At 69.0% G+C, this 114,467-nt stretch carries 97 protein-coding genes and 1 riboswitch; of the genes, 33 read left to right on the forward strand and 64 right to left on the reverse strand.

Translation table 11 applies throughout. From position 1 onward, the window contains the following. Positions 1-577 precede the first annotated feature (577 nt). Positions 578-1,192: a chalcone isomerase family protein gene (locus OOT46_RS16815; RefSeq protein WP_265404781.1), complete on the forward strand. Its 615-nt coding sequence runs from the start codon at positions 578-580 to the stop codon at positions 1,190-1,192. 7 nt (positions 1,193-1,199) lie between these two features. Here OOT46_RS16815 and gph read toward each other — a convergent pair whose 3' ends face one another. Together gph and OOT46_RS16825 are read right to left on the reverse strand one after the other, a co-directional pair. Beyond that, positions 1,200-1,817: a phosphoglycolate phosphatase gene (gph, locus tag OOT46_RS16820; RefSeq protein WP_416136212.1), complete on the reverse strand. Its 618-nt coding sequence runs from the start codon at positions 1,815-1,817 to the stop codon at positions 1,200-1,202. Positions 1,818-1,944: 127 nt separating this feature from the next. Next, on the reverse strand, positions 1,945-4,374 hold the full coding sequence (locus tag OOT46_RS16825) for a GGDEF domain-containing protein (RefSeq protein ID WP_265404783.1): 2,430 nt from the start codon (positions 4,372-4,374) through the stop codon (positions 1,945-1,947). Between the two features lie 208 nt (positions 4,375-4,582). Between OOT46_RS16825 and OOT46_RS16830 the strand changes: the two genes are divergently transcribed. Beyond that, positions 4,583-5,341 (forward strand): expansin EXLX1 family cellulose-binding protein, encoded by a 759-nt coding sequence (locus tag OOT46_RS16830; RefSeq protein WP_265404784.1) that lies wholly within the window; start codon positions 4,583-4,585, stop codon positions 5,339-5,341. Between the two features lie 19 nt (positions 5,342-5,360). Here the strand turns inward: OOT46_RS16830 and rpe are convergent, their stop codons facing one another. Then, positions 5,361-6,041: a ribulose-phosphate 3-epimerase gene (gene rpe, locus OOT46_RS16835; RefSeq protein ID WP_265404785.1), complete on the reverse strand. Its 681-nt coding sequence runs from the start codon at positions 6,039-6,041 to the stop codon at positions 5,361-5,363. A 75-nt stretch (positions 6,042-6,116) separates the two neighbouring features. On the opposite strand from rpe, the gene apaG reads away from it, so the two are divergent. Then, a complete protein-coding gene (gene apaG / locus OOT46_RS16840) occupies positions 6,117-6,494 on the forward strand; it encodes a Co2+/Mg2+ efflux protein ApaG (RefSeq protein WP_265404786.1) in 378 nt (125 codons plus the stop codon). Between the two features lie 11 nt (positions 6,495-6,505). Further along, a complete protein-coding gene (locus OOT46_RS16845) occupies positions 6,506-8,566 on the forward strand; it encodes a site-specific recombinase (RefSeq protein WP_265404787.1) in 2,061 nt (686 codons plus the stop codon). Between the two features lie 12 nt (positions 8,567-8,578). Here OOT46_RS16845 and OOT46_RS16850 read toward each other — a convergent pair whose 3' ends face one another. After that, positions 8,579-8,719, reverse strand: coding sequence for a hypothetical protein (locus tag OOT46_RS16850; RefSeq protein ID WP_265404788.1), 141 nt, complete (start codon positions 8,717-8,719; stop codon positions 8,579-8,581). Here OOT46_RS16850 and OOT46_RS16855 point away from each other — a divergent pair. Continuing rightward, complete coding sequence (locus OOT46_RS16855; protein WP_416136208.1) at positions 8,718-9,911, forward strand: murein transglycosylase A; 1,194 nt, start codon at positions 8,718-8,720, stop codon at positions 9,909-9,911. The genes OOT46_RS16850 and OOT46_RS16855 overlap by 2 nt on opposite strands. Positions 9,912-9,965: 54 nt before the next feature. On the opposite strand, the gene OOT46_RS16860 is transcribed toward OOT46_RS16855, so the two are convergent. From OOT46_RS16860 to OOT46_RS16880, 5 genes are all read right to left on the reverse strand, one after another. Beyond that, a complete protein-coding gene (locus OOT46_RS16860; RefSeq protein ID WP_265404789.1) occupies positions 9,966-10,331 on the reverse strand; it encodes a hypothetical protein in 366 nt (121 codons plus the stop codon). A gap of 272 nt (positions 10,332-10,603) precedes the next feature. After that, positions 10,604-11,188 (reverse strand): hypothetical protein, encoded by a 585-nt coding sequence (locus OOT46_RS16865; protein ID WP_265404790.1) that lies wholly within the window; start codon positions 11,186-11,188, stop codon positions 10,604-10,606. Positions 11,189-11,607: 419 nt separating this feature from the next. Beyond that, the gene (locus tag OOT46_RS16870) at positions 11,608-12,282 is read right to left on the reverse strand and encodes a hypothetical protein (protein ID WP_265404791.1); all 675 of its coding nucleotides are present in this window, start codon (positions 12,280-12,282) and stop codon (positions 11,608-11,610) included. Positions 12,283-12,353: 71 nt separating this feature from the next. Next, positions 12,354-12,572, reverse strand: a complete 219-nt coding sequence (locus OOT46_RS16875) for a hypothetical protein (protein WP_265404792.1) — start codon at positions 12,570-12,572, stop codon at positions 12,354-12,356. Between the two features lie 69 nt (positions 12,573-12,641). Next, on the reverse strand, positions 12,642-13,202 hold the full coding sequence (locus tag OOT46_RS16880; RefSeq protein WP_416136209.1) for an Lrp/AsnC family transcriptional regulator: 561 nt from the start codon (positions 13,200-13,202) through the stop codon (positions 12,642-12,644). A 169-nt stretch (positions 13,203-13,371) separates the two neighbouring features. Here OOT46_RS16880 and OOT46_RS16885 point away from each other — a divergent pair, with 169 nt between their 5' ends. From OOT46_RS16885 to OOT46_RS16895, 3 genes are all read left to right on the forward strand, one after another. Beyond that, complete coding sequence (locus OOT46_RS16885; RefSeq protein ID WP_265404793.1) at positions 13,372-16,956, forward strand: indolepyruvate ferredoxin oxidoreductase family protein; 3,585 nt, start codon at positions 13,372-13,374, stop codon at positions 16,954-16,956. 169 nt (positions 16,957-17,125) lie between these two features. Then, positions 17,126-17,908: a DUF4397 domain-containing protein gene (locus OOT46_RS16890; RefSeq protein ID WP_265404794.1), complete on the forward strand. Its 783-nt coding sequence runs from the start codon at positions 17,126-17,128 to the stop codon at positions 17,906-17,908. Positions 17,909-18,062: 154 nt separating this feature from the next. After that, positions 18,063-18,932, forward strand: a complete 870-nt coding sequence (locus OOT46_RS16895; RefSeq protein ID WP_265404795.1) for an NUDIX hydrolase — start codon at positions 18,063-18,065, stop codon at positions 18,930-18,932. Positions 18,933-18,981: 49 nt separating this feature from the next. Here OOT46_RS16895 and OOT46_RS16900 read toward each other — a convergent pair whose 3' ends face one another. Continuing rightward, positions 18,982-20,163 carry a phospholipase A gene (locus OOT46_RS16900; protein ID WP_265404796.1) on the reverse strand — a complete coding sequence of 394 codons (1,182 nt, stop codon included), beginning with the start codon at positions 20,161-20,163 and terminating at the stop codon, positions 18,982-18,984. Positions 20,164-20,366: 203 nt separating this feature from the next. On the opposite strand from OOT46_RS16900, the gene OOT46_RS16905 reads away from it, so the two are divergent. From OOT46_RS16905 to OOT46_RS16920, 4 genes are all read left to right on the forward strand, one after another. After that, positions 20,367-20,924, forward strand: a complete 558-nt coding sequence (locus tag OOT46_RS16905; protein WP_265404797.1) for a cytochrome b — start codon at positions 20,367-20,369, stop codon at positions 20,922-20,924. A gap of 37 nt (positions 20,925-20,961) precedes the next feature. Then, entirely contained in the window at positions 20,962-21,528 is a 567-nt protein-coding gene (locus OOT46_RS16910) for a YceI family protein (protein WP_265404798.1), read from the forward strand. Between the two features lie 44 nt (positions 21,529-21,572). Continuing rightward, positions 21,573-22,157, forward strand: coding sequence for a YceI family protein (locus OOT46_RS16915; RefSeq protein WP_416136210.1), 585 nt, complete (start codon positions 21,573-21,575; stop codon positions 22,155-22,157). Positions 22,158-22,384: 227 nt separating this feature from the next. Beyond that, positions 22,385-24,676, forward strand: a complete 2,292-nt coding sequence (locus OOT46_RS16920; protein WP_265404800.1) for a penicillin-binding protein 1A — start codon at positions 22,385-22,387, stop codon at positions 24,674-24,676. A 33-nt stretch (positions 24,677-24,709) separates the two neighbouring features. Here OOT46_RS16920 and OOT46_RS16925 read toward each other — a convergent pair whose 3' ends face one another. Beyond that, positions 24,710-25,039 (reverse strand): hypothetical protein, encoded by a 330-nt coding sequence (locus OOT46_RS16925; RefSeq protein WP_265404801.1) that lies wholly within the window; start codon positions 25,037-25,039, stop codon positions 24,710-24,712. A gap of 508 nt (positions 25,040-25,547) precedes the next feature. Between OOT46_RS16925 and OOT46_RS16930 the strand changes: the two genes are divergently transcribed. Together OOT46_RS16930 and OOT46_RS16935 are read left to right on the forward strand one after the other, a co-directional pair. After that, positions 25,548-27,302 carry a DUF1800 domain-containing protein gene (locus OOT46_RS16930; protein WP_265404802.1) on the forward strand — a complete coding sequence of 585 codons (1,755 nt, stop codon included), beginning with the start codon at positions 25,548-25,550 and terminating at the stop codon, positions 27,300-27,302. A 7-nt stretch (positions 27,303-27,309) separates the two neighbouring features. After that, positions 27,310-28,755, forward strand: coding sequence for a DUF1501 domain-containing protein (locus OOT46_RS16935; RefSeq protein ID WP_265404803.1), 1,446 nt, complete (start codon positions 27,310-27,312; stop codon positions 28,753-28,755). 84 nt (positions 28,756-28,839) lie between these two features. Here the strand turns inward: OOT46_RS16935 and OOT46_RS16940 are convergent, their stop codons facing one another. Then, positions 28,840-30,891 (reverse strand): ATP-dependent helicase, encoded by a 2,052-nt coding sequence (locus OOT46_RS16940; RefSeq protein WP_265404804.1) that lies wholly within the window; start codon positions 30,889-30,891, stop codon positions 28,840-28,842. Between the two features lie 248 nt (positions 30,892-31,139). Here OOT46_RS16940 and OOT46_RS16945 point away from each other — a divergent pair, with 248 nt between their 5' ends. The 4 genes from OOT46_RS16945 to OOT46_RS16960 all read left to right on the forward strand — a co-directional run bounded on the left by OOT46_RS16945 (position 31,140) and on the right by OOT46_RS16960 (position 36,644). Then, a complete protein-coding gene (locus OOT46_RS16945) occupies positions 31,140-32,099 on the forward strand; it encodes an AEC family transporter (protein ID WP_265404805.1) in 960 nt (319 codons plus the stop codon). A 272-nt stretch (positions 32,100-32,371) separates the two neighbouring features. Continuing rightward, positions 32,372-33,841 (forward strand): catalase, encoded by a 1,470-nt coding sequence (locus OOT46_RS16950; RefSeq protein ID WP_265404806.1) that lies wholly within the window; start codon positions 32,372-32,374, stop codon positions 33,839-33,841. A 666-nt stretch (positions 33,842-34,507) separates the two neighbouring features. After that, a complete protein-coding gene (leuA, locus tag OOT46_RS16955; RefSeq protein ID WP_265404807.1) occupies positions 34,508-36,205 on the forward strand; it encodes a 2-isopropylmalate synthase in 1,698 nt (565 codons plus the stop codon). Positions 36,206-36,215: 10 nt separating this feature from the next. After that, a complete protein-coding gene (locus OOT46_RS16960) occupies positions 36,216-36,644 on the forward strand; it encodes a transposase family protein (protein WP_265404808.1) in 429 nt (142 codons plus the stop codon). 155 nt (positions 36,645-36,799) lie between these two features. On the opposite strand, the gene OOT46_RS16965 is transcribed toward OOT46_RS16960, so the two are convergent. From OOT46_RS16965 to hemE, 3 genes are all read right to left on the reverse strand, one after another. Continuing rightward, positions 36,800-38,266 carry a hypothetical protein gene (locus OOT46_RS16965; RefSeq protein WP_265404809.1) on the reverse strand — a complete coding sequence of 489 codons (1,467 nt, stop codon included), beginning with the start codon at positions 38,264-38,266 and terminating at the stop codon, positions 36,800-36,802. 111 nt (positions 38,267-38,377) lie between these two features. After that, complete coding sequence (locus OOT46_RS16970) at positions 38,378-40,483, reverse strand: primosomal protein N' (protein ID WP_265404810.1); 2,106 nt, start codon at positions 40,481-40,483, stop codon at positions 38,378-38,380. 350 nt (positions 40,484-40,833) lie between these two features. Further along, a complete protein-coding gene (gene hemE / locus OOT46_RS16975) occupies positions 40,834-41,922 on the reverse strand; it encodes a uroporphyrinogen decarboxylase (RefSeq protein ID WP_265404811.1) in 1,089 nt (362 codons plus the stop codon). 215 nt (positions 41,923-42,137) lie between these two features. Here hemE and OOT46_RS16980 point away from each other — a divergent pair, with 215 nt between their 5' ends. The 3 genes from OOT46_RS16980 to OOT46_RS16990 are packed head-to-tail and all read left to right on the forward strand — an operon-like array spanning position 42,138 to position 44,217. Further along, the gene (locus OOT46_RS16980; RefSeq protein WP_265404812.1) at positions 42,138-42,740 is read left to right on the forward strand and encodes a LemA family protein; all 603 of its coding nucleotides are present in this window, start codon (positions 42,138-42,140) and stop codon (positions 42,738-42,740) included. Between the two features lie 8 nt (positions 42,741-42,748). Continuing rightward, a complete protein-coding gene (locus OOT46_RS16985) occupies positions 42,749-43,699 on the forward strand; it encodes a TPM domain-containing protein (RefSeq protein WP_265404813.1) in 951 nt (316 codons plus the stop codon). A gap of 11 nt (positions 43,700-43,710) precedes the next feature. Continuing rightward, the gene (locus tag OOT46_RS16990) at positions 43,711-44,217 is read left to right on the forward strand and encodes a TPM domain-containing protein (protein ID WP_265404814.1); all 507 of its coding nucleotides are present in this window, start codon (positions 43,711-43,713) and stop codon (positions 44,215-44,217) included. 160 nt (positions 44,218-44,377) lie between these two features. On the opposite strand, the gene OOT46_RS16995 is transcribed toward OOT46_RS16990, so the two are convergent. The 10 genes from OOT46_RS16995 to OOT46_RS17040 all read right to left on the reverse strand — a co-directional run bounded on the left by OOT46_RS16995 (position 44,378) and on the right by OOT46_RS17040 (position 54,017). Continuing rightward, positions 44,378-46,528 (reverse strand): di-heme oxidoredictase family protein, encoded by a 2,151-nt coding sequence (locus OOT46_RS16995; protein WP_265404815.1) that lies wholly within the window; start codon positions 46,526-46,528, stop codon positions 44,378-44,380. 201 nt (positions 46,529-46,729) lie between these two features. Next, positions 46,730-47,146 carry a F0F1 ATP synthase subunit epsilon gene (locus tag OOT46_RS17000; RefSeq protein WP_265404816.1) on the reverse strand — a complete coding sequence of 139 codons (417 nt, stop codon included), beginning with the start codon at positions 47,144-47,146 and terminating at the stop codon, positions 46,730-46,732. Positions 47,147-47,224: 78 nt separating this feature from the next. Then, entirely contained in the window at positions 47,225-48,604 is a 1,380-nt protein-coding gene (atpD, locus tag OOT46_RS17005) for a F0F1 ATP synthase subunit beta (RefSeq protein ID WP_265404817.1), read from the reverse strand. Between the two features lie 50 nt (positions 48,605-48,654). Beyond that, positions 48,655-49,524: a F0F1 ATP synthase subunit gamma gene (gene atpG / locus OOT46_RS17010; RefSeq protein WP_265404818.1), complete on the reverse strand. Its 870-nt coding sequence runs from the start codon at positions 49,522-49,524 to the stop codon at positions 48,655-48,657. A gap of 24 nt (positions 49,525-49,548) precedes the next feature. Beyond that, a complete protein-coding gene (gene atpA, locus OOT46_RS17015; protein ID WP_265404819.1) occupies positions 49,549-51,087 on the reverse strand; it encodes a F0F1 ATP synthase subunit alpha in 1,539 nt (512 codons plus the stop codon). A gap of 102 nt (positions 51,088-51,189) precedes the next feature. Beyond that, positions 51,190-51,723, reverse strand: a complete 534-nt coding sequence (locus OOT46_RS17020; protein WP_265404820.1) for a F0F1 ATP synthase subunit delta — start codon at positions 51,721-51,723, stop codon at positions 51,190-51,192. 2 nt (positions 51,724-51,725) lie between these two features. Continuing rightward, complete coding sequence (locus tag OOT46_RS17025) at positions 51,726-52,196, reverse strand: F0F1 ATP synthase subunit B (protein ID WP_265404821.1); 471 nt, start codon at positions 52,194-52,196, stop codon at positions 51,726-51,728. Positions 52,197-52,245: 49 nt separating this feature from the next. Beyond that, a complete protein-coding gene (gene atpE, locus OOT46_RS17030) occupies positions 52,246-52,494 on the reverse strand; it encodes a F0F1 ATP synthase subunit C (protein ID WP_265404822.1) in 249 nt (82 codons plus the stop codon). Between the two features lie 65 nt (positions 52,495-52,559). Further along, the gene (gene atpB / locus OOT46_RS17035; protein ID WP_265404823.1) at positions 52,560-53,432 is read right to left on the reverse strand and encodes a F0F1 ATP synthase subunit A; all 873 of its coding nucleotides are present in this window, start codon (positions 53,430-53,432) and stop codon (positions 52,560-52,562) included. A gap of 24 nt (positions 53,433-53,456) precedes the next feature. Continuing rightward, entirely contained in the window at positions 53,457-54,017 is a 561-nt protein-coding gene (locus tag OOT46_RS17040; protein ID WP_265404824.1) for an ATP synthase subunit I, read from the reverse strand. 346 nt (positions 54,018-54,363) lie between these two features. On the opposite strand from OOT46_RS17040, the gene OOT46_RS17045 reads away from it, so the two are divergent. Next, the gene (locus OOT46_RS17045) at positions 54,364-54,894 is read left to right on the forward strand and encodes a DUF2062 domain-containing protein (RefSeq protein WP_265404825.1); all 531 of its coding nucleotides are present in this window, start codon (positions 54,364-54,366) and stop codon (positions 54,892-54,894) included. 15 nt (positions 54,895-54,909) lie between these two features. Here OOT46_RS17045 and OOT46_RS17050 read toward each other — a convergent pair whose 3' ends face one another. From OOT46_RS17050 to OOT46_RS17065, 4 genes are all read right to left on the reverse strand, one after another. Continuing rightward, positions 54,910-55,818, reverse strand: a complete 909-nt coding sequence (locus OOT46_RS17050) for an SMP-30/gluconolactonase/LRE family protein (RefSeq protein WP_265404826.1) — start codon at positions 55,816-55,818, stop codon at positions 54,910-54,912. Beyond that, positions 55,818-56,678, reverse strand: coding sequence for an aldose 1-epimerase (locus OOT46_RS17055; RefSeq protein ID WP_265404827.1), 861 nt, complete (start codon positions 56,676-56,678; stop codon positions 55,818-55,820). Before OOT46_RS17055 ends, OOT46_RS17050 begins: the two co-directional genes overlap by 1 nt. Positions 56,679-56,799: 121 nt before the next feature. Continuing rightward, positions 56,800-57,291 carry a GNAT family N-acetyltransferase gene (locus tag OOT46_RS17060; protein ID WP_265404828.1) on the reverse strand — a complete coding sequence of 164 codons (492 nt, stop codon included), beginning with the start codon at positions 57,289-57,291 and terminating at the stop codon, positions 56,800-56,802. A 60-nt stretch (positions 57,292-57,351) separates the two neighbouring features. Beyond that, the gene (locus OOT46_RS17065; RefSeq protein ID WP_265404829.1) at positions 57,352-58,011 is read right to left on the reverse strand and encodes a cytochrome b/b6 domain-containing protein; all 660 of its coding nucleotides are present in this window, start codon (positions 58,009-58,011) and stop codon (positions 57,352-57,354) included. 169 nt (positions 58,012-58,180) lie between these two features. On the opposite strand from OOT46_RS17065, the gene OOT46_RS17070 reads away from it, so the two are divergent. After that, positions 58,181-58,633 (forward strand): c-type cytochrome, encoded by a 453-nt coding sequence (locus OOT46_RS17070; RefSeq protein ID WP_265404830.1) that lies wholly within the window; start codon positions 58,181-58,183, stop codon positions 58,631-58,633. Positions 58,634-58,673: 40 nt separating this feature from the next. Here the strand turns inward: OOT46_RS17070 and OOT46_RS17075 are convergent, their stop codons facing one another. Further along, on the reverse strand, positions 58,674-59,405 hold the full coding sequence (locus OOT46_RS17075; RefSeq protein WP_265404831.1) for an alanyl-tRNA editing protein: 732 nt from the start codon (positions 59,403-59,405) through the stop codon (positions 58,674-58,676). 41 nt (positions 59,406-59,446) lie between these two features. Between OOT46_RS17075 and OOT46_RS17080 the strand changes: the two genes are divergently transcribed. Then, a complete protein-coding gene (locus OOT46_RS17080; RefSeq protein ID WP_265404832.1) occupies positions 59,447-60,976 on the forward strand; it encodes a B12-binding domain-containing radical SAM protein in 1,530 nt (509 codons plus the stop codon). 7 nt (positions 60,977-60,983) lie between these two features. Here the strand turns inward: OOT46_RS17080 and OOT46_RS17085 are convergent, their stop codons facing one another. The 5 genes from OOT46_RS17085 to OOT46_RS17105 all read right to left on the reverse strand — a co-directional run bounded on the left by OOT46_RS17085 (position 60,984) and on the right by OOT46_RS17105 (position 65,702). Continuing rightward, positions 60,984-61,943, reverse strand: a complete 960-nt coding sequence (locus tag OOT46_RS17085; RefSeq protein WP_265404833.1) for a threonine dehydratase — start codon at positions 61,941-61,943, stop codon at positions 60,984-60,986. Between the two features lie 25 nt (positions 61,944-61,968). After that, positions 61,969-62,808: a PhzF family phenazine biosynthesis protein gene (locus OOT46_RS17090; RefSeq protein ID WP_265404834.1), complete on the reverse strand. Its 840-nt coding sequence runs from the start codon at positions 62,806-62,808 to the stop codon at positions 61,969-61,971. Further along, positions 62,808-64,019, reverse strand: coding sequence for a PLP-dependent aminotransferase family protein (locus tag OOT46_RS17095; RefSeq protein WP_265404835.1), 1,212 nt, complete (start codon positions 64,017-64,019; stop codon positions 62,808-62,810). Before OOT46_RS17095 ends, OOT46_RS17090 begins: the two co-directional genes overlap by 1 nt. A 103-nt stretch (positions 64,020-64,122) precedes the next feature. Beyond that, complete coding sequence (locus tag OOT46_RS17100) at positions 64,123-65,085, reverse strand: DMT family transporter (RefSeq protein ID WP_265404836.1); 963 nt, start codon at positions 65,083-65,085, stop codon at positions 64,123-64,125. 2 nt (positions 65,086-65,087) lie between these two features. Next, positions 65,088-65,702, reverse strand: coding sequence for a LysE family translocator (locus OOT46_RS17105; RefSeq protein ID WP_265404837.1), 615 nt, complete (start codon positions 65,700-65,702; stop codon positions 65,088-65,090). A gap of 179 nt (positions 65,703-65,881) precedes the next feature. Between OOT46_RS17105 and OOT46_RS17110 the strand changes: the two genes are divergently transcribed. Together OOT46_RS17110 and OOT46_RS17115 are read left to right on the forward strand one after the other, a co-directional pair. Further along, on the forward strand, positions 65,882-67,330 hold the full coding sequence (locus OOT46_RS17110) for a PLP-dependent aminotransferase family protein (protein WP_265404838.1): 1,449 nt from the start codon (positions 65,882-65,884) through the stop codon (positions 67,328-67,330). Positions 67,331-67,522: 192 nt separating this feature from the next. After that, entirely contained in the window at positions 67,523-68,287 is a 765-nt protein-coding gene (locus OOT46_RS17115; RefSeq protein WP_265404839.1) for a hypothetical protein, read from the forward strand. 19 nt (positions 68,288-68,306) lie between these two features. Here the strand turns inward: OOT46_RS17115 and OOT46_RS17120 are convergent, their stop codons facing one another. From OOT46_RS17120 to OOT46_RS17155, 8 genes are all read right to left on the reverse strand, one after another. Continuing rightward, entirely contained in the window at positions 68,307-70,190 is a 1,884-nt protein-coding gene (locus tag OOT46_RS17120) for an ABC-F family ATP-binding cassette domain-containing protein (protein WP_265404840.1), read from the reverse strand. 62 nt (positions 70,191-70,252) lie between these two features. Then, positions 70,253-71,080: an arylamine N-acetyltransferase family protein gene (locus tag OOT46_RS17125; RefSeq protein ID WP_265404841.1), complete on the reverse strand. Its 828-nt coding sequence runs from the start codon at positions 71,078-71,080 to the stop codon at positions 70,253-70,255. Positions 71,081-71,096: 16 nt separating this feature from the next. After that, positions 71,097-72,050: a glutathione synthase gene (gshB, locus tag OOT46_RS17130; RefSeq protein WP_265404842.1), complete on the reverse strand. Its 954-nt coding sequence runs from the start codon at positions 72,048-72,050 to the stop codon at positions 71,097-71,099. After that, positions 72,047-73,240 (reverse strand): benzoate/H(+) symporter BenE family transporter, encoded by a 1,194-nt coding sequence (locus OOT46_RS17135; RefSeq protein ID WP_265404843.1) that lies wholly within the window; start codon positions 73,238-73,240, stop codon positions 72,047-72,049. Before OOT46_RS17135 ends, gshB begins: the two co-directional genes overlap by 4 nt. Positions 73,241-73,380: 140 nt before the next feature. Then, the gene (locus OOT46_RS17140; protein WP_265404844.1) at positions 73,381-75,270 is read right to left on the reverse strand and encodes a potassium transporter Kup; all 1,890 of its coding nucleotides are present in this window, start codon (positions 75,268-75,270) and stop codon (positions 73,381-73,383) included. Positions 75,271-75,376: 106 nt separating this feature from the next. Beyond that, positions 75,377-76,672 (reverse strand): glutamate--cysteine ligase, encoded by a 1,296-nt coding sequence (gene gshA / locus OOT46_RS17145; protein WP_265404845.1) that lies wholly within the window; start codon positions 76,670-76,672, stop codon positions 75,377-75,379. 161 nt (positions 76,673-76,833) lie between these two features. Further along, positions 76,834-78,246 (reverse strand): ammonium transporter, encoded by a 1,413-nt coding sequence (locus tag OOT46_RS17150; protein ID WP_265404846.1) that lies wholly within the window; start codon positions 78,244-78,246, stop codon positions 76,834-76,836. Positions 78,247-78,269: 23 nt separating this feature from the next. Continuing rightward, a complete protein-coding gene (locus tag OOT46_RS17155) occupies positions 78,270-78,608 on the reverse strand; it encodes a P-II family nitrogen regulator (RefSeq protein WP_265404847.1) in 339 nt (112 codons plus the stop codon). Positions 78,609-78,915: 307 nt separating this feature from the next. Here OOT46_RS17155 and OOT46_RS17160 point away from each other — a divergent pair, with 307 nt between their 5' ends. Continuing rightward, the gene (locus OOT46_RS17160) at positions 78,916-80,451 is read left to right on the forward strand and encodes a YifB family Mg chelatase-like AAA ATPase (protein WP_265404848.1); all 1,536 of its coding nucleotides are present in this window, start codon (positions 78,916-78,918) and stop codon (positions 80,449-80,451) included. A 67-nt stretch (positions 80,452-80,518) separates the two neighbouring features. Here OOT46_RS17160 and OOT46_RS17165 read toward each other — a convergent pair whose 3' ends face one another. The 3 genes from OOT46_RS17165 to OOT46_RS17175 are packed head-to-tail and all read right to left on the reverse strand — an operon-like array spanning position 80,519 to position 82,418. Continuing rightward, a complete protein-coding gene (locus OOT46_RS17165; RefSeq protein WP_265404849.1) occupies positions 80,519-81,385 on the reverse strand; it encodes an AraC family transcriptional regulator in 867 nt (288 codons plus the stop codon). Further along, on the reverse strand, positions 81,382-81,681 hold the full coding sequence (locus tag OOT46_RS17170) for an AzlD family protein (protein ID WP_265404850.1): 300 nt from the start codon (positions 81,679-81,681) through the stop codon (positions 81,382-81,384). The genes OOT46_RS17165 and OOT46_RS17170 overlap by 4 nt, the downstream gene beginning before the upstream one ends. Then, positions 81,678-82,418 (reverse strand): AzlC family ABC transporter permease, encoded by a 741-nt coding sequence (locus OOT46_RS17175; protein WP_265404851.1) that lies wholly within the window; start codon positions 82,416-82,418, stop codon positions 81,678-81,680. Before OOT46_RS17175 ends, OOT46_RS17170 begins: the two co-directional genes overlap by 4 nt. Before the next feature lie 334 nt (positions 82,419-82,752). Between OOT46_RS17175 and bcmE the strand changes: the two genes are divergently transcribed. Then, positions 82,753-84,009 (forward strand): thiamine pyridinylase, encoded by a 1,257-nt coding sequence (gene bcmE, locus OOT46_RS17180; protein WP_265404852.1) that lies wholly within the window; start codon positions 82,753-82,755, stop codon positions 84,007-84,009. 16 nt (positions 84,010-84,025) lie between these two features. On the opposite strand, the gene OOT46_RS17185 is transcribed toward bcmE, so the two are convergent. The 5 genes from OOT46_RS17185 to OOT46_RS17205 all read right to left on the reverse strand — a co-directional run bounded on the left by OOT46_RS17185 (position 84,026) and on the right by OOT46_RS17205 (position 91,775). Beyond that, positions 84,026-84,580 carry a GNAT family N-acetyltransferase gene (locus tag OOT46_RS17185; RefSeq protein ID WP_265404853.1) on the reverse strand — a complete coding sequence of 185 codons (555 nt, stop codon included), beginning with the start codon at positions 84,578-84,580 and terminating at the stop codon, positions 84,026-84,028. A 200-nt stretch (positions 84,581-84,780) separates the two neighbouring features. Further along, positions 84,781-85,683: a 2OG-Fe(II) oxygenase gene (locus tag OOT46_RS17190; protein ID WP_265404854.1), complete on the reverse strand. Its 903-nt coding sequence runs from the start codon at positions 85,681-85,683 to the stop codon at positions 84,781-84,783. A 364-nt stretch (positions 85,684-86,047) separates the two neighbouring features. Next, the gene (locus OOT46_RS17195) at positions 86,048-87,478 is read right to left on the reverse strand and encodes an efflux transporter outer membrane subunit (RefSeq protein ID WP_265404855.1); all 1,431 of its coding nucleotides are present in this window, start codon (positions 87,476-87,478) and stop codon (positions 86,048-86,050) included. Next, entirely contained in the window at positions 87,475-90,618 is a 3,144-nt protein-coding gene (locus tag OOT46_RS17200) for an efflux RND transporter permease subunit (protein WP_265404856.1), read from the reverse strand. The genes OOT46_RS17195 and OOT46_RS17200 overlap by 4 nt, the downstream gene beginning before the upstream one ends. Positions 90,619-90,629: 11 nt before the next feature. After that, complete coding sequence (locus OOT46_RS17205) at positions 90,630-91,775, reverse strand: efflux RND transporter periplasmic adaptor subunit (protein WP_265404857.1); 1,146 nt, start codon at positions 91,773-91,775, stop codon at positions 90,630-90,632. Between the two features lie 245 nt (positions 91,776-92,020). On the opposite strand from OOT46_RS17205, the gene OOT46_RS17210 reads away from it, so the two are divergent. Next, the gene (locus OOT46_RS17210) at positions 92,021-92,650 is read left to right on the forward strand and encodes a TetR family transcriptional regulator (protein ID WP_265404858.1); all 630 of its coding nucleotides are present in this window, start codon (positions 92,021-92,023) and stop codon (positions 92,648-92,650) included. Between the two features lie 10 nt (positions 92,651-92,660). Here the strand turns inward: OOT46_RS17210 and OOT46_RS17215 are convergent, their stop codons facing one another. The 3 genes from OOT46_RS17215 to metH form a co-directional block, all read right to left on the reverse strand. Continuing rightward, positions 92,661-94,199 carry a DUF1501 domain-containing protein gene (locus OOT46_RS17215; RefSeq protein WP_265404859.1) on the reverse strand — a complete coding sequence of 513 codons (1,539 nt, stop codon included), beginning with the start codon at positions 94,197-94,199 and terminating at the stop codon, positions 92,661-92,663. Between the two features lie 12 nt (positions 94,200-94,211). Continuing rightward, on the reverse strand, positions 94,212-96,035 hold the full coding sequence (locus tag OOT46_RS17220; protein ID WP_265404860.1) for a DUF1800 domain-containing protein: 1,824 nt from the start codon (positions 96,033-96,035) through the stop codon (positions 94,212-94,214). Positions 96,036-96,345: 310 nt separating this feature from the next. Next, positions 96,346-99,078, reverse strand: a complete 2,733-nt coding sequence (metH, locus tag OOT46_RS17225) for a methionine synthase (protein ID WP_265404861.1) — start codon at positions 99,076-99,078, stop codon at positions 96,346-96,348. 41 nt (positions 99,079-99,119) lie between these two features. After that, positions 99,120-99,216: riboswitch (S-adenosyl-L-homocysteine riboswitch) on the reverse strand. 312 nt (positions 99,217-99,528) lie between these two features. Here metH and OOT46_RS17230 point away from each other — a divergent pair. Next, the gene (locus tag OOT46_RS17230) at positions 99,529-100,206 is read left to right on the forward strand and encodes an OmpA family protein (RefSeq protein ID WP_265404862.1); all 678 of its coding nucleotides are present in this window, start codon (positions 99,529-99,531) and stop codon (positions 100,204-100,206) included. A gap of 156 nt (positions 100,207-100,362) precedes the next feature. After that, entirely contained in the window at positions 100,363-100,956 is a 594-nt protein-coding gene (locus OOT46_RS17235; RefSeq protein WP_265404863.1) for an OmpA family protein, read from the forward strand. 61 nt (positions 100,957-101,017) lie between these two features. Here OOT46_RS17235 and OOT46_RS17240 read toward each other — a convergent pair whose 3' ends face one another. From OOT46_RS17240 to OOT46_RS17280, 9 genes are all read right to left on the reverse strand, one after another. Next, on the reverse strand, positions 101,018-102,067 hold the full coding sequence (locus tag OOT46_RS17240) for a homocysteine S-methyltransferase family protein (RefSeq protein WP_265404864.1): 1,050 nt from the start codon (positions 102,065-102,067) through the stop codon (positions 101,018-101,020). Between the two features lie 69 nt (positions 102,068-102,136). Then, on the reverse strand, positions 102,137-102,472 hold the full coding sequence (locus OOT46_RS17245) for a 2Fe-2S iron-sulfur cluster binding domain-containing protein (protein WP_265404865.1): 336 nt from the start codon (positions 102,470-102,472) through the stop codon (positions 102,137-102,139). Beyond that, positions 102,469-103,212 carry an iron-containing redox enzyme family protein gene (locus OOT46_RS17250; protein WP_265404866.1) on the reverse strand — a complete coding sequence of 248 codons (744 nt, stop codon included), beginning with the start codon at positions 103,210-103,212 and terminating at the stop codon, positions 102,469-102,471. Before OOT46_RS17250 ends, OOT46_RS17245 begins: the two co-directional genes overlap by 4 nt. 29 nt (positions 103,213-103,241) lie before the next feature. Further along, on the reverse strand, positions 103,242-104,567 hold the full coding sequence (locus tag OOT46_RS17255) for an ATP-grasp domain-containing protein (protein WP_265404867.1): 1,326 nt from the start codon (positions 104,565-104,567) through the stop codon (positions 103,242-103,244). A 20-nt stretch (positions 104,568-104,587) separates the two neighbouring features. Then, positions 104,588-105,829, reverse strand: a complete 1,242-nt coding sequence (locus OOT46_RS17260; protein ID WP_265404868.1) for an ATP-grasp domain-containing protein — start codon at positions 105,827-105,829, stop codon at positions 104,588-104,590. Further along, on the reverse strand, positions 105,826-106,956 hold the full coding sequence (gene hisC / locus OOT46_RS17265) for a histidinol-phosphate transaminase (protein WP_265404869.1): 1,131 nt from the start codon (positions 106,954-106,956) through the stop codon (positions 105,826-105,828). The genes OOT46_RS17260 and hisC overlap by 4 nt, the downstream gene beginning before the upstream one ends. A 26-nt stretch (positions 106,957-106,982) precedes the next feature. Next, positions 106,983-107,840 carry a phytanoyl-CoA dioxygenase family protein gene (locus OOT46_RS17270; protein ID WP_265404870.1) on the reverse strand — a complete coding sequence of 286 codons (858 nt, stop codon included), beginning with the start codon at positions 107,838-107,840 and terminating at the stop codon, positions 106,983-106,985. A 44-nt stretch (positions 107,841-107,884) separates the two neighbouring features. After that, positions 107,885-109,246, reverse strand: coding sequence for a 3-phosphoshikimate 1-carboxyvinyltransferase (gene aroA, locus OOT46_RS17275; RefSeq protein WP_265404871.1), 1,362 nt, complete (start codon positions 109,244-109,246; stop codon positions 107,885-107,887). Between the two features lie 160 nt (positions 109,247-109,406). Then, the gene (locus OOT46_RS17280) at positions 109,407-110,480 is read right to left on the reverse strand and encodes a DUF1611 domain-containing protein (protein ID WP_265404872.1); all 1,074 of its coding nucleotides are present in this window, start codon (positions 110,478-110,480) and stop codon (positions 109,407-109,409) included. A gap of 26 nt (positions 110,481-110,506) precedes the next feature. On the opposite strand from OOT46_RS17280, the gene OOT46_RS17285 reads away from it, so the two are divergent. Beyond that, positions 110,507-110,668 carry a hypothetical protein gene (locus OOT46_RS17285; RefSeq protein WP_265404873.1) on the forward strand — a complete coding sequence of 54 codons (162 nt, stop codon included), beginning with the start codon at positions 110,507-110,509 and terminating at the stop codon, positions 110,666-110,668. Between the two features lie 212 nt (positions 110,669-110,880). Then, positions 110,881-112,095, forward strand: a complete 1,215-nt coding sequence (locus OOT46_RS17290; protein ID WP_416136211.1) for an MFS transporter — start codon at positions 110,881-110,883, stop codon at positions 112,093-112,095. Positions 112,096-112,119: 24 nt separating this feature from the next. Here OOT46_RS17290 and OOT46_RS17295 read toward each other — a convergent pair whose 3' ends face one another. Then, on the reverse strand, positions 112,120-114,423 hold the full coding sequence (locus OOT46_RS17295; RefSeq protein ID WP_265404875.1) for an ATP-binding protein: 2,304 nt from the start codon (positions 114,421-114,423) through the stop codon (positions 112,120-112,122). Positions 114,424-114,467 lie beyond the last annotated feature (44 nt).

Below are 114,467 nucleotides of genomic sequence, written 5' to 3' on the forward strand. Positions count from 1 at the left end.
AGAGCGACAGCGGGGTTTCGAGGTCCGCGAAGGCCTCGGCGATCAGGGGAATGCGGTTGTAGCCCTGTTGAGACAGGCTCTGGAATTCGAGTTCGGTGATCACGCAGTGGGCCCTCCGAGCCCGGCGCGCCCCCGCGACACACGGCGCGGCAGGGACGAGCGGCAATGAACAAATTGTCGAGGGGAATCCGGGGCCCGGGTCGCGGCGGCGCCGCAGCGCCGACCGTCAGGGGGCAAGTGAGATTCCGGGTGAACCGGCGAAGCGCGGGGGAGGCTCATGGACGGACCAGGCACACCACCCCGGCAGGCGGCAGATCAAACCAGTGCGTGCAGGCGACGCCAGGGCCAGGCTCCCCGGTCGTGCGAACCTTTGGTTTGTTTGCGCGAGATGAACATGGCCCGCAGTGTAGCAGCGCAACGCTGGGACGCCAGCCCCCGGTGGCGCCCGCCAGCGGCGACAGGCGGTCACGGACGTTGTCCGGGCGGCAAAAAATGCGAACGAACGTGCGTTTTTCCTCATGGACAAGCGGCGTACTCTTGCCAAGATGACCAGGAAACGTTAAAGGAGGTCGAAGTGATGCTGCACCGGATCATGGCGGCAGTCATCGGGCTGCTGATCACGCTCGCGCCGGCCCTGGCAGAGCCGCTGGACGTCAGCGGCGTGAAGTTCGAGCAGGCCCTGCAACTGCGCGGTACACCGCTGGTCCTCAATGGCGCCGGGGTGCGCTACAAGGCCATCTTCAAGGTGTACGCGGCCGCGCTCTACCTGCCCGAGCGCGCCTCGAGCGCCGAAGCCGTCCTCGCGGCGCCCGGCCCGCGGCGCCTGAACATCGTGATGCTGCGCGCCATCGACGCCAACGAACTGGGCCGCCTGTTCACCCGCGGGATGGAGCAGAACGCGGCCCGCGAGGAGTTCGCCAAGTCCATCCCCGGCACGATCAAGATGGGCGAGATCTTCGCCGCCCAGAAGCGACTCAGCGCGGGCGAGTCCTTCCAGATCGACTGGATCCCGGGCGAAGGCACGGTCATCTCGGTCAACGACAAGCCGGCCGCCGGCGCCATCCGCGAACCCGAGTTCTACAGCGCCATGCTCAAGCTCTGGCTGGGGCCCCAGCCCGCTGATCCGGCGCTCAAGGACGCGCTGCTCGGCAAGGCCCCGGCGACGCCGCGCGGCCGCCACAACGCCGACTGAGACCGCCTCAGCCGGGCAGCAGCTCGTCCAGCCGGTCGACAAATGCGTCGGCCGGCGCGCTGCGCACCGGCTCGCCGTGGTTGTAGCCGTAGCTCACCAGCACCACCGGGCAACCGGCGGCGCGGGCCGCTTTCGCGTCGTTGCTGGAGTCGCCGATCATCAGCGTGCGCCCGGGTTCGGTGCCGAGCGCCTCGCAGGTCTTCAGCAGCGGCAGCGGATCGGGCTTCTTGCGTTCGAAGGCATCGCCGCCGAAGGCGAGCTTGAAGAAAGGCGCCAGGCCCTTCTTCTCCAGCAGGGGCAGCGCGAAGGCGGTCGGCTTGTTGGTCAGGCAGGCCAGCACCAGGCCGCGCGCCTGCAACGCCCGCAGGCCTTCGGCCACGCCGGGGAACACCGCCGAATGCTCGCCGTTGATGGCCAGGTAGTGATGCTGGTAGCGGTCCCAGGCGGCCGTGAAACGGGTCTCGACACTGTCGGCACCGGCCACCTGCGTCAGCGTCATGCGGATCAGGTGCTCCGACCCCTTGCCGACGGTGCGCTCGATGAAGTCGCGGTCCACGTGCGGCAGCGCAAGATCGTCGAGCATGCGGTTGAGCGCCACGACGAAGTCGCCGATCGTGTCGACCATGGTGCCGTCGAGATCGACGATGACGGCCTGGAGGTCCTTGAACTGGGAAATCGATGCGGAGGAAAGGGCCACGGGTCACACCTCGGGAGACGGAGGTGCAAGGGTAGCAGTCGAGGGCGGTTTCCCGCTAAGGGCCCGCGGGCGGCGGGGCGACCACGTTGCGGTTGCGGCCGCCGGCCTTGGCGGTGTAGAGCGCGCGGTCCGCGCGCGCCAGCAGCTCCGCCACCGGCTCGCCGCGCACGTGGGCCGCGATGCCGGCGGAGAAGGTCACCTGCAGCAAGGGCGCCCCCAGGCAGAAGCGCTGTGCGGCCACGTGCTCGCGCAGCCGGTTCATCGCCTGCAGGCCCTTGGGACCGGGCTCGGCTTCGGGCAGCAGTACCAGGAATTCCTCGCCGCCCCAGCGGCACACCACATCGGTCTCGCGCAGCACCGTCTGCGCGGCCGCGGCGAAACCACACAGTGCCGCGTCACCCGCCGCGTGGCCGGCGCTGTCGTTGATGCGCTTGAAGTGATCCAGGTCCACCAGGGCGACGCAGAAGCCCGCGCCGCCGCGCTGGTGCCGGTCACGCTCGCGCTCCAGCACGCCTTGCATGTACTGCCGATTGAACAAGCCGGTCAGCGGGTCGCGCATCATCACCCGCTCGAGTTGCGCGCTCGCCGCGACGAGCTCGTCGCGCTCCCGCCGCACCCGCTCGCGGGTGGTGCTGTGATTGTGCGACTGCAGGGTGAGCAGCCACAGGATGAAGCAGGACATGCCGACCTCGAGGCTTGCGCGGCGCGGGTCGAAGCTCAGGCCCTCGACATGGGCCATCGCGGCGAGCGCGACCAGCAGCCCACCGATGGCCGCGGCGCCGGCGATCTGTGTCTGGCGCGGCGTGAGACCGAGAAAGCCGAACACGACACTCAGGCAGATCATCTGCAACACGCTGGCCCGCGCGTCGGGCAACAAGGCGTAGGCGAACATCAGGCCAAGGAAACCCCAGAGCATGTAGAGCAGCGTGATGCCCGGATCGCGCAGCCTGGCGGTCAGGCCGCTGCGCACCAGCGTCAAAGGCACCACGCAGCCGATCAGGTTGTGGATCAGCAGCACGCGGCCTTGCGCCGGCGTGAGCAGCTGTTCCGGCAGGATGTAGGTCAGCAAGGCCGTGATGCAGGCCACGTACATGATGGCCGACAGCAGGCAGCGCGGCATCACGATGCGCACGCGCGCGTTCTGCCCCAGCACGAGGTCGACGGCCCGCTGCATCCGGCGCGGCCTGGCCTCGGCGGCCCGCGGCGCCGCAGGCGAGAGGGGCGCGGCAGCCGGGGGTCTGGCGGCAGGTGCGTCGGCGCTGCGGCGGGCGGCCGAAAGGCGGGGCCGCGCCGATGCCTGCGCAGCTTCCCGAGGCGCCGCCGCTTCGCCCAACGCGAGCTCGATGCGATCGCGCCCCCCTGCCTTGGCACGGTACAGCGCCTGGTCCGCGCGCTCCAGGGTCGCGGCGACGCCGCGAACCGGATCGTGGGAGCACAAGCCGGCCGAAAAAGTCGGCTTCAGCCCCGGCTCCAGTTGCGCCCAGTCGTGCCGGTGCACCTCGTCGCGCAGTTGCCGCAGCGCAGCCTCCGCGTCGCGCACGGTCCGGCCCGGCATCAGCAGCAGGAACTCCTCGCCGCCCCAGCGGGCCAGCGCATCGGCCCCCTCGGGAAAGACCTCCAGCCCGAGCTGCGCGAAGCGCTGCAGCACCTGATCGCCCATCGCGTGGCCGTAGCGATCGTTCACCTGCTTGAAGAAGTCGATGTCCAACAGCGCGACGCACAGCGGCTGCCCGGAGCGCTGCTGGCGCAGCACTTCTTCGTCGAGCAGGCGCAGCATGTGGCGCCGGTTGAACAGGCCGGTCAGGCTGTCGCGCATCGACAGCCGCTGCAATTGCGCCAGCGTATCGGCCATCTGCTCCTTCTGGCGCAGATCCCGCTGCCGCACCGCACGCGCCTGCGCCGACAGCGCCACCAGCACCGGCAACGCCACCATCAGCAGCCCGATGTTGAGCAGATCGTCCCTCCAGCCCGGACCGTCCGGACGCAGCCAGATGCGCGCCAGGGTCGCCAGCGCCGGCATCACGAGGCTCAGCCCCGCGGCGAGGCGCAGCTGCCGCAGCGGCAAGCGCCGGATGTCGTAGACAAGGGTCACGCTGAGCCACAGCAGCGAGGTGGCGCGCATCGCATCGATCAGCGCGCAGACCAGTGCCACCTGGGAGATGCTGAAAAGAACCTGGGAGAAGGCCAGCACCGGATCGCGTGTCTTCAGCGCGAGCCCGGTATGCAGCAGCAGGTAGAGCGTGGCCAGCACCAAACCGCTGAACACGGTGATCCCGATGGCGGCGGGCAGCGGAGCGAGGTCCAGCCAGACACCCAGCCACAGCAGCAGCGCCACCACCGCCTGCGACGGCAGGGTCAGCAGGAAACGCCGCAGGCCCTTGCGCCGAAGGTCGGGGCCGCCCGCGGGGGCGCGCCCGGCGGTCGACCTCCGGCCTGAAACGGTGGACGCGGGAGCGATGATGGGGGAGCTGTCCTCGGGGTGCATGTGGAATCGAACCGGCGACCGGCGGCTTCACCGGCGCAACGTCCTGTCATCGGCCGAAACCACACCGACTTGAGCGCCGGCGGCATGGAACAGACGTAGGACTTCCTTACTTTTGCACGCCTTTTCCTCCTGACAGGGCTGCGGGAAACTCGATCCTTCCGCCCCGGACACCGCCCGGGATCCGTGACCCTCCCAAGGCCTGCGCCTCATGAACCGATCCGTGCACCTTCGCCAGCTCGCCTGCGCCTGCAGCCTGTTGTTCTCCCTGGCCGCCTGTGGCGGCGGAGGCGACGGCGCAGACGAGTCGACCACCAACGTCGACAGCGGCACGGACGCCCCCGCGCCGGCCGCCCCACAACCCGGGCCGGCCCTCGGCGAGGCGCGCAGCGGCGAAGCCACCTTCTACGACGCCACCGGCGCCGGCAACTGCAGCTTCGACCCCAGCCCCGGCGACCTGCGGGTGGTGGCGCTGAACCCGGCTGACTATGCCGGCAGCGCGGCGTGCGGGGGCTTCATGTCCGTGCGAGGTCCGCGTGGCAGTGTGACGGTGCGGGTCGTCGACCAGTGTCCCGGCTGCCAGGCCGGTCACCTCGACCTCAGCCGGGAGGCCTTTGCGCAGATCGCCGACCCGGCGTCCGGCAAGGTGCCGGTCAGCTGGCAATTCGTGGCGGGCCAGCTCAACGGCCCGGTGCAGTACCGCTACAAGGAAGGCAGCAGCCGGTGGTGGACGGCCATTCAGGTGCGCAACCACCGCCTGCCGATCGCCAAGCTGGAGATCCGCCCGTCCGGCAGCAGCGGGTGGATCACGGTGCGGCGCGAGCCGTACAACTATTTCGTCCACCCCGGCACGATCGCGCCGGGCGCCTTGCAGGTGCGCATCACGGCCCCGAGCGGCGCGGCACTGGTGGACACGCTGCCCGAACCGGAGGGCGGGCGCCTGGTCTCGGGCGCGAGGCAGTTCCCTTGAGCGCCCTCACCCGCGGCCCTCAGGCCGCCAGCTCAGCGCGCATCTGGTCGATCACCGCCTTGTAGTCCGGCTTGCCGAAGATCGCGCTGCCGGCCACGAAGGTGTCGGCGCCTGCGTCCGCGACCTGGCGGATGTTGTCGGTCTTGATGCCGCCGTCGACCTCGAGCCGGATGTCGCGGCCGCTGGCGTCGATGATTTTCCGCACCTGCTCCACCTTGCGCAGCGCCGACGGGATGAAGCTCTGACCACCGAAACCCGGGTTGACACTCATGATCAGCACCAGGTCGACCTTGTCGATCACCCACTCCAGCACGTCGATAGGGGTGGCCGGGTTGAACACCAGACCGGCCTGGCAGCCCTCGGCCTTGATGAGCTGCAGGGTACGGTCGACGTGGGTGCTGGCGTCCGGGTGGAAACTCACCAGGTCGGCCCCCGACTTCGCGAAGGCCTGGGCCAGCGCGTCCACCGGCTGCACCATCAGGTGCACGTCGATGGGCACCGGCGTGCCGTCGGCCTTCTTGGCGTGGGGGCGCAACGCCTGGCAGACCATGGGGCCGAAGGTCAGGTTGGGAACGTAGTGGTTGTCCATCACGTCGAAGTGGATCCAGTCGGCGCCGGCGGCGATGACCTGGCTCACTTCCTCGCCGAGGCGGGCGAAGTCGGCCGAGAGGATGCTGGGGGCGATGCGGTAGGTGGGCATGGGGATTCCTTGCGAATCCGCGATTTTAGGGAGCCCTTGCTACTATCGCCGCCGTAGAAAAGCACAGATCTTGATATGAGCAGCTATGAGTTCACCTGCAGCGTCGAGCCGCAGTACATCCCCGAACAGTCCGACCCGGAAAAGGGCGTCTTCGCCTTCGCCTACACGGTGACCATCCAGAACACCGGCGACGTGCCGGCCCAGCTGATCTCGCGCCACTGGATCATCACCGACGCCACCGGCCGGGTCGAGGAGATCAAGGGGCTGGGCGTGGTGGGCCACCAGCCGCTGCTCAAGCCTGGCGAGGCCTTCGAGTACACCAGCTGGACCCGTCTGGCGACACCGCGCGGCACGATGAGCGGCAGCTATTTCTGCGTCGCCGAGGACGGCGAGCGCTTCGAGGCCCCCATTCCCGCCTTCTCGCTCGCAGTGCAGCGCAGCGGGCTGCACTGAGGCCGCCGCGCATGCGCTTCGTGCTGCAGCGCGCCGCCTGGGACCTCAACGGGCTCTTGACCACGCTCGATCCGGGCGCGGAACTCGCGCAGCGCAACCTCTGGTGGGTGCGCCTGGTCGAGTGGCTGCGCCACGCGCCGCTGAAGCGCGAAGGCGTCGACGCGCCGCAGCCGGGCACGCGAACGCCGCTGCCGGTGCTGCGGCTGCGCCACCTGCTGCAGCTGCTCGACCGCCAGCCGGAGTACCGCGCCCGCATGGTGGAACAGATCGCGCGCACCCTGGCAGACCTGGACGCCACCCTGCTGCTGGCCGACTTCGGTTTCGCGCAGCGCTTCGCCTTCTTCAGCGAGCTGGGCGAGCGCCTGCAACGCCGGCTGCTGCCCGGCACCGCCGAGACACGCGACCTGGCGGAGCTGTTCCAGCTGGTGTTCTCCGAGGAGCAGGACGCGGCCTGGCTGGATGCCATCGACACACCGACGCTGGAAAAGCTCGGCACGCTGCTGCACGAATCGGTGGCCGCCTCGCGCCATCCCGGCGCAGCGGCCGGCTGGCGCAGCGCCCTGCTCGATGCGCAGCTCTTCTGCATCAGCCAGGTGGGCGCCGCAGCCTTCTCGGCGGAGATCCGCACCCGGCTGTCGGCGCCGGCCCAGGCGCTCACGCCGTTCCGCCAGCTGGGGCCGGCCTTCGAGGAGGTGCGCCGGCGCATCGAGGACCCGGCCGCCTCGCCGGCCGACCTCACCCCGGCGCTGGGTTACGCCCGCGCCCTGCTCGACGCTTGCCGGCGCGACGCGCAGACGGTCCACGAACACCTCGAAGAGCACGGCGTCTCGATCGACATCGTCTTCACCCTGGAGCAGCTGCAGTCACGCCTGGACCGCATCGACCACCTGCTCGACTGCCTGCTGAGCGACCGCCCGGCGGAGGCGGTGCGGCGCTTGGTGGTGCAGTTCGCCGAGAGCGCCGAGCAGCGCCGCAGCGTCGCTGCCCTGCTGGCCCGCAACTATTCGCTGCTGGCCCGCAAGGTGACCGAGCGCAGCGCCGAGACCGGCGAGCACTACATCACCCGCACGCCGCGCGAATACGCCAGCATGTTCTGGCGTGCCTGCGGCGGCGGCGCGGTCACGGCGCTCACGGTGTTCCTGAAATTCCTGATCGGCAGCCTGGGCCTGTCGGCCTTCTGGGGTGGCTTCGCGGCCGGCCTCAACTACGCCGCCAGCTTTGTCGCGATCCAGCTGGCGCACTTCACGCTCGCGACCAAGCAGCCGGCGATGACGGCGCCGGCCATGGCGGCGCGCCTCAGGGACCTGAGTTCGGACGAGGCGATCGAAGGATTCGTCGACGAGGTGGCCCACCTGATGCGCACCCAGGTCGCCGGCATCCTGGGCAATGTGGCGGTCGTGCTGCCCTGCGTGCTGGTGGTGCAGCTGCTCTGGCAGGCCGCCTTCGGCGAGCCGCTGGTGAGCGCCGCGAAGGCCCGCTACGCGCTGGATTCGCTCGACGGCCTGGGCTTCACGCCGCTGTATGCCGCGGCCACCGGGGTGCTGCTGTTCGCCTCCAGCCTGGTGGCGGGCTGGGCCGAGAACTGGTTCGTGCTGCACCGCCTGGGCAGCGCACTGCGCTGGAACCCGCGTATCGTCGCGCGCCTGGGCGAGGCACGCGCGGCGCGCTGGTCGGCCCAGCTGCAGGGCAACATCTCGGGTTTCGCCGGCAACATCTCGCTCGGGCTGATGCTGGGCCTGGTGCCGGCGGTGGCGGCCTTTTTCGGCGTGAACTTCGACGTGCGCCACGTCACGCTCGCCAGCGGCCAGCTCGGCGCCGCGCTCGGGGCGCTGGGCTGGGAGCTGGTCTACACCCCCGGCTTCTGGCTCGCGGTGCTGGGCATCGCGCTGACCGGCGTCCTCAACGTCACCGTCAGCTTCGCGCTGGCCTTCCGCCTGGCACTGCGCTCACGCAACATCCGGCTCAAGGACCGCCACCGGCTGAACGCCGCGCTGAGGCGGCGGCTGCGGCGCCACCCGCTGGGCTTCCTGCTGCCGTTGCGCGGCCGGGCACGGGCGGAGCCGGCGGCATGAGGGCGGCCCGTGTCAGGCCTCGGGCGGGCGGTGTTCATCGTCTCGGGACGCCGGGTGGCGCTCGCCGCCCTTGCGCCCGGAAAACATCGTCCACCAGACAATGAAGACCAGGATCAGCAAGGCGCCCAGCGCCTCCAGCAACAGCACCCACATGTTCCATCCTTCGAGTTTCTTGACCGCGCGCCGCCGCGCCCGTTTCGGGCGGCTGCTCGGCACCCTGATTTTAGGAAGCCTGAGCGCCTGCAGCCTCACGCCCGACCTGCCGCCGCCGGCGCCCGGCCCCGATGGCGTGGACACCGGGGCCGCCACCCTGCCCGGCCAGCCGCCGATCGAGCAGCCGCGATCGCGCTGGGTCCCGGTGGCCTGGGAGGCGCTGCCCGGCTGGGGCAGCGACCAGGTCGGCCGCGTCTGGCCGGCCCTGCTCAACAGCTGCCTGCGCCCGGCACCCGCCTGGGCGGCGGTGTGCCGCGACGCCCGCGCACTGCGCGAGCCCGCCGATGCGCTGGTGCTCGACTTCATCCAGCGGCGCCTGCAGCCCTATCAGGTCGTGGGCCGAGAAGACCAGCAGGCCGAGGGCCTGATCACCGGCTACTACGAACCGCTGATCGACGCGAGCCGCGTGCCGACCTCGACCTTCCGCATCCCGCTGCACCAGCCGCCCGCCGACCTCGCCGAGCGCCAGCCCTACTGGACGCGGGCCCAGCTGGACAGTGTGCCGGCCGCGCGGGCCGCGCTGCGCGGGCGCGAGATCGCCTATGTCGCCGACCCGCTGGACGCGCTGGTGCTGCAGATCCAGGGCTCCGGCCGCCTGCGGCTCACCGAGCGCGACGGCAGCCAGAAGCTGGTGCGTGTGGCCTTCGCCGGACACAACAACCACCCCTACCGCTCGGTGGGCCGCTGGCTGGTGGAGCAAGGCGCCTTCAGCCTGGAGCAGGCCTCCTGGCCGGCCATCAAGAGCTGGGCGAAGGCCCATCCGAGCCGTGTGCAGCAGATGCTGAACGTGAACCCGCGGGTGGTCTTTTTCCGCGAAGAGCCGCTGCCGGACCCGAGCATCGGGCCGCTGGGGGCGCAAGGGGTGCCGTTGACACCGGGCCGCTCGATCGCGGTCGACCGCGAGTCGATTCCCTATGGCACGCCGGTCTGGATCGACACCACCGAGCCGGGGCTGCCGCCCGGCAGCCCGGCGCGGCCGCTGCAGCGCCTGGTGGTCGCGCAGGACACCGGCAGCGCCATCGTCGGCGCGGTGCGGGCCGACTACTTCTGGGGCTGGACCGAGGGCGCGGGCGAATACGCGGGTCGCATGAAACAGCCCTTGCGGATGTGGGCGCTGTGGCCGCGGTTCTAAAGGGCGGGGCCGCTCACTGAGCCTCTGTCCGCCACTCGACGATGTGGTGCACGGTCAGTTCAACCGTGAAGAGCCAGCCGTTGACCGAGACCGTGGAGGGGCTGGTGGAACCGACTCCTCTTCGGGATCCACCCACACGACCCGGTCTTCGGCCTCGATGCGGTAGAGGCCTGCTGTGACGTCAATGGACCGAACCTTGCCCAGATCGGGATGCATGATCCGGTGGATGGTGCATGCCACCGTCACCGTGCGGGCCGTCCAGATGTGGTTTCTAAAGACCAGTGTCGCGAACTCGGGCACGATCTCAATGTCGCGCACGGTGTCCCAGTAGGGATCGAGGAAAAACTCGAACACGTCGCGCTGCCCGGACCTCAAACTTTGGTCCATGGCGTGGAAGCGGAAAAAGTACGCGGTCAGCATGTAGGTCGTCTCGGCGACTCAGGTGTAGTCGAAAACTTAGAGCCACCGAGGGTGGCTCGGAAGGTGAGGTGTCGCAGGACACCAAGTCGGTCAGGAAATAGGCATCCTGGACCTTGCGATCGAGGTCATACCGGAGACCCGTCACCTGCTCAAGGACCTCGGACAGCCGCTCCACCTTGCCAAGCTCGTGTCTTCCCTGGAAGCCCGCAGGGCTCTCCTCCCTGGCATCGAAACGACGATCGAGCTCGAGCAGCAAGCGGTGAGATATGCGGTCATCGCTCATTGGCTGTGCTCGCTGACGCGCTGGAGGCTTTCGGTGTGCGAGGAAAGGACTCTCCGGAGATCTCTTTGCCGTAGAAACGGTGGACTGCGGACGGCTCAAACAACAGGAAGCCGACGTCACGCAATGCTGCGTCGGCAGGCCAAGTCATTGAACCGAGGATGCGGCCCTTTGATACCACCGCAAGTACGCTGGCGTGGCGAGGCCCCAGATCCACCTCTTTCCACCGGTCGCCAACGCCGGGCTTCAGGCTCACGAGATTCCTGTCGCCGTGATAGGCGCTTTGATACGTACTGTCCCCCAGTACCACCCCCCCTTTTTTGAACCATGCGTTTGTGAAGCCGGGGCCAGTGTGCTTGACCAGCAATCGGGCCAATCCGGTGTCGCTCAACCGATGCTCGTCCCTGAACCTGTGCAGCAGGGCTTCCAGTTTTTTCTCCACATCACTGTCGACCGCGCGCTCTTCGGTCTGCGCGGATTCGAACGCGTCGGGCGTTGGCCCCGCTATCCCCGTGGGGCGGCACGACAAAAGCAGGCAGGACAACAGCACCGCTAACAGAAAACGTCCTGTTTTCATCAACCACTCCTGGGAGGTGGGTCGCACCAAAGATTTCGCAACCAGCGCCTGCCGCAACTGTCAGAAGTACAGCGACTCCACCACCTTGCCGCCGACGCACATCGTGGAGATGACGGACCCCTCCATTGCCGATGGCCCCGACCGACCCCACAGTGCTATTGAAATAGGGACGCGCAGCCATCGCTGCCGCCCTGGAGGCGGCGGCGATGGCGATTGACTCGGGACTGCTTGAACCGTACTGCTCACGGCGCTCGGAACTGGCGACGCTGCCCCCTGATGCGAGGCCTGGGGGGGGCCGGCAGAAAAATCCTAAAGGGACACACCGGCCCTGCAGAAATTCATTACGACTCGTTTCGTTTCTCTCGGCTCGTCATGGAACACATGCACTGGCAGGACGTGCAGACGCTGTTTCAGGCGCTCTAAGGCGCACTAACCCGCATCTGCACCTGCACATGCCGGCTGCCCCTCGCATCACGGCTCGAGAGCAGCCCCTGCTCGCGGCTCTGCTCGTCCTCGCCGCTGCTCGCGATGGTGACCCACTCGCCCAGAGGCAGCTGCAGGGTGGTGCGCGTGCTGGAGCCCTCCCGCACACCGCCGCCGGCCTCGTCGAGGCGGGCCGATTCTGCCTCGATCTCGACCTGCACGGGCGCGTCGCCGCCTGGCCAGCGGGGCAGCACCGAAAAGCCGCGCCCCGCTTCGACGATCAGCGTCGAAGGCTGCAGCACAGCCCCCTCGCGGGCGCTCCAGGCGACCTGGTAGAACTGCAGCGGCCGGCTCTGCGAGAGCCGGATCCCGGCACGCCCGCCATTGAGCACCATCACCTGCTGGCCCAGCTGGCCGCTGCGGCTGGTCTCGCGTCGGGTGGTCGTGACGGTGACACCGCCTTCAACCCGCCGGCTGGTGGAGACCGACACGCCGCCAGCGCCGCCCAGCGATTGCTGCGAGAGCTGGGCGGCGTCGCCCTGCCGCACCTCGACCAGCAGGTTGCGCACCGGCAGGCCGCTGCCCACCTGTGCGAACGCCGCCACGCCGCAGAGGGCGAGGCTGGCCAGCAGAAGCCGGCGTGCGTGGCGATGGGGCGCGTATCGGGTCATGCGGTTCTCCTTGAGGCCGAGGCCCGACTGTAGTGCCCCGCATCGCCGCGCCGGCCCGGTCGATGTGCCGCTCAGCGCGAGCTGCCGCCCTGCGAGGGTCGCTTGCCGGCGTTCTTCTTGTTGTTCGTGTGCGGCCCGCGCTCCTGCGAGGCCTGCTGCTGCTGCCGCTGGGGCGACTGGCTGGTATCCAGCTGCGCGTCGGGCTGCTGCTGCATCGGGTTGGGCGTCTGGGAACCGGGGGCTTCCGGTGAGGACGAAGAGGCTTGAGCGTTCGGGGTGTCGGGATTCATCGCAACTCCTTGGGCAAGACGGGGCATCCGTCGGTTCCGGAAACCGGCAAACCCTGTGCCGGCCGCCGCTCAGCGGCCCCGCGGCTTCAGATGCCCCAGCGGCAGCGCCCGGCTGGCCTTGACCTCGCCGAGCGAGAAGCTGGTGTGCAGGTCCTTCACGTTGGGCAGCTTGAACAGCGTGTCCATGGCCCAGCGCGAGTAGGCGTCCAGATCGGGGGCCATCACCTGCAATTCGAAAGTGCCCGACCCCGAGATGTAGTGGCAGGAGATGACCTCGGGCAGCGCGCGGATCGCGTCCTCCAGCTCCCGCGTCGCGACCGCATTGTTGCGCTCAGCATCGACGCGCACGAAGGCCAGCACACCCAGGCCGATGCGGTGGCGGTCGATCTCGGCCCGGTAGCCCTTGATGTAGCCCTGCTCCTCCAGCCACTTCACCCGCCGCCAGCACGGCGTCGGCGACAGGCCGATGCGCGAGGCGAGCTCGGCGTTGGACAGGCGCGCATCCTGCTGTAGCTCGCCGAGGATGGCGATGTCGTAGCGATCCAGGCCTTCATGGGGCGCCTCGTCAGCGGTCGCCGGCTCGGCCCCTCGACCTGGGGTTTTCCCTTGATTTGCCAACTTTGAGGACATTTTTTCTCTAACAGGAGAGTCTTGAGTCGATTATTCCTCAAACACCGCCCGGCGAGGCACACATAAAAATGACTTGGCGGCGGCGGATTTTTAAACTGAGTGCACCAAACCGAGGCTGGGCACGCCGCCAAAAGCGGGCAGCGCCGCGACGCCGCACAAGGAGTACACGATGAACGCCCCGCTACCCGAGTCGATCCGCAAGGCGCTCGAAACCGTCTCGCTGGACGACAAGTACGCGCTGGACCACGGCCGCGCCTTCATGAGCGGCGTGCAGGCGCTGGTGCGGCTGCCGATGCTGCAGCGCACCCGCGACGCGCTCAACGGGCTGAACACCGGCGGCTTCATCAGCGGCTACCGCGGCTCGCCGCTGGGCGGCTACGACCAGGCGCTGTGGCAGGCCAAGAAGCACCTGGCGGCCAACAACATCGTGTTCCAGCCCGGCGTCAACGAGGAGCTGGGCGCCACCGCGGTGTGGGGCACCCAGCAGCTGGACCTCTATCCGGAGCAGAAGAAGTTCGACGGTGTCTTCGGCCTCTGGTACGGCAAGGGCCCGGGCGTGGACCGCTGCTCCGACGTTTTCAAACACGCCAACATGGCCGGCACCGCCAAGCACGGCGGTGTCATCGCGCTGGCCGGCGATGACCACGTCTCCAAGAGCTCGACGGCGGCGCACCAGAGCGACCACATCTTCAAGGCCTGCGGCCTGCCGGTGTTTTTCCCGACCAATGTCCAGGAGATCCTCGACCTCGGCCTGCACGCCTTCGCGCTGAGCCGCTTCTCCGGCGTCTGGTCGGGCATGAAAACCATCCAGGAGATCGTCGAGTCCTCTTCCAGCGTCTGGGTCGACCCGGACCGCGTGAACATCGTGCTGCCGGAGGACTTCGTGATGCCGCCCGGCGGCCTGCACATCCGCTGGCCCGACCCGCCGCTGGAGCAGGAAGCTCGGCTGATGGACTACAAGTGGTATGCCGCGCTGGCCTACATCCGCGCCAACCGGCTCAACCACACGGTGATCGACTCGCCGCATGCGCGCCTGGGCCTGATCGCCAGCGGCAAGGCCTACAACGACACCCGCCAGGCGCTGCACGACCTGGGGCTGGACGAGGCCACCTGCCGCGACATCGGCATCCGCCTGCACAAGGTCACCGTGGTGTGGCCGCTGGAGGCCACCATCACGCGCGAGTTCGCGACCGGCCTGCAGGAGATCCTGGTCATCGAGGAGAAGCGCCAGGTCATCGAGTACCAGCTCAAGGAAGAGCTCTACAACTGGCGCGAGGACGTGCGCCCCAACGTGCTGGGCAAGTTCAGCGAGCCGGTCGGCGACCGCTCCGGCGGCGAGTGGTCCATGCCCAACCCGGCGCAGAACTGGCTGCTGCGCGCCAAGGCCGACCTCAACCCGGCGCTGATCGCCAAGGCCATCGCCCAGCGGCTCGAGCGCCTCGGCCTGATGCAACAGCTCGGCAGCGACCTGCGCGCCCGCATCGCCAGCCGCCTGGCCATCATCGACGCCAAGGAGCGCAGCGAGCAGGCCGTCAGCGTCAGCACCGACCGCGCGCCCTGGTTCTGCAGCGGCTGCCCGCACAACACCTCCACCCGGGTGCCCGAGGGCTCGCGCGCGGTGGCGGGCATCGGCTGCCACTACATGGTGGTGTGGATGGACCGCCAGACCTCCACCTTCACGCAGATGGGCGGCGAAGGCGTGCCCTGGGTCGGCCAGGCGGCCTTCTCCAAGGACAAGCACATCTTCGCCAACCTCGGCGACGGCACCTACTACCACTCGGGGCTGCTGGCGATCCGCCAGAGCATCGCGGCCAAGGTCAACATCACCTACAAGATCCTCTACAACGACGCCGTCGCGATGACCGGCGGCCAGCCGGTGGACGGCACCATGACCGTGCCGCAGATGACCCGCGAGCTGGAGGCCGAGGGGGTCAGGAAGCTGGTCATCGTGACCGACGACCCGAGCCGCTACAACGCGCCGCTGAACCTGGCGCCGGGCGTGACGGTGCACCACCGCGACGAGCTCGACCGCATCCAGCGCGAGATGCGCGAGCTCGAAGGCTGCTCCGTGATCATCTACGACCAGACCTGCGCGACCGAAAAGCGCCGCCGCCGCAAGCGCGGCACGCTGGTCGAGCCGAACCAGCGGGTGGTCATCAACGAGCTGGTCTGCGAAGGCTGCGGCGACTGCTCGGTGCAGAGCAACTGCCTGTCGGTCGAGCCCGTGGAGACCGAGTTCGGCCGCAAGCGCCGCATCAACCAGAGCACCTGCAACAAGGATTTCTCCTGCGTCAAGGGCTTCTGCCCGAGCTTTGTCACCGTCGAGGGCGGGCAGCTGAAGTCGGCCAGGAAGAAGGCCGGGCGGCCCGACCCCTTCACGCTGCCGGCCCTGCCCGAGCCCGTGCTGCCGCAGGCCGAGCGCGCCTGGGGCATCGTGGTGGCCGGCGTCGGGGGCACCGGCGTCATCACCATCGGCCAGCTGCTGGGCATGGCGGCGCACATCGAAGGCAAGGGCATCATCACCCAGGACGCCGCGGGCCTGGCGCAGAAGGGCGGCAGCACCTGGAGCCACATCCAGATCGCGCAGCGCGCCGAGGCCATCCACACCACCAAGGTCGGCACCGCCGAAGCCGACCTGGTGCTGGGCTGCGACCCCATCGTCGCGGCCAACAAGGTGACCCTGGCCGCGATGGCCGAGGGCCGTACCAAGGTCGCGCTCAACGCCCATGCGACACCGACCGCCGCCTTCGTCAGCAACCCCGACTGGGAGTTCCCCGGCGGCAACTGCGACAGCCTGCTGGCCAAGACCGTGGGCGAGGCCAACCTCGGCCGCCTGGACGCCGACCAGCTCTGCGTGCAGCTGCTGGGCGATTCGATCTACGCCAACCCGATGATGCTGGGTTATGCCTGGCAGAAGGGCTGGGTGCCGCTGGAGCACGCCTCGCTGATGCGCGCGATCGAGCTCAACGGCGTGCAGATCGAGAACAACAAGGCCGCCTTCGAGTGGGGCCGCCGCGCGGCGCACGACCTCGCCGCGGTCACCGCGCTGGCCCAGCCGCAGCAGGCGCAGGGCCAGGTGGTGCAGTTCTTCCGCAAGCCGGTGGTCGACCTGGAGCAGATGATCGCCCGCCGCGAGGAGTTCCTGAGCGGCTACCAGAACGCCGCCTACGCCCGCCAGTACCGCAACTTCGTCGAGCGTGTGCGTGCCGCCGAGGCCCCGCTGGGCTCGACCCAGTTGACCGAGGCGGTGGCTCGCTACCTGTTCAAGCTGATGGCCTACAAGGACGAGTACGAAGTCGCGCGCCTGCACACCGACCGCAGCTTCCTCGACAAGGTGGCCGCGCAGTTCGAGGGCGACTACAAGCTGGCCTACCACCTCGCGCCCCCGGGGATCGCACGGCGCAACGAGAAGGGTGAACTCGTCAAGCAGCGCTTCGGCCCCTGGATGCTGAAGGCCTTCGGGGTGCTGGCACGGCTCAAGGGCCTGCGCGGCACGCCCTTCGATCCCTTCGGCCGCACCGCGGAGCGCCGCACCGAGCGGGCCCTGATCGGCCAGTACAAGGACATGGTGGAGGAAGTGCTCGGCTCGCTGGACGCCGGGCGGCTGCCGCAAGCCGTCGCGCTCGCCCGCATTCCGGAAGAGATCCGCGGCTACGGCCATGTGAAGGACAGGCACCTGCAGCAGGCCCGTCAGAAGTGGGACCGCCTGCTCGCGGAGTGGCGTTCGGCCACGCCCGCGCGCCGCGCTGCCTGAACCGGCCGCCGGTCGACGCCGCCGCCCGGCAAGCACGGGTCATGCGGCGGCGGCAACAGGCGGTAGCGTCTCGGCCTTGCCTTCCGGCCACTGCGCGTGACAATGTGTGCCTTGCGGCAACGGCGCGTGCCGTGCGCGCATCGACAAGCAGAACGACGAGGAAGCCCAGATGTCCGAGATCAAGACCCCGACCCGGCCCGACGCCTTGCGCCGTGCGCTGACCCTGTCGCCGCTGGCCCTGGCCGCCGGCGGCTCGCTCGCTCTCAGCGCCTGCGGCGGCGGGGGTGGCGATGCCGGCGACAACGGCGACAGCGACGACCCGCGGCTGCGTTTTGTCAATGCGAGCAGCGAGTACACCACGCTCAAGGTTTTCCTGAACCGGGACAGCCGACCGGTGATCCCGGCCCTCGCCAACGGCGGTGCGACGACCGGCTACGACTGGCTCAGCCGCGGCACCCATAGCGTGCGCATGACCAGCAGCGACCCCGAGGGCGAGATCACCGGCAGCAAGGATTTCGCCGAACGCACCTACACCACCGCGCTGGCCTACGGCCCCCGGGGCCTGAACGGCCGGCTGCTGTTCATCGACGAAAACGAGGACGGCCCGGGCAGCTTGCAAACCAAGCTCCGGGTCGTGCACGTCTCCACGCTCAACGGCAACCTGGACGTTTACGTCACCCGTTCCGACCTCACCAGCCTGACGAACGAAACGCCCTTGCTGAGCAATGTGCGCTACGGCGACCTGAGCGCCTTCGCCACCCGCAGCTCGGGCAGCGTGGCGCTGCACCTGACCGCCGCCGGCAGCAAAACGGAGCTGCTCTACCGCGCCGTCTTCACCGCGCCCAGCAACTCGGTCATCACGCTGGCGCTGCTGCCCCGCAACGGCGAACTGAATGTCACCGCGCTGCCACAGCGTCAGAACGGCAACCCGATCGACAACCAATTGCCCTGAGCATTTCACGCCCAGCTGCGTTCGAACGATGGACGGCGGCTTCGGGGAGCACGAACGGTAGTGCACGCCGTTCGTCGCCACGCTTGCACTGGCCCACCTGCCGTCCGTCGGATAGCGGGTGTGGGCGGTCGCCCACCTCCCTAGACTCCGGCGCATGCTGTCCAGTCCCCTGCCGTCACCCTTTCCCGCCGTGCAGGCCGCACGGCAGTTGCGCAGCGACCGGCGGCTGCCCTTCCTGATCGGCGGCCGTCAAGTCGGCTCCGTGGCCCGCGAGCACCTGCCGCTGTTGTCCGACTGCGCGCCCTGGCTGCAGATCGGCGCCAACGGCGTGCGCATGGACGACCGATTGCGCAACGAGGTGCAGCGCAGCGCAGCGCTCTGCGCGGCCAACCAGTCGCTGCGCGACGACGGCGTGTTGACCGGCTGGCGCGACGAGACCTATGCCGTGGTCGCCGAACTGGGCAGCCCCGTGCTCGCCTTGATCGAGCGCGCCGCGGCCCGCTTCTGGGGCACCTTGACCCTCGGCGCTCATCTGAACGGATACGTCGCCGACGGCAGCGGCCGCCCGACCCACCTCTGGATCGCCCGGCGCGCGCTCAGCAAGACCACCGACCCCGGCAAGCTCGACAACCTGGTCGGTGCCGGCGTGCCGCATGGCCAGACCCCGTTCGAAGCCCTGGTGCGTGAGTGCTGGGAGGAGTCGGGGCTGCCGGCCGAACTGGCCCGCATGGCGACGCCCGGCGAGCGCCTGCGCCTGCATCGCGACGTGCCGGCCGGCGTGCAGCACGAAGTGCTGCATGTCTGGGACCTGCAACTGCCGGCCGACTTCCGGCCGCGCCGCATCGACGGCGAGGTCATGGAGCACCGCCTGCTGCCCGTCGCGGAGGTCGTCGAACTGCTGCACGGCGAAGAGATGACCGTGGACGCCGCGATCGCGACGCTCGGTTTCCTGAGCCGGCGTGGCCTGCTGCCCCGCGGCCTGACGGACTGGGCGGAGGTCGAGGTCGAGGCCGTCGCCGCCTGAACGGCCTTCCCCCCCGGCGGCGCGCCTCCCGCGCCGCGCCCTCGAAGCGTCAGAACTCGAACAGCGTCAAGCCCGCTCCCAGGCTGGTCTGCTTGTGGTTGTAGTCCAGCAGCGTCTCGCCATAACCGGTGAAGGCCTGCAGATACCAGCGCAGCCCGTCCGGTTGCGCCCGATCCACCGGGTAGGTCCAGTCCAGCTGCAGGGAGCCGTGCTTGAGGTCGCGCAGGTTCTGGCGCCAGCGCAGCGAGGCCGTCGCGCTGCCGGGCAGCCAGGTCACCGCCAGCTCGGTGCGGCCGACGTAGCGTGTCAGGTCGGGGTTGTCGTTGTCCTCGGCGTCCTCCCGCAGGCGTTTGCTGACGCGACCGTACACGGTGATCTCGCCGCGCTCCAGCCCGGCCCCCACATAAACGCGATTCCAGCTGCGCGACAGCGGGTCGGGCTGCCCGTTGGACTGGTGTGCGAGGCCCGCCTGCAGCATGCTGAACTGCCAGCCGCCCGGCAGGCGGCGCAGTCCCTCCGGCACCGGCACGACATAGATCAGCTCGGGCTCGAAGTCGGTGTTGCGGAAAGGCGAGGACTCCTTGCGGTTCCACACCTGCCACAGCGACTGCTGCGTGTAGCCGAACCACAGGTCCGCGTCGGGCAGCAGCAGGCCTTCGGCGATCTTGGTGCGCACCGACAGCTGCAGCTTGGCCTCTATGCGCTTGTAGTCCGGGCCGCTGCCGGTGCTCGGGCGCGTGGGGCTGTCGGGGCGGCGGTTGATGTCGGTCGTGTAGTGCACCGGCAGCAGAAAGTTGGGCCGGTAGGTCTTGAAACGGAAGGTGCCGCGTTTGTCGGCCCGGTCCAGCTCCCAGAAGCTCGACCACAGGCTGTGCGACCGGCGCACTTGCAAGCCCGGGCCCGAGCCGGTCGCGACCGCCGCCGCTTCGCCGGGCCGGCCCTCGGCGGCAGCCGCGGGCAGCGCAGGGCCTTCGGCCGCGGCGGGGTTCGAGGCGGCCGTGGCACCCGGCTCAGGGCGTCCTGCCAGCCGGTCATAGCAGGCGAGCCGCTCCGCGTCGGCCGCCACCTCGGCACAACTCCTGAGGCTCAAGGGCTGGACCGGTGCTTCGGCCCGTGCCGGCACGGCCCACGCCAGCAGTGCGCCGCCGGCGAACAGCAGCGGCAAGGCACGCAGCCGGCCCGCGTGCGGCTCCGCGGCAGCGCGGAAGGGGTGTTGGGCATCTTCTCGCATGGCGGGGAAGTGTGCCGCAAGACGAGAACAGCCCTGTTTCCTGAAGCAGCGGCACTTCAAAACATTCGAACGATTCCGTGAAGCAGGGTGAACTTCTTGTCGCACCCCGCCTCCTATGCTTCACATCTGCTTCAAGCATCTGTGCAGTAGATCTGCCTTCAGCCCGGCCGGCCTGTCCTTCTCCGCCCATTCAAGCTGTTTCAATGAAGTCCCAGCCTTCCACCCGCTACACCGGTCTCGCCATGGCCTTGCACTGGCTGCTGGCGCTGGCCATCGTCGGCGCCTTTTTCGTCGGGCTCTACATGACCGTGCTGTCGATGTCACCCACCCGGCTCAAGCTCTACAACTGGCACAAGTGGGCCGGCGTGCTGATCCTGGCGCTGTCGGCGGCGCGGCTGCTGTGGCGGCTGTCGCACCGCCCGCCCGCCTTGCCCGCAGCGGTGGAAGCGAAGATGCCGGCCTGGCAGCGAGCCGCCCACCATGGCACGCACGCGCTGCTGTACGCGCTGTTTTTCGCGGTGCCGCTGATGGGCTGGGCCTACAGCAATGCGGCCGGCTTCCCCATCGTGCTGTTCGGTGCGCTGCCGCTGCCCGACCTGGTGGCCCCCGACAAGGCCCTGGCCGAAACGCTCAAGCCCTGGCACGGCCGGCTGGCCTATACGCTGGCGGCGCTGGTCGTGCTGCACGTGGCCGCCGCGCTCAAGCACCACTTCATCGACCGCGACGGCCTGCTCACGCGCATGATGCCCAGCCGCGGCTGATGCCCTTCCCCCTTTTTTCCCGCGCAGGAATGCTGTCATGAACTACCTGATGTCCCTGGCCGCGACGGCGGTCGCCTTCGCTGCTGCCACGCCGGCGCTGGCTCAGCAGAAGCTGGTGCCGGCGCACAGCGAGATCGCCTTCGTCAGCAAGCAGATGGGCGTGCCGGTCGAAGGCCGCTTCAAGAAGTTCGACGCCCGCGTCGCCTTCGACCCCAGGAAGCCGGAGGCCGCCAGCATCGCCTTCACGGTGGACCTCGGCAGCGCCTCGCTGGGCGCGCCGGAGAGCGAGGCCGAGCTGGTCAAGCCGCTCTGGTTCAACCTGCCCAAGTTCCCTCAGGCCAGCTTCCAGTCGAGCAGCGTCAAGGCGCTGGGCGGCGGCAAGTACGAGGTGGCCGGCAAGCTCAACATCAAGGGCAACGCACGCGACCTGGTGGTGCCGGTCGCACTGGCCCAGTCGGGCGCGAACACCACGGCCAGCGGCGCTTTCACCATCAAGCGCCTGGACTTCAAGATCGGGGAAGGCGAATGGGCCGACACCTCGATGGTCGCCAACGAGGTGCAGGTCAGGTTCAAGCTCGCCCTCACCGGCGTGGGCCCGCTCTGACGATTTTTCTTGCTCCCTTTTTTCGTTCCACCCCCCTCTCAGAAATGGATGTCACCGTGAAGAAGACCTTCCTTGCCGCTGCCGCCCTGCTGTTCACCGCGATCGGCGCCCAGGCCCAGTCCACCACCTATGCGATCGACCCGACGCACACCTTCGTGACCTTCGAGGTCTCGCACTTCGGCACCTCGACCAACCGGGGCCGCTTCGACAAGAAGGAAGGCACGGTGGTGCTGGACCGCGCGGCCAAGACCGGCAAGGTCGAGCTGACGCTGGAGACCGACTCCATCAACACCGGCGTGGCGCCCTTCAACAAGCACCTGCAGAGCAAGGACTTCTTCAACAGCAGCGAATTCCCGACCGCCAAGTTCGTCGGCGACAAGTTCAGCTTCGACGGCGACAAGGTCACCGAGGTCGCGGGCACCTTGACCCTGCTGGGCAAGACCCACCCGGTCACCCTGAAGGCCAACCGCTTCAACTGCTACCAGAACCCCATGCTCAAGCGCGAGGTCTGCGGTGGCGACTTCGAGACCACCCTCCAGCGCAGCCAGTGGGGCATGACCTGGGGCCTGAACATGGGCCAGCCCGATGCCGTGCGGCTGATCGTGCAGGTCGAGGCCGTCAAGCAGTAAAGCCGCGGCGGCGCCTCCCTGCCGCTCGCCCTCGCCCCGCCTCGGCGGGGTTTTTTTTCGCCCGGCCACAGCGCCCGGGCCGTGCGCTAGCACTCAATCCGGGGCGCGGGCGGCGTTGGCCCCTTTCCTATAATCGGCCGCCTTATCCGCCCACTTCCATGCGCGAGACCGAGCGCACTGCCCCGCCCCCTTCTGCCTCCGACCCCGCGGCACCGCCCCCACCCTCGATGCTGCGCCGACTCGTCGCGGGGCTGGGCGTCGCGGTGGCTGCGGCCGGCGCCGGCCTGCTGCTGGTCGGGGTGGCGATGGCGGTGGCCTGGCCCAACGTGCCCGAGATCGACGAACTGATCGACTACCGGCCCAAGCTGCCGCTGCAGGTGTTCACGTCCGACGGCGTGCTGCTGGGCGAATACGGTGAAGAGCGGCGCCACTATGTGCCGATGGATCGCATCCCCCAGGTGGTCGAGGACGCGGTGCTGTCGGTCGAGGATGCGCGCTTCTACGACCATGTCGGCGTGGATTTCATCCGCGTGCTGGGCGCCGGCCTGCGCAACCTGGTCGACTTCCGCAGCGAAGGTGCCTCGACCATCACGATGCAGGTCGCGCGCAACTTTTATCTGCCGACCGAAAAGACCTTCACTCGCAAGCTCTACGAGATGCTGCTGGCCTTCAAGATCGAGAGCCAGCTGCCCAAGCGGCGCATCCTCGAGACCTACATGAACCACATCTACCTCGGCGAGCGGGCGCACGGCTTCGCGGCGGCGAGCGAAACCTATTTCGGCAAGCCGCTGGCCGAGGTCAGCCTGGCCGAGGCGGCCGTGCTCGCCGGCCTGCCGCAGGCGCCGGCCACCCACAACCCGGCCGTCAACCCCGAGCGGGCCCGGCAGCGCCAGCTGCATGTGCTCGAACGCATGGTGCGCAACGGCGTCATCAGCCCGGCCCAGCGCGATGCCGCGGCCGCCGAGCCCCTGCACTACCGGGTGCGTTTCGAGCTGCCGGACTACGGCCGCCATGCCGCCGAGACGGCGCGACAGATGGTCTTCGAGCACTACGGCGCGGACGCCTACAGCCGCGGGCTGCAGGTGGTGCTCACCATCAACTCGGTCGAGCAGCAGGCCGCCTGGCAGGCGCTGCGCAAAGGCATCCTGGACCACGAGCGCCGCCAGCCCTATCGCGGCCCGGAAGCCTGGGTGGACCTGCCGCCCAGCCCTACCGAGATCGACGCCCGCATCGCCGAGGCGCTCACCAAACACCCCGACAACGACGAGCTGCGCGCGGCGGTGGTGTTGCAGGTCGGCCCGCAGCGGGTGATCGCGGCACTGCAGAACGGCGAGGTGGTGGGCATCGACGGCGCGGGCCTGCGGCAGGCCACCGCCGCGCTCGCGGAGGACGCCAACCGCCGCATCCAGATCCGCCGCGGCTCGGTCGTGCGGCTGCTTCGGGAGGCCTCGGGCAGCTGGGTGCTGACGCAGCAGCCGGAGGTGAGCGGCGCCTTTGTCGCGCTCGACCCCCACAGCGGCGCCATCCGGGCGATGGTGGGCGGCTTCGACCCGGCGCGCAGCCAGTTCAACCGCGCCACCCAGGCGTGGCGGCAACCCGGCTCCAGCTTCAAGCCGTTCATCTACTCGGCGGCGCTGGAGCACGGTTACACCCCCTCGACCGTGATCAACGACGCGCCACTGCGGCTGGAGCTGCCGGGCGGCGACGGGCGCACCTGGGAGCCCCGCAATGTCGATGGCCGCTTCGACGGCCCGATGTCGCTGCGCCGCAGCGTGGCCACGTCCAAGAACATCGCGCCGATCCGGCTGATCCGGGCACTGGGACCGATGCAGGCCAGACAGTGGAGCGAACGTTTCGGCTTCGACGCCGAGCGCCAGCCGGCCACGCCGAGCCTGGCGCTGGGCACCGGCACGGTGACGCCGCTGCAGCTGGCGGCGGCCTATGGCGTGTTCGCGAACGGCGGCCACCGCGTCGCGCCGGTGCTGATCCGCCGCATCACCGATGCGCAGGGCCGGCTCATCAAGGCCTGGGAGCCGCGGCGCGCCGACGAGGCCGAGCGGGTGATCGAGGCGCGCAACGCCTTCCTGGTGGGCAGCCTGCTGCAGGACGTGACGCGCAGCGGCACCGCGGCTCGCGCCTGGCAGGCGCTGCAGCGCCCGGACCTCTACGGCAAGACCGGCACCACCAGCGACAACATGGACGCCTGGTTCGCCGGCTGGCAACCCGGCCTGGTCGCGGTCGCCTGGCTGGGCCACGACGAGCCGCGCCGCCTGGGCGAACGTGAAGGCGGCGCGACCCTGGCGCTGCCGGTCTGGATCGATTTCATGCGCGAGGCGCTGCGCGGCGTGCCGGTGGAGCTGCCGGTGCCGCCCGACGGCCTGGTGCAGTGGGACGGCGAGTGGTACTACGAGGAGTACACGCCCTCCACCGGCATCCCGACGCTGGGCATGGAGGACGCGCCACCACCGGCGCCGACCGAGGAAGAGCGGCGCGGCATTCTCGACCTGTTCAGGTCTTGAACGCGCCCGGGCTCAGGACGGACCGCCCGCGGTTCAGACCGCGGCAGGCACCCGCCGCCGCTTGACGATCACGACCGGCGGCTGCGCCGGGACGGACAGTCTCTGCCTCGGCGGTGCGACCTGAGGCGCCGCCTCCGCCCGCCGCACCGCGGCGCGGACCTGGCTGGTGCTGAGGACCGTCGAATGGTCCCCGTTCAACTGGAAGTAGTGGCCCTCGCCGTTGACCGCGAGCGCACCGATCTGCGCGCCGCGCTCGATGCTGCCCAGCAGCTCCAGCGTGTCGCCCTCCGGGCGCGGGTGCGTGAAGCGCCGCCAGTACATCTCGCCCAGGCGAACGCGCCATTGTTGGTTTCGACGTGCCATGGTCAGCCCTGCTGCGAAGTTCTCTCGAAGTTGATGCAAGCCGTCGCACTCCACGGCACCCGACGAACGGAGCGTTCGGGGCGACGAGGAGGTGACAACGGGGTCGGATTCTGCCGCTTGGTCGCGAAATTCATGTGAATCGACTGTCAGCTTTTACAGCACGCAACAACTCCATCAGGCGACCGCCAAGCCGCATGGCGCCTCGGTTTTGCGACGCCGGCAGCGGTTTCGTGAACAAGCTCACGAAGAATCGCCCGCCTCTCGAAAAACGGTCGTGCCCTACCGTGTGCGAAGCGCGAACCGGTCGGCAAGGGCTCGCTGATCTCGGCTCGCCGTCGTTGCGGCCCCGAACTTGCTCTTTGACGCCCCGGCTGAGCCGAACCGTCGCCCCCACCGCGGTTGGCCGGCCGCGCAAGACACAGGCAGTTTCAATACCGACCTGCTCGGTCGCTCGATGACTTTTTCGGGCCTCCGGAATTGCGCCAGCCATCGTAAGGAGGGATGCCCCTTGGAACAACGCGCAACACAAGCATTCTCAAAGCGCAGCCGGCTCGGCGCCGCTTTGAGCCTGGCCATCCTGCTCGCCGCCTGCGGCGGCGGCGGTGGCGGCGGTGACAGCACCGGCAACACCGATGCGCCCGGCAGCACGACGGGTGACAGCAACGAAGACGCCGCGATCGTCGCGGTCCCGACCACACAGCGCGATGCCGTGCGCCTCGCCGACCAGGCGACCTTCGGCCCCACCGAGGCCCTGATCGCCGAGATCCGGACCAAGGGTCGCGCCAAATGGGTGGCCGACCAGATGGCCGCGCCCAAGTCGCAGTACACCAGCGGCAACGGCGGCGCGGTGCACCAGCACACCGGCAGCGGCGACTTCTGCGAAGGCCGCGGGGCCAACTGCTGGCGCGACTGGTCCTCGACCCAGCCGCTGGTCTGGGACTTCTACCGCAACGCCGTGCACAAGCCCGACCAGCTGCGACAGCGGGTCGCGCTCGCGCTGCAGCAGATCCTGGTCGTCTCGAACCTGGAGGTGAGCGGCACCTATGGTTTCCGCAACTACCACAACGCGTTTCTCGACGAAGCCTTCGGCAACTACCGCAACGTGCTGAAGAAGGTCGCGCTGTCCCCGGTGATGGGCGACTTCCTGAACAACGCCAACAACGACAAGGCGGCGCCCAACGAGAACTTCGCGCGCGAGCTGCTGCAGCTGTTCTCGATCGGCACCTGCGCGCTCGACCCGGACGGCGGGCTCACGGGCCGCGTCTGCCAGCCGACCTACGACAACGAGCGCGTGCGCGCCTATGCCTACGCGCTGACCGGCTGGACCTATCCCCCGGGCGGTGCCACGGCCTGGGGCTGCTGGCCCAGGGGCGCCAACTGCCGCTACTACGGTGGCGACATGGTCAGCGTGGCCCAATACCACGACACCCAGGCGCGCGAGCTGCTCAGCGGCGTCAAGCTGCCGGCCGGCCACACCGCGCCGCAGGCGCTCGAAGCCGTGCTCGACAGCCTGATGAACCACCCCAACATGGCCCCCTTCGTCAGCAAGCAGCTGATCCAGCACCTGGTCACCAGCAACCCGCCGCCGGGCTACGTCAGCCGTGTCGCCCGGGCCTTCACGACCGGCAAGTTCATGAGCTTCGGCAGCGGCCAGCGCGGCGACCTCAAGGCCACCGTCGCGGCCATCCTGCTGGACGTCGAAGCCGGCAAGATCGACCACAGCACGCGCATCGGCAAGCTGCGCGAGCCGGTGCTGATGTTCACCGGCATGCTGCGCGCGATGAACGGCCACACCGACGGCGAACCCTTCGGCTGGTGGTGGGGCGACATGATGCGCCAGCACGTGTTCCGCCCGCCTTCGGTGTTCAACTTCTACCCGCCCGACTATCCCGTCGCCGGCACCTCGCTGGTGGGCCCGACCTTCGCGCTGCACAACGCGAACACCGCACTGCAGCGGCTCAACTACGCCAACTACCTGATCAACTGGAACGGCTCCAACGCCTCGGCCAGCATCCCGGGCGCCACCGGCACCAAGGTCAACCTGACGCCCTTCGAGGCCGACGCGCGCGACCCGGCGAAGCTGGTCGACCGGCTGTCGATGCTGGCCTACGGCGAACCGCTGAAAGGCAGCGGGCGGGCCGAGGTGATCAACGCCGTGGCGGCCTTCACGCAGCAGAGCAGCGGCAACGACTATCTGAAAAACCGGGTCAAGAGCGCCGCTTACCTGGTGTTCAGCGCCCCGCAATACCACGTGATCCGGTGAGAGCGCCATGACGACCAAACTGAACCGCAACGATCTCGAACAGCTCCTGATCCAGCGTCGCCAGTGGCTCAAGCTGGCCGGCGGCGCCCTCGGCGCAGCCGGCCTGGGCGGCCTGGCCCTGGCCCCGAAACGCGCCTACGCAGCCGACTACCGGGCGCTGGTGTGCGTGTTCCTCTATGGCGGCAACGACGGCCTCAACACCATCGTGCCGACCGACACGACCCGCTACAACCAGTACAGCGCGGTCCGCGCCGGCCTGGCCCTGCCGCGCACCAGCCTGACCACCCTGGCCGGCAGCGACTACGGCCTGCACCCGTCGATGGCGGCCTTGGCCACGGCCTGGAACGACGGCGCGCTGGCGCCGGTGTTCAACGTCGGCCCGCTGGCCCAGCCGCTCACCAAGGCCCAGTACCGCGCCGCGCCCAGCTCGTCCGATCTGATCCCCGACAACCTGTTTTCGCACTCCGACCAGCAGAACCTCTGGGAGACCGGCACCACCAACGCGCTGGCACGCACGGGCTGGGGCGGTCGCGCGGCGGCAGCCTTGCGCACCGTCAACCCGGTGATCTCGGTGGGCGGCAACGGGCGCTTCGGCCTGTCGGACTACGCCGCGCCGCTGGTGCTGCCGGCGCCGGGCGCGAACTTCGGCGTCGAAGGCCTGCAGGACACCAGCTGGGCGCCCATCGCTGCACGCAAGAAGGCGCTGGAGGCGCTCTACGCCGAGAACCACCAGAACGAGCTGACGCAGGCCTACGTCAAGCAGCAGCGCGACGCCTTCGCCACCTCGGCGCGGCTCGGGCCGCTGATCAAGATCAAGCCGGGCGACGCCAACGCCTCGCAGCCCATCAACCAGGCCTTCGCCTCGCTGATCGGCCCCGACGGGCAGGTCACCACCATGATCGGCCAGCAGCTCTACCAGATCGCCAAGCTGATCGAGGGCAAGGCCACCGTGCAGGGCGACCGGCAGATCTTCTTCGCGCAGCTGGGCGGCTTCGACACCCACGGCAACCAGATCGACTCGAACTCGACCACGGGTGAACACGCGCGCCTCTTGAAGATGCTGGGTGACGCAATGGGGGCTTTCTACCAGGCGATGAAAAACATCGGCATGGCGCAGCAGGTCACCCTGTTCACGCAAAGCGACTTCGGCCGCACCTTCAAGCCCAACAACAGCAACGGCACCGATCACGCCTGGGGCAACCACCACCTGGTGCTGGGCGGCTCGGTGAAGGGCCGCGCGACCTACGGCACCTACCCGACCCTGCAGCTGGGCGGGCCCGACGACGTCGGCGTGGAGTCGTGGGAGCAGCACGGGCGCTGGCTGCCGACCACCAGCGTGGCGCAGTACGCGGCGACGCTGCTGCACTGGTTCGGCGCCGACGACAGCCAGCTCAACGCGATCCTGCCCAACCTGGGCAACTTCGGCTCGCGCCGGGTGCTCGGCTTCCTCTGATCACGCGGCGGCCCGCGCCCGGCGGGGCCCCTCGGGCGCCAGCCGCGCGCCGGATCCGCGCAGCGCAGGGCGCCGGCGCCCCCCTCAGGCCGGCTTGGCCAACGCCGCGCGCGCGGCGAACTCGGCCCGCAAGGCCTTGAGCTTCTCGCGCGGGTCTTCCTTCATCGTCTTCTCGTCGAGCTTCATCTCGGCAATGAAACGGCTGGGGATGCCCTGCACATAGTCGCGGCCCTTCTTGCGGCGCTTGAGGGTGCTGACGACCAGGGTCTTGCGCGCCCGCGTGATGCCCACATACATCAGCCGGCGCTCCTCTTCCAGGCGCTGCGGCGTCATGTCTTCGTCCTCGCTGCGGAACGGCAGCAGTCCCTCGTTGATCCCCACCAGCACGACGTGCGGCCACTCCAGGCCCTTGGAGGCATGCAGGGTGGACAGGGTCACGACGTTGGGATCGCCGCCGCGCTCGGCCAGGCTCAGGATGACCGAGATGGTCTGCGCGACGTCCATGATGGACTTGCGCTCGGTCTCGGTCGTGATGCCGCCCTCGGTCTCGGTCACGCCGCCGCAGCGCCGCGCGACCCAGTCGATGAAGTCCATCACGTTCTGCCAGCGCGAGGCCGCGGCCTTCTCGCTCTCCTCGCCGTCGTAGAGGTGCTGCTCGTAGCCGATCTCTTTCAACCACTCCATCAGCACCGGCTTGGCGGCCTCGGCCCCGGTGGTCTGGCGGAAGCGGTACTCCAGGTCGTTCACGTAGCGGCCGAACTCGTGCAGCGAGCCGATCGCCCGCGCGCTCACCGCGGTGCTCAGCGAGTCGGCGAACAAGGCCTCAAAGAGGCTGACCTTCCATTTGGCCGAGAACTCGCCCAGCTGAGCCAGGGTCTGGTGGCCAATGCCGCGCTTGGGTGTGGTGACCGCGCGCAGGAAAGCCGGGTCGTCATCGTTGTTGACCAGCAGGCGCATCCAGCCGCACAGGTCCTTGATCTCGGCGCGGTCGAAAAAGCTCTGACCGCCCGAGACCTTGTAGGGGATCTCGGCCTTGCGCAGCGCCTGCTCCAGCACCCGGGCCTGGTGGTTGGCGCGGTAGAGGATGGCGAACTCGCTCCACTCCGCGGGCGCCGTGGTGGTGGCGCCGCCGCGGATCGACTGGATGCGCGCCACCGCGCGCTCGGCCTCGTGCTCTTCCTTGTCGCACTCCAGCAGCCGCACCGGCTCGCCGTCGCCGTACTCGCTCCAGAGCTTCTTCTCGAAGATCTTGGGGTTGGCGGCGATCACGTTGTTGGCGGCGCGCAGGATGTTGCCGGTGGAGCGGTAGTTCTGCTCCAGCGGGATCACCTTGAGCTGGGGGTATTCCTGCGGCAGGCGCTTCAGGTTCTCGATGGTGGCGCCGCGCCACCCGTAGATCGACTGGTCGTCGTCGCCCACGGCGGTGAACATCGCCCGCTCGCCCACCAGCTGCTTGAGCAGCTCGTACTGCACGGCATTGGTGTCCTGGTATTCGTCGACCAGCACGTAGCGCAGCGTGCGCTGCCACTTGGCGCGGCATTCCTCGTCTCGCTGCAGCAGCTTCAGCGGCAGGCTGATCAGGTCGTCGAAGTCGACCGCCTGATAGGCAGCCAGCCGCTCCTCATAGAGCTTCATGACGCGGGCGCAGACGCGCTCGTCGTCGTTCTGCGCCGCCGCCTCGGCCTGGTCGCTGCTCAGGCCCTGGTTTTTCCAGAGGCTGATGGTCCACTGCCAGGAGCGCGCCTGCGCGGCGTCGGTGGTGCCGCCGCAGTCGCGCAGGATGCCGAGCACATCGTCGCTGTCGAGGATGGAGAACTTCTCTTTCAGCCCCAGCCGCACGCCGTCCTCGCGCAGCAGGCGCACGCCCAGCGAGTGGAAGGTGCTGATCACCAGGTGCTTGGCCGCACGTGCGCCCACCAGGCCGCGGGCGCGCTCGCGCATTTCCTCGGAGGCCTTGTTGGTGAAGGTGATCGCAGCGATCTGGCCGGGCTCGTAGCCGGCCTCCAGCAGCCGGGCGATCTTGTGCGTGATCACGCGTGTCTTGCCCGAGCCGGCGCCCGCGAGCACCAGGCAAGGGCCCTGGAGGTAGTAGACAGCTTCGAGCTGGGCGGGATTGAGGCTGGGCGGAGCTGACACGGGCTGGGGTCTCAGGCAGGCGGGGAGCGGGTGCTCGCATTCCGGGTCCGCACGAAGATCGCGGACACAAAGCGGGCCATCATAGCGAAGCCCGGTCCGGCCCAGTCCGCACTGCGCGTGACAAACGCCCGGCGGCGGGGTGGCGTCGCCGCGCTGCGTGCTGCGGTTCACGCCGCGCGACCGCAGCCCGTCCCCTGGTCAGGCACCGTTCAGGCGCCGGGGCGACCCGCTTGCGATACTGCCGCCGCATGCAAGCGATCTTCAGCGTCACCCTGCCCTTTTTCGCGCTGGTGCTGTGCGGCTACCTGGCCGCACGGGCGCGGCTGCTGCCCGAGGCGGCGATCCCCGGGCTGAACGCCTATGTGCTGTTTTTCGCCCTGCCCTGCATGCTGTTCCGCTTCGGCGCCGGCACGCCGCTGGCCCAGTTGCTGAATCCGGTGTGGCTGGCGCTGTACGCGAGCTGCGCGCTGCTGATGGTCGCGGTCACCGTGGTCGCCTCGCTCGGCTCGGGGCTGCGCCTCAAGGACGCGGCCTTCGGCGCCCTCGTCGCCGCCTTCCCCAACACCGGCTTCATGGGCGTGCCACTGCTGGTCGCGCTGTTGGGCGAGCGCGCAGCGGGGCCGGTGATCATGACGGTGCTGGTCGACCTTTTTCTCACCAGCTCGCTGTGCCTGGCGCTGGCGCAGAGCGAAGGCGCCGGTCACCTGCGTGAAGGCCTGCTGAAGGCCGTGCGCGGCGCGCTGGGGAACCCGCTGCCCTGGGCCATCACGCTGGGCGCGGTGATGTCCGTCACCCAGCTCTCGCTGCCCGGGCCACTGGCCCAGATCATTCGGATGCTGGCCGACTCGGCCACGCCGGTCGCGCTCTTCACCATCGGCGCCGTGTTGTGGCGGGCCAACCAGGCGGCGCACGCGCGCACGCCGTGGCGCCACGTGGCGCCGGCCGTCTCCATCAAGCTGCTGCTCCACCCCGCGCTGGTGCTCGCCGGCGGCCATCTGCTCGGCGCCGCGGGCCTGCCGCTGGACGCTTTTGCCCTGAGCGTCCTGGTGCTGGCCGCGGCGCTGCCTTCGGCCAGCAACGTCTCGCTGCTGGCCGAGCGCTACGGCGCCGACAACGGGCGCGTCGCCCGCATCATCCTCTGGTCCACGGTGCTGGCCTTCCTCACTTTCTCGCTGGCCGTCAGGCTGGCAGGCGTCCAGCCCGCCTGAGGTCGGCCTTCGCGGCCCCCTACACCGACGCCCCGCGCTCCGCCGGGGCCCGGCCCCGCTCCTGTCAGCCCTGCTTGCGTATAGCTATCTGCTATTGCAGATATGAGAACGATTCACTTTCACCATCAAGAATAGGGGCGTATCGTTTCATGCATCCAATCTATTGATGACACCACATCAATAGCCAAAAAGGACCCAGCCATGAACGACCTTTTCCTCGAACTGCTGGCCGCCTTGGCCGAAGCCATCTGACGACCCCGAAGGAGCCTCGCATGACCAGCCGCACCACCCTGACCACCGCCTCCGGCATCCCGGTCGCCGACAACCAGAACTCGCTCACCGCCGGCCCGCGCGGCCCGGTGCTGCTGCAGGACTTCCACCTGATCGAGAAGCTGCAGCACTTCAACCGCGAGCGTGTGCCCGAGCGTGTCGTGCACGCCAAGGGCTCGGCCGCCTACGGCACCTTCACGGTGACCCAGGACATCACCCGCTATACCCGCGCCAAGCTGTTCGAGCGTGTCGGCAAGCAGACCTCGGTGCTGCTGCGTTTCTCGACCGTGGGCGGCGAGAAGGGCTCGGCCGACACCGAGCGCGACCCGCGCGGCTTTGCGGTCAAGTTCTACACCGAGGAAGGCAACTGGGATCTGGCGGGCAACAACACGCCGGTGTTTTTCATCAAGGACCCGAGCAAGTTCCCCGACTTCATCCACACGCAGAAGCGCGACCCGCAAACCAACCTGAAGTCGCCCACGATGATGTGGGACTTCTGGAGCCAGAGCCCCGAGGCGCTGCACCAGATCACGACGCTGTTCAGCGACCGCGGCACGCCCGACGGCTACCGCTTCATGCACGGCTTCGGCAGCCACACCTTCAGTCTGGTCAACGCCGACGGCGAGCGCTTCTGGGTCAAGTTCCACTTCCGCTCGATGCAGGGCATCAGGAACCTGAGCGTGGCCGACGCGGTGCGACTGGCCGGGGAGGACCCGGACTACGCCCAGCGCGACCTGTTCAACGCGATCGAGAACAAGGACTACCCGAAGTGGCGCCTGTGCGTGCAGGTGATGCCGGAGCTGGAGGCCGAGACCTGGTCGGCAAAGACCGGCTGGAACCCCTTCGACCTCACCAAGGTGTGGCCCTACAAGGACTACCCGCTGATCGAGGTGGGGGTGCTGGAACTCAACCGCAACCCGCAGAACTACTTCGCCGAGGTCGAGCAGGCGGCCTTCTCGCCGGCCAGCGTGGTGCCGGGCATCGGCTTCTCGCCGGACAAGATGCTGCAGGGCCGTATCTTCGCCTACCACGATGCCCACCTGTATCGCGTCGGCACCAACTACCAGCAGCTGCCGGTCAACCGCCCGCAGTGCCCGTACCACACCTACCAGCGTGACGGCTCGATGCGGTTCGACGGCAACTTCGGCGCGGCGCCCAACTACGAGCCCAACCGCTTCGCCTCGGCGCCCAAGCAGGCCCCGGCCTACCAGGAGCCACCGCTGAAGATCAGCGGCGACGCGGACCGCTACGACCACACGGTGGACGGCGACCCCTACACGCAGGCCGGCAACCTGTTCAGGGTGCTCAAGGCCGACGAGCAGGACCGCCTGACCACCAACATCGCCAACGCGATGCGCGGCGTGCCGGTCTCCATCGTCGAACGTCAGCTGGTGCACTTCGCCAAGGCCGACCCTCGCTACGGGGACGCGATCGCGCGCAGGCTGGGGCTCGACGTGCCGGGCGCCGCCTGATGCCGGCCGCGCTCCACCGGTCATGGCGGTGGAGCGCCTCTTCAACAGGGAGCGAATTCATGAACAAGAGCAGCTTCGCCACCTGGCGCCTGCGGACCGGCCTGGCGGCCTTCGCCGCCGGCTGGGCCGTGCTGGCAGTCGATGCGGCCCGCTGGCTGAGCGCGCCCGCCTGATCCTGCCCGGGGCCACGGCAGCCTCGGGGGCAAGGGCCGGGGAACCGGTTCTCCCCGGCCTTTTTTCGCCCTCAATGCCCGGCCGCCGCGCCCGGACTTTCATGTGGAGGCATTGACAATGACCCTGAGACTCGAGAACACTGCGGCCATGACCATTTCGAAGACCCTGCTACTCATTACGCTAGCCACCGCACTGGTGGCCGGTCTGAGTCGCCTCGGGTCCTTGAACATGAGATTGCGCCAAGCGCACACCTGACAAAAACCCCCGAGTCCCCTGCAGAACGGCCAGCCTCCCAGCTGGCCGTTGTCGTTTCTGCCCCCCGATTTTCCTGAGCCCGGAGCCCGAGATGATTCAGACGATCACCACCACCGCGATTCCCACGATTGGCACCCTGCGACTAAGCCACGGCTGCCCGGCCACGAAACTGTGGTCGTCGGGCGGCCCCGTCACGGCCACACGCCCTGCCCCGCCATCTCACCGGACACCGCGATCATGTTGAACGACCCCAGCTCCAAGTACCGCCCCTTCCCGCCCGTCCCGCTCGCCGATCGTCGCTGGCCGAGCCGCACCCTGACGGCCCCGCCGATCTGGATGAGCACCGATCTGCGTGACGGCAACCAGGCCCTCTTCGAGCCCATGGACGCCAGCGCCAAGCTGCGCATGTTCCAGATGCTCTGCCGCATCGGCTTCAAGCAGATCGAGGTCGCCTTCCCCTCCGCCTCCCAGACCGACTTCGACTTCGTGCGCAAGCTGATCGAGGAGGACCTGATCCCCGACGACGTCACGATCGAAGTGCTCACGCAGGCCCGCGAAGACCTGATCCGCCGCACCTTCGAGTCCCTGCGCGGCGCGCCGCGCGCCATCGTGCACCTCTACAACGCCACCGCCCCGGCCTTCCGGCGCATCGTCTTCGGCATGTCGCGCGAGCAGGTGCGCGAACTCGCCACCGGCAGCGCCCGCCTGATCCGCGAACTGGCGGCCGAGCAGCCCGGCACGGCGTGGACCTTCCAGTACAGCCCCGAGGTGTTCAGCGGCACCGAACTCGAATTCGCCTGCGAGGTGGTCAATGCGGTGATGGACGTGTGGCGGCCGACCCCCGAGCACAAGGCCATCGTCAACCTGCCGGCCACGGTCGAGATGAGCACGCCCAACGTGTATGCCGACCAGATCGAGTGGATGCACCGCCACCTCCAGCGTCGTGACGCGTTGCTGCTCAGCGTGCACCCGCACAACGACCGCGGCACCGCGGTGGCGGCGGCCGAACTCGCCGTGATGGCCGGGGCCGACCGGGTCGAGGGCTGCCTGTTCGGCAACGGCGAGCGCACCGGCAACGTCGACCTGGTGACCCTGGCCCTCAACCTCTACAGCCAGGGCATCCACCCGGGGCTGGACTTCTCGCACATCAACGAGGTGGCCCGCACCGTGGAGGACTGCACCCAGCTGCCCATCCACCCGCGCCACCCCTATGTCGGCGACCTGGTGTTCACCGCCTTCTCGGGCTCCCACCAGGACGCGATCAAGAAAGGCTTCGCGGCGCGCCGCCCGGACACCGTCTGGGATGTGCCCTACCTGCCGATCGATCCCGCCGACCTGGGCCGCACCTACGACTCCATCGTCCGGGTCAACAGCCAGTCGGGCAAGGGCGGCATCGCCTACCTGCTGGAAGCCGCCTATGGCCTGGTGATGCCGCGCCGCCTGCAGGTCGAGTTCAGCGCCGCGGTGCAGCGTGTCGCGGACAGCAGCGGCGGCGAGCTGACGGCCCCGGCGCTCTGGCAGCTGTTCGTCGATGACTACCTCACCCCGTCGGAGCCGCTGCGTTATGTCTCGCACGACAGCCACGAGCGGGACGGCCTGGTGCAGCTGAACCTGACGGTCGAGTCGGGCGGCCGCACGGTGCACCTGAGCGGCCGCGGCAACGGCCCGCTGGACGCAGCGGTCCAGGCGCTGGGCGTGCCGCTGCGGCTGGACAGCTATGAAGAACGTGGGCTGCAGTCGGGCTCCGATGCCCTCGCGGTGGCCTTCGTCGAGATCGGCCTGCCCGGCGCCGCCGGCAGCCTGTTCGGCGCGGGCGTGCACAGCAGCATCGTGAGCGCCTCCATCCAGGCCCTGCTCAGCGGCATCAACCGCTGGCATGCGCGCCAGCCGCAGGCCCTGCCTGCAAGCTTCGGCCGCCAGGCCGTGGCAGCGTGAGGAGGCGGCGATGGACGAGCACTACCACCTCGCATGTTATGAGCCGCACGAACGCCCCCAGCCGGCCGGCACCGGGCTGGGCGAGGCCGCGGAGGCACTGTCGCGCCTGCTGGGCCGCAGCCGGCCGAACGCGCCCTGCTGCAGCCGCTGCGGCAGCAGCGCCCGCATGATGCGCCACGGCCAAGTGACCCGCATGCTGCGCGACGTGCCGCGCGACGGCCGGCCGACCTGGCTGCGCCTGGACCTCACGCGCTGGCGCTGCGGCGGCTGCGGCGGCACCTGCACGCCAGCCGTGGAAGGCCTGGCGACCCGCCGTCGCCTGACGCCGGGACTGATGGACTGGCTGGCCCGCCAGGCCGGCCAGCGGCCGGTGGCCCAGCTGGCCCGCGAGGCCGGCGTCGACGAGAAAACGGTGCGCCGGCTCGGGCGGCTCAGCTGACGCAATAAAGACTGCAGGCAGAAGCCGAGGCCCCGGCGCAGCGACCACGCTGCGCCGGGCCACTGCAGCGGCGCGCCGCCCACCCGGCAGCGCCCGGCCGCTGCGGCCGGCCGTCCCGCAACCCGCGGGACCCGGCCTCGTCACTTCACCATCCTCTATTTCAGCTTGCGGCCGCAGCCCCCGCAGAAGACGTCATCCGGCGACACCGGCGACCGGCACGAGGGGCAGTGCAGCACCACGGCAGGCGCCGGGGCGGGCGGGTCCGCCTCCGGCTGCGGCGCCGGCTTCAGCCCGGGCGGCACGGTGTCCTCGAAGTCGTGCGACGGCGCTGGCGTCGGCACCGGCACGACCGGGGCGATGAGGGTCATGGCATCGTCGCTCGGCGGCTGCACCGGCGGCGCCATGGCGGGCGTGGCCGCGGCGGCCACCGACGGCGTCTCGGGCGGAAGCGGTGCCGGGGGCGCGACGCTCCCCGACATCTGGGCATCGTCGAAGACCGGCCGGCCGACGGCCTCGTCGTCAGGCCGCGAAGCAGCGGGCGCCACCACCGGGGCCGCGGGATCGACGTCGCTGCCTGCGGCGACCGGCGGCGCCGGGTCCACCCCGGCCGAGGGCTGGGCCGGCATGGCCGCGCCGCCGGCCCGGGCGCTGCGCTGCCGCGCCGCCTCCTGGAGCTCCTGGGCGCGGCGGCGCGCCTCCTCGGCGGCCTGCTGGGCTTTCTCCCGCGTGCGGGCGAGGGCCGAATCGAGCGCCGCCTCGGCCACCGCCGTGTCCAGCCCGACGCTCAGTTTCAGATAGGTCAGGCACAGTCCGTACAGCAGCAAGGCATTGAAGACCGCCAGCACGACAGCCCAGACGATGGCCACGCCGATCAGGGCGCCGGCATCGAGCAGGCCGCCCAGCCAGGCACCGGCGCCGAAACCGCTGAAAACGCCGCCCGGGCCGCTGCCCAGCACATTGGCCATCAGGCTGCCGGTGACGGCGAAACCGCTGCCCACGAAAGCCATCACCAGGCCGGCGACAAAACCGACCACGACAAACAGCAGCATCAGGTGCAGGAAGGCCTCCAGCGGGCGCTGGGTCGCGATGGCCCACAGGCGCGACAGCGCCTGCTTGAGCGTGTGGCCCTCGAACAGGGCCGGCGCGGCCAGCCCCCAGGCCACGTAGACGCCGAGAAACAGCAAGGCGGCGCTGAACACCAGCAGCGGCAGCACGACGATCAGCAAGGCGCCGCCCAGCAGCGGGATCTTGCAGAGGAACAGCAGCACCGACGCGACCACCCCCCAGGCCAGGAAGGCAGCCAGGAACACCAGCGCCAGGCCCAGCATGCGCAGCAGCACGCCAGGGCTGGCGGTGAAGGCGTCCACGGTGGGCGTGACGGGCAGCCTGCGCGCCTGATCCATGAACTGGCGCCCGGCCGCGGTCACGCCCAGCAGCACCAGCAGGAAACCCAGCAGGCCGGCCACGAACACCATTGGGCCGAGCTGGCTGCCCAGGCCCACCAGCACGGCCATGCCGATGAAGCTGCCCAGCAGGGTCAGCAGCGCCTGGGTGTTGCGCCAGGCCTCGCCGATGCGGGTCAGGCTGTGCGGCCCCGAGCCGCTGACATTGAATGACGACATGCAGTCCCTCCTCGTCGATGCGAGTTGTCGGTGGTCGATGCGGCGCAACGATAGCGCCGCGCTGCGCCCGGCGCCAGCCCGCCGTGCTGCCGCGGCGAAGGGCGTCGCCGCTCAGATCGCCAGCGGATCGACATCAATGGCCCAACGCACCAGGCCCTTGTGCTCGGCCCGCAGTCCATGCAGCTCGGGCAGCCAGGCCGCCAGCAGGCGCTGCAGCGCCGGCCGCGAGGCCGCCTCCACCAGCATCTGGGCGCGCTCCACGTTGGCCACCCGGGCGATGCTCATGGGCACCGGCGGGTAGAGCGTCACGCCGGCCTCGGCCGCGCCCAGCCCCTCGGCGAGTCCGCCAGCCGCCGTCAGCCAGCCCTGCGCGACCTCCTGGCTGCGCCCTTCGGCGCGCAGCAGGGCCTGGTGGGCGTGCGGCGGCATGCCGGCCATCTCGCGCTCGGCCAGGGTGCTGGCGGCAAAAGCCGGGTAGTCGTGGGCCCGCAGCGCTGCGTAGAGCGGATGGGTGGGGTGCCAGGTCTGGATCAGCATCTCGCTGCGCGCCGCCTGCTCGGCGTCGCGCCCGGCGCGGCCAGCCGCCTGCATCAGCAGCGCGAACAGGCGTTCGCCGGCGCGAAAGTCGCTGCTGAACAGCGCGGCGTCGGGGTTGACCGCGGCCACCAGCGTGACGCGGCGGAAGTCGTGCCCCTTGGCCACCATCTGGGTACCGACCAGCACATCGACCTCGCCGGCGTGGACGCTCGCCAGCTGGGCTTCCAGCGTGCCCTTCAGGCGGGTCGTGTCGGCGTCGATGCGCGCAACGCGTGCCTCCGGCAGCGCCTGGGCCAGCTGCTCTTCGAGCCGCTCGGTGCCTCGCCCGACCGGCTGGATGTCCGGATTGCCACACTCCGGGCAGGCACGCGGCACGCGCTCGGCATAACCGCAGTGGTGGCAGCGCAAGCTGCGGTCGACGCGGTGGAAAACCCGCCAGGCGCTGCAATGCGGGCAGCCGCTTTTCCAGCCGCACTCCAGGCACTGCAGCACTGGCGAATAGCCGCGCCGGTTGAGCAGCACCAGGCTCTGCTCGCCGCGTCCCAGGCGCTGCTGCAACGCCGCCACCAGGGCCGGCGAGAGCGCCGCGTTGTAGGCGGCATCGCGCGGCACGTGGTTCATGTCGACGAAACGCACCTGCGGCAGCAGCCCGCCGCCCACCCGGGTCGGCATGTCCAGCCGCAGGTAGCGCCCGCGCTCGGCCTGGTGCCAGCTTTCCAGCGAGGGCGTGGCCGAGCCGAGCAGCACGTTGGCGCCCTCGAGCTTGCCGCGATAGATCGCCAGGTCGCGCGCCGAATAGCGGGCGCCCTCCTGGCTCTTGTAGGACGGGTCGTGCTCCTCGTCGACCACGATCAGCCCGGGCCGCGGCAGCGAGGCAAACACCGCCATGCGGGTGCCCAGCACGATATCGGCCTGGCCCAGATGGGCGGCCAGCCAGTGTTTCAGGCGCTGTGCCGGGGTCAGGCCGCTGTGCAGGGAGACGATCACGCGGTCCGGGAAGCGCGCGGCGAAACGCGCCTCCAGCTGGGGTGTCAGGTTGATCTCGGGCACCAGCACCAGCGCCTGGCGGCCGGCTGTCAGCGCCTGCGCCACGGCGCGCAGGTAGACCTCGGTCTTGCCGCTGCCGGTGCTGCCGTGCAGCAAGGCCACGCGCGGCTCGGCCGGGTCGATGCGAGCCAGTGCCTGGCGCTGCTCGGCGGTCAGCTCGGGCAGCACCGCAGCAGGCCCGCCGGCCGGCGCCAGCTTCTGGAGCTTTTTCAGGCGCTGGGCCAGCTGTCGCTCGGTCAACTTGCGCAGCTCCGGCGGCAACACCGACAAGGCGACCTCGCCGACACCCCGCTGGTAATAGGAAGCGGCGAACTGGATCAGCTGGCGCCAGGCAGCCGGCAAGGGGCTGAGGCTGGTGAGCGCCTCGCCGACCGGCTTGAGCTCCATGTCGTCGGTCTCGGCCGGCGCCTCGGCGGGCCACACGATGCCGCAGACGGTGCGGCGCCCCAAGGGCACCTGGACCAGGGTTCCGGGCAGCAGTTCTTGGGAGGCGGTGTAGCTCAGCGGGCCGCGCAGTGCACTGTATTGCGGCGCATCGACCACAACGGCCACCACGAGGGCTGCGCCCTCGTCGCTTCGGCCGCTGGCTTCGGCCTTCGTGCCGGCGCTGGACGCCCCCTGCAACTCACCCATTTAGCCCTGGCACTTCTGCCAGCTCTTTCAGTGCGAATCGTAAGAGCTTGATTACAAACGGCTTTTGCATCTATCCACCGAACCTGTGGAAAACTTTGTGGGCAACCTGCGAAAACGCGCGCTAACTGTATGTTTTGCGCGGCCGAGCTTAGATTGAGCGCTAACGCAGCATCCGCCCGATGCTTTAAAAATCAAGGACTTAGCAAGCCGTTCGCAGGCCCCATGCGGCAAAGCAGCAAATCCGCGCTTGCGTGACAGGGGCCTCTTGTTTTGGGGATAAGTCAAGGCCACCGGTACTGCTGTCGGGGTTTCCCGGTGCGAAAAGCGCACGGCGCGAGCGGGCCCTCTGCTCAAACCTGACGCAGTCGCCGCGAGTGCTCATGCACCGCCTCGACCAGCACGCTGACGCTGTCCGGGGGGGTGTACTGGCTGATGCCGTGGCCCAGGTTGAAGACGTGTCCGGCCCAGCTGCCGTCCGGGTTGCGTGGCTTGCCGAAGCTGTCGAGCACACGCACGGCCTCGGCCCGGATCTGCTCGGGCGAGGCGAACAGCACGTTGGGATCGAGGTTGCCTTGCAGCGCCACCCGGTGGCCGACCCGCTGGCGCGCCCGGCCCAGGTTGACGGTCCAGTCCACGCCGACCGCGTCGGTGTCGACCGCGGCGATCTCGTCCAGCCACAGGCCGCCGCCCTTGGTGAAGACGATACGGGGGATACGCTGGCCCCCGTGCTCGCGCTTGAGCTGGCGCAGCACCCGGGCGGTGTAGGCGAGGCTGAAGTCCTGGAAGGCGCCGTCGGCGAGCACACCGCCCCAGGAGTCGAACACCATCACCGCCTGGGCCCCGGCGTCGATCTGGGCATTCAAATAGGCGGCGACCGCGTCGGCGTTGACCGCGAGGATGCGGTGCATCAGGTCGGGGCGCTGGTAGAGCATGGTCTTGACCAGCCGGTAGTCGTCGGAGCCGGCGCCTTCGACCATGTAGCAGGCCAGGGTCCAGGGGCTGCCCGAGAAGCCGATCAGCGGTACCCGACCGTTGAGTGCGCGGCGGATGCTGGCGACGGCGTCGAACACATACCGCAGCCGCTCCAGGTCGGGCACCGCCAGCCGCGCCACGGCGGCCTCGTCGCGCACCGGCGTCGCGAAGCGCGGCCCCTCGCCGGCGGCGAAACTCAGGCCCAGGCCCATCGCGTCGGGCACGGTGAGGATGTCGCTGAAGAGGATGGCCGCATCCAGCGGGTAGCGCTCCAAGGGCTGCAGGGTCACCTCGGTGGCGTAGTCGGGATGGGTGGCCAGCCCCATGAAGCTGCCGGCCCGCGAGCGCGTCGCGTTGTATTCGGGCAGGTAGCGCCCGGCCTGGCGCATCAGCCAGACGGGGGTGTGGTCGGTCGGCTGGCGCATCAGCGCGCGCAGGAAGGTGTCGTTCTGTAGGGGCGCAAACATCCCGACATTGTAGGGAGCGGTCTGCGGCCGCCTTTCCCACAGGCTTGCCCGCGGCGGGGTCGGATGCTCGCCCGGCCCGCAGGGAGCGCAGTTTGCTGACATGCCGCAAACGCCGACGCCTGCGGGCGCTTGAAGTCCGGCACACTGCCCCCAAGGAAGGGACACGGGCCGGGAACCGGCCCACGCCGACCAACAACACGACAAGGAGCTGACACATGAAACGTTTGCTGATGACCTGGCTGCTGGCCCTGGGCCTGCTCGGCAGCCTCGGAGGCTGCGGCTACAACGAGTTCCAGCGCCTGGACGAGGAGGTCAAGGCCGCTTGGTCGGAGGTGCTGAACCAGTACCAGCGCCGTGCCGACCTGGTGCCCAACCTCGTCAACACCGTCAAGGGCGAGGCCAACTTCGAGCAGGAGACGCTCACCCGGGTGGTGGAGGCGCGCGCCAAGGCCACCTCGGTGCAGGTGACGCCCGAGACGCTCAACGACCCGGAGGCCTTCAACCGCTTCCAGCAGGCCCAGGGTGAGCTCTCGGGTGCGCTGTCGCGGCTGCTGGTGGTCAGCGAGAACTACCCCAACCTCAAAGCCAACCAGGGGTTCCAGGACCTGCGGGTGCAGCTGGAAGGCACCGAGAACCGCATCACCGTCGCCCGCAACAAGTACATCGGCGCGGTGCAGCAGTACAACGTGCTGGCGCGCAGCTTCCCGACCAACCTGACGGCCAAGATGTTCGGCTACCCGCCCAAGCCCAACTTCAGCGTCGCCAACGAGGCGCAGATCTCGACGCCGCCGACGGTGGACTTCGGCGCGTCGAAGTGAGGGCGGCGATGCACACGCTGCGACCTGCCGCGGCCGGCTGGCCATGGCGCCGCTGGCTGGCCGGCTGGCTGGCGCTGGTGCTGCTGTCCGGCCTGAGTTCCAGCCTCCTCGCGCAAGGCCTGGTGCCGGTGCCGCCGCTGAACGCCCGCGTGACCGACCAGACCGGCACGCTGAGCTCCGACCAGCGGGCGGCGCTGGAAGCCAAGCTGGCCCGCCTGGAGACCGAGCACGGCAGCCAGCTGGCCATCCTGATGGTACGCACCACGGCGCCGGAGGACATTGCCGCCTATGCCTTCCGCGTCGCGGACCAGTGGAAGATCGGCCGCCGTGAGGTGGGCGACGGCGTGCTGCTGGTGGTCGCCAAAAACGACCGGCGGGTGCGCATCGAGGTTGCCCGTGCGCTGGAAGGTGCGATCCCCGACCTGGCGGCGCGCCGGGTGATCGACCAGGTCATCACGCCCGCCTTCAAGGCGGGCGACTTCGCCGGCGGGCTGAATGCCGGCGTCGACCGGCTGGCGGCCCTGATCGCCGGAGAGAACCTGCCGGCGCCCTCGCGCGCCCCGGCCGGCAGCGGCGGCCAGCCCGGCACGCAGTGGTTCGACCTGGCCATCTTCCTGTTCGCCGGCGCGCCCATCATCGGCGCCGTGCTGAGCGGCATCTTCGGCCGCAAGCTGGGCTCGCTCGGCACCGGTCTGGCGGTGGGCGGGCTGAGCTGGTGGTTCACCGCCAGCCTGGTCGTGGCCGGCATCGCGGCGCTGGCGGCCCTGGTGCTGATGCTCGTGATGGGTGTCGGTGGTGGCATCTCGCCGGGACACGGACGTGGCAGGCGCCATCACACGCCCATCATCTGGGGCGGCGGCTTGGGCGGAGGGGGCGGTTTCGGCTCGGGCGGCGGGGGCGGATTCTCCTCGGGCGGCGGCGGCAGCTTCGGCGGCGGCGGCTCGTCCGGCAGCTGGTGAGGGAGCCGGCCATGAACAAGCTGATGCGCATCTTCAAACACCGCTGGTGGGACGCCGCCGACACGCGGCGTGTGGTCGGCCCGGTGGCGCTGGAGTCGCTGGAGGCCCGCGTGCAGGCCAGCGAATCGCGCCATACGGGCGAGATCCGCCTGTGCATCGAGGGCGCCCTGCCCTGGAGTTATCTCTGGCGTGGCGCCACGGCCCGCGAGCGGGCGCTCGCGATGTTCGGCAAGCTGCAGGTGTGGGACACCGAGCAGAACAACGGTGTGCTGATCTATCTGCTGCTGGTCGAGCACCGCATCGAGGTGGTGGCCGACCGCGGCGTCGCACGGCAGGTGCCGCAGGCCGAGTGGGACCGCATCGTGCATGGCATGTCCGACATGCTGAAGCAGGGCCATGCCGCCGAGGCGCTCGGCATGGCCGTCGATGCGGTGAGCGCGCTGCTGGAGCGGCACTTCCCGGCGGCCGCCGGCGAGGCCAACCCCGACGAGTTGCCGAACCGGCCCCACCTGCTCTAGGGCCTGTTCACACTACGGATGGCTGTGCGTTGCGACCCAAAGGGCCGTGAGCTAGGCACAAAACGCAGCCGGGTGGGTCACCCGGCGAGGCTTTGCAACGACGCGCACGGCCCTTTGGGTCGCAACCCGGAGGGAGTGTGAACAGGCCCTAGGCGGCCGCTCAGAGCGACTCGAGGAAGGACAGCAGCGCCTCCCGGTCTTCCTTCGGGTAGGCCTCGAAGCGCCGACGACTCGCGTCGGCTTCGCCGCCGTGCCACACGATGGCCTCGGTCAGCGTGCGAGCGCGGCCGTCGTGCAGGTAGCGCACCTTGTCGGCGCCCCCCTGCACGAATCGCAGCGAACCCAGGCCCCACAAGGGCGCCGTGCGCCACAGGCGGGGGCCGGCCTGGCCTTCGGCCAGCGTGTCGGCCAGGCCCGGGCCCATGTCGTGCAGCAGCAGGTTGGTGTAGGGCCGGATGGTCTGGTCGCGCAGCTCGGCAAACGGATGGGTCTTGCCGGTTTTCAGCTGTGGCGTGTGGCAGGCGGTGCACTGCGCCTGCGCGAACAGCTGGCTGCCACGCGCGATGCGCTCGGGGTTCACGTCATGCTCGGGCGACACCCGGATGCCGGCCGGATAGCCGCTGCGCAGGCTGCGTTGTGCCGGCACGCCGATCAGCTGCAGGTACTGCGCGAGCCGCTGCAGCTCGGTCTCCGACACGCCGGCGCCGTCCGGGCGGCTGCGGCAGTCAGGCGCGCCCCGCTGGCAGCCGCGCGACGGAAACACCGGCGAAACGACCCCCATGTCCTTCACCAGGGCGTCGGCGGCCTGCTGGCGCAGGCTCGCTTTCGACGCCTTCCAGCCAAAGCGGCCCAGCCGGGTCTGGCCGGTTTCCGGGTCGGTCACGAAGTTCGGCACCCCGCGCACCCCGTCGCCGTCGACGTCCTGCGGATCGGCCAGCGCCAGGACGCTCTCTTCGCTCAGGGCTTCCAGCAGACCCAGGCCGATCACCTGCGGCGCCTGGCGCACCGAAAACATCGCCGGGACCGGTCCCTTGAAAGCGTAGACCGGCTTTTGCAGCTCGACCTTTTCGCCGTCAGGCAGGGTGCGCACCGTGCTCGTAGACGACTGCACGCTGACCCCGTAGTCCGCCGCACCGGCCGAGACGGCCCGCTGCTGCACGTTCCAGCCGTAAGTGGCGTCCGGCTGCGCTGCGCCGCCGGCGCCTGCCGCGGCCGTCAGGATGGACATCGTGTCGAGGCGCTGGCCGACCACCGGCGCCTGGCTCCGGCCGTTGGCGGTGTGGCAGGCGATGCAGCTCGCCTGGTTGTAGCGCGGCCCCAGCTGCCCGATGTGCGCGGTGAAGACCGGGTTGGTCTCCGGATGCTCGGAGTGCCGGCCGTCGGCGAAGGAGGTGTGGAACAGGCGGCGCCCCTCAACGAAACGCCGGGTGTTGCCGATGCCGATGTTGTTGGCCATCTGCTGGAACATCCGCATCGGCTCTTCGGAGTAGTTGTAGGAGACGCTCGCCTCGCCACCCAGCAGCGCCATGTCGGGCACCGGCTCGGAATCGAGGTTGGGCGCGATGCCGTACCACGGCCGCAGGCCGACACCCACCACATAGAGCTGCTCGAAGGAGTAGTAGCGCGAGCCGCCGCCGTCGATCGTCGCGCTGCCGTCCGGGTTGCGTTGCAGCCGGGGCGCGGGGGCCAGCTCGATCTTGTCGCCGATCTTGAGCGGGCTGTGCGGGTCGGTACGCCAGTTGGACTTGACCTCCATCCGGCAGTCCTCGCCGGGCTGGCCGGCGTGGCAGATCGGGCGGTTGCCTTCCTTCGGGTTGTTGAAACCGTAGTTCAGCGACCAGCCGAAGTCCCGCACCTCGGGGTTGTTGATGTTGCGGAACAAGCTGAAGGTGGTGCCGTCGAAGCTGCCGTCGTTGACACGCAGGCGGATCTCGATGCGCTGGCGGCCGGCCGGTACCTCGTCGCGGATCTCGAGGCCGAAGGTGCGGTTCTGGAAGTAGAAACTTGGGAAGGTCAGGTAACGACCCGGGCCAGTGTCCGGCGCGTCCCAGGGCTCACCGCGTTCCCGGGCATGCCGCTCGGTCGGCCGGGCCCCCATCAGCGTGACCAGCGTGCCGTCGGGCTCGCGGTACTGGATGGACTCGGTCAGCGGCGTGTCGGGCGCGTACAAGGGCACCCAGGGGGCCGCCGCCATGGCGGTTTCACTGCCGGCCTGCTCCTTGCCGCCGCCGCAGCCTGCCAGCACGAGGACGGACAAGGCCAGGCCCGCCGCCGACACCGGCCTCGAAAGGCCCCGGGTACTCCACGCCATCGATCGCTCCTCCAAGATGAGTCTCGCGGTTCTGTCTCGCATATGGAACCGCTTCCAATCTTGTCGGCGCCCGGGACTGGCTGCCGTCACGAAGTGTGTTCTCAATCTTGAAAACAACAACGCCCGCGAGGCGCGGGGCCTGCGGGCGTCGGATCTCTTCAGCCGCCGGTGGGTCGACCGCCGGCCTAGCGAGCAAGCTTTTTACTTGCCGCGAAATTTGCGCAGCGCAGCGATCTGCGCGGCCATCGCGGCGAACTCGCTCTGGGCCTTCGCGAAGTCGATGTCGCTCTTCGCGTTTTTCATCGCTTCTTCGGCCAGCCGCTTGGCCTCGGTCGCCTTGGCTTCGTCCAGGTCCTTGCCGCGGATGGCGGTGTCGGCCAGCACGGTCACGGCATTCGGCTGCACCTCGAGGATGCCACCGGCCACGAACACGAACTCTTCCTCGCCGTTGTCGGCGCGCTCGATGCGCACGGCACCGGGGCGGATGCGCGTGATCAGCGGCGTGTGCTGCGGCAGGATGCCCAGCTCGCCGGCTTCACCGGGCAGCGCGACGAACTTCGCCTGGCCGGAGAAGATGGACTCCTCCGCGGAAACGACGTCGACTTGTATGGTTGCCATAGTCCTTCTCTCCACAGCGCGGAAAACGGTGCAGGAGGCGAGCAGCCGGCCCCCGCACGCGGGGGCCGAGCGCGCCGCTTACTGCAGCGTCTTCGCCTTTTCGAAAGCCTCGTCGATGGTGCCGACCATGTAGAAGGCCTGCTCGGGGAGGCTGTCGCACTCGCCGTTGACGATCATCTTGAAGCCGCGGATGGTTTCCTTCAGCGGAACGTACTTGCCGGGCGAGCCGGTGAACACTTCCGCGACGTGGAAGGGCTGCGACAGGAAGCGCTGGATCTTGCGGGCGCGTGCCACGGCCAGCTTGTCTTCCGGCGACAGTTCGTCCATGCCCAGGATCGCGATGATGTCGCGCAGTTCCTTGTAGCGCTGCAGGATGGCCTGCACCTGGCGGGTCACCGTGTAGTGCTCTTCGCCGACCACATTGGGGTCGACCTGGCGGCTGGTGGAGTCGAGCGGGTCGACCGCGGGGTAGATACCCAGCGAGGCGATGTCACGCGACAGCACGACGGTGGCGTCCAGGTGGGCGAAGGTGGTCGCCGGCGACGGGTCGGTCAAGTCATCCGCAGGCACGTAGACGGCCTGGATCGAGGTGATCGAGCCGATCTTGGTCGAGGTGATGCGCTCCTGCAGGCGGCCCATTTCCTCGGCCAGCGTCGGCTGGTAGCCCACCGCGGAGGGCATGCGGCCCAGCAGCGCGGACACTTCGGTACCGGCCAGGGTGTAGCGGTAGATGTTGTCCACGAAGAACAGCACGTCGCGGCCTTCGTCGCGGAAGGACTCGGCAATGGTCAGGCCGGTCAGTGCCACGCGCAGACGGTTGCCCGGGGGCTCGTTCATCTGGCCGTACACCATCGCGACCTTGTCGAGCACGTTGGAGTCCTTCATCTCGTGGTAGAAGTCGTTCCCTTCACGGGTGCGCTCGCCCACGCCGGCAAACACCGAGAGACCCGAGTGCTGCTTCGCGATGTTGTTGATCAGCTCCATCATGTTGACGGTCTTGCCCACGCCGGCGCCACCGAACAGACCCACCTTGCCGCCCTTGGCGAACGGGCAGATCAGGTCGATCACCTTGATGCCGGTTTCGAGCAGGTCCTGCGACGGGCTCAGCTCGTCGTAGGCCGGTGCCGCGCGGTGGATCGAGGCGCTCAGCTCGGCGTTGACCGGGCCGGCTTCGTCGATCGGGTTGCCCAGCACGTCCATGATGCGGCCCAGCGTGGCCTTGCCCACCGGCACCGTGATCGGCGCAGCGGTGTTCTGCACCACCATGCCGCGACGCAGACCGTCGGAGGAGCCCAGCGCAATCGTGCGGACCACGCCGTCGCCCAGCTGCTGCTGGACTTCCAGGGTCAGCGCCGTACCTTCCATCTTCAAGGCGTCGTACACCTTGGGCATCGCATTGCGCGGGAACTCCACGTCCACCACGGCGCCGATGCACTGAACGATCTTGCCTTCAGCCATTTTTCGTTCCTTCAATCAATATTCGTTGGATGCCTTCAGGCCTCGCGCCGTCAGACGGCCGCCGCCCCGCTGACGATCTCCGACAGTTCCTTGGTGATCGCGGCCTGCCGGGTCTTGTTGTAGACCAGCTTGAGCTCGGCGATCAGGTTGCCGGCGTTGTCGGTCGCGGCCTTCATCGCGACCATGCGCGCCGACTGCTCGGACGCCATGTTCTCGGCCACCGCCTGGTACACCAGCGCCTCGATGTAGCGCTTCAGCAGCTCGTCGAGCACGCTTTGCGCATCGGGTTCGTAGATGTAGTCCCAGGCATGCTGGGTCTTGTCGGCCTGCATAGACTCGGCCGACAGCGGCAGCAGCTGCTGCACCACCGGCTCCTGCTTCATCGTGTTGATGAAGCGGGTGTAGCAGAGATAGACCGCGTCCAGCTTGCCCTCGGCGTACTGGTCGATGAGCGTCTTGACCGGGCCGATCAGGCGCTCCAGGTGCGGCTGGTCGCCCAGCTGCGTGACCTGGGCCACCACCTTCGCGCCGATGCGGCTCATGAAACCCGCGCCCTTGCTGCCGATGGTCACCGTCTGTGCCTTCAGGCCCTGGGATTCCAGTTCCTTGAGCTTGGCGGTGGTGGCGCGCAGGATGTTGGTGTTCAGGCCGCCGCACAGGCCCTTGTCGGTCGTGACGAGGATCACGCCGACCTGGCCGGTGCCGCTGTTCTGCTGCAGAAACGCGGGCACGTACTCAGGGTTGGCCTGCGCCAGGTTGGCCGTGATCGTGCGCACCTTCTCGGCATAGGGCCGGGCCGAACGCATCCGCTCCTGCGCCTTGCGCATCTTGGACGCGGCCACCATCTCCATGGCCTTGGTGATCTTCTTGGTGTTCTCCACCGATTTGATCTTGCCGCGTATTTCCTTGCCTGCCGCCATGACGGAACTCCTTGTTCTGTGAGATCAGGCGAAGGACTTCTTGAACGACTGGATGGCGTTCTGCAGCTCGGCTTCCGAGTCCTTGTCCAGGGCCTTGGTGCTGTCCAGCTTCTGCAGCAGGGCGGCATGGCTGGTCTTCAGGAACTGGTGCAGGCCGGCTTCGAAGGCCAGGACCTTCTTGACGTCCACGTCGTCCAGGTAGCCCTTGTTCACCGCGTACAGCGTCGCGCCCATCAGCGAGATCGGCAGCGGTGAATACTGGGCCTGCTTCAGCAGTTCGGTCACGCGGGCGCCGCGGTCGAGCTGCTTGCGGGTGGCTGCGTCCAGGTCCGAGGCGAACTGTGCGAAGGCCGCCAGCTCGCGGTACTGCGCCAGGTCGGTACGGATACCGCCGGACAGGCCCTTGATCAGCTTGGTCTGGGCGGCGCCACCGACACGCGACACCGAGATACCGGCGTTGATCGCGGGACGGATGCCTGCGTTGAACAGGCTGGTTTCCAGGAAGATCTGGCCGTCGGTGATCGAGATCACGTTGGTCGGAACGAAGGCGGAGACGTCGCCGGCCTGGGTTTCGATGATGGGCAGCGCGGTCAACGAGCCGGTCTGGCCCTTCACTTCGCCGTTGGTGAACTTCTCGACGTAGTCGGCGCTCACGCGCGCGGCACGCTCCAGCAGGCGGCTGTGGAGATAGAACACGTCGCCGGGGAAGGCTTCGCGGCCCGGCGGGCGGCGCAGCAGCAGCGAGATCTGGCGGTAGGCCACGGCCTGCTTGGACAGGTCGTCATAGACGATCAGTGCGTCCTGGCCGCGGTCGCGGAAGTACTCGCCCATCGTGCAGCCGGAGTAGGCCGACACGTATTGCAGCGCAGCCGACTCGGACGCCGAGGCGGCGACGACGATGGTGTAGTCCATCGCGCCGTTGGCTTCCAGGGCACGCACGACGTTCTTGATCGACGACGCCTTCTGGCCGATGGCGACGTAGACGCAGGTGACGCCCTGGCCCTTCTGGTTGATGATGGCGTCGATCGCCACCGCGCTCTTGCCGGTCTGGCGGTCGCCGATGATCAGCTCGCGCTGGCCGCGGCCGATCGGCACCATCGAGTCGATCGACTTGATGCCGGTCTGCAGCGGCTGCGACACGCTCTGGCGCGCGATCACGCCCGGGGCGATCTTCTCGATCGGCGAGCTCAGCTTGGCGTTGATCGGGCCCTTGCCGTCGATCGGCTGGCCCAGCGCGTTGACGACGCGGCCCACCAGCTCGGGGCCCACCGGCACTTCCAGGATGCGGCCGGTGCACTTGACCGTGTCGCCTTCGGAGATGTGCTCGTACTCGCCCAGAATCACCGCGCCGACGGAGTCGCGCTCGAGGTTGAGCGCCAGGCCGAAGGTGTTGCCCGGGAATTCGAGCATTTCGCCGGCCATCACGTCGGACAGGCCGTGGACGCGGCAGATGCCGTCCGTCACCGAGACCACGGTCCCTTGATTGCGGATGTCCGCTGCCGCGCCGAGACCCTCGATGCGGCTCTTGATCAGTTCAGAAATTTCTGCGGGATTCAGTTGCATTGCATTCTCCCAGTCTTGTCCGGACCCGGGTGGTAGCCACCCGGAGCCTGAACTTGGCTGCCCCGGACTCGCGCCCGGCTGTTCATCGAAGCTGCGCGGATCTCAGGCGATCAGCGCGGCCTTCATGCGTTCCAAGCGGGCCTTGACGGAGGTGTCCAGCACCTCGTCGCCAACCACCACGCGCACGCCGCCGATCAGTTCGGGCTGAACCTCGACCGTGGGCAGCAGCTTGCGGCCGAAGCGCTTCTCCAGCGTGCCGACCAGATCGGCGAGCTGGGCGTCGGTGACCGGGAAAGCGCTGTACACCGTGGCGTCGGTCGCTCCTTCGCTCGCGTGCTTGAGGGCGCGGAACTGGGTGGCGATCTCGGGCATGGCACTCAGGCGCCGGTTGTCGATCAGCGTCGCAATCAGGTTGCGGGCGCCTTCGGACAAGGAGCCGCCAGCCACCGACGTCACGACGTCGAAGACCTGCGAGCGCGGCACCCGGGGGTTGTCCGCAAGCTCGCGGAGCTGCGGGTTGGCGACCACGGCTGCCAAGGTGTCGACCTCGGCAGCCCACTGGTTCAAGTCACCTTTGCGGGCCACTTCGAAAAGTGCCTCCGCATAGGGACGCGCGATGGTTGCGAGCTCAGCCATGATCAAAGCTCGGTTTTCAGCCGGGTCAGCAACTCGGCGTGGACGCCGGCGTTGACTTCCCGTTGAAGGATCTGCTCGGCGCCCTTGACCGCCAGGGCGGCCACTTGCGCGCGCAGCGCTTCACGCGCGGCGATCACCTGCTGATCAGCCTCGGCACGGGCGTTGGCGATGATCTTGGCAGCTTCGAGTTCGGCCTTTTTCTTGGCCTCCTCGACGATGGCGTGAGCCCGCTTTTCGGCGTCCCCGAGGCGTTGCGTGGCCTCTTGGTTGGTTTGGGCGAGCTGCGCCTCGACACGCTTGTTGGCGTCGGCAAGGTCGGCCTTGGCCTTGTCGGCCGCAGCCAGCCCGTCCGCGATCTTCCGGGCGCGCTCATCCAGCGACTTCGTGATCGGCGGCCACACGAATTTCATCGTGAACCACACCAGGATCCCGAAGACCACCATCTGCGCCCAAAGGGTAGCGTTCAGATTCACGGCTCGGACCTTTCTCGGTTACAGGATTGAAGACTGCGAGAAAAGCCGATCAGGCAACCACGAAGGGGTTCGCGAAGGCAAACAGCATGGCCACGCCGACGCCGATCAGGAAAGCCGCGTCGATCAGGCCGGCCAGCAGGAACATCTTGGTCTGCAGCTCGTTCATCAGCTCGGGCTGGCGAGCAGATGCTTCGAGGTACTTGCCGCCCATCAGCGCGATACCGATACAGGCACCGACAGCGCCGAGGCTGATGATCATCCCGCAAGCGATCGCGACATAACCCAACACTTGTTCCATGATTACTCCTAGTTTTGAAGTGGTTTGACGAACGGAAGGAAAACGAAAAACGGGGCGGCCGAGGCTCAATGGCTTTCGTGGGCCTGCCCGATGTACACGAGGGTCAGCATCATGAAGATGAAGGCCTGCAGCGTGATGATCAGGATGTGGAAGATGGCCCAGACGGTGCCGGCCAGCACCTGGCCGACCCACAGGAAGGCGCCGCCCAGCGAGGCGAGGCCGGCCATGCCCATCAGCGCGATCAGCAGAAACACCAGCTCGCCGGCGTACATGTTGCCCCACAACCGCATGCCATGGGAGATGGTCCTGGCGCCGAACTCGACGATGTTCAGGAACAGGTTGGCCGGCGCCAGCGCGATCGCGGCGATGCCGTGGCCATGGAAGGGGGCCGTGAACAGCTCCTTGATCCAGCCGCCGACACCCTTGATCTTGATGTTGTAGAACAGGACCAGCAGCAACACGCTGACCGACATGCCGAGGGTGATGGACAGGTCGGCGGTCGGCACGACACGCATGTAGGCGTGGTGCGGATCATGGCCGGCGGCGGCATAGGCCTGGGTCCACAGGGACGGCAGCAGATCCACCGGCAGCAGGTCCATCGCGTTCATGAAGAAGATCCACACGAACACGGTCAGGGCCACCGGGGCCACCAGGCGGCGCGAGTTGGCGTTGTGCACGATGCCGCGGGCCTGGGTGTCGACCTGCTCGACCAGCATCTCGATGAAACCCTGAAAGCGGCCCGGCACGCCGGCGGTGGCCTTGCGGGCGCCCAGCCACAGCACGAAGATCGTCGCCAGACCCATCGCGGCCGACCAGAACACCGAGTCCCAGTTGATGACCGAGAAGTCGGCGATGCCTTTCTGGTCGATGTTCTGAAAGTGCTTCAGGTGGTGGGTGATGTAGTCACCCGCGGTTGGTGCTTGTCCTTCGGCAGCCATCTCTCTTCTTTCGAACGGTTGTCTTTAAGACGTCTTTTTCACCCGGCGCTGCCACAGCAGCGCCAGCCAACTTGCCTTCATGCACACGATCATCGTGACCAGCAGGGCCGGCCAGTGCAGATCAGGCACGATCTTCGGGGCGGCCACCAACATGACCACCGCCACAAAAATCTTCACGAACTCCCAGAGCAAAAAACCCAGCACCGCGGTGCCAGGGCTCGCTCCGGACAGCCCCCGGGTCATGCCACGCGCCATCAAGGCGCCCGGCAGGACGGTCGCGGCGGCGCCGTACAGCGCTGACCCGCCCACAGCGGTCCGCGTCGTCGCGACCCACCACAGGAGGGTCACCAACACGCCGACCACGGCTTGGGTTCCCACCACACGCCAAGGCGACAACAGTGGGCGCCCGGCTCTCAGGGCCTCGGCCTCTTCACGAGACAGGGGCTTGAAAGCCTGATCCTCGTCCGCACCTGTGTCCGTGTCCTCGAAACCGGGTCCGCCGGATCGGCGGGTCCGCGTTTCGTTCGCCTGTGAAATGGGCGCCGGTGGCAGGCCTTGTTTGCCTGCGGTCTGCTCTGGTGTCACGGCGTTCGGTTACAAACTGGTTGCGGCAAATCCGCGGAATTATACGTGGAAACCCCTGCTTCTCTCACCACCCCCCGCCAAGACGCCCCGACGTGGTGCCCGGCACACACCGCTTGACCCCTGCGACCCATCTCGCTGCAGCCCGCCTGCTGCCCCGATCTTGCGCATCTGCGCTGCCTTCGTGCAGCGGGGTCACGGGCTGGCCCCACTTCCCTGACAGCCGATCGACAGCGGGTATCTCCCGGGGTACGGATTGTTCACGTCGGCACACGATGCAATGCGCAAGCACAGTCGGTGACAGACGGAAAATTCCCCAGCCGCTCCATGACATGAGACGATGCGCGCCATGACGTCGATGAAGGAATTGCTGTCGCGTCGCCTCAGGAACCAACTGCCCCGGCGACACGACCTGGCCAACAACCGCTGGCTGCGGCCGATTGCCGAGCATGTGATGGCCCCCGAGCTGTGGCGCATGCGCGGCGAGACCGTGGCGCGTGGCGTTGCGGTCGGCATGTTCTGGGCCTTCATCGTGCCCATCGCGCAGATCATCTTCGCCACGGTTCATTGCGTCTGGTGGCGCGCCAACATCCCGGTGGCCGCGGCCATCACCTTCATCACCAACCCGCTGACCGTGGGCGGTTGGTTGTGGCTGGCCTACCAGGTGGGCAGCCTGGTGGTGCAGGCGCCCCCGCCCCAGCTGCCGGCCGACGGCGCTGGCCTGCTGGTCTGGGTGCAGTCGGTCGGACTGCCGGCGCTGGTGGGCATGGGCTTGTTCGCGACCGTGGGCGCCGGCACCGGATATGTCGGCGTCAAGCTGGTGTGGCGCCTGCGCCTGGCGCTCCGCCTGCGGGCGCGGGCACGCCAGCGCGGCCGTTGAGGCCCTGCCTGCGCATCAACCGAGATAGAGCTGTGCCGGCAGGCCCGGCACCTCCACCCGCAACTGCAGCACGCAGCCTGCCAGCGGCTGCGCAGCCAGTTCGTCCGCCGGCCGCTTCTCCCGCGAGGTGGTCAGGTAGAGCGTCTTCAGGTCCGCCCCTCCGAAGGCCGGCATCGTCGGGCAGCGCACCGGCAGCGTGACCTCGCGCAGCACCTCACCCGCGGGCGAGAGCTGCAGCAGGCGCGAGCCCTCGAACATCGCCACCCAGTAGTTGCCCTCCACATCCACGGCCCCGCCGTCGGGGCGGCCGCCGTAGCTGTCGAGCGGCTGCCCCTCGCGCTTGAGCTCGAAGCTCTTGAAAACACGCCGCCCGCTCGCCTCGCCGGTCGCCACGTCGAAGTCGAGCGCGAAGATGGTGTGGCTGGTGGTGTCGCTCCAGTACATGCGCCGGCCGTCCGGGCTCCAGGCCAGACCGTTCGAGACCGTCACGCCCTCGCCCTGCCGGGTCAGCCGGCGTTCGGCATCGAGCCGGTAAAGCGCCGCCAGCGGCGGCTTGCGCGGCTCGTAGATGGTGCCGATCCACCAGCGCCCCGCCGGGTCGACCTTGCCGTCGTTGAAGCGTTCCTGTGCCGGATCGTAGGGTGCCTCGGCCAGGCGCTCCCGCTGGCCCGTGCGCGGATCGAAACACCACAGGCCGTCGCGCATCGCGAGCACCAGCCGGCCCGAGGCGGTCGCAGCGCAGCAGCTGACGTCGGTCTCGAAGGCCCAGCTGTCCAGCGAGCGCGTCGCCGGGTCGAAACGATGCAGCTTGTGGCCGGCGATGTCGCAGTAGTAGAGGGCCTGTTCCAGCGGGTGCCACATCGGCGCCTCGCCCAGCAATGCCGCCTGGTCGACGGCCACCGTCACGTCGTAAAGGCCGGACATCAGCGCGCCTCCCGGATCTGCAGCCTCATCCAGCCGCTCGTGCTGGCGCCAGGCGCCAGCGTGATGAGCCCGTGGGCGGCCGGGTCGGCCATGTTGATCGCGTTGTTGGCGTGGCTGACCGGCTCGACCGCGAAGAAGTCGAACTGGGGCGGGGTGTACACCACCAGGTAGGGCAGCGAGGACGTCAGCAGCAGCGAGACCTTCTCGTCGCGGATGGCGGCGCTGCCTTGCCAGCCGACAAAGCAGTTGTCGAAGTCCAGGTGGGCCATGTCGGCGTCGATGCCGTTCTGCTTCACCAGGCGGGACGGCAGCAAGGTCTCGTCGGCCTCCCAGCGGCCCGACAGCTCGGCATGCAGCCGGCTGCGCTGGCGCTTCGGGAAGTGCGGATGCCAGCCCAGCCCGACCGGCGCCGGCGTGTCGGCCCGGTTGGTCACCGTCATCTCCAGGCTCAGGCCTTCCGCATCCAGGCGCACCTGTTGCGTGGCATCGAAGGCGAACGGCCAGTCGGCGTCGGGCGCATGCCGCAGGTGCAGCACGACCGACGTCTCGCTGCGCTCGCCGACGGACCAGGGACGCAGGAAACCGACCCCGTGCAGCGAATGCGGCGAAGGCCCAAAGTTGGGCCGCGTGCCGCGCGGCTGGCCGTCCCAGACGAAACGGCAGTCGGCGATGCGGTTGGAGTAAGGCACCAGCGGAAAGCTGCCGGCCTGGCGCGGGTGCGTCATCGCGGCACCCTCCACGCTGCGCAGCACCGGCGTGTCGCCGTGCCAGAAGCCGGCGATCGCGCCGCCCAGGTCCGGACGCAGCGCCAGCCGCAAGGCCGCGGCGCGCAACTCCAGCGTTTGAGGATCAGGGGTCATGGTGGCTCCAGTGGCGAGCTTCCCGTGCCCGGGGTCGGGACTTGGGCCAAGCCGCCACGCATCAGTCGAACAGCCTGTCATGCTAAGCCGGTACCAGGCTGTAACCGGTGCGGTGCCGGCTTCAGTCGAGCTCGGCTTTCAGGTAGTGGGCCCCGGGGAGCGGGTTGAAGTAGTAGGGCGGGATTTCTTCGAAACCGAGGGTGGTGTAGAGGGTGCGGGCCGCCTCCATTTCGTCCAGCGTGTCCAGCAGCATGACGGAGTAGCCGCAGCGGCGCGCGTCGTCGATCAGCGCCTGTGCGACGGTGCGACCCAGCCCGAAGCGGCGGAAGGGCTTGCGCACATAGAGGCGGCGCATCTCGCAGGCATTGGCGTAGTCGACGTCTGCCATCGGCCGAAAGGCGCCGCAGCCGGCCAGCTGCGCGTCGACGAAGGCCAGCAGCAGCTGGCCGCCCGGCGCCGCGTATTCACCGGGCAGCGTTTGCAGCTCGGTGTCGAAGCCCTGGAAGCCGAGGTCGACGCCGAGCGAGTCGGCATACTCCTTGAACATCTCGCGGGCCGCGTCCAGCAGTTCCGGCTGGTCGGGGACGACAAGGCGTATCTCTGGCGATTGCATCGAGCGATCAGGCGGTCGGCGAGGAGAAAAATGGACGGGCAGCCAGCGGTTCGGCGCAGTCTAACTCCCGAGCTGCACCAGCGCGCCCACCGCCACCGCCCCGACTGTGAAGACCGCCAGGGCCAGCCAGCGGGTGGCGGCGCTGTCGCGTGACGCTGGCGCATCGACCGCCAGTTCCTTGTCGCCGGCGATCATGGGCCGCACCAGGCTCTGCTTGAGGACCCAGGTGTACCAGGCGATCGCGCACAGGTGCAGCACCACCAGCGAAATGATCAGCGGTTCTCCGATGACCCGGTGGTACCAGGTCAGCCGCAGGCTCAGTTCGGTGGACACCAGCGGTGCGAGCGGTCCCAGGTTGGCGATCTCGTCGTCCGCGAAGAGGCCGGTGCCTACCTGGGCGGCGAGCGCGAGCAGGAGCGCGAACACCGACAGGCTGCCCAGCGGCGTGTGGCCGACCCGGTGCAGCAGCGGCGAACGGCCGCGCAGATGCGCCAGCAGGCTGGACGGCGCGAACAAAAAGCTGGCAAAGCGCGACCAGTAGCCGCCGATGCAGCCCCAGACGAGGCGGAACAGCAGCAGCGTCAACACCAGGTAGCCGAGGCGGAAATGCCAGATCATGGCGTTGCCGCCAACCTGTGCGGTGAGCAGGCTGCCGGTCACTGCGGCGGTCAGCACCCAATGGAACAGCCGGGTCGGCAAGTCCCAAACACGGATCTTCATGGTCTTTCCTGCCCCGGACGGTCTCGACCCGGTGGTTTTACTGCGCCACGGCCGGCGGGCGCAAGCGCAGAAGTGAGGTCGCGCCCCCGGCCCGCGCTCCTTACACTGTGCGACGGCCGCGCCTCGCCAGGCAGGCCGCCCTCGCCCCCCACTTGCGCAGGAGCCTCCGATGAAACGAACGCTGTCCGTCCTTGCCGCCTCTACCGCGATGCTGGCCGCCACGCCGGCGCTGGCGCAGTTCGCCAAGCCCGAACATGCCGTCGAATACCGCCAGGGTGCGATGTTCGTGCTCGGCCAGCACTTCAGCCGGCTCGGTGCCATGGCCAACGGCAAGGTGCCTTTCGATGCCAAGGCGGCCGCCGAGAACGCCGCGGTGGTCGAGTTCATGTCGCGCCTGCCCTGGCCCGCCTTCGCCGAGGGCACCGACCAGGGCAAGACCCAGGCCAAGCCCGAGATCTGGAAGGAAAACGACAAGTTCCGCGCCGCGGCCACCAAGATGCAGGACGAGGTGACCAAGCTGGTCGCGGCGGCCCGCAGTGGCAGCCTGGAGCAACTCAAGGCGAGCTTCGGGCCGGCGGCGCAAAGCTGCAAATCCTGCCACGACCACTACCGCGAGAAGTGAAGCCCGCCGGCTGCCCCCTCCGGGGGGGACGGCGCCCGGTTCAGGCGCCGCCGGCGGGCGCGAAGCCCAGCACCACGCGGCGGGTCTTGGCGCTCTTTTTCTCGACCTTGGTGACGATCACCTCGCCCACCTCGGCGCTGTTGGCGACGTGGGTGCCGCCGCAGGGCTGCAGGTCGACACCTTCGATCTTCAGCACCCGCACGCGGCCCGAGCCGCGCGGCGGGGAGACGCTCATGCTGCGCACCAGCTGCGGGTTGGCGTCGAGGTCCGCGTCGCTGATCCAGCTGTGGCTGACCGGGTGGCGGCCGGCCACCAGGCGCGCCAGGCCGGCTGTGAGGCTGGCCTTGTCCAGCGGCTCGGTGGTGTGGAAGTCCAAGCGGGCTGCGTCGGCGGTGATCGAGCAGCCGTCCACCGGGTGCGGCACCAGCGCGCAGAGCAGGTGGGTGGCGGTGTGGAAACGCATGTGGCGTTCACGCTTGTGCCAGTCGATGCGCGCCCTCAGCCGCACACCGGGCTGCAAGGCCTCGATCAGCGCCTCCTGGCCCGGCGCCGGCACGTGCACGATGCGGCCCGGCTCGGCGCCCTTGCAGGTCTCGGCGATGCTCAGCGCCCGGCCGTCGGGCAGCAGCAACTCGCCGGCGTCGCCGGCCTGCCCGCCGCCGCGGGGATAAAAGACCGTGCGGTCCAGCTCTATGCCCTGCGGCTCGACGGCGACGACGCCGGCCTCGCACTCCCGCAGATAGCTGTCTTCGCGGAACAGTTCCTCGGTCACTGACGGACTCCTTGCTCGACTCGAAATCGATAATAGCGGCCATGCCCGACATCGTCCTGGCCACGCTCAACGCCAAATACATCCATGCTTCGCTGGGCTTGCGCTGCCTGCGCGCCAACCTGGGCCCGCTGCGCGAGCGCAGCGCCCTGCATGAATTCACGATTGCGCAGAAGCCGGTCGAGATCGTCGAGCGCTTGCTGGCGCTCGAGCCCCGCATCGTCGGCTTCGGCGTCTACATCTGGAACGTCACCGAGACCACCCGCGTCGTGCGCCTGCTGAAGGCGCTGCGGCCGGGCTTGAAGATCGTGCTCGGTGGTCCCGAGGTGAGCCACGAGACCGGCGAGCAGGACATCTGCCGGCTGGCCGACCACGTGATCACCGGCTGGGGCGACATCAGTTTCCCGAAACTCTGCGACGCCCTGCTGCACGGGCCGCGGCCGCTGTCCAAGCTCATCGTCGGCGAGCAGCCGCCGCTGGAGCAGCTGGCCCTGCCCTACGACGAGTACGACGACGACGACCTGGCCCACCGGCTGCTGTATGTCGAGGCCTCGCGCGGTTGCCCCTTCAAGTGCGAGTTCTGCCTGAGCTCGCTGGACAAGACCGCCTGGGCCTTCGAGACCGATCGTTTCCTCGCGGCGATGGCGCGGCTGCATGCCCGCGGCGCGCGCCACTTCAAGTTCGTCGACCGCACCTTCAACCTGAAGATCGAGACCTCGGCGCGCATCCTGGAGTTTTTCCTCGCCCGCCTGGACGAGCGCCTGTTCGTGCACTTCGAGGTGGTGCCCGACCAGCTGCCCGAGCGCCTCAAGCAGCTGATCGCCCGCTTCCCGCCCGGGACCCTCCAGTTCGAGGTCGGCATCCAGAGCTTCAACCCCGAGGTGCAGGCCCGCATCTCGCGCCGCCAGGACAACCAGCGCACCGCCGACAACCTGCGCTGGCTGGCGAAGCAGTCGCCGGCGCATGTTCACGCCGATCTGATCTTCGGGCTGCCGGGCGAGACGCTGGAGAGTTTTGCCGCCGGATTCGACCGCCTGGTGGCCCTCGGACCGCATGAGATCCAGGTCGGCGTGCTCAAGCGCCTGCGCGGCACGCCCATCGTGCGCCACACCGAAACCCACCGGATGGTCTACGACCCGGAGCCGCCCTACGCCATCCTGCAGACCGACGTCGCCGACTTCGCCACCGTGCAGCGCATGACACGCTTCGCGCGCTACTGGGACCTGGTCGCGAACGCCGGCCGGCTGCCGCGTTGCCTCGCGCTGCTGCTGGGCGAGGCGCGGCCCTTCGAGCGTTTCATGGCCTTCTCGGACGCCCTGTGGGCCGGCACCGGCAAGACCCACCAGATCGGCTTCGAGCCGCTGGTCGATGCCTTGCACGACCACTTGCGCGACACCCTGCGTCTGCCGGCGGATGTGGTGCTGCAGGCGGTGCAGGAGGACTACCGGGCCAGCGGCGCGCGCGGCAAACCGAGCTGCCTGGCGCAGGCGGCGGTGCAGCTGGCCGCCCGACCCAGCGACAAGCCGCTCTCGGTCCGCCAGCAACGCCATCTCAACAGTCGCGAGCCAGCCTGAGGCCTGTTCACGCGCCGAGCACCCGCGCGAACACGCCGCTGTCGACATTGCCGCCGGTCAGCGCAATGCCGACCTTGCGCCCCTGCCAGCGCTCGCGCTGCTGCAGCGCAGCCGCCAGCGCTGCGGCACCTGCGCCTTCGGCGACGTTGTGGGTGTCGGCGAAGAGCGCGCGCATCGCGGCGGCGACCTCGGTGTCGTCGACCGCCACCATGTCGTCGGCCTCGGCGCGGATCATCGCGACGGCCTCGGCATCGGGCGACCGGCAGGCCATGCCGTCGGCCAGCTGCGTGGCGACGGCCGCCTCGACCACGCGGCCCTGCTGGAAGGACAGGCGATAGGCCGGCGCATGGGCCGACACCACGCCGATCAGCCGGGTGCGCGCGCCGGTGTAGGCCCTCGCCGCGGCCGCCGCGCACAGGCCTGAGCCCATGCCCACGGGCACGAACAGCACCTCGGGCTGCACGGCCTCGAAAAACTCGATCCAGCCGGTGGCGACGCCACACACCAGATCCGGGTGGAAGGACGGCACCATGTGCAGCCCCTGGGCCTCGGCCAGCTCGACCGCGTGTTCGCGGGCCGCCTGGAAGTCCTCGCCGTGCTCGATCAGCCGCACGCCCAGCTCGCGCATCGCGGCGTTTTTCTCGATCGAATTGCCGTGCGGCACGACGATGGTGGCGGCCAGCCCATGGCGGCGCGCGGCATATCCCAGCGACTGTCCGTGGTTGCCGCGAGTGGCGCTGATCAGCCCTCGCAGCTGCGGCTCCTGCCGCTTCAGGCGCTCGACATACACCAGGCCACCACGCACCTTGAAGGCGCCCACCGGGGTGTGGTTCTCGTGCTTGACCCAGACCTCGGCACCGAGCCGGCGGGCCAGCAGCGGCCAGGCGTACTGAGGTGTCGGCGGCATCGCCGCGTAGACGGTCTCCTGCGCGGCCTGCAGCCGGGCGCGGTGGTAGGGCTTGCTCATTGAAGGTCTCCTGGAGCGCGGGCGGCTAGAGGCTGAGGCGGCCGTCGATGCAGGTGCGGCTCGCGCCGCCGACCCACAGCGTTTCGCCGTCGCGGGTGATGTACACCCGCCCTGCCCGGCCCAGCCGGGTTCCCTGGGCGGCGACATAGGAGGTCGGCACCAACCCGTCGGCCGCCAGCCAGTGCGCCAGCGCCGCGTTGAGGCTGCCGGTGACGGGATCCTCGACGACGCCGACCAGGGGGGTGAAGGCACGCACCTCGTACAGCGCCTCGCTGCCCTCGGGGTGGAAGCCCACCACGCCGATGTCCACGCCGAGCGCGCTCAGTGCGCCATGGTCGGGCTCGAGCGACAGCACCTTGCCCGCGCTGGCAAGCCGCAGGCACAGCCACTTCGGTCCGAGCGGCAGCCAGCGCGCCGCGAGGACGTCGGCCACGGTCAGGCCCAGCCCCTGGGCCACCGCCTCCAGCAGCGACGGTTCGACCTCGGCCGATACGACGGGCGGCGCGGCAAAGGCCAGCCGCGGCCCGTCCTGGCGGATCGTCACCAGGCCGACGCCGCACTGCTGCACGACCTGCCCGGAGGCCTTCGGCACCCCGCCGGCCTCCAGCCAGGCGTGGCAGCTGCCCAGCGTGGGGTGGCCCGCGAAGGGCAGCTCGCCGCCGGGCGTGAAGATGCGCAGCCGGTAGTCGGCCTCGGGGTCGGTCGGCGGCAGCAGGAAGGTGGTTTCCGAGAGGTTGGTCCAACGCGCGAAATCCTGCATCTGTGCATCACTCAGGCCCAGGCCCTCGAGCACCACCGCGAGCGGATTGCCCTTCAGCGCCTCGAATGCGAACACATCGACCTGCTTGAAACGTCGGCTGTTCATCATGCGGCCTCCTTTTGCGCCGCGCGCACCACGCCGGCCAGCGTCTCGACCGCCAGCGCGATCTGCTCCGGCGTCAGCGTGACGAAGGACAGTCGCAAGGTGTTCAGCTGCGGCTCGGTGGCGTAGAAAGCCGCACCCGGCACGAAGGCCACGCCCGCATCGACGGCCATCGGCAGCAGCGCCATCGCGTCGAACCCGCGCGGCAGCTCGACCCAGAAGAACATGCCGCCGGTGGGCGTGTTCCATCGGCAGCCCTCCGGCATGTGGCGCTCCAGCGCCGCGCGCATCGCGTCGCGCTGCGCCGCATAGCGGGTCCGGATACGCGGCACGTGGGTGTCGAGGAAACCGTCCTTGATGACCTCGTGCACGACACGCTGGTTGAACACCGGCGTGTGCAGGTCGGCCGCCTGCTTGGCCTGCAGCAGCTTGGGATAGAGGGCCTTGGGCGCCACCACATAACCGAGCCGCAGACCCGGCGCCAGCACCTTGGAGAAGGAGCCGAGGTAGATCGCGCCTTCGGGATGCTGCGAGGCCAGCGCCGGCGGCGGCGGCGCGTCGAACCACAGGTCGCCGTAGGGGTTGTCCTCCAGCAGCGGCAGTCCCAGCCGGGCCGCCTCGGCGGCCAGCGCGACACGGCGTGCGGCGCTCATGCTGCGACCGCTCGGGTTCTGGAAGTTGGGCAGCAGATAGAAAAAGCGCGCGCCGGCGGCGCAGTCGCGCAGCGCCTCGGGCAGCGGGCCTTCGTCGTCCGACGGCACCGCGGCGATCTCCGGCTCGTAGGGCGCGAAGGCCTGCAGCGCGCCCAGGTAGGTCGGGGTCTCGACCAGCACCCGGCTGCCGGCGTCGATCAGCACCTTGCCGCACAGGTCCAGGCCCTGTTGAGAACCGGTGGTGATCAGCACCTGGCTGGCGTCGACCCGCAGGCCCTGCGCCTGGACATGGGCCGCGACCCATTCGCGCAGCGGCGCGTAACCTTCACTCGCGGCGTACTGCAGGGCCTCGCGGCCGGCGTCTTTCAGCACGCGCTCGCTGGCCTCCCGCATCGCCTCGACCGGGAAGCTGTCGGGCGAAGGCAGCCCGCCGGCCAGCGAGAGGATGCCGGGCCGTTCGGTGACCTTCAGAATCTCGCGGATGATGGACGGGTTCATGCGCTCGGCGCGGCGCGCGAGCGTCCAGGGGGTGGCTTGGCGGCCGGGGGCCGTGGCTGTCATGCGGTTTCTCCTCCTTGTGGGCCCCAGAAGACGACCCAGGTGACAAAGTCGGTGCTGAACTGTTCGGCGTTCGGGTCGATCAGCGCCTCTGGAAACAAGGCCTTCACGGCCGCTGCCTCACATCGGCGGGCAAGCGCTTGCCGATGAACACGGTGACGATCACGGCCAGCCCGAAGCCCAGCGTGGTGACATCCAGTCGCTCGCCCAGCAGAGGCACCGCGAACAGCATGGACAAAAAAGGCTGCAGCAGCTGCACCTGGCTGACGCGCACCGCGCCGCCGAGGGCCAACGCGCGGTACCAGGCGAAAAAGCCGATCCACATCGAGAACAAGCCGACATACACGAAACCCGCCCAGGACGCGGCGCGCACCGGCTGCGAGGGCCAGCTCCACAGGGCAACCGGCAGCGTGAGCGGCAGCGAGACGACCAGCACCCAGCAGATCACCCGCTCGGCACCGAGCGAGGGCGTCAGCCGGGCGCCCGCCACGTAGCTGAAGGAGGCGCACAGCACGGCCAGCACCAGCAGGCCGTCGGCCCACTGCACCCGCAGTCCGGTCTCGAGCGAGCTGCCGGCCCTCAGCAGTGCATAGGCCACCACCAGCGCACTGCCCAGCGCCGCGCAGCCCCAGAAGCTCCAGGCAGGCCGCTGCCCGAAAGCCAGCGCCGCGATCGCCGCGGTGCTCAGCGGCAGCAGGCCCATGATCACCGCGGCATGCACGGCATCGACATGCCGCACGCCGAGCGCCAGGAACAGCGGGAAGCCGACGACATTGCCCGAGGCGGTCAGCGCCAGCAGGAGCCACTCGCGGCCGCGCGGCCGGGGGCCGCCGACCACGGCCAGCCAGGCGAGCGACAGCAGGCCCGCCAGCGCCGCCCGGCCGAAGGTCACGAAGGCCGGCGACAACTGGGCGGCCTCGGCCGGACCGGTGGCGAGCCGGGTCATCGGCAAGGTCAGCGCGAAGATCGCGACCCCCAGGGCGCCCAGCCAGAGGCCGCGGCTTTCCTGGGTGCCGAGAGCCGGCAGGCCGGCCGCGCGGGCGGAGGGCGTGGTCGAGGAGGCCGTCATCGTCAGACCCGCAGCATCCAGAGGGCGGTGAGGACCAGCACGGCCGCCATCGCCCGGTTGAACCACAGCAGCCGCGCCCCACGCGACAGCCAGTCCCGCAGCAGCGAGCCGACCACGGCATAGGTGAAGTTGCTGACAAAGGCGTAGACCGCCATCACGGCCAGCACGATCAGCAGGCGCTCGCCCGGGTTGTCGGCCGGCGCACCGCCCTGGCTGGTGACCCAGCCGGCCGTCAGCGCCAGGGCCAGCATCCAGGCCTTGATATTGACGAACTGCAGCGCCACTCCCTGGCCAAAGCCGACGTCCAGGCCGTCGCTGCCGCCGCCTGCCAAGGTACGCGACTGCGACAGCTTCCATGCCAGCCACAGCATGTAGGCCACGCCGGCGATCTTGAGGGCCCAGCGCAGCGGTGGCAGCGCGACGACCGCCGCGCCCAGCCCCAGGCCGCAGACCGTCATCAGCAAGGTCCAGCCGGCCGGCACGGCGAAGCAGAAACGCAACGCCGGCTTCAGCCCGCGATTGGCGGCGAGCGCCGTCGACAAGGTGGTGTTGGGGCCGGGCGTGAAGCTCATCGCCGTCGCCAGCACCAGCAGGGCCATGAATTCCGTGCTGCTCATCGACGCCCCGCGCAGCGCAGCCCGGCGCTGCCCGCGGGGGCAGACGGGGAACAACAGGGAGGCGGCACTGGCTGCTTCATGTCAGCCAGTCTATGATCAGACACCGATACAGTACCGGCACAGTCCGCCGGCCATGATCATGCGCTGTACCGGTTCAATTGCCAGCACAGAGGTTCACCATGCTCACCCGGTCCCCCTCCGAAACGCTGACCGACCAGCTCGCCAACCGCTTCGCGCAGCGCATCCGCAACCGGCTGCTGCCGCCCGGCTCGCGCCTGCCCTCGGTGCGCGAATGCGCGCAGCGTCACGAGGTCAGCCCCTACACGGTGGTGGCAGCCTACGACCAGCTGCTGGCGCAAGGCCTGATCGAGGCGCGCCGCAACCGCGGCTTTTTCGTGCGCGAGTCGCGCGCCGACACGCGCACGGAGCCGGCCGGCGCGGAGCGGGGCACACGCGCCAGCCCGCAGGTGCGCGCCCAGCCCCCGGTGGACGCGGCGACCCTGATCCGCGGCATGTTCCGCCAGGTCGACTCGCAGGGCGTCCAGATGAAGGGCACGCCGGGCATGGGCGTGCTGCCGGCCGAGTGGCTCGAGACGACCATGCTGGGCTCGGCGGTGCGGCGCGTCAGCAACGCCACCAACCTGCGCACGCTTTCGCTGCAGTACGGCGAGCCGGCCGGCGACCCGGCGCTGCGCCGCGCCCTGAGCCACAAGCTCGCGGGCATGGAGATCGAGGCGCCGCCCGAGCAGATCGTCACGGCGGTCGGCGCCACCCATGCCCTGGACATCATCTGCCGCACGCTGCTCAAGGCGGGCGACTCGGTGATGGTCGACGAACCGGGCTGGGCCGTGGAGTTCGCGCGCCTGACGCAAATGGGGATGCGCATCCTGCCGGTGCCGCGCCACGAGGACGGCCCCGACCTGGCCGTGATGGCCCGGTACTGCGAAGCCCATGCGCCCGAGCAGCGCCCCAAGCTGTTCATCAGCGTCAGCGTGCTGCACAACCCGACCGGGCTGTGCCTGACACCCAGCCACGCCCACCGGGTGCTGCAGCTGGCCCAGCAGCACGACTTCCTGGTGGTGGAGGACGACACCTACTCGCACCTCGCGCCGCCGCATGCCACCCGCATGTGCGCGCTCGACGCGCTGCGCCGCAGCATCTATGTCAGCGGCTTCGCGAAGATCCTGGCGCCCAACTGGCGGGTCGGCTACCTGGCCGCGCCGCCGGCGCTGGTCGAGCGTTTTATCGACACCAAGCTCCTCACCACGCTGACCACCCCCTCACTGTTCGAGCAGGCGATCGCCCATTGCCTGGAGCAGGGCCAGATCCGACGCCATGCCGATCGGGTGCGGGCCCGGCTCGACGCGGCCCGCTCGCGCAGCGTGCAGCTGGCGCTCAAGGCCGGCTGTCGTTTCGTCACCGAGCCGGCCGGGCTGTTCGGCTGGGTCGACACCGGCGTCGACACGGACCGGCTCGCCCAGGCCATGCTGGACGAGGGCTACCTGCTGGCGCCGGGCTCGCTGTTCCACGCCGTGCGGCAGTCCTCCACCTTGATGCGCTTGAACTTTGCCAACACCCAGGACAGCAGTTTCTGGAGTGACTTCGTCCGGATCCGCGGCAGGTTGTGACTTCCGACCGGTCAGAATCGTGGTATTTCCCCTAACACCTTCTTCGCCGTATTGTTTTCACATTCCGTGGAGACAATTGGTTTAGTACAGTCACCAACACATACAAATGCAAGGCCTCGTTTCGGTTGAGACAGGCATTGTGGACAGCGGCGCCGGGGCGCACGGATACAGGCCGGCACCGCTTTTGTTTTCATGAACGAAACCACCATCCCCTTCGGCGAACCCGAGCTGATGCGTGCGAGTGCCTTCCAGCGTTACCTGGACGAGCTCGCCCGCCAGCCCGGCGCGACCACGGCCGCGCCGCGGCTGACGTCGCTGACGCCGTCGCTGCTGGCCGACCTGCAGCGTTTCGAGCACCGCCCCAGCGGCACCGAGGTGCTCGAGGTTCTGGCCGCCTGCCTGCGCCATGCGCAGAGCGTCGTGGTGCATTGCGAGGCGGGGGGTTACGTGGTGCCGGTCACGGTGTTCCCGCGCGAGCGGCTGTTCCACTGCCCGGCCGAGCCCGACACCTACCTGCTGCAGCGCCTGGCGCTCTTGAAGGTGCTGCGCATCGAACCGGCCGTGCTGCGGCCGCCCGGCGACAGCGAGGCTTCGCTGGTGGCGCCGCTGTCGTGCTACCACCCGATCGCCCCGCTGCTGTGGGAGCTGGCCATGCGCGGCAGCCGCACCGAGCTGCTGCCCGAGATCGCCGGCAACGCCTGCTACCGCACCACGCCCGGGCTGGACCTGCGCATGCTGCAGGTCAGCTCGGTGCACCGCGCAGTGGTGCGCCACATGCGCAGCCAGCCGGTCACCCTGCGCGAGCTGGCCGACCTGATAGGCCGCGGCCGCGAAGACGCGGTGCGCCTGCTCAATGCCCTCTACCTGCAGTCGGGGCTGATCATCAGCCGCGCGCTGCCCAGCTCGTCGGCCGAATCCTGGCTGTCCAACCTCGGGCTGCGGCGCCGGCACGGCTGATCCGGCGGCCTGCGCGTCGTCAGCGCGCGCCCAGCGCCTCCCAGCGCTCCAGCGCTTCCATCAGCTCCTCCTCGATGCGCGCATAACGCGCCTGCAGCTCGCTCACCCGCTGCGGCTCGCTGCGGTAGATCTCGGTGCCGGCCAGCGCTTCGCCAATCTGCTTCTGCTCGGCTTCCATGGCCTCGATGCGCGCCGGCAGCTCGTCGAGTTCGCGCTGCTCCTTGTAGGAGAGCTTGCGCGGCTGAGCGGCGGCGGCGGCCTTGGCCGGCTCGGCGCGCGGGGCCGGCGCCGCTGCCGGCGCGGCACGCTGCTCCTGCAGGGCCCGGCTGCGCTGGCTCTGCAGCTTCCAGTCCTCGTAGCCGCCTTCGTATTCGCGCCAGAAGCCGGGCTGCTGCTCGCCTTCCCAGGCGATCGTGCTGGTGACCACGTTGTCGAGGAAACGGCGGTCGTGGCTGACCAGGAACACGGTGCCCTCGTAGGTCTGCAGCAGCTCTTCGAGCAGCTCCAGGGTGTCGATGTCGAGGTCGTTGGTCGGCTCGTCGAGCACCAGCACGTTGGCCGGCCGCGCGAACAGGCGGGCCAGCAGCAGCCGGTTGCGCTCGCCACCGCTGAGCGAACGCACCGGCGAGTTGGCGCGCTGGGGAGAGAACAGGAAGTCACCCAGGTAGCTCATCACGTGTTTGCGCTGGTTGCCGATCTCGATCCACTCGCTGCCGGGGCTGATGGTGTCGGCCAGCGTCGCGTCGAGGTCGAGCGCCTCGCGCATCTGGTCGAAATAGGCCACTTGCAGGCGCGTGCCCTGCCGCACGCTGCCGCTGTCAGGCTGGATCTCGCCGAGGATGAGCTTGAGCAAGGTGGTCTTGCCGGCGCCGTTGGGGCCGATCAGGCCCACCTTGTCGCCGCGCAGCAGGGTCGCGGAGAACTGCTTGACGATCAGCCGTCCCTCATAGGACTTGCTGACCTCGCGCAGCTCGGCGACCAGTTTGCCGCTGGAGACGCCGGCGTCCAGGTCCAGCCGCACCCGGCCAACCACGTCGCGCCGCTCGGTGCGAGTGCGGCGCAGCTGTTCCAGGCGCTTGACGCGGCTGACGCTGCGGGTGCGGCGCGCCTCGACGCCTTTGCGCACCCACACCTCTTCCTGCGCCAGCAGCTTGTCGGCACGGGCATTGAGCAGCGCCTCGTCGGCCAGCTGCTGCTCCTTGAGGCTCTGGTAGGCGGTGAAGTTGCCGGGGTAGCTGCGCAGGGTGCCGCGGTCCAGCTCGATGATGCGGGTGGTCACGCCATCGAGGAAGGCCCGGTCGTGGGTGATCAGCACCACGCTGCCGCGGAAGCCGTTGAGCAGTTCCTCCAGCCAACCGATCGACGCCAGGTCAAGGTGGTTGGTCGGCTCATCGAGCAGCAGCACGTCGGGCTGGGTCACCAGCGCCTGGGCCAGCGCGACACGCTTGCGGGTGCCGCCCGAGAGGCGCTCCACCGGGGCGTCGCGCTCCAGGCGCAGGCGCGCCAGGGTTTCCTCGACACGCTGCTCCCAGGTCCACCCGTCGAGCGCCTCGATGCGGGTCTGCAGCGCGTCGAGGTCTTCGCCGGGGGCATGCGCCTCGTAGCGTTCGCGCAGCTCGCGCACCTCGGCCAGACCCAGGCCGACCGCCTCGAAAACGTTGGTCCCCGGCACGAACTGCGGCTCCTGCGCGACGTAGGCGATGCGCAGGCCCTGCTGCAGCTGCAGCAGGCCGTCGTCGGGCTTTTCCAGCCCGGCCAGGATCTTCAGCAGCGAGGACTTGCCGGTGCCGTTGCGCCCGATCAGCCCGACTCTTTCGCCGGCCTCCAGCGAAAAACCGGTGTCGTCGAGCAGGGGAACATGGCCGAAGGCCAGCTTGGCGTTGGTGAGAGTGAGCAGGGCCATGGTGAAAGGACAGCGGCGCGAGATGGACGCGCGAAGGAGCGGATTATCCGCTCCGGCGTGTTTCAGGCCGGCAGGGCAGCCAGGCGCTGCAGGGTCTCGTCGAGTTCGGGCACGTCGGGCACGGCAATCAGGAGGTCGGTCTCCAGCGCCGCACGCAACTCGGCGGCGCTGCTGAGCGTGCGCCTGACCGTCTCGCCGCCCAGCCGCCAGATACTGAGCTGGTTGTTGCGCAGCGTGACCCGGCCACCGGGCGCGGCGCGGGCAGCCATCAGGCCGTGGACGAAGTGCGAATCGGGGTGGTGGCACAGGTACCAGTTGCTCACCTCGTAGTCGACCCGCTCCTGCGGCTGCAGGTCGAAACGGTAGAGCGTCTTCCACTCGGCGCCCAGCTCGGCCTGCACCGCGTAGTGGCCCTCGCTCAGCGATGTCAGCCGGAAGCGCTCGTGCGGGGTCTCCTGCGGCAGGCCTGGGACCAGGTGCAGCACGCCGGTGAGCGTGAGGCCGCCGAAGCCGACGTCGACGATGCGGGGCCCGTCGTCCAGCTGCACGCGCAGCAGCATATGGCTGCGCGGCGTGATTGCGTCCTCAGGAAGCCCCCACAGCACCCGGGCGGCCAGCCCGCTGACCTCGAAGCCCAGCTCGCGCAGCACCTCGGCAAGCAGCAGGTTGTGCTCGTAGCAGTAGCCGCCCCGCCCGGAGCCCACCAGCTTGCGCTGCAGCGAGCCGATGTCGAGCTCCACCGGCAGGCCCAGCAGCGGATTGAGGTTCTCGAAGGGAATCGTCTGGGTGTGGCAGCCCACCAGGCCCAGCAGGGTCGCCAGGGTCGGGCTGCGCGGCCCGCTGTAGCCGATGTGCTGCAGGTAGGCGTCGAGGTCCAGCGTGTCTGCCATGGTGGGAAGCCTCCGGTCAGCGCGGCGCGGCGGCCGCCCCTTCAAGCGCGTCGACGAAAGTGCGGGCGACGTCGAAGCCGGTCTGCTGCTGGATCTCCTGGAAGCAGGTCGGGCTGGTGACATTGATCTCGGTCACCCGGTCGCCGATGATGTCCAGGCCGATCAGCAGCAGGCCGCGTGGCGCCAGCACGCGGCCGATCGCGGTGGCGGTGGCGCGGTCCACCGGATCCAGCGGCTGGGCCACGCCCTTGCCGCCGGCCGCCAGGTTGCCGCGCACCTCGCTGCCTTGCGGGATGCGCGCCAGCACGAAGGGCACCGGTTCGCCGCCGATGATCAGCACCCGCTTGTCGCCGGCGACGATCTCGGGGATGAAACGCTGCACCATCAGCGTGCTGGCGCCGTGGCGGTTCAAGGTTTCGATGATGCTGCCCAGGTTGAGACCGTCCGGGCCGACCCGGAAGATGCCCATGCCCCCCATGCCGTCCAGCGGCTTGAGGATGATCTCGCCGTGCTCGGCATGGAAGCGCCGCACCTCACCGGCATCGCGCGTGACGAGGGTCGGCGTGACGTGCTCCGGGAACTCCATCACCGCGAGCTTCTCGGGGTGGTCGCGCAGCGAGCGCGGGCTGTTGAAGACACGCGCGCCTTCCCGCTCGGCCTGCTCGAGCAGGTGGGTGGCGTAGAAATACTCGCTGTCGAAGGGCGGATCCTTGCGCATCAGCACCGCGTCGACCTCGGCCAGCGCGAGCGGCCGGGCCGGCTCGGCCTGCCACCAGCGCTCGGCCTCGCCGGTCAGCGTGACGGCCTGGGCCTGGGCCGTGACCCGCCCGCCGCTGCGCCAGGAGATGTGCTGCGGTTCGCAGGTCCAGAGGCGGTGCCCGCGGGCAGCCGCCTCGCGCATCATCGCGAAGGTGGTGTCCTTGTAGATCTTGAAGTGCTCGAGCGGATCGGCAATGAAAAGCAGGTTCATCTCGGGTTGACGGTGGCGTCGGGTTGCACTGCGCGGATCCGATAGTGTTGCACCGCCAGCGCGATCGCGCCGGCCACCACGCCCCAGAAGGCCGAACCGATGCCCCAGAAGGAGACGCCGGACAGCGTGACGAGAAATGTGATAAGGGCGCTCTCGCGGTGGGGCTCGTCCTTGACGGCGGTCGCCAGCCCGGCGCCTATCGTGCCCAGCAGCGCGAAGCCGGCCACCGCCACGACCAGTTCGCGCGGAAAGGCCGCCAGCAGCCCCACCACGGCACCGCCCACCACGCCGACAGCGACATAAAAGACGCCCGCCATCACGGCCGCGGTGTAGCGCCGCGTGGGGTCTTCATGCGCCTCGCGGCCCAGGCAGATCGCCGCGGTGATGGCGGCGAGGTTCAGCGCATAGGCACCGAAAGGCGCCAGCAGCAGCGTCACGAGGCCGGTGCCGCCGACCAGCGGCGAGACCGGCGTGTCGTAGCCGGCGGCCCGGATGGCAGCCACGCCGGGCAGGTTCTGCGAAGCCATGGTGACGACAAACAGCGGCAGCGCCACGCCGACCACGGCACCGGGCGAGAACTCGGGCGTGGTCCATACCGGCGTGGCGAGGGTCCATTGCACCTCGGACCAGTGCAGCTGCCCGAGCGCCGAGGCCACCGCCACGCCGGCCAGCAGGACCGACGGCACGGCATAGCGCGGCCACAGGCGGCGGCCCAGCAGATAGACGAGGAACATCACCAGCACCAGCATGAACTGGCTCTTGAGCGCGCCGAAGGCTTCCATGCCGAAGCGCGCCAGCACGCCGGCCAGCAGCGCCGCCGCCAGCGGCATCGGGATGCGGTTCATCACCCGTGCGAACAGCCCGGTGACGCCGCACAGGGTGATCAGTCCGGCCGAAACGATGAAGGCACCCACGGCCTCCGGCATGCCGATGCCGGCGGTGGCGAGCACCGCCGCGCCGGGCGTGGACCAGGCCACCAGCACCGGCTGGCGGTAATGCAGCGACAGCAGGATGCTGGTGAGGCCCATGCCCAGGCCGAGCGCCCAGATCCAGGACGTGGTCACGGCCGGGGAGGCGCCCAGCGCCGCGGCGGCCTGGAACACCAGCGCCACCGAGCTGGTGAAGCCGACCAGCACGGCGACGAAACCCGCCACGACGGCGGACAGCGAGAGATCTCGGAAAAAGCGCATCGCAAACACCGGGACAACAGTCGGCAGCCCGCAAGCTTAGAACCTCTTCGCGAAGCCCGGGCAGCGAACACCGGGAAAGCCGGGCCGGCACCGGGTTTCCTGCGCTGGCGTGCGTCAAGCGAATGGCCCGCGACGCCGCCTCAGAACGGGATCTTGGTGCCCAGCTCGACGACCCGGTTGGCCGGCAGGTTCAGGAAGTCGGCCGCGGCGGCGGCATTGCGGTGCATGCCGGCGAACACCTTCTCGCGCCATGACGCCATGCCGCTCTTGGCCGGCGAGGGGATCACGGTTTCGCGCGACAGCAGGTAGGAGGTCTCCATGTCCTCCATCTGCACGCCGCGGCCGCGCAGCAGCTTCAGCGCCTCCGGCACGTCGGGGTCGTTCTTGAAGCCGAAGTGCAGCACCACCTGCCAGCAGTCGCGCCCCAGCGGCTCGACCTCGACGCGCCGGTCGAAGCCGATCCACGGCACCTCGTGGTGGCGCACCGTCACGAAGACATTGGTCTCGTGCAGCACCTTGTTGTGCTTGAGGTTGTGCAGCAAGGCGTTGGGCGTGATGCCCTGCTCGGCGCTCAGGTAGACCGCGGTGCCCGCGACGCGGGTGGGCGGGCTGAGGAAGACCGAGTCGAGGAAGGCCCTGAGCTCGATCGATTCGTCGCGCAGGCGGTCGCTGAGCAGCTGACGGCCCTGCTTCCAGGTCATCATCAGCACGAACATCACCACGCCGATCAGCAGGGGGAACCAGCCGCCGTCGAACACCTTGGCCGCATTGGCCGCGAAAAAGAGCGCGTCGACGACAAAAAAGAAGCCGGTCGCGGCGATACACAGCAGCCAGGGGTAGTTCCAGGCGTAGCGGATCACGAAAAAGGTCATCGTGGTGGTGATCAGCATGTCGACCGTCACCGCGATCCCGTAGGCCGAAGCGAGCGCGCTGCTGGAGCCGAAGGCCACCACCGCGATGACGATGCAGCCGTACAGGGTCCAGTTGACGAAGGGCACGTAGATCTGGCCCGCTTCCCGCACCGAGGTGTGCGTGACGCGCAGACGCGGCAGGTAGCCGAGCTGGACCACCTGCTTGGTGACCGAGAAGGCGGCCGAGATCAGCGCCTGCGACGCGATCACCGTGGCGCAGGTCGCCAGGACCACCAGGGGGTAGAGGGCCCACTCGGGCGCCATCTCGTAGAAGGGGTTGGTGACGTTCTCGGGGTAGGCCAGCAGCATCGCGCCCTGACCGAAGTAGTTGAGCACCAGCGCCGGCATCGCGAGCCCGAACCAGGCCAGCCGGATCGGCCGCTTGCCGAAGTGCCCCATGTCCGCATACAGGGCCTCGGCGCCGGTGACGCACAGCACGATGGCGCCCAGCGCGACGAAGGCGGTGCCGGGCTGCCGGGCGATGAAATGCAGCGCATACAGCGGGTTGAGCGCTGCCAGCACGGTGGGATTGAAAATCAGGTGGGACAGGCCGAGCAGCGCCAGCACCAGGAACCAGACCACCGTGATGGGGCCGAACAGCTTGCCGACGCTGGCGGTGCCGTGCTTCTGCACGGCGAACAGCAGGGTCAGCACCATCAGCGTGGTCGGCACGACATATTCCCCCAGCGCCGGCGCGGCGACCTTCAGGCCCTCGACCGCCGAGAGCACCGAGATCGAGGGCGTGATGACACCGTCGCCGAAAAACACCGCGGTGCCGAAGATGCCTAGCAGCAGCAGATACCGTCTCAAAACCGGACGGTCTTTCACCGCGATCGATGCGAGCGCCAGCATCGCCACGAGCCCGCCTTCGCCGTTGTTGTCCGCACGCAGGATGAGGCTGACGTACTTGAGCGAGACGATCACGGTCAGGGTCCAGAACATCAGCGACAGGATGCCGAGGATGTTTTCCGACGTGACGGGAATATGACCGTGGGTGAAGACCTCTTTCAGCGCGTACAGCGGGCTGGTGCCGATGTCGCCGTAGACGACGCCGATGGCGCCGAGGGTCAGGGTCGCGAGCTTGGAACCCGAGGCGGGAGCGTGAGGGCTGGATGACACAGCGCGTGGACGAGAGGCGGAGAAGGCGCCATTGTGCTCCCGCCGGCGACCGGCGCCAGCCCCGCCATGTTGCAGTGCAGCAACGTGAACCGGGTGGCGCGCCGGCTCACTCGTAGGTTTCGGCGTCCGGGTCGGTGGCTTCGAGCTCGTAGCTGGCGGCCAGCATCGCCAGCCGCGCGATCACGCCGTACATGTAGAACCGATTGGGCGCGCTGGCGCCGGGACGGGCGCCGGCCTTGGGCAGGTGGTTGGATTCGGCGAAGGCCAGCGGCACGAAGCTGGCGCCCGGCGCATTCAGGTTCTCGTCGATGCCGCGCTCGGCATGCACGCGGTAGAAGCCGCCAACAACATAGCGGTCCAGCATGTAGACCACCGGCTCGGCGACCGCCTCGTTGATGCGTTCGTAGGTCGGCACACCTTCCTGGATGATCACCTCGGTGACCTCCTGGCCGTCCTTGATGACCGACATCTTGTTGCGCGTCTTGCGATTCAGCTCGGCCAGGTCCTTGGCGTCGCGCACCGTCATGATGCCCATGCCGTAGGTGCCGGCGTCGGCCTTGACGATGACAAACGGCTTTTCCTGGATGCCGTATTCCTTGTACTTGCGACGGATCTTGTTCAGCAATGCATCGGCATTGCTCTGCAGGCAATCGATGTTGGTGCCCTCGGCGAAGTTGACCTGGCCGCACTTGGCGAACATCGGGTTGATCAGCCAGGGGTCCATGCCCAGCAGCTTGGCGAACTTCTTCGCCACTTCCTCGTAGGCCTGGAAATGGTTGGACTTGCGCCGCACCGCCCAGCCGGCGTGCAGCGGCGGCAGCAGGTACTGCTCGTGCAGGTCGTCCAGCACCTCGGGCAGGCCGGCCGACAGGTCGTTGTTGAGCAGGATGGTGCAGGGGTCGAAGTCCTTCAGCCCCAGCCGGCGTTTGCTGCGCACCAGCGGCTCGACGGTCAAGGTGCTGCCGTCGGGCAGCACCAGCTGGGTGGGCTCGCTGACGGCAGGGTCGAGCGAGCCCAGCCGCACGTTCAGACCGGCCTGGTGGAAGATCTGCATCAAGCGCTGCACATTGGTCAGGTAGAAGGTGTTGCGCGTGTGCTTCTCGGGGATCAGCAGCAGGTTTTTGGCCTCCGGACAGATCTTCTCGATCGCCGCCATCGCCGCTTGCACCGCCAACGGCAGCATGTCCTCGGTCAGGTTGTTGAAACCGCCGGGAAAGAGGTTGGTGTCGACCGGCGCCAGCTTGAAGCCTGCGTTGCGCACGTCCACCGAGGTGTAGAAGGGCGGCGTGTGCTCCATCCACTCGAGCCGGAACCAGCGCTCGATCGCGGGCATGGACTCCAGGATGCGTTGTTCGAGTTCGTTGATCGGGCCGGTGAGCGCCGTGATGAGATGAGGGACCATGCGCAGTGCCTGTCGGGCAGGTTCGGTAGAAGGTCGGGCAGACGATTCTAGGCAAATGGGGGCAGCTCCGCCGCACGCAAGCAAGGGTGGCAGAAAAATGAAAAAGGCCCCCGAAGGGGCCTCGTTCGCGACGCGATCCCCCGGAGGGGAACGCGGACTCATCACTTGTGATACGCCGTCTCGCCATGCGAGGTGATGTCGAGGCCCTCGCGCTCGGCTTCCTCGGAGACACGCAGGCCGATCAGCAGGTCCACCACCTTGTAGGCGACCAGCGACACGACGGCCGACCAGGCGATGGTGATCAGCACACCCTTGGTCTGCACCAACACCTGGTGCGAGATCGAGAAGTCGGCCGCGCCGGTGCCGCCCAGGCCGGGCGCCGTGAAGACGCCGGTCAGGATGGCGCCCAGGATACCGCCCAGACCGTGCACGCCGAACACGTCCAGCGCGTCGTCGGCGCCCAGCATGCGCTTCAGGCCGTTGACGCCCCACAGGCAGATCACGCCGGCCAGCAGGCCCAGCACGATGGCGCCCATCGGACCGACGGTGCCGCAGGCCGGGGTGATCGCGACCAGGCCGGCCACCGCGCCGGAAGCGGCGCCCAGCATCGAGGCCTTGCCCTTGGCGAGCGACTCGCCGCCGATCCAGGACAGCGTCGCCGCAGCGGTCGCCAGGAGGGTGTTGATCATCGCCAGCGCGGCGCCGGAGTTGGCTTCCAGGTTGGAGCCGGCGTTGAAGCCGAACCAGCCCACCCACAGCAGTGAGGCACCCACCATGGTCAGGGTCAGCGAGTGCGGGGGCATGGCTTCCTTGCCGTAGCCGATGCGCTTGCCCACCAGGTAGGCGCCCACCAGGCCGGCCACGCCGGCGTTGATGTGCACCACCGTGCCGCCGGCGAAGTCGATCGCGCCGTCCTTGAAGAGGTAACCCTCGGCGAACCAGACCATGTGCGCGATCGGCAGGTAGCTGAAGGTGAACCACAGCACCGAGAACAGCAGCACGGCCGAGAACTTGATGCGCTCGGCGAAGGACCCGACGATCAGGCCGCAGGTGATGGCTGCGAAGGTCGACTGGAAGGCCACGAACACCAGCTCAGGGATCTGCACGCCCTTGGTGAAGGTGTCGGCCAGCGAGTCCTTCGTGATGCCGCTGAGGAACAGCTTGTCCAGCGTGCCGATGAACTCCCCGCCGCCGCCGAAGGCCAGCGAGTAGCCGTAGACCGCCCACAGCACGACGATGAGGGCGAACACGACAAACACCTGCATCAGCACGGAGAGCATGTTTTTCGCCCGCACCAGGCCGCCATAGAACAGCGCCAGGCCGGGAATCGTCATCAGGATGACCAGCAGCGTGGAGGAGAGCATCCACGCCACGTCGCCTTTGTCGACGGTGGAAGCGGCCGCCGGTGCGGCGGCTGCCGGTGCAGCGGCCTCGGCCGGAGCCGCGGTGGCGGCGGCCGCAGGGGCCACCTCCATGGTCGCCGCCGGGGCCGAGGCGGCGTCTTGGGCCAGGGCGAAGTCGGCCAGCCCCAGGCCGGCGGCGCACAACGCCAGAATCGCAAACAATTTCTTCATGGAGGTCTCACTCAGGTGCTGTTTTAGAGAGCGTCCTTGCCCGTCTCGCCGGTGCGGATGCGAACCACCTGCTCCAGCGTCGACACGAAGATCTTCCCGTCGCCGATCTTGCCGGTGCGGGCGGCGGTCTCGACCGCTTCGATGACGCGGTCCACGATGGCGTCGTCGACGGCGGCTTCGATCTTCACCTTGGGCAGGAAATCAACGACGTATTCGGCCCCACGGTACAACTCCGTGTGGCCCTTCTGACGGCCGAAGCCTTTGACTTCGGTCACCGTGATGCCCTGAACACCTATGTTGCTCAGGGCTTCACGCACTTCGTCAAGCTTGAAGGGCTTGACGATGGCGGTCACCATCTTCATGGGTTGCTCCTTGTGTATAGAAGTGAGGCGAGGGCTGGGCCCTGGCGTTGCGCTGCGGGCAGGCGAAGTGCACGATCTGTGCCATGACCTTTGCCAGTGCACGCGCCCCAGAACGGCGCTGTGTCGTGAAGTAACCGACCCGTTTCTGCACCGCAAGCGTGAGCGTCGGCGCTTCCTGCACCAAATGCGAGCATCCCCTTTGGGTGGCGATGGGATCAGCACACCAGCCGGGTCCCCCCGCCGCGAGAATCGGGCACCCGTCCGCAGGCGGGCAAAGATCAGTGATAACCCGGGGAGGGCCCCACGCATGTCGCTAGCCGTCATCCGCAGCCGCGCGCTGGCAGGGCTGTCCGCGCTCGAAGTCACGGTCGAAGTGCACCTGGCCAACGGCCTGCCCAGCTTCACGCTGGTCGGTCTGGCCGACACCGAGGTCAAGGAGGCGCGCGAGCGGGTGCGGGCCGCGCTGCTTAACAGCGGTCTGGAGTTCCCGCACAACAGGCGCATCACGGTCAACCTGGCGCCGGCGGATCTGCCGAAGGAGTCCGGCCGCTTCGATCTGCCCATCGCGCTGGGCATCCTGGCGGCCAGCGGCCAGCTCGATGCGGATCGCCTGCAGCCCTACGAGTTCGCCGGCGAGCTGTCGCTCTCGGGTGAGCTGCGTCCGGTGCGCGGCGCGCTGGCGATGGGCCTGGCGCTGTCGCGGCAGGCGCAGCCGCGCGCCATGGTCCTGCCGATGGAAAGCGCCTGTGAAGCCGCGCTCGCGCCGCAGGCCGAAGTGTGGGGCGCGGCGCGGCTGCTCGATGTGGTGCAAGCCCTGCTGCCGCCTTCCGGCAAGGCGGAAGCGCCGGATTCCGGCGCCTGGGCCCGGGTCGTCGCGCGTCCCGCCAAGCCGGCCCGGTGCGGGCCGGACCTGCGCGACGTCAAAGGTCAGTCGCTCGCCAAGCGGGCACTGGAGGTGGCTGCGGCGGGCGGGCACAGCGTGCTGCTGGTGGGACCGCCAGGGACCGGCAAGTCCATGCTCGCGCAGCGCTTTGCGGGGCTGCTGCCGCCGCTGGATGCGGACGCGGCCCTCGAATCCGCCGCGGTGCTGAGCCTGCACCGCAGCTTCGATCCGCAGCGCTGGGCCCAGCGCCCGTTCCGCAGCCCGCACCACAGCGTCTCGGCGGCCGCCCTGGTCGGCGGCGGGTCGCCGCCGCGGCCGGGCGAGATTTCGCTGGCCCATCACGGCGTCTTGTTCCTCGACGAACTGCCGGAGCTGACGCGCCCTGCGCTGGAGGCGCTGCGCGAGCCGATGGAGACCGGCCGCATCACGATCTCGCGCGCCGCGGCCCAAACCGAGTTCCCAGCCAGCTTCCAGCTGATCGCCGCGATGAACCCCTGCCCCTGCGGCCAGCTCGGCTCGCCGCGGCTGGCCTGCCGCTGCACCCCCGACGCCGTGGCGCGCTACCAGGGCAAGCTCAGCGGGCCGCTGCTCGATCGCATCGACCTGCAGGCCGAGGTCCCGGCCGTGCCGCCGCAGGACCTGATGGCGGCGCCGGACGGCGAGGCCAGCGAGGCGGTGGCGCGTCGCGTCGCCGCAGCACTGCAACGCCAGCAGGACCGCCAGGGCTGCAGCAACGCCCGCCTGACCGGTGCCGCCATCGACCGCCATTGCGCCATGGCGCCCGCCGCCGCCGAGTTCCTGCAAACCACCGCGACCCGCCTGGGATGGTCCGGGCGCGGCTTGCACCGGGTGCAGAAGCTGGCCCGCACGATTGCCGATCTGGAAGGTGCCGCCCTGCCAGGCAAGTCGCACATCGCCGAAGCGATGCAGCTGCGACGCGGACTGGAGGAGCGCCGCTGAGCGCTTCGCCGCGGTCGAACGAAGCCATGGGGAGCAGCGGCACGGAAGCAGCCCCGGGGTCTTTCCTTCATCCTCTGGCGGCGGCGAACTGCCCTGGCGTGATCCCGTAGGCGGCACGGAAGCGCCGCGTGAGGTGGCTCTGGTCCACGAAGCCGACCGCCCCGGCCACCGAGGCCGCCGCTTCACCGGCGACCAGCAGGCGGCACGCTTCGCGCAGCCGGGCGCGCGTCAGGTAAGTGTGAGGTGGCATGCCCAGATGGCGCGAGAACAAGCGCACCAGCGCGAAGCGACTGATGCCGCTGTCCTCGGCCAGCCGGGTCAGCGAGATGTCGCAGGCGTAGTGCTCGTCGATGAAGGTGCAGGCCCGGCGTACCCGCCGAGCGTCGCTGTCGGTGCACGGCGCCCGCACCGGGCTGCGTGTCGCATGGCGTGCCAGCAGCGCGGCGACGATCTCCAGCAGCCAGGTTTCGCTCTCCAGCGCCTGCAGCTCTCCAGGCCGCTCCATGGCCCGATGGAAAGCCGCCAGACGCCCTGCCAGTGCCGCGTCCTGCACCACCGGCGTGCGAAACAGCGGCAGCTGGCCGGGCTGCAGCGAGTACTCGCCGTGAGCACGCACCAGCAGCTCCACACCGAGGTAGACCATGCGCGAGGTATAGGCTGCCGTGGCCGACTGCCCATCGTGCAGATCGTCGGGGTTCACCAGGATCAGCGTGCCGGCCGGGGCGACCCGCTGCCCGCCGCGGCAGTAGAAGCTCTGCACGCCGGCCTCGGTGACACCGATGGCGTAGTCGTCGTGCGTGTGACGTGCGTAGGTGTGGGTGGTGAAGGTGGCCTTGAAGAAGCTCGCGCCGGCCAGCGCACCGGCGCGCCAGAACGAGGCACTCTCACGCGGGCCCGCGTTCCCGACGGCCGGACATTGAGGCCCCCGGTTCACGCCAGCCACCCCCGCGCCCACCAGGCCGAGCCGACCCCGACCGCCATGGCGGCCAGCACATTGCCGGTGCGCCACATCGTCACGGCGGTGGCCAGAGCGGCCAGCGCGTCCGCCCGCCCGCCGCTCAGGATGGCCGGCGCGACGAGAGCGGCCAGCACGCCGGCCGGGATCTGCGCCAGCCAGCGTGCGACAAAACCGGTGTTCGGCATCCGGCTGGCCAGCAGCAGGCCGCCGGCGCGGCAGGCCCAGGTGACCAGCGCCATGCCGACGATCAGCGTTGCCGTTTCGAAGTTCATGCCGGTCTTTCCTCCTCGGGCCGGCGCACCGCGCCGGCCAGGCTGCCGAGCAAGCCGCCAATGATGATGTACCACTTGCCGGGCAGCAGTGCATGCGCCGCCAGCGCAGCCAGCGACGCGACGGTCCACGGCAGCAAGCTGCCGGGGCCCCGCCACATCGCGACCAGCAGAGCCAGGAAGGTGGCCGTGAAGGCGAAGTCCAGCGCCCAGCGCGCCGGGTCGCCCAGCAACTCCCCGGCCAGCCGACCGGTGAGGGTCGCCGTCAGCCAGGCCAGGTAGGTGAGGACTCCGCCGCCGAGCAGGAAAGCGACGCTGCCCCGCCCTTCCGACAGCTCGGCGCTGGTGAGGGCCCAGTTTTCGTCGCTGATCAGGAAGGCCTTGAGCAGCGGCCAGCGGCTGCCTTCGCGCACGAACATCGGGTGCAGGGCCGCCGTCATGAGGAAAAAACGCAGGTTGACCACCAGGGTGGCGACCAGGATGGCCAGGACCGGCGGTGACGCCCCCGAGGTCTGCCACATGTCGAGAGCGACGAACTGGGCCGAGCCGGCGAACACCAGTGCACTCATCAGGCCGGTCTGCAACAGGCTCACGCCGGCCTGCCCGGCCAGCACGCCCCAGACCAGCCCGTAGGCCGCGACGCTGACGGCGAGCGGAAGACAGCGGCGTGCGCCGAGGTAGAACTGGGCGCGGCCATGGTCGGCCAGGGGCGGCGGAGGATGGGTACATCTCGAGCTCATCAGTCGATGATCCATGGCGCCGCCGCAGCCGGCTTGTACATTTGTGCGCCTCAGGCGGCGTCCGGCTCGCGGCGTCCGGCAGCCGCTGGAACACGGGCAGTCCCGGATCGCACACCGGCACCCGGGTGGGATTGACCGGCCGCAGCGCTGCCTGAACGGACAGGAGCACCGGCCTCCGGCGGGGGCGACCGCTGAGGCCTGGGGTAGGCTTTCGCAGCCGAGACTCCGCCCCTCATTTCGACCTTGTGGCATCCACCCGCCTGCTTCCATACTTCGGACGCCCTCGAGGGCAAGCCGGCAGTCACACGCAGTCCCAACACCGGGGGAGATGCAGGTGAGACACAGGAAGCCCTTCGCCCCGGGATCGGCCCGGCGCCTGCCCTACACGGCACACGAGCCCGGCACCCTGCTCAACGTCGCGATCTATCCCTATGTGCCGCGCCCGGCGCAGTTCGAGGCAGTGCTGCGCCAGGCCTGGAGGCAGCAGTGTCCCGAGGTCGAGCTGCATTTCGTCGACTACGACTGCTACCACCAGGACCCGCCCGCGGGCCTGGACGTGTTCGTCTTCGACACGCTCTTTCTCGAGAGCTTCGCGCTGGCCGGCTTTCTGATGCCGCTCGACGAAGGCCTGCTGGAGCCGGCCGCCGACTTCATGCCCTATGCCCTGGCCGGCTGCCGGCTCGGTCCACGGCTGTACGCGCTGCCCTATCTGGGCTGCGCGGATGTCATCTTCCACCGCGCGAGCGACGCGGCACTCGCGTCGGTGCGCACGCTGGACCAGTTGTTCGACCAGCTCGGTGAACATCCTCGGCCGACGCAGGTCCAGCCCGCCGAGGGCGAGGGTCTGCTGATCGACCTGACCGGTCGCACGACGGATGCCTGCCTCTACCTGCAGGGCTGGAGCAGCCTGCACCCCGGGCGCCGCCCGGCACCGCTGCCATGCCACGATGCACTCGACCACCGCACGCTCGAGAAGCTGCAACTGCTGACCCGCATGGCGGGAGCCGCCCATGCCAGCTTCGACGACGGCGGCAGCCAGCGTCTGCGCTGGTTCGTGCAAGGCGGCGGCCGGGCGCTGGTCAACGTGACCGAAACCTTGTGCTCGATGCCGGCGTCCCTGGTGGACAGGCTGGACTTCCAGGCCATGCCGCAGGCAGCCGCCACGCCGCTGCCACCGCTGTATGTCGACGGCGTCGCCGTGCGCCCGGGGGCCGATGGCCGGCAGCGCGACCTGGCGCTGCGCCTGGCGCACCTGATGTGCAGCAGCGAGGTGATGCTGCGCAGCATGCTGCCGCACCGGCCCGGCGCCCAGCCGCAATACCTGCTGCCGGTGCGCCGCAGCGTGCTCCGCGACCTGATGCCGCTGTCAGCGCCCTACGCGCGCATGGCGGAGCGCTTTCCGCTGGACGCACCGCAGTGCTTCCGTATCGACGGTGGCGCACGCGAGTGGGTCGACAGCAGCGCCTCGGCGATCCGACTGGCCCTGCTCAATGTCTGCCCCGAATTCCCGGTGCACGACGGCATGTTCGACGACTCCGAACCGATGCCCGCGGACAAGTCGCGGCCCGCCAACCTGTTCCGCCGCAAGTAGCGGAACCGGCCCAGGCTCAAAGCTCGATGCGGTAGCGCAACCTCTGTCCGTCGCCATGCGGCGCGAGCCGGTGAAAACGCTCGATCAGCTGGCCGCCGTTGGCCGCCACCACCTTCTGTGAGGCGATGTTGTCGGGGTGGCAGATCAGGTCGACGTGCTGCAAGCCCTCGGCCCTCGCCAGCACCAGCATCTGCCGCAGGGCCTGCGTCGCATAACCGCGCCCGGACTTCCAGGGCACCACGGCAAAACCGATGTGGCCCGGCACCCAGTCCGGCAAGGTGGAGGTGCCGGGCTGCCAGCGCAGCCCGACGCTGCCGCAGAAGGCGCCGTCCCAGATCCAGCAGCGGTAGCCCGGCAGGCGCGCGGCGCTGCTGCCGTCGGGCAGCACGATGGGCTCGCCCTTGGCCTCGCGGTCGACCAGCGAAGCGAGGAAGCCGTCGGCATCGCGGGCGATGTGGTCCAGCTCCTGGCGGGTGGCCACCGGGCCGAGTCGGTTGTCGGCAGACCAGCCGCGCTGCAGCGCGGCGACGTATTCGGGCAGGTGCCTTTTGGACGGCCGGACCAGTTCCATGGGGGGACTCCGCATGCGTGTGCGAAGACCCGCCCCGGCCACCCGGCCGCATCGGCTCCGTCCCCGCTGTTCACATCTGAAGGGACACCGGCTCCGGCCGGTGCTGCTCAGGTCCCGATTGAAGCCTCAGTCATGGTGCGGCGACCATCCCTAGAAAGGGGGACGGTACCGACAGGACGGCCGCGTCCCCGCGGGAGGGCTCAGCTGCCCGCCAGGCGCTTGAGCGCGTTCCAGATGATGGGCGGCGTGGCCAGCTTGGCGGCCGACTTCACGCGCTCCATCGGGTCGCTGTAGAGGAACAGCGAGGTGTTGCGCCGCTCCCGCTCGCGCCGCGCGTTGCTGTAGGAGTAGTAGTAGCAGGCCACGGAGCGGCGCGTGCGGCCCTCGGGCGCCTGCAGGGGATGCGGATGCCCGTGGTAGCTGACGTCGCAATGGCGCATCAGGATCGTGCGGCCGAAGTCGGGCCAGACCTCGCGCACGCAGTTCTTGGCCTCGCCGTCCCACAGCTCCAGCGCCCCGCCCCAGGCGCGGTCCCAGTCTTCGTTGAGATAGGTGATCAGCACCATCTCGTTGTCCAGCCCGGTGCAGGGATGGCGGTTGAAATCGCGGTGGATGCCGAAGCGCCCGCCGTTGCGCGTCTCATGCAGGCCGCCGCCGTAAAGCTTGGGATCGGTGATCAGCTCCTCGACCCCCGTGACGGCGGACAGCAGCTCCAGGAAGGCCGGCGAGTTGACCAGGCTGAAGTAGAGCTTCGACGCCGGCCCCAGGCGGGCCCCCGGCGTCGAGCGGTGGGTCAGCTCGTGTTTGGTCTGCACGACGCGCCAGCCGCCTTCGCCCGCCCCACCGAACTCCTCCGCCACCAGGCGCAGCAGATCGGGGTTGAACATGCCGTCCACCACGAAGTGCGGGAAGGGTTTGGCGTCACGTGTCTGCTGTGTCAGCTGAAGCTGGTAGTCGGTCTCGAAGACGCGCGGGTTGATGAGCTCGGAGAAAGCCAGGCGTCGGCCCCGGATGCTGACAAAGCTAGCGCTCGGGGGCTCGGAAGGCAGAAGGGCCGCTGGGACCGCTGCGGGCAGCGGCGATACCGCTACATGGAGGCTCATAAAGGTGTCGAACGACAAGCAATATGCTGAGGTCTGGATGGTGACATGTGTGTTGGAATGTCAGACTACCGAACGTCGTTTTCTGGCGTCCAACCGTCGCTCGCCCCCCGACTTGAGGGGGCCTCCCCGGACCCGTGAGCCCCCCTCTCGGACCGGTTCCTCTCAAAGCGTGACAAGGGATGCAGAGCGATGCAGGAATCATCCGGGGCCGTCGTCTCCCCAGGCGCAGCAGGCCTGATTTCTGGGCCGCACGAGCGGCGACGACACGGCCGTGAGTGGTTACTTGCAAAAACAAATAGGCCCCCGAAGGGGCCCAGTGTGTGGACGGAAAGCCGCGTCTTCCCGGCGACGCGCCGCCCTCGCCTCAGCGCTGCGCGGCGGTCTCCGGGTCGGTCCAGCCGCCGCCGAGGGCCTTGAACAGGTCCACGGTCGCGGCCAGTTGCGCCTGGCGGTTGCTGACCGTGCGCAGCCGGGCCGCGTTGGCGGTGCGCTGCGCGTCAAGCAGTTCGAGGTAGGCCGAGTAGCCGGCGTCATAGCGCTGCTGGGCGGTCTTCAGCGCGTTGAGGTTGGCCCGCTCGCTGGCCTCTGCATCGGCCTGCGACTCGCGCGCCGCGCGCAGGTTGGCCAGCGCATCGGCCACGTCCTTGAACGCCGACTGCACCGCGCCCTGGTAGGCCGCCAGGCTTTCGCGCTGGCGCGCTTCGGCCTGGGTGGTGGCAGCGGCGCGTCGCCCGGCATCGAAGATCGGCAGGCTCAGCCCGAAGCCGAGCGACCAGATGCGCGAGCCGCTCTTGAGCACGTCCGACAGCTCCGCGCTTTCGCCGCCAGCGAGCCCGGTCAGCGACACGGTCGGGAACATCGCCGCCTTCGCGACGCCGATCTGGGCGTTGGCCGACACCAGCTGCAGTTCGGCCTGGCGCACGTCGGGCCGGCGTGCCAGCAGCTCCGACGGCAGCCCGGCCGGCGGCACCGGCGGCAGCGGCAGACCCTGCAGGCGGCCGTCACCCAGCGTCAGCCCGGCCTGCGCCGTCAGCAGGCCCAGCTGCGACTGCGCCAGCGCACGCTGGCGCTCCAGCTCGCGCAGTTGCAGCGCCGCCTCGGCGCGCAAGGCCTCGGCCTGGTCGAGGTCGAGCCGGGCGCTGGCGCCGCCCTTCAGGCGGATGCCGAGGATACGCACCCCTTCCTCGCGAGTCTTGAGCGTCTCCCGCGTCAGGGCGATCTGCTCGTCGAGCGCGCGCAGCGTGAAGTAGCTCTGGGCCGTCAGGCCGGCCACCGTCTGCCGCACCACCTCGCGCGCATAGCCGCTCGCCAGGGCCTGGGCGCGCGCCGCTTCGGAGGCGCGCCGCAGCCTGCCCCAGAAGTCCAGCTCGAAGGCCGTCGAGGCCGCCAGCCGGAAGCTGTTGCCCACCGAACCGCCACCGGGCAGTCCGGTCGTCTCGCTCGAACGGGCCCGGCCGGCGCTGCCGCCCAGGTCGACACCGGGCCACTGCGCCGCACGCGCCTGGGTCACCAGCGCTTCGGCCTGCTCGACACGCGCCACAGCCTGCTGCAGGTCGGTGTTGCGGGCCAGGGCGGTGTCCACCAGCGTGTCGAGCTGAGGGTCGCCGAACTGGGTCCACCACGAAGAGGACACCACCGGCGGGACGCCGGCCGCTGTCACGGCGGCGGCATCGGCCGGGTAGGCCGCCGGCAGGCTCATTTCGGGCCGGCGGTAGTCGGGCCCCACCGCGCAGCCGGCCAGCAGGGCCGCGGCAAGCGCAGCCGGGGCCGCTTTCATCAGCAGTTGTCGGCTCATACCGGAACCTCCTCGGTCGCACCGGGCGTATGGCTGTGCTGCGGACGCGGCTTGCGCGCCAGCAAGGTGAAAAACAAGGGCACGAAGATCGGCGCGATGAAGGTCGCGACCAGCATGCCGCCCACCACGCCGGTGCCCATGGACTGCCGGGCGGCGGCGCCGGCGCCGGTGGCGAACATCAGCGGCAGCACGCCGAAGACGAAGGCCAGCGAGGTCATCACGATGGGGCGGAAGCGCAGCCGTGCCGCTTCGCGCGCCGCCTCCGCCGCGCTCTTGCCCTGCTCCATGCCTTGCATCGCGAACTCCGCGATCAGGATCGCGTTTTTGGCCGCCAGGCCGATCAGCACCACCAGGCCGATCTGGAAGTAGATGTCGTTCTCCATGCCCCTGAGCATCACCATCAGCAGCGCGCCGGTCAGTGCGAAGGGCACCGCGAGCACCACCGCCATCGGCACACCCCAGCGTTCATACAAGGCGGCCAGGATCAGATAGACCATCACCAGCGCGAAGCCGAAGGCGAAGATCGAGGCGCTGCCGGTGCGCTTCTCCTGGAAGGCCTGGGCCGTCCATTCATAACCGTAGCCCGGCGGCAGCGTCTCGCGCGCCACCTGCTCCACCGCGGCGATCGCATCGCCCGAGCTGTAGCCGGGCTTGGCGCTGCCCATCACCTTGGCGGCGATGTAGGCGTTGTAGCGCTCGATCTGCTCGGCACCGATCACGTTCTCGACCCGGATCAGGGCCTTCAGCGGGATCATGTTGCCGCTGGTGGCCGAGCGCACGTAGAGCCGGCCCAGGTCCTCGGGCTTGGAACGATAGGGGGCGTCGGCCTGCATCGTGACGCGGTAGGTCCGCCCCGACCGGTTGAAGTCGTTGATGTAGAGCGAGCCCATCTGCGCCTGCAGCGCGGTGAACACCTCCTGGACGGGCACGCCCAGCGCCAGTGCCTTCTCGCGGTCGACCTCGACCTTGAGTTGCGGCACGGTGGGCCGGTAGAAGGTGTTCAGGCCCGTCAGCGCCGGATGTTTCGCGAGCGCCGCCATGAAGTCGGCGGTGACCTGCGCGAGCCGCTGCGGGTCGCTTTCGGTACGGCCCTGCACATAGACCTCGAAGCCGCCGGCCTGACCCAGGCCCTGGATGGCCGGCGGGTTGAAGGCGAAGGCGATGCCGTCCTGCAGCGCGAACCCCATGCCGCTCATCTGCTGCGCCAGCTCCTGCGAGGTCTGCTCGCGCTCCTCCCAGGCTCGCATCGGCGCGAAGATGGTCGCAGCATTGGACTTGGTGCCGCCGCCGATCAGATCGAAGCCGTTGACGATGAAAAAGTGCTCGATCGCCTGGTTCTTGCTGTTCATCAGACGCAGCTGCTCGGTGGTGCGGCCGGTGCGCTCCAGGGTCGCGCCGTCGGGCAGCACCACCGCGCCGATGATGTAGCCCTGGTCCTCGGCCGGCACGAAGCTGCTCGGCACCTTCCACAACAGCCAGCCGGCCGCCCCGGCCATCGCGAGGAAGGCCAGCACCGCCAGCACACGCTGCTTCAGCACGGCGTTGACGCCGCCGAGGTAGCGGTGCGTGATCCAGTCGAAGCCGCGGTTGAAGGGCCGGAAGAAACGCTCGCCGCGCGTGACGCCGTCGTGATGGGGCTTGAGCAGCAGCGCGCACAGCGCCGGCGTCAGGGTCAGCGCAACCACCCCCGAGAGCACCACCGAGATCGCCACCGTCACCGCGAACTGGCGGTAGAGCTGGCCGGCGATGCCGCCCATGAAGGCCACCGGGATGAAGACCGCGCACAGCACCAGCACGATGCCGACCACCGCACCCGACACCTCGCGCATCGCCTCGATCGAAGCGGCGAACGGGCTCATCTTCTCCTCGCGCATCAGGCGCTCGACGTTCTCCAGCACCACGATCGCGTCGTCGACCACGATGCCGATGGCCAGCACCATCGCGAACAGCGTCAGGGTGTTGATGGTGAAGCCGAACATCCACAGACCGGCGAAGGTGCCGATCAGCGAGACCGGCACCGCCAGCATCGGGATCAGGGTGGCGCGCCAGGTCTGCAGGAAGACGAAAACCACCACCAGCACGATGACGGCCGCCTCGACCACGGTCTTGATCACCTCGCTGATCGAGGCCGACACGAAGCGCGTGGTGTCGTAGGGAATCACGTAGTCGACGTCCTCGGGGAAGACGTTTTTCTTCAGCTCGACCATGCGTGCCTTGACGGCGTCACCGACGTCCAGCGCGTTGGCGCCCGACTGCAGGAACACCGCCAGCGCGATGGCCGGCTGGCCGTTGACGCTGTTCGAAGCGTCGTAGCTCTGGGCGCCCAGCTCGATGCGGGCGACGTCCTTCAGGCGCAACACGCCGTTGGGGCCGCCGGCGCGCACGATGATCTCGCCGAACTGCTCGGGCGCGACCAGCCGGCCCTGGGCCGTCACGGTGTAGACCAGGTCCTGGCCCTTGGGAGCCGGCTCGGCGCCGATCTTGCCGGCCGCATACTGCGCGTTCTGCCCGTTCACGGCCGCCGCGATATCGGCGGTCGTCACGCCCAGCCGGGCCATGCGGTCGGGCTGCAGCCACAGGCGCATGGAGTAGTCGCGCGCGCCGAAGATCTGCACGTCGGCGGCACCCGGGATGCGCTTGAGCTCGTCCAGCACGTTTTGCGTCGCGTAGTTCGACAGGAACAGCGAGTCGTAGGTGCCCTTCGGCGAGTTCAGCCCGATGACCAGCAGGAAGTTGTTGGAGCGCTTGGCCACCATCACGCCGTTGCGCCGCACTTCGTCAGGCAGCCGCGGGGTGGCGAGCTGCACTCGGTTGTTGACGTTGAAGGTGGCCTTGTCGACGTCGGTGCCGACCTCGAAGGTGGCGGTGATGACGGTCTGGCCGTTGGACGAGGAGTTCGAGCTGAAGTACAGCAGGTTCTCGACGCCCGAGAGCTGCTCCTCGATGGGAGCGGCCACCGTCTTGGCCAGGGTCTCGGCCGAAGCGCCGGGATAGGTCGCGGTGATGGTCACGGTGGGCGGTGCGATCTCGGGGTATTGCGAGATCGGCAGCACCTTGACTGCCACCAGACCGGCCAGCACCAGGATGATGGAGAGCACGGCCGCGAAGATCGGCCGCTCGATGAAAAACTTGGAAGACATGGAAGCTCCCGTCACTGCGCCGCGGAGGCAGCCGGCGCCGACGCCGCGGGAGCCGCGGCGCTGGCGGCCGCGCCCGGTGCGGCGGCGCCCGCCGCCTGGGGCGAGACCGGCGCGCCGGGGCGCAGCTTCATGAGGTTGTCGAGGATGACCTGGTCACCTTCCTTGAGGCCCTTGCGGACCACCCAGTCGCCGCCCGACCAGCCGGCCACCTCGACCGGCGCGGGCGCGGCCTTGCCGTCACGCACCGTCCAGACCAGGGTGCCCTGGTCGGTCTGCATCACGGCCGCCCGCGGGACCAGGAAGGCCTGCTGTTCGCCAGCCACCACCTGGGCGCGCACGAACTGCCCCGGCAGCACGTCGAGTCCGGGGTTGGGGAACTCGGCGCGCAGCTGCACGGTGCCGATGCGGGGGTCGACCGTGGAGCCTGCGAAGTTCAGCTTGCCCTGGGCCGCCACCGGCTTGCCGCCGGCGTCGAGCAGACGCACCTCGGCCTTGCGCGCGCCGCGCAGCTGCGACTGCTCGGCCTCCGAGAAGGAGAAGCGCACCCAGATCGGATCGGTCTGAGTGATGCTGGTGAGCAGGCTGTCGGAGCCCGGCGTGACCAGGCTGCCCTGCGACTTCTGGGAGCGGCCGCTGATGCCGGTGATGGGCGCGGTCACTGCGGTGTAGGAGAGGTTCAGCTCGGCTTCGCGCACCTGGGCCTGGGCCTGCGCGACGGCCGCTTCGGCCAAGCGCACCGAGGTGGCTGCGTCGTCGTACTCGCGCTGGCTGACGGCCTGCTGCTCGGCCAGGGGTTTCAGGCGCTGGGCCTCGCGACGCGCCTGCTCCAGCTGGGCGTTCTGCTGCCCCAGGTTGGCGCGCGCCTGCTGCAGCGCGATCTCGAAGGGTGCGCGCTCGATCTGGTAGAGCGCAGCGCCGGCCTTGACACGTTCGCCTTCCTGATAGAGCTGGCGCTCAATCAGACCGCTCACGCGGGCGCGCACCTCGACCTCCTTGGAGCCCTCGGCCTGGCCCACCGCCTCCAGCGTGACCGGCACGGCCTGCAGCTTGACGTTGCGCACGCTGACCGGCATGGCGGGCATGGCGCCGCCCGGCGCGCCGCCGTGGCCTTCGGCCTGGGGCTTGTCGCCGCAGGCGGACATCAGGATCGCCGACAAGACGGCAGTGACAACAAAAGAACGGTGCAGGCTGAGGCCGCGGGGGCAAGCCGCAAGCGGCGCCGGAGCCGTCGCCGGGAAAGCTTGGAAAGAAGCCATAGATATGCCCAAAGAAAAAATCGCCGTCCCGCCGGGGGGGCAGGAAGGTCGGAATACTGTGGAAAACGCGGGGGAACCGACTGCGCGTCGCAGCTATCATACATACATTCCTGAATGTATGTATGAAACTCGGATGAACTGCCGTCATGGTGCGTCGAACCAAAGAGGAAGCTGAACAGACCCGCCGCCAGATCCTGAGCGCGGCCCGCGACACCTTTCACCAGCGAGGCGTGGGCAGCACCAGCCTGGAGCACATCGCCCAGGCGGCGGGCCTGACGCGCGGCGCCATCTACTGGCACTTCGCCAACAAGGAAGACCTCTTCAAGGCCATGTGCCAGGAAGTCAGCATCGCGCTCGTCAATCGCATGGACTACGCCCTGCTGCTCGACCCGCACGCTGACCCGCTGGAGCGCGTGCGCAACTTCCTGCAGCAGCTGCTGGACGCGCTGGGCGAGGACGGCGGGCTGCGCCGCACCCTGGAGATCCTCAACTTCAAGTGCGAGTTCGTCGGCGAGATGGAGCGCGACCTGATCGACTATATCGAGCGCAGCGAGGAATGCCTCGGCAAGCTGCAGCAGGCCTACCAGGCGGCGCAGCGCGCCGGGCAGCTGCGCGCGGGCCTGAGCCCGAAACGCGCCGCACTCGAAACCCTGGTGTTCTTCAACGGGCTGCTGCGGCTGCGCCTGCTGGGCGTGCCGGTGCTGCAGAAGGGCAGCGAGCTCAAGGGCCTGATCGGGGCTCACATCGACGGCATGCGCGCGAGCGCGCCCGTCTGAGCGGACCCGATCAAACGCGCATGAACCCGAGCTGGCGCCGGGCGGTGTCGAAGTTCGCCAGGTTGGGCAGCACCTCCAGCAGCTGGCTGTCGCTCAAACCGAACCAGCGACCCAGCGTGGCAGCGTACTGGTCCACCGAGATCTCGGGCAGCAGCGCGCCGTTGTTGCCCAGCTGCTGCTCGCTCGTGAACTCGCCCTGCCCAGTGCTGAGCCCGTAGGCCGGGAAGCGACCATAGAGGTCGCCGCCGCGCACCGCACCACCCATCACGAAGTGGTGCGCGCCCCAGCCGTGGTCGGTGCCGTCGCCGTTGCTTGTGAAGGTGCGACCGAAGTCCGAGGCGGTGAAGGTGGTGACGCGCTCGCGCGCCCCGATCGCGCCGAGCACGTCGTCGAAATAGGCCAACCCGTGCGAAAGCCGGGCCATCAGGTCGGCATGGTTGCGGCTCTGGAAGTCGTGCGTGTCGAAGCCGCCCAGGCCGACGAAAAACACCTGCCGTCGCACCCCCAGGGAGCTCGCGGCGCCCACCATGCGGGCGACGATCTGCAGCTGCTGGGCCAGCGGGTTGTAGGCCTTGGTGCCGCTGAGCGGGTGGTCGTAGTGCAGCAGCGGGTCGGGCTGGCCGTCGGGGCCCGGCGTGCCGTAGGGCGGCGCCAGCTCGCCGAGTGCCGCACCGAGGGCGCGCTCGGCCTCGATCGAGCGGCGGGTAGTCTCGACATAGGCCGCCTCCATCAGGTTGCCGCTGCGGGCCTTGCCGACGATACGCTGCAGCGCCTCGCCGGCCACCGCCGAGCCGAACAGCCGGCGCTGGGCATCGACGCCGAGCCGGATCGCGCCCGAGCCCGCAACCTGGTACTGCATGACCCGCTCGCCAGCCAACCACACCGCGTTGCCCGAGGTCGAGATGCTCGTGAACAGGCTCTGATCACCGTTGGCCGAGCGCAGCAGGTCGGCCATGCGGCCGCCCCAGCCGGCGCTCGCACCTTCCGGCGCGAAGGCCTGCCAGGTGGACTGCTGGTCGTTGTGGGAGTAGAGCTTGGGCGGACGGGGATGGCTGTGGATGCGCAGCTGCTCCTTGGTGGTGGGGGCCACCAGCGGCCCGACGTTGGCGAGCACCGCGAGCCGCTTGTCGGTGTTGAAGAGCTGCTGCAGTGCCGGCAACAGGGGGTGCAGTGCGAAGCTGCGGCCGGTCTGCCCGGTGGCAGGCGCAAGCGGCAGCACGCCGCCCAGCCGTTCGGGCGTGCCGGGCGCGGCGCTGCGCAGCGGCGGCACGCCGGGTGCCTTCAGCGCGATCGAGGTGCCCAGCCCCCCGCGCGCCGCATGGTAGCCAAGCCAGGAGGCCGTATCGGTGGCGAGCACGGTGTTGTAGCTGTCGTTGCCGCCGAACAGGAACACGCAGACCAGGGCCTTGTAGTCACCCGACGCGTTCTGCGCGGCGGCCGAGCCCAGCGCGGCCAGATTGAGCGCGAAGGGAGCGGCTGTCGAGGCCAGCACCGGCAACGCGCCGGCCTGGCGCAGGAACTGCCGACGGGAGGCAGGGGGAAACGTCATGCAGGACCTCGCTCACTTCTGGACGATGAACTCGGGCGACAGCAGCGTCAGGTAGACCGCCGTGTGGACCCGGCTGCGGCGGGCCGACTCGATCGCCGCCGCATTGCTGCCGTTCGAATGGGGCTGGGGGATGGCGATCGAGCTGACCGCGAGACGGATCTCCGAGCGCAGGCTCGCCGGCATCCGGCCCAGCAGCAAACGCTCGGCGACGCGGTCGAGCAGCGCATCGGGCCGGTCCGCCAGGGCCATCTCGGCGCGGTAGTCGGGCTGTATGTCATTGGCGCTCGCCTGGTAGTCCAGGCCGCGCTGGCCGACGCCGTGGAGCACCGCGTCGCGCATGTAGTTGGCGTAGCCGGCCACCGTGGTCTCATGCGTGATCTGCATCTCCGGCGCCACCAGCCCGGCGCGCGCCAGACCGGTATTGGGCGGCACATAACCGGGGCGGTAGAAGTTGAACACCGAGGGCGCGCGCATCGGCGTCTGGCCCAGCTGGCGCCCGGGATCGTCCGTCATGCCGACCAGGAAGCGGCCGCTCGCCGAGCTGGCGCCGTAGGCGCGCAGGAAGGCGCTGAGCCGCAGCACCGGCTCGCGCAGCTTGCCGTAGCCGGGCGTCTGCGCGGCCCGGGCGTCGCGGGCCTCGGGATCGAGCAGGATGGCCTTGACGACCGCCTTCAGGTCGCCGCGCACCCCCTGCCCGTTGTCGTCGAAGGCTGCCGAGACCCGGGCCACGTAGGCCGGGCTGGGGTTGCTCGTGACCAGCCGCTGGATCAACTGGCGCCCGATGAAGGGGCCGACGTTGGGATGCCGGAACAGGGTGTCGAGTGCGATGCGCAGACCGGCCTCCGGGTCGGGGTTGTGGGAGGCCGGCAGGGTGCGACCGAGGAAACGCTTCTGGGCGCCCGAGTGGAACTTGGCATACACCCTCATCGGCCGCCAGAACCGGTCGGGGTCCTGGCACTGACTCATGCCGTAGAAGCAGGCGTCGTCGTCGCTCGGGCTGTGCCAGCTGAAGCCGGTGAAAACACGCGAGAGGCCGACGATGTCCTCGCTGTCGTAAGTCTCGCGCGGGCGGCCGGCGGCGTCCGTCAGCACGCTGCCGTCGGGGCGCAGATCGTGGAGGCCGATCGAGAACAGCTGCATCACCTCGCGCGCGAAGTTCTGGTCCGGCACGCGGCCGATCGCCGGGTCTTCCTTCTGGTTGCGCAGGTGGGACAAGTAGGTGCCCATCATCGGATGGCGGGTCACCGCCTCCAGCAGCTCGCGGTAATTGCCGAAGGCATGCTGGGCCAGCACGTCCATGTAGGAGGCAACGCCGCGCGGGCGATCGGCCACGTTGCCGTCCACCGTCGAGATCACGAAGATCTGCGAAAGCGCGTAGGCGACCCGCTGGCGCAGCTGGTCCTCGCCGGTGAGGGCCTGGCGCCAGAAGCTGTCGAGCACCTCGCGCTGGCCCGCATTGCGTTCGGGGTCGGCGGCCTTCAGGGCAGCATCGCTGGCTTCCCAGGAGCGCCGGTGCACCGGCGTGTAGGGGAGCCGGAACTGCGCGTCGATCCAGCCGGCATAGCCGCGCTCCATCACGCTGTCGACCGACCGACCGGTGGGGCCGAAGCTGGCCTGGGTCAGGAAACGTGCCGCGTCGTAGCGGCTGGCCGGACGTTCGGAGACCACACCGCGGTCGTCACCGCCGCCTCCCCCACCGCTGTTGCCGTCGCTGTCGCTGCCGTTGCTGCTGTCGTGGTCGCCTCCGCCGCAGGCGGCCATCAGCAGGCACAGGGCGGCGGCCTGCAACGCGCGCGCGGCGCGCCGCCCAGGCCAGGCAGAACATGGTCGTGTCAAGAGATCCTCCCGCGGGCTTCTTGTTGTGGGCGCGGCGGGACAGCACCGCGCGGGGGCTGTGCTGAAGGCAGCTTCCATGCCACGGGCCTGGAAGCGGCAAGACGGCAAGCAACGGTAAAGGAAACGCGGCAGGAAGCGGCCGCGCGCGACCCGGCCGCCAAAACCTGTCAGGTGGCGTCGAGCGTGCGGCCGCCCGCGACAGGCACACCCGGTCGATCCGGGGTCAACAACTGCGTCTTGTGTAAGCCAGCGAGTCGACTGCGAAAAGCTGCGAGGGACTGCGAAGCCGCTGTGCCCCGCCCTGCCCGGCTCAGAGCAGCGAGGCCAGGGAGCGCTCGGCTTCGGCCTGGTCCTGGCCGCAGCGGCCGGCCCAGTCGGCCAGCTGGTCGGCGCCGATCTTGCCGACGTTGAAGTAGGTCGCCTCGGGATGCGCCAGGTAGAAACCGCTGACGCTGGCCGCCGGCGTCATCGCCAGGCTCTCGGTCAGGCCCATGCCGATCTCTTCGCAAGCGAGCACGCGGAACATGTCGCGCTTGACTGTGTGATCCGGGCAGGCCGGGTAGCCAGGCGCCGGCCGGATGCCGCGGTACTGCTCGGCGATCAGCGCCTCGTTGCTCAGCTGCTCGTCGGCGGCATAGGCCCACAGCTCGGTCCGCACGCGCTGGTGCATGCGCTCGGCCAAGGCCTCGGCCAGCCGGTCGGCCAGCGCCTTGAGCATGATGGCCGAGTAGTCGTCGAGGTCGTCGAGGAAGGCCTTCTCCTTCTTCTCCACCCCCAGGCCGGCAGTGACCGCGAACAGGCCGACGTAGTCGTTGCCCAGCGGCGAGACGAAGTCGGCCAGGCAGCGGTTGGGGCGCTTGACGCCGTCCACCACCGGGCGCTCGCTCTGCATGCGCAGGCCGTGCCAGGTCATCAGACGCTGGGTGCGGGCCTCGTCCGCGTAGATCTCGATGTCGTCGTCGTTGACCTGCCGGGCCGGGTAGAGGCCGATCACGGCATTGGCGGTCAGCCAGCGGCCGTCGATCAGGCGCTTCAGCATCCGTTGCCCATCGCTGTAGACGCGCCGCGCCGACTCGCCGACGATCTCGTCGGTGAGGATGGCCGGGAACGGCCCGGCCAGGTCCCAGGTCTGGAAAAACGGCGCCCAGTCGATGCACTGGGCGATCTCGGCCAGGTCGTAGTTCTTGAACACGCGGCGGCCGATCAGCTTCGGCCTGGTCGGCGTGTAGGCGGTCCAGTCGAGCGGCGTCTTGTTGGCGCGTGCCTGCGCCAGGCTGACCATCGGCGTGGCCTTCTTGTTGGCGTGCTGCTGGCGCACCTTCTCATAGTCGGCTTTGAGCTCATCGAGATAGCGGGCGGCCTTCTCGTCGCTGAGCAGGTCGCTGCAGACGCCCACGCTGCGCGAAGCATCGGGCACGTAGACGACCGGGCCTTCGTACTTCGGCGCGATCTTCACCGCGGTGTGGACCCGGCTGGTGGTGGCGCCCCCGATCAGCAGCGGGATCTTCTTCATGCGGAAGTAGTCGTCGCGCTGCATCTCGCTGGCGACGTACTGCATCTCTTCCAGGCTGGGCGTGATCAGTCCCGAGAGGCCGACGATGTCCGCGCCTTCGACCTTGGCCTTCGCGAGGATGTCCTGGCAGGGCACCATCACGCCCATGTTGACGACCTCGAAGTTGTTGCACTGCAGGACCACCGTGACGATGTTCTTGCCGATGTCGTGCACGTCGCCCTTGACGGTGGCGATGACGATCTTGCCCTTGGCCCGCACGTCGCCGCCGGCGGCCGCGAGCCGGAGCTTCTCTTCCTCGATGTAGGGCACCAGGTGGGCCACCGCCTGCTTCATCACGCGCGCCGACTTGACCACCTGGGGCAGGAACATCTTGCCGGCGCCGAAGAGGTCGCCGACCACGTTCATGCCGGCCATCAGCGGCCCTTCGATGACGTGCAGCGGGCGGCCGCCGGCGGCGCTGATCTTCTGCCACACCTCCTCGGTGTCGGCGACGATGAAGTCGGTGATGCCGTGGATCAGCGCATGGCTCAGGCGCTCCTCCACCGGCGCGTTGCGCCAGGCCAGCTTGGCGCTGTCGTCCTTGGCCGCGCCCTTGACCTGCTCGGCGATCTCCAGCAGCCGTTCGGTGGAGTCGGGGCGGCGATTCAGCACCACGTCCTCGACGCGCTCACGCAACTCGGGATCGAGGTCGTCGTAGACGCCCACCATGCCGGCGTTGACGATGCCCATGTCCATGCCGGCCTGGATCGCGTGGTACAGGAACACGGTGTGGATGGCCTCGCGCACCGGCTCGTTGCCGCGGAAGCTGAAGCTGACGTTGCTGACCCCGCCGCTGACCTTGGCTCCCGGCAGGTTCTGCTTGATCCACCGCGTCGCGTTGATGAAGTCGACCGCGTAGTTGTTGTGCTCCTCGATGCCGGTGGCGATCGCAAAGATGTTGGGGTCGAAGATGATGTCCTCGGGCGGGAAGCCGACCTCGTCGACCAGCATGCGGTAGGCGCGCTCGCAGATCTGGATCTTGCGCTCGTAGGTGTCGGCCTGGCCCTGCTCGTCGAAGGCCATCACGACGCTGGCGGCGCCGTAGCGCCGGATCAGCCGGGCCTGGCGCTTGAACTCGTCGACACCTTCCTTCAGCGAGATGGAATTGACGATGCCCTTGCCCTGGATGCACTTGAGGCCGGCCTCGATGACGCTCCACTTCGAGGAGTCGATCATGATGGGCACGCGCGCAATCTCGGGCTCGCCAGCGATCAGGTTGAGGAAACGCACCATCGCCGCCTGGCTGTCGAGCATGGCCTCGTCCATGTTGATGTCGATCACCTGGGCGCCGTTCTCGACCTGCTGCCGCGCCACGCTCAAGGCTTCCTCGAACTGGCCGTTGAGGATCATGCGGGCGAAGGCCTTGGAGCCGGTGACGTTGGTCCGTTCGCCGATGTTGACGAACAGCGAGCCGTCTCCGATCGAGACCGGCTCGAGGCCGGAAAGACGCATCGGGGCGGGAGGGGCGGCAGCAGCAGTGGTGTCGGTCATGGCGCAACAGGAGATAAGTGTCGGCCACGGCTCACCCGTGGCGCGGGTGAGCGTCGTTGCGGTGCCCGGCGGCGGGACTTCGGCAGCTCCAAGCCTGACGCGGCCACATCGGGCTGCGCTGCAACGCTCCTTGGAGAGGCCGCCATTTTATGACAGCGCCCGGGATCCCGCCGTGAAGGATTCCCCTGCGGACCGGTACCCCGGCGCAACGCCGCGGGAGGAACTTACCGGAAGACACGCTGGTCCATCCTTGCAGGGCCGCCACAAGGACCGGTGAAGCGCTACAACTCGCCGCAGGAAAGCGACACCGAGGTGAGCACCTACACTGAGGCTGGACTCCTGCTTGCTAGTCGCCGACGCGTCTGTTACATGTTTCACCTGCCGAACCTTGTCGGGTCCCGGGTGCATGGTTTGCAATGCAGCAGCTGTCCACATAACAAGGAGTGCATCGTGAAACGTTCCATCCTCTCCATCGCCGCCGTCGCCGTCTTCGCCAGCGGCTGCGCGAACATGAGCGAGACCCAGGGCAACACCGCCAAGGGCGCCGGCATCGGCGCGGCCGCGGGCGCGCTGATCGGTGTAGCGACGGCGGGCGGCAACAAGGGCAAGAGCGCCGCCACCGGTGCGGCCGCGGGCGCCGCGGTCGGCGCACTGGGCGGCTACATCTGGTCCAAGCGCATGGAAGAGCAGAAGGCCAAGATGGACCAGGCCACCGCCGGGACCGGGATCGACGTGGAGCGCACCAACGACAACCAGATCAAGGTCCAGATCCCCGCCGACGCCGGCTTCGACACCGGCCGCTCGGCCATCAAGCCGCAGCTGGGCAGCGTGCTCGACAAGTTCGCCACCAGCATGCGCGAAAACAGCGCGACGGAGATCCGCATCTTCGGCCACACCGACACCACCGGCAGCGACGCCACCAACAACCGCCTGTCGGTCGACCGTGCCGCCAGCACGCGCGACTACCTGGTCGGCCGCGGCGTGCCCTTCAGCCGCATCGCGATCGACGGCCGGGGCAGCCGCGAGCCGGTGGCCGGCAACGACAACGAGTCCGGCCGCGCGCAGAACCGGCGGGTCGAGATCTACGTCGCCGAGCGCGAGCAGGTGGCGCAGCAGCAACAACGCTGACCCCCCGGCTCGGGGCCCCTCATCTGCGAGGTGCTCCGACCTTTCCAGGATGGGAAAATCCCGGCTGCCGCTGCCCTCCGGGCCGCGGCAGCTTGTTTTTTCGGGCGCGTGGCCGACTGCAATGGCGCGGCAGGGCGCCCTTCAAGGAGTCCTGGAATGAATGCTTATCCGCGCCGCGCCGCCGCGCTGTGCGTGCTGTCCCTGCTGGCCCTGGCGGCCGGCTGCGCGACCCAACCCGCCCCCGCTCCCGAAACACCGCCCGCGACCAGCGCACCGGCTGCGCCCGCGGCTCCGGCCGCCCCCGGCTGGACCCCGGCGCTGGCCGCCGTGTTCGAAGCCGCGCAGCGCGCCGCCCAGGGCAGCGGCGTGGCAGTGAGCCGCACCGGCGAGCAGGAGCTGTTGCTGCGCGCCACCGGCGATGCAGCCTTTGATTCGGGCCGCACCGGCATCAACGCCCGCTTCCGCAAGTTCCTCGACACGTTGGCCGAGCCGCTGGCGCGCGCGCCGGGTCTGCAGGTGCGGGTGGTGGGCCACACCGACAACGTCGGCAGCAATGCGGTGAACGACCGCATCTCGCTGGAGCGTGCCAACTCGGCCCGCGACTACCTGGTGACGCACGGCGTGACCGCCGACCGCATCTCCGCGGAAGGCCGCGGCGAACGCGAGCCGGTGGCCGGCAACGAAAGCGCCGAAGGCCGCGCGGCCAACCGGCGCGTCGAGCTGATCATCTCGCCCGCCGCGACACGCTGAGCCGCGAGGCCGCGACAAAAAGGCCGCCCGCGGGCGGCCTTTTGACTGCCGGCGCGACCGCTCAGCCCTGGACCAGCCGGCTGAACATCGCGTCCTGGCGGCAGCGCGGCTGGTAGGCCGAGACGCGCTTGGCGATCTCGGCGATGTGGTCCGGCGTGGTACCGCAGCAGCCGCCCACGATGTTGAGGAAGCCGGCCTTCGCGAAGTCTTCCATCAGCCCGCCGGTGACATCCGGCGTCTCGTCGAAGCCGGTCTCGCTCATCGGGTTGGGCAGGCCGGCGTTGGGATAGCAGCTGATGAAGGTGTCGCCCGCGATCTTCGACAGCTCCTCGATGTAGGGACGCATCAGGGCCGCGCCGAGCGCGCAGTTGAGCCCTATGGCCAGCGGCCGCGCATGGCGCACCGAGTGCCAGAAAGCGCCGACCGTCTGGCCCGACAGGATGCGCCCCGACGCGTCGGTGACGGTGCCGGAGACGATCACCGGCAGGCGTTCACCGGTGTTCTCGAACAGCTCGTCGATCGCGAAGATCGCCGCCTTGGCGTTCAGCGTGTCGAAGATGGTCTCGACCAGGAAAAGATCGGCGCCGCCTTCGAGCAGGCCCTCGCCCTGCTCGTAGTAGGCGTCCTTCAGTTCGTCGAAGCTGACGTTGCGCGCGCCGGGATCGTTGACGTCCGGGCTGATGCTGGCGGTGCGCGGCGTCGGGCCGAAGGCGCCGGCGACAAAGCGCGGCTTTTCGGGCGTGCTGAAGGCCAGGCAGGCGGCCTTGGCGATACGCGCCGCCTCGACGTTCATCTCGCGGGCGAGCGGGGCCAGGCCGTAGTCATCCTGCGCGATGCGGGTGGCGCCGAAGGTGTTGGTCTCGATCATGTCGGCGCCGGCCCGCAGGTAGCCCTCGTGGATCTCGCGGATGACGTCGGGCCGGGTGAACTGCAGCAGCTCGTTGTTGCCCTTCAGGTCCTTGCCGTGCGCCGCGAAACGCTGGCCGCGGTAGTCCGCCTCGCCGAGCTTGTAGCGCTGGATCATGGTGCCCATGGCACCGTCGAGCACCACGATGCGTTGCTTGAGGATCTCCGGCAGTTCGGCCGCGCGGGTATAGGAAGGGGAGCTCATGCCCGGATTGTAGGCATGGCGGCACTTCCCCACCCACAGCAAGGCCGCCTCGCGGACGGCCCCCGCTGCTCAGCACTGGCGGATGCTGATGTCGCCGCGCAGCTGGCACTGGCAGGCCAGCCTGACCTTCTCCGGGGCATAGCCCAGTGTGGCAACGAAGCCGCGCTCGCCTTCGTCCTGCCGCGAGACGTTCGCCGCGCCCTCGACGATCTCTATCGTGCAGATGCCGCAGGCCCCCGCGCGGCAGCCGAAGATGAGGCCGGCCAGCTCCAGCTCGGCGGCGTCGGACAGGTAGGCCCCGTCCGGCAGCGAGAAGGTCTCTCCGGTGCCCGGGATCGACACCGTGTGCAAACGCACGCGGGAGACCTCAGGGTCGGCCGCCGGGCCGCCCTCCTCCCCCGTCATGCCGCGGCCTTGTCCGCGACGGTGGCCTCGTAGAGCTCGCGGAAGTACATGGCCAGGATGGTCTGGATGTCGTCGAAGTAGCGCAGCACCTTCTCGACGTCTTCCTCGCTGTGGATCAGGTAGCGCAGGATGCGCCACATCTCGCCGGCATGGTCGTCGCCGACATCGGTGTTGATGTGCGCAAGCTGGCCCTTGATCTTGTCCGTGCCCACCGACTCCTTCAGCGCCGAGATCTGCCTGGGCGTGAGCTTGGCGGTGGTGTACTCGACCAGGTAGCTGGAGGCCACCACGCCGATCGGGCTCTCGTGTTCGCACAGGAAGTAGAAGAAGCCCTGCAGCAGCCGGGTCGCCAGGAAGGGCTCGGTGCGCAGCAGCTCCTCCTGCGTCACGCCCAGCGCCTTGCAGTCCTGCATGAAGAGGGTGTCGTGGTTCATTTCCTCGGCCTGGTACTCGGCATAGAGCTGCGCGGCTTCCGGCGAGATCTTGGTGATGGCGTGCAGCGCCTTGCAGTGGGCCGAGCGGCTGAGGCGGATGCGCCAGACATGCTCGATGGTGTGGCGGCGGTACCAGCGGCTGTTGAGGTCCTTGCTTTCGAGGTGGTTGGCATAGGGCACGGTGGCGGCCCATTCGGCCATCTTCTGGTCCAGGTAGCGGTCCAGGCGCTCGCGCACCTTGGCGCCGTCGGCCAGCGAATAAAAGGGCGCGGGACGTTCGATCCCGCAATGGCTCACACGGTTCATTTCATTTTCCTTCCAGGGTTGGGTTGGGATCAGTCGCTCTCTGCGTAGCGCACGATGAGGGAGGCGTCGAGCATCGCGGGCAGGGCCACGAGCTCCTCGGCGATGTCGGCGATGTCGACCTTCCACAGCGCGTTCAGCAGGAAGATGCCCCGCTCCGAATCGGGCAGGCGGCTGCCCTCCCGGACGGGGATGTCGTAGATGTCCGGCGGCCGCGGCACCGCCTCCAGCGAGATGCGTTCCAGCACACGGTTGCGTTCGCCGTAGCGGCTCAGGAACACGGTGCCCTGCACCAGGCTGCCGTCGCGGCGCCGGGTGCTCTCGCGCAGCGAGGCCAGCAGGGCGTGCATCGCGTCGCGCTCGAGCCGCGTGCGGCTGCACACCGTCTTCACCCACAGCTGCAGCATCGACAGGCCGCCGGTGAAGACACCGATGCTCTGGTTGATCAGCGCGCCGCCCATGCGGGCATTGACCTCGATGACGTCCCAGTGTTCGCTCTCGGGGTGGTAGCGGGTCTCGATGTGGTAACACCCCTCGGCCAGGCCGAGTGCGGCCAGCACCGCGTCGATGTAGCGCTCGCCGGCCAGTTGCTCGGCATCGGACAGGCGCGGCGCCGGGCAGGAGTTGCTGGTCTCCAGCGTGGTGCCGCCCGAATCGTCGAGGTACTTGGCATGCACGCCGATCACATAGCTGCGGCCGTCGAGCACCAGCACCTCGAAGCTGTACTCGTCGCCGGGCAGGTAGTCCTCGGCGATGAAGTCGAACTGCCCGGCGAAGATGGCCTTGAAGGCACGGTCGCGCTGCATCTGTTCCTGCAGCGCGGCCAGCTTGGTCGCGTCGAAGCTGTTGTCGAGCCGGAAGCAGGCGAAGGAGCCGGCGCCGCGCCGCGGCTTGACGAACAGGCGCTGCGGTTCGCGCCGCAGCGCGGCAATGCTGTCGGGCGCGATCAGGCGGGCCCGGGCGCGGCTCAGCCCGGCCGAGAACAAGGCGTTGCGGCAGCTGAGCTTGTCCATCGCGCGGCGTATCGCCTCGGGCTCGGCGTCGGTCGCGCCGATACGCTGGTTCGCCTGCGACATCAGCAGCCGGAGGCCTTCGAAGCTCGCCAGTGCGGCGACGATCTCGTAGCCCTCGGCGCGCGCCTCGGCGAGCACGGGGTCGAGATGGGCCACGCCGAGGTGGTCGTCATCGACCTGCCAGAGCCGCTCGCAGTACCGGGCGGCGGTCTCGAGGTCGCGCGCATCGAGGGCCCGGGAGCTGAGCACCAGGCAGGACAGGCCCAGCGCTTCGAGATATGGCTGGATCAGCGCGACATAGGAGCGGGCCTGGTGAACCAGCAGCAGGAGGGAGGGTTTGGCCATGGTGGGGGCGGCGCAGCCGTTCAGGCTTGCCGGGTGGTCAGGGAAAACTCGCGCAGCACGGTGGCGATGTCGCGCTCGATCGCGTGGGCGCGCTGCGCCGCGAAGAGGAAGCGCCCCGACTGCATCGAGGCGTAGCCGGTGTCGGGCTCCAGCAGCTGCCCCTCCTGCGGCACCAGCTCGCGGTAAACCGTCGGCAGGCGGCCGAGGAAACGGGTCACCGCTTCCACCCGCAGCGGCAGGCCCGGCGGACGCGGAAACATCAGCCAGCCGCCCAGCTCACGCGGCTCGGCGGAGACGCGGCCGGTGCCGCCCATCGCCATGGCCACCCATTCGGCGAACAGGTTGACGCCGGTGCTGCGATGGATCATGTAGGGCACGTCCGCCCCGGCGACCCGGGCACCGACCTCGAGGAAGACCAGTTCGTCGCGCCGGCTGTGGAACAGCTCCAGGTGGAAGGGGCAGGCCTTCAGCCCGATGGCCTCGATGCAGGCCCGCGAGAACCCGGTGACCCGCTGGTGCAGCGCGCTGCCGGGCTCCAGCATCACCGAGCCGAGCGGCGCGCCGCGGGTGAAGTCGAAGCAGTTGTTGACGTAGCGCGAGGGCAGCAGCAAGGCCACCCGCCCCTCGACATCGACCAGGCCGTCGACGTGGTAGAGCTCGCCGTCGATGAACTCCTCCAGATCGGCCTCGCCCGGCGGCAGCGCGGCGAGTGCGACACGCAGCGCCGCCTCGTCGGCGATCACCTGGACCCCGGCGCTCGACGCACCGTCGACGGGCTTCAGGATCAGCGGGTAGCCGACCTCGCGCGCAAAAGCCACCGCCTCGGCGGCCTGCGACGAGGACACCGCCTTGTAGTGCGGCACCCGCAGGCCGGCGCTGCCGACCTTGTGTTTCATCAGCAGCTTGTCGCGCCCGAGCCGGTTGTCGGCGGGGCGGTTGCCCGGGATGTCGAACTCCTCGCGCAGCTCGGCGGCGATGTCGAGCAGGAATTCGGAGAACACGATCAGGCGGTCGATCGGCCCGTGTTCAGCGGCGATGTCCCGCAGCAGCCCGCGCCAGGCCGCGATGTCGTGCAGTGCCTCCAGCTCGTGGAGCCGCCAGCGGCCGGGCGGCGCGGTGATCGCCGTCCGGCCCTTGCGGTTGGCGATGTAGCTGACCTGGTGGGCCTCGTGGTCGATGAAGTCCTCATACCGGACCAGCTCGAAGTCCCAGCGCGGCGTGCCAGGAAAACGCGCGAAATTGCTGACGATGACGATGTTCATGCTTCGCTCCGTGGGCAGGGCGCGATCTCGCCGGGGACCTGCAGCAGCTCGCGCAGGGCCTCGACCAGGCGCGCGATCTCGTGCGGCGCGCCAATGGAAATGCGCAGGTGCTGCGGCAGCCCGTAGGCGTCCATCGCGCGGGTGATCAGGCCCTGGGCCAGCAGGCCTTCATAGATGCGCTTGCCGCCCGGGGCGAAATCGGCCAGCACGAAGTTGGCATGGCCGCGCACGATGGGCACCCCGAAGGACTGCAGGGCGTCGCAGAGCTGCTCCTTGCCGCGCCGGGCCGACTGCACCACCCACTGCAGGTGGCCGGTGTCGTCCAGCGCGGCCAGCGCGCCGGCCAGCGCCACCCGGTTGACCGGGAAGGGAGGCCTGAGGCGCTGGACCCAGGACGCGAGCGCCGGGTCGGCGATCGCGTAGCCCACCCTCAGGCCGGCCAGGCCGTAGGCCTTGGAGAAGGTGCGCGCGACCACCACGTTGGGAAAGGCCAGCGGCAGCACCGCGCTGCGCGCCGGGTCGTGGCCGGCGAACTCGGCGTAGGCCTCGTCGAGCAGCAGGATGACGCGCGGCGGCAGCGCGCGCACCAGCCGGTCCAGTTCGGCCAGGCTCAAGGCCGCGCCCGAGAGGTTGGTCGGACTGTCGAGGATCACGAGGCGCGTCGAGCCGTCCAGCCGCTCGAGCAGGCGGTCCACCTGGTGACCGAACTCCGCACCCGAGGGCGCCAGCCTCACCTCGGCCCCCTGCGGCGCGATCAAGGGTGCATAGGCGCTGTAGCCGTACTCGGACAGCACCACGTTGCAGCCCGGGCTGACGAAGGTGCGGATCACCGCCTCGATCACATCGATCGAGCCGTTGCCGAGCAGCAGGCCCTCGGCGGGTACCTGCAGGCGCGAGGCGAGCCGGTCCAGCAGGGCCTGCGGGTCGGGATAGCGGTTGACCTTGCGCAGCGCCTCCTGCATCGCCGCGGCGATGGCCGGTGAGGGCTCGACCGGCGTCTCGTTGCTGGAGAACTTGCAGATGCGCGACAGGCTGCGCTCGCGCTGCAGCTTCTCTTCCGTGATGCCGGGCCGGTAAGGCCGCAGCTGTCTGATTTCCGGCGCGACGAGCCGGCCCCAGTCGATCATGGCGGTTTCCCCTCGATATGCCGGTCTCAGACCGCGTAGCCCGCGGTTTTCATCGCCGTCAGGTCCTTGGTCAGGTGCGAGCCCTCCTGCACCTCGTAGATCGAGCCGAACTCGCGCTCGGCCAGCGGCAGCAGGTGCAGGCCGGCTTCGACCCGCGCGCTGCGCGAGCGCTGCCCGCGCAGCAGGCGGATGCCGGGCTCGTTGTGTGCGGCATGCGGGCCGAAGTAGATCGGGAAGGCATCGGCCGCCCGGTAGGCCGGCAGGAAAGTGCGCCGCGGCAAGGACGACCCGTTGCGGGCCGAGGCGTGCAGGGTCAGGCAGTGCAGGAACAGCACGCTGCCGGGCGGCACTTCGATGGACACCGCCTGGCTCTCGTCGACCTCGCTGACCTTGCCCCGGAAGTAGCCGTCGACCTCATGCGAGCACAGGCCGCGCCGGTGCGAGCCGGGGATCACGCGCAGGCAGCCGTTCTCCTCGGTCGCGGCGTCGAAGAAGATCAGCGCCGTCAGCAGGTCGCTGTTGGTGTGCGGGTAGTAGGAGAAGTCCTGGTGCCACTCGACCACGCTGCCCACCTTGGGGCCCTTCATGTTGAGCTTGCTGTAGTGGAACAGGATGTTCGGGCCGATCAGGGCCTCGATCACGTCGAGCAGCCCGGGGTGGCTGGCGAGGTCCGAGAAGGTCGCGTGCTTCTGGGTCGGCGACCAGATGCGGCGCACCGTCTGCGGGTCGCGCGGCTCCATCTCGTAGGCCCTCTCGGCGCGCGACGGGTCGAGCACCTCGGCGATCGCTTGCAGCCCCCTGGCGACCTCGTCGTCGGAGAAGAAGCGGGGCACGACCAGGTAGCCCTTGTTTTGGTAGAACAAGACGTCTTGTGCGGAAATCATGGGACGGGTCCTCTCGAAGTGGCGGCGGGAAGGCAGGGCGGCGCTCAGGCCGAGCGCAGCGTCGCGACCGGCGCCGGCGTCTCGCCGACGCTCACCTCATCGAAGGCCACGCCGAGCCGCTTGAACTGTTCGAAAAAGTCCGGGAAGGAGCAGTGCACGTCCTGGTAGCCATCGAGCAGATTGGGAGTCCTGCAGCGCAGCGAGGCCACGAACAGTGACATGAAGATGCGGTGGTCGCCCCAGCTGGACAAGCTCACGCCGCCGTTGAACTGCCCGTCGCCGTGGATCTCGAAGCCGTCGTAGACCCCGTCACGGAAGAGCGGCTTGATGTTCACGCCCATCTTGCCCAGCTCGCTGACCATGGCCTTGATGCGCGGCGACTTGTGCAGGCGGGTGATGGAGCCGCCGACGACCCGGAAGCGCCCTTTGACGTAGGCGCCGATGGCCGCCAGCGTCGGCACGATGTTGGGGAAGTCGCTGGCGTCGAACTCGTAGTCGCCGCTCAGTTCACCGCGCTGGTTGACCAGCGTGAGGGTGTCGTTCCGGTCGTCGAAGCTCACCTCGATGCCCAGCGCCCTGACCACGTCGACGATGGCCCGCTCTCCCTGCAGGCTGCGGCTGTTGATGTTGGACAGCACCGTGGTGCCGGGGAAGATCGCGGCCGCCGCGATCAGGTAGGACGAGGAGGTGAAGTCGCCGCCGGCGCGGTACTCGATGGGCTGGTACTCGCCCGGGTGCACCGTCACGCCGGAGAAGTCCTCGGCGTGCTCGACCCGGATGCCGGCGCGGCGCATCGCCTCGACGGTCTGGCGGATGTAGGAGATCGACAGCACCTCGCCCTCGATCGCGATGGTGGTCGGCGAGTCGGCCAGCGGCGCGGAGAACATCAGCGCGGTGATGAACTGCGAGCTGACATTGCCGGGCACCACGCAGCGGCCGCCGCTCAGACCGCCACCCCAGTTGACGACCGGGGCGTGGCCCTCGTCGCCGATGCAATGGATGCGGGCGCCGAGCGAACGCAGGGCATCGAACAAGGGCGCCATGACACGTCCGCGCAGGATCTTGTCGCCGGTGATGATGGCCGGTGAGGTCGCGAAGCAGCTGAGCGCGGCGAAGACGCGGAATACCAGGCCCGAGCCCATCGCGTCGATGATGCGTTGCTCGGTACGCAGGTCACGGCCGACCCCCTGGATCTCCAGGCGGCCATCCTGCTCGTCGATGCTGGCGCCCACCCCGCGGCAGGCGTTTTTCATCGCGGTGGTCTCGGTGCAGCGCAGGTCGTTGTGCACGATGGAGCGGCCGCGCGCCAGCGTGGCGGTCAGGATCGCACGTTGGGTTTCCGGCTTGGACGACGGGATGGTCGCGTGGCCGGTGAGTCGGGTCGCGGGTTGAACTGAAAGACGCATGGTGTGAAAGCTGTGATGGGGGTGGTTCGGCGGCGCAGCGATTCAGGCAAGGCGAGCCGATCCACACGGCGCGCGGCGACGCCATGCAGAGCCAACGACTGCGCAATGGAGCCACCTGGCGGCTGGGCACTGGGGTCCGGCCGCCAGGCGACGGTCTGGCTCAGGCAGCGAGCTTTTCCGGGAGGTGCTGCCTGTGGCGGGCCAGGGCGTCGACCAACCGGTCGGCGCCGAAATAGATGACGTCGGTCGCGGGCAGGCCGGTCTCCTCCTCGATCTGGTGGACGTAGTCGGTGGCCTCGGCCTTGCCGAGGCTGGCGCAATTGACACTGAGACCGACCACCTTGGCAGGACGCAGGTGCGAGGCCAGCTGCTCGTACAGCGCGATCAGCTCGTTGAGCGGACGCAGGGGCACCTGCGGCCAGTCCTTGTGATGCTGCAGGCCGGCCTCGTGGCAGAGGATGAGCGCATGCGGCATCGCGCCGTGCAGCAGGCCCAGGGTGACGCCGCTGTACGCGGGGTGCGAGATCGAGCCCTGACCCTCGACGACGATCCAGTCGTGATGCGGCGCGTTCTGCAGCACCAGTGCCTCGCTGACGCCGGCGATGAAATCCGCCGGCACGGCGTCGACCGCCACCCCCGAGCCACTGATGTAAATGCCGCTTTGCCCCGTGGCCGCAAATCCCGCGTTGAAACCCTTGCCGCATGCGGCGTGCGTGATTTCGAGAGCGGTGGTTTTCTTGCCGACCCGGCAATCGCTGCCGACCGTGTGAATGATGTAATTGTCGAGCGGTCCGACCCGCGCGGCACTGGTGACCAGCTCCTCGGGCGGCTCCTTGGTGTCCCAGATGCGGCTGCCGGACGTGGACGCGATGGTCTTGAATTCGGGATCCCCGGCAATCCTGAAATGCAATCCGCTGACGACATCCATGCCCCGCTTCAAGGCCATGACAATCTGCGAGCGCCATTCAACCGGCAAGGCATTCGAAAACAGGCCGACCCCGATCATGAAAACATCCGGCCGACGCTCCAGCGCGGCGTCCAGCGATTCAACAATGGGAATACCGTGTCCATAACCGATCACCGCGCCGACATCCTGCCCCGCGAGGCGACTGTCGATCACGGCGACACAATCCGGGTGGCAATATCGCAGGTAGGACGTGGCGACTTTACTGGTGGTGGGGCCGAAACGACCCTCCGCGAAAATCGCGACTCGACGATTTTTCAGTGACAACATCTGTTGACTCCGCGTGCGCCCGGCTCATGACTTCCGAGCTGTTTGGCACCCTGGGTGGAGGCACGATCGCAATGGAATTCTTCGCCACGAAATTAATTCGCGTGAAAAAGGCCGAAGGGAAAGTGTGCAGGGCAATTGCAGGGAATTACAGCACCGCGCTCAAGACAGTCGCTAGCTGTCAATACTGACAGAGATTCTGTCCGAAGAGGCTGTCAAGGTTGACACCTACCGATTTAAATCTACATCCTTGATGATCGACCGAACCCGGCCACTCGCACCACTTCCAGGCGCGATGCGGCCATTCAGGCCAACGCCCGCCTAAATTCCCTCCTTTTATCGAAAAGTTAATAAAAACCACTGCGCGCCGATGCTGACCAATTACTTACACCGACGTTTTTTCATGCTGTCCGATCGGCCATTCCTGGCGTTATTTCTCCGGATGCTCTGCAATCGTGCGGCGGACGGTATTGCATATGTCGTGACAGCCTGGCTGCTCTTGAAACTCACCGGTCGCGTCTCTTCGGTGGCATTTCAGCTGACACTGACCCTGCTGCCCAGCGCGCTGCTGTCGCCAGTGGTCGGCGTGTGGACCGACCGCTTCAGCCGGCGCACCATCCTGATGGCCGCCGACCTGTTCCAGGGCGCCCTGATTTTGTTCACGGTGACGCTGTTGCTGCTGGACTTCCAGGGGGTCTGGTACGTCTACGCGATGACGGTCGCGGTCGGCATATCGACGCTGTTCCACCAGATCGCGGCGCGTGCGCTGCTGCGGGAGATCGTCCGCAGGGAGGACCTGCTGCTCGGCAGTTCCACCATTTCCATTGCCTCACAGACCGGTGCCCTGCTCGGGCCGGTCGCCGGCGGCCTGATCGCCTTCCATGGGTCCGAGACCGTCGCGCTCGCGAGCGCGGGCCTGCTCTCGGTCCTCGGCGGCCTGAGCGTCTGGCGCATCCCGCGCGGGCCCGCCCAGGCAAGGCCGGCCAGCGCCGGTGCCTGGGGCTGGGTGGCGGACTACCGCAGCGGCCTGGCGGCGCTGGCTGGCAACCTCGCGGCGCGGCGCATGTTCGTCTCCTGCCTGGTGTTCTACGTCTCGGTGCCCTTCCTGAACTTCCTGCTGCCGCTGCTGCTGCTGCGGCAGTTCCAGCTGGAGGTCACGGCCTTCGGTTTGATCGACGCCCTGTTCGGCATCGGCAGCATTGCCGCCGGCCTGGCCTTGCATGCGATCGAGCAGCGGGTCGGCGAGCGCCGCATGATGGTGGGCGGAGTGTTCGTGTTCGGCGCCTTGATCGCGCTGTTCCCCGCGTCCGGCCATCTGGCCTGGCTGGGCATCGCCTACTTCCTTACCGGCGTGTTTTTCCACAGCGGCGTGACCTTGATGAGCGAGCTGCAGGGCGCGCTGTCGCCGCAGGTGCAGGGCCGCATCATGTCGCTCTACAACTTCCTGCTGTCCATCCTCGCGACCGCGGCGATCCAGCTGAGCAGCGTGTTGCTGGAAGCGGCGGTGCCGGTGTGGTGGGCCTATGCGCTGTACGGGGCGGTCCTGATGGGCTTTGCGCTGCTGTGCCTGCTGCGCTGGAGCCCCTCGCCGCCGCCAGCCGTCGAAGCCTCGCGATGAGGCCGCCGGCCGGCCTGCTTCGTCTCAGCTGACGAAACCCATCGCGCGTTGTTGCCGCACGTCGGGCTTGACGCGGTGCTCGGCTTCGAGTTGCGACAGGAATTCGTCGGGCGCGAAGTCGGCCTGCAGGATCTCGATCTGGCGGCGCACCGCGGCGAAATCGCCGGGGGTCAGCAGGTCCAGCCGCTGCAGCCGGACGCGTTGCTCCACGTCCAGGCGGCCGGCATCGCCCTGCAGGGCCTCGGCGATGAACATGCGCTCGCGCTGCACGACGGTGAGCGGCTTGAAGCGGATCTTGAAGGTGAAGCGGCGCAGCGCCGCCTCGTCGATCTCGTCGAAAAGATTGGTGGTGCAGATGAAGAGCCCGCGAAAGCGCTCCATGCCCTGCAGCATCTCGTTGACCTCGCTGACCTCGTAGTTGCGCTCGGCCATGCGCCGGCTGCGCAGGAAGCTGTCGGCCTCGTCGAGCAGCAGCACCGCCTGCTCGGCCTGGGCCTCCTCGAACATGCGGGCCATGTTCTGCTCGGTCTCGCCGACATACTTGCTGACCAGGTCGGACGCCTGGCGCACCAGCAGCGGCTGCTGCAGCTCGCGCGCGATGTGCTCGGCCAGCGCCGTCTTGCCGGTGCCGGGCGGTCCGTGGAAGCACAACGTGCCGACGCCCTTGCGACGCAGCGCCTCGACCATGCGCGGCAACTCGAAGCGCGACTCGGTGTTGAGCAGCGTCAGGTCGTAGGTGGTCACCACCGGGCGCGTGCCGCGCTCCGCGGGCACCGCGCCGAGCGCCTTGTCGGCATTGCCGAGCTGGCGCTCGATCAGCGTTTCCACGGTCGACGCGCAGCCGTCTCCGGCCAGCCGGGCGAAACGCACCGCGGTGCGAACCTGGGCCGGCGTCAGCCCCTTGCGGGCCGACAGGCGGGCCGCGAACTCGGGCGCCACCTGCACCCCTGCCAGCGCCTTGGCCACCAGCGCCTCGCGCGCCCCCGGCGGGGGCGACTTCAGCTCCAGGTGGTACTGGAAGCGGCGCCGGAAGGCCGGGTCGATCTGCTCGATGCGGTTGGTGACCCAGACCACCGGCAAGGGATTGCTCTCGAGGATCTGGTTGACCCAGGCCTTGCCGCTGACCGAACCATTGGGCAGCCCGTCGCCCACTTCCAGCCGAGCCATCAGCTGGGCGGTGTCGGTGCTGATGGGCGGGAAGACGTCCTCGACCTCGTCGAACAGCAGCGCCACGTTGGGGCTGCCCTTGAGGAAGACGTGGCTGATCTGCAGCGAGCGGTAACGGTCGCGGCCCGAGAGCGAATTGCCGTCCCGGTCGGCATACTCCACTTCGTAGAGCTCCAGCCCGGCCGCCTGCGCCATGACCTTGGCGAGCTCCGTCTTGCCGGTTCCGGGCGGCCCGTACAGCAGAATGTTCACGCCCGGCTCCCGCTGCGCCACCGCATTGCGCAGCAGCGCCACCAGCATCGCCGCGTCGTCCCCCACGTAGTGGAAGTCGGCCAGGGTCAGCTCGCTGGGCGAGGCGGGCCGCGTGAAGACGGCCATCAACTCGGAGCGGTCGCGGTACTCGCGCATCAGCACCGGCGGCAGCTGCTCCGACACCTTCATCAGGTCGGCCAGGTCGGTGATGTTGTGCTCGGAGATGAGGTTCTCGACCATGCCGATGCGCTCCAGCCGGGAGCCCGCGCGCAGCGCCTCGGCCACGTCCTTCTCGTCGACCCCCGCGAGTTCGGCCAGCACGCCGTAGGCCTCCTGGGCGTTGGCGACCTTGAACTCGACCAGCAGCCCGCGCAGGTCGCGCTGATAACGCGCCAGCGTGCCGTACAGCAGCAGGGCCCGCTCGGCGGGGTTCAACTGCAGCAGCCCCGCCAGCGCATCGATGTTCTTTTCGACCAGGGTGTGCTGCTTTTTCAGCTGGCGCCCCAGCCATTCACAGGTCGCGCCCAGCACCGCCAGCAAGTCCTTGGGCGCGTCCTTCACATACTCGTCGAGGTAGAAGAACAGCGTGCCTTCCTCGTAGGGGCCGTGCCAGGCGCCGTGGCGCGCCAGGAAGTCGGCGTCGTCCAGCGCCTCGTGACCCTGCCAATGCTCGTTGCCGACACAGCGCCGGGCCAGGAAGTCGCGCAGTCGCACCAGCACGGTCGCCGGCCAGACCAGGTGTTTGCCGGTGAGGGCCAGCAGCCCGCTCCAGTCGCGGCGCACATTGAAACGGCCGACATGCCGGAGCGTGAGTGTCAGCAGGAAGTGCGAGCACATGCGGTCAAGGACCGGAGCGTCGGTGAGCCCTGGCGACAAGACCACGCGGGCTTCGGTATGCCGTTTGACCATGTGCGCCTCCTTGCCTGGGGGTCCTCGGGACCCCATGTTGTCGT

It is taken from the genome of Aquabacterium sp. A7-Y, from assembly GCF_026153205.1.
Lineage (GTDB): Bacteria > Pseudomonadota > Gammaproteobacteria > Burkholderiales > Burkholderiaceae_C > Caldimonas.

Coding starts and splice junctions, on each gene's coding strand:
- OOT46_RS17175 (WP_265404851.1), bottom strand. CDS start 82,418: ATGAGCTCGAGATGTACCCATCCTCCGCCGCCCCTGGCCGACCATGGC.
- OOT46_RS17190 (WP_265404854.1), bottom strand. CDS start 85,683: ATGAGCCTCCATGTAGCGGTATCGCCGCTGCCCGCAGCGGTCCCAGCG.
- OOT46_RS17170 (WP_265404850.1), bottom strand. CDS start 81,681: ATGAACTTCGAAACGGCAACGCTGATCGTCGGCATGGCGCTGGTCACC.
- OOT46_RS17090 (WP_265404834.1), bottom strand. CDS start 62,808: ATGAACAGCCGACGTTTCAAGCAGGTCGATGTGTTCGCATTCGAGGCG.
- OOT46_RS16935 (WP_265404803.1), top strand. CDS start 27,310: ATGACGACCAAACTGAACCGCAACGATCTCGAACAGCTCCTGATCCAG.
- OOT46_RS16925 (WP_265404801.1), bottom strand. CDS start 25,039: ATGGCACGTCGAAACCAACAATGGCGCGTTCGCCTGGGCGAGATGTAC.
- OOT46_RS17050 (WP_265404826.1), bottom strand. CDS start 55,818: ATGTCCGGCCTTTACGACGTGACGGTGGCCGTCGACCAGGCGGCATTG.
- OOT46_RS17200 (WP_265404856.1), bottom strand. CDS start 90,618: ATGTCTTCCAAGTTTTTCATCGAGCGGCCGATCTTCGCGGCCGTGCTC.
- OOT46_RS17235 (WP_265404863.1), top strand. CDS start 100,363: ATGAATGCTTATCCGCGCCGCGCCGCCGCGCTGTGCGTGCTGTCCCTG.
- OOT46_RS17270 (WP_265404870.1), bottom strand. CDS start 107,840: ATGATTTCCGCACAAGACGTCTTGTTCTACCAAAACAAGGGCTACCTG.
- OOT46_RS17045 (WP_265404825.1), top strand. CDS start 54,364: ATGACGTCGATGAAGGAATTGCTGTCGCGTCGCCTCAGGAACCAACTG.
- gshB (WP_265404842.1), bottom strand. CDS start 72,050: ATGAACCTGCTTTTCATTGCCGATCCGCTCGAGCACTTCAAGATCTAC.
- OOT46_RS16875 (WP_265404792.1), bottom strand. CDS start 12,572: ATGAATCCCGACACCCCGAACGCTCAAGCCTCTTCGTCCTCACCGGAA.
- OOT46_RS17000 (WP_265404816.1), bottom strand. CDS start 47,146: ATGGCAACCATACAAGTCGACGTCGTTTCCGCGGAGGAGTCCATCTTC.
- atpG (WP_265404818.1), bottom strand. CDS start 49,524: ATGGCGGCAGGCAAGGAAATACGCGGCAAGATCAAATCGGTGGAGAAC.
- OOT46_RS17240 (WP_265404864.1), bottom strand. CDS start 102,067: ATGAGCTCCCCTTCCTATACCCGCGCGGCCGAACTGCCGGAGATCCTC.
- OOT46_RS17110 (WP_265404838.1), top strand. CDS start 65,882: ATGCTCACCCGGTCCCCCTCCGAAACGCTGACCGACCAGCTCGCCAAC.
- OOT46_RS16870 (WP_265404791.1), bottom strand. CDS start 12,282: ATGACCCGATACGCGCCCCATCGCCACGCACGCCGGCTTCTGCTGGCC.
- OOT46_RS17085 (WP_265404833.1), bottom strand. CDS start 61,943: ATGAGCAAGCCCTACCACCGCGCCCGGCTGCAGGCCGCGCAGGAGACC.
- OOT46_RS16995 (WP_265404815.1), bottom strand. CDS start 46,528: ATGGCGTGGAGTACCCGGGGCCTTTCGAGGCCGGTGTCGGCGGCGGGC.
- rpe (WP_265404785.1), bottom strand. CDS start 6,041: ATGCCCACCTACCGCATCGCCCCCAGCATCCTCTCGGCCGACTTCGCC.
- OOT46_RS17210 (WP_265404858.1), top strand. CDS start 92,021: ATGGTGCGTCGAACCAAAGAGGAAGCTGAACAGACCCGCCGCCAGATC.
- gph (WP_416136212.1), bottom strand. CDS start 1,817: ATGGTCGACACGATCGGCGACTTCGTCGTGGCGCTCAACCGCATGCTC.
- OOT46_RS17105 (WP_265404837.1), bottom strand. CDS start 65,702: ATGAGCAGCACGGAATTCATGGCCCTGCTGGTGCTGGCGACGGCGATG.
- atpB (WP_265404823.1), bottom strand. CDS start 53,432: ATGGCTGCCGAAGGACAAGCACCAACCGCGGGTGACTACATCACCCAC.
- OOT46_RS17160 (WP_265404848.1), top strand. CDS start 78,916: ATGTCGCTAGCCGTCATCCGCAGCCGCGCGCTGGCAGGGCTGTCCGCG.
- OOT46_RS16970 (WP_265404810.1), bottom strand. CDS start 40,483: ATGGGTGAGTTGCAGGGGGCGTCCAGCGCCGGCACGAAGGCCGAAGCC.
- OOT46_RS17250 (WP_265404866.1), bottom strand. CDS start 103,212: ATGAACCGTGTGAGCCATTGCGGGATCGAACGTCCCGCGCCCTTTTAT.
- OOT46_RS16885 (WP_265404793.1), top strand. CDS start 13,372: ATGAACGCCCCGCTACCCGAGTCGATCCGCAAGGCGCTCGAAACCGTC.
- atpA (WP_265404819.1), bottom strand. CDS start 51,087: ATGCAACTGAATCCCGCAGAAATTTCTGAACTGATCAAGAGCCGCATC.
- OOT46_RS17245 (WP_265404865.1), bottom strand. CDS start 102,472: ATGACGGGGGAGGAGGGCGGCCCGGCGGCCGACCCTGAGGTCTCCCGC.
- OOT46_RS16910 (WP_265404798.1), top strand. CDS start 20,962: ATGAACTACCTGATGTCCCTGGCCGCGACGGCGGTCGCCTTCGCTGCT.
- OOT46_RS17125 (WP_265404841.1), bottom strand. CDS start 71,080: ATGGCAGACACGCTGGACCTCGACGCCTACCTGCAGCACATCGGCTAC.
- OOT46_RS16830 (WP_265404784.1), top strand. CDS start 4,583: ATGAACCGATCCGTGCACCTTCGCCAGCTCGCCTGCGCCTGCAGCCTG.
- OOT46_RS17095 (WP_265404835.1), bottom strand. CDS start 64,019: ATGACAGCCACGGCCCCCGGCCGCCAAGCCACCCCCTGGACGCTCGCG.
- OOT46_RS17285 (WP_265404873.1), top strand. CDS start 110,507: ATGACTTCCGAGCTGTTTGGCACCCTGGGTGGAGGCACGATCGCAATG.
- OOT46_RS16825 (WP_265404783.1), bottom strand. CDS start 4,374: ATGCACCCCGAGGACAGCTCCCCCATCATCGCTCCCGCGTCCACCGTT.
- OOT46_RS17080 (WP_265404832.1), top strand. CDS start 59,447: ATGCCCGACATCGTCCTGGCCACGCTCAACGCCAAATACATCCATGCT.
- OOT46_RS16980 (WP_265404812.1), top strand. CDS start 42,138: ATGAAACGTTTGCTGATGACCTGGCTGCTGGCCCTGGGCCTGCTCGGC.
- OOT46_RS17120 (WP_265404840.1), bottom strand. CDS start 70,190: ATGGCCCTGCTCACTCTCACCAACGCCAAGCTGGCCTTCGGCCATGTT.
- OOT46_RS16915 (WP_416136210.1), top strand. CDS start 21,573: ATGGATGTCACCGTGAAGAAGACCTTCCTTGCCGCTGCCGCCCTGCTG.
- OOT46_RS16895 (WP_265404795.1), top strand. CDS start 18,063: ATGCTGTCCAGTCCCCTGCCGTCACCCTTTCCCGCCGTGCAGGCCGCA.
- gshA (WP_265404845.1), bottom strand. CDS start 76,672: ATGGTCCCTCATCTCATCACGGCGCTCACCGGCCCGATCAACGAACTC.
- OOT46_RS17185 (WP_265404853.1), bottom strand. CDS start 84,580: ATGGAACTGGTCCGGCCGTCCAAAAGGCACCTGCCCGAATACGTCGCC.
- OOT46_RS17060 (WP_265404828.1), bottom strand. CDS start 57,291: ATGCAATCGCCAGAGATACGCCTTGTCGTCCCCGACCAGCCGGAACTG.
- OOT46_RS16855 (WP_416136208.1), top strand. CDS start 8,718: ATGTTCCATCCTTCGAGTTTCTTGACCGCGCGCCGCCGCGCCCGTTTC.
- OOT46_RS17100 (WP_265404836.1), bottom strand. CDS start 65,085: ATGACGGCCTCCTCGACCACGCCCTCCGCCCGCGCGGCCGGCCTGCCG.
- OOT46_RS16900 (WP_265404796.1), bottom strand. CDS start 20,163: ATGCGAGAAGATGCCCAACACCCCTTCCGCGCTGCCGCGGAGCCGCAC.
- OOT46_RS17150 (WP_265404846.1), bottom strand. CDS start 78,246: ATGAAGAAATTGTTTGCGATTCTGGCGTTGTGCGCCGCCGGCCTGGGG.
- OOT46_RS16920 (WP_265404800.1), top strand. CDS start 22,385: ATGCTGCGCCGACTCGTCGCGGGGCTGGGCGTCGCGGTGGCTGCGGCC.
- atpD (WP_265404817.1), bottom strand. CDS start 48,604: ATGGCTGAAGGCAAGATCGTTCAGTGCATCGGCGCCGTGGTGGACGTG.
- OOT46_RS16815 (WP_265404781.1), top strand. CDS start 578: ATGCTGCACCGGATCATGGCGGCAGTCATCGGGCTGCTGATCACGCTC.
- OOT46_RS17065 (WP_265404829.1), bottom strand. CDS start 58,011: ATGAAGATCCGTGTTTGGGACTTGCCGACCCGGCTGTTCCATTGGGTG.
- OOT46_RS16950 (WP_265404806.1), top strand. CDS start 32,372: ATGACCAGCCGCACCACCCTGACCACCGCCTCCGGCATCCCGGTCGCC.
- OOT46_RS17155 (WP_265404847.1), bottom strand. CDS start 78,608: ATGAAGATGGTGACCGCCATCGTCAAGCCCTTCAAGCTTGACGAAGTG.
- OOT46_RS16965 (WP_265404809.1), bottom strand. CDS start 38,266: ATGTCGTCATTCAATGTCAGCGGCTCGGGGCCGCACAGCCTGACCCGC.
- OOT46_RS16960 (WP_265404808.1), top strand. CDS start 36,216: ATGGACGAGCACTACCACCTCGCATGTTATGAGCCGCACGAACGCCCC.
- OOT46_RS16890 (WP_265404794.1), top strand. CDS start 17,126: ATGTCCGAGATCAAGACCCCGACCCGGCCCGACGCCTTGCGCCGTGCG.
- OOT46_RS16865 (WP_265404790.1), bottom strand. CDS start 11,188: ATGAAAACAGGACGTTTTCTGTTAGCGGTGCTGTTGTCCTGCCTGCTT.
- OOT46_RS16905 (WP_265404797.1), top strand. CDS start 20,367: ATGAAGTCCCAGCCTTCCACCCGCTACACCGGTCTCGCCATGGCCTTG.
- OOT46_RS16945 (WP_265404805.1), top strand. CDS start 31,140: ATGCAAGCGATCTTCAGCGTCACCCTGCCCTTTTTCGCGCTGGTGCTG.
- OOT46_RS17195 (WP_265404855.1), bottom strand. CDS start 87,478: ATGAGCCGACAACTGCTGATGAAAGCGGCCCCGGCTGCGCTTGCCGCG.
- OOT46_RS16985 (WP_265404813.1), top strand. CDS start 42,749: ATGCACACGCTGCGACCTGCCGCGGCCGGCTGGCCATGGCGCCGCTGG.
- OOT46_RS17290 (WP_416136211.1), top strand. CDS start 110,881: ATGCTGTCCGATCGGCCATTCCTGGCGTTATTTCTCCGGATGCTCTGC.
- metH (WP_265404861.1), bottom strand. CDS start 99,078: ATGACCGACACCACTGCTGCTGCCGCCCCTCCCGCCCCGATGCGTCTT.
- OOT46_RS16880 (WP_416136209.1), bottom strand. CDS start 13,202: ATGTCCTCAAAGTTGGCAAATCAAGGGAAAACCCCAGGTCGAGGGGCC.
- OOT46_RS17215 (WP_265404859.1), bottom strand. CDS start 94,199: ATGACGTTTCCCCCTGCCTCCCGTCGGCAGTTCCTGCGCCAGGCCGGC.
- aroA (WP_265404871.1), bottom strand. CDS start 109,246: ATGCGTCTTTCAGTTCAACCCGCGACCCGACTCACCGGCCACGCGACC.
- OOT46_RS17070 (WP_265404830.1), top strand. CDS start 58,181: ATGAAACGAACGCTGTCCGTCCTTGCCGCCTCTACCGCGATGCTGGCC.
- OOT46_RS16990 (WP_265404814.1), top strand. CDS start 43,711: ATGAACAAGCTGATGCGCATCTTCAAACACCGCTGGTGGGACGCCGCC.
- OOT46_RS16850 (WP_265404788.1), bottom strand. CDS start 8,719: ATGTGGGTGCTGTTGCTGGAGGCGCTGGGCGCCTTGCTGATCCTGGTC.
- OOT46_RS17260 (WP_265404868.1), bottom strand. CDS start 105,829: ATGAACATCGTCATCGTCAGCAATTTCGCGCGTTTTCCTGGCACGCCG.
- hemE (WP_265404811.1), bottom strand. CDS start 41,922: ATGTTTGCGCCCCTACAGAACGACACCTTCCTGCGCGCGCTGATGCGC.
- hisC (WP_265404869.1), bottom strand. CDS start 106,956: ATGATCGACTGGGGCCGGCTCGTCGCGCCGGAAATCAGACAGCTGCGG.
- OOT46_RS17255 (WP_265404867.1), bottom strand. CDS start 104,567: ATGGCCAAACCCTCCCTCCTGCTGCTGGTTCACCAGGCCCGCTCCTAT.
- leuA (WP_265404807.1), top strand. CDS start 34,508: ATGTTGAACGACCCCAGCTCCAAGTACCGCCCCTTCCCGCCCGTCCCG.
- OOT46_RS17295 (WP_265404875.1), bottom strand. CDS start 114,423: ATGGTCAAACGGCATACCGAAGCCCGCGTGGTCTTGTCGCCAGGGCTC.
- OOT46_RS16845 (WP_265404787.1), top strand. CDS start 6,506: ATGCGCTTCGTGCTGCAGCGCGCCGCCTGGGACCTCAACGGGCTCTTG.
- atpE (WP_265404822.1), bottom strand. CDS start 52,494: ATGGAACAAGTGTTGGGTTATGTCGCGATCGCTTGCGGGATGATCATC.
- OOT46_RS17135 (WP_265404843.1), bottom strand. CDS start 73,240: ATGCGCTTTTTCCGAGATCTCTCGCTGTCCGCCGTCGTGGCGGGTTTC.
- OOT46_RS17020 (WP_265404820.1), bottom strand. CDS start 51,723: ATGGCTGAGCTCGCAACCATCGCGCGTCCCTATGCGGAGGCACTTTTC.
- OOT46_RS17280 (WP_265404872.1), bottom strand. CDS start 110,480: ATGTTGTCACTGAAAAATCGTCGAGTCGCGATTTTCGCGGAGGGTCGT.
- OOT46_RS16860 (WP_265404789.1), bottom strand. CDS start 10,331: ATGCTGACCGCGTACTTTTTCCGCTTCCACGCCATGGACCAAAGTTTG.
- OOT46_RS17115 (WP_265404839.1), top strand. CDS start 67,523: ATGAACGAAACCACCATCCCCTTCGGCGAACCCGAGCTGATGCGTGCG.
- OOT46_RS17055 (WP_265404827.1), bottom strand. CDS start 56,678: ATGACCCCTGATCCTCAAACGCTGGAGTTGCGCGCCGCGGCCTTGCGG.
- apaG (WP_265404786.1), top strand. CDS start 6,117: ATGAGCAGCTATGAGTTCACCTGCAGCGTCGAGCCGCAGTACATCCCC.